Here is a 112661-nt window from a genome sequence, read left to right on the forward strand (position 1 = left end):
TGAGGGGCTTGGGCAGGCTGCGGCCGAGTCGCGAGCCCATTCCGGCTGCGAGGATGACGGTCTGAAGGGTCAAAATCTGCTCCTGAAGTGCGTGATTCACTGCCGGTTCACCGGCGGGACACCCCTTCGTGCCTCGACCATGGTAGCGATGAGGCCTGGGAAGGCGCATAATGGACGGCTCCCGTTGCCGATTTGTGACATAACGCGAATGTCGCGACGCGGCGAGACGAACTCGGCCGCGATCAGGCCCGCTTGATACGTTGGTTCAGTGACAGCCTCCCTCCCGGTGCCGAATGACATCGATCCGGAAGAGCCGGACCGTCACTCCAGCGCGCGCGTCGTACGCCTCGCGGATACGGTCTCACCGGCTCCCGACAAGCCCCGCCGCCCGCCGCGCAAGCCGCGCACCGACGGCGGTTCGCAACCCGCCGCCGCTCCGCGCAAGAAGCGCACGCCGGCCGCGTCCAAGCCGAAGCCGGCCCCCGCTCCGGATCCGGGGCCGCCGCCGCCCCTTCCGAGCGATCTCGAGCTCGCGGCCAGCGCCGCCGCGAGCATCGTCGTGCCGCCGCGCCCGCCGCTGCCCGACGCGGGCGACGCTTCGCCGGCGGATGCTGCGCGGACGGCGCCCGTCGAAGACGCGACGCCCGTCGAAGACGGCGCGGCAACGGACGACGTCGCGATCGAGGCGGAGCCGCAGGCCGAGCCGGAGCCCGCGATCGAGGCGGAGCCGCAGGCCGAGCCGGAGGCCGCGATCGAGCCCGAAACCCCGGTCGTGCCCGAACCGGCCGCCGCGCCGGAGGCCGACGTCGAGCACACGACTCTTGCCGAAACCGCGGCGGTGGTCGATGCTGAGCGCGTGGTCGAGTCCGCGCCCGTGGCCGAGCCCGCGGGGGTCGTGGAGCCCACGCCCGCGGTCGAGCCCTCGGTTGCGCCCGCCGAGCCGGACGCCGCCGCGCTGGAGCACGCCCCCGCGCCCGCTGAACTCCAGCCGGTGCCGCTGCCCGCTCCCGCCCCGGAGCCGACGACGACCCTCGATCCCGAGGCCCTGGCCGCGGCCGTCTCGCTGGACGCGGCCGCAACGGCGGCCGCGGCATCCGCCAACGCTCTCGTGCTGCGCGGCGTCACCAAGCGCTTCGGCAGCACCCACGCCGTCGACGGCATCGACCTCACGATCCCGGCGGGCACGTTCTACGGTCTCGTCGGCCCCAACGGCGCCGGCAAGACGACCACGCTCTCGATGATCGCGGGCCTGCTCGAACCCGATCGCGGCACGATCCACGTCGGAGGAGTGGATGCGGCGGCCAAGCCGCTCGCCGCCAAGCGGATGATGGGGGTCCTCCCTGATCGACTGCGCACCTTCGACCGCCTGACCGGCCGTCAGCTCCTCTATTACTACGGGGTGCTGCGCAAGCTCCCGCCCGCCGTCGTCGAGAGCCGGACCGCTGACCTCGCACGCGCCTTCGACCTCGAGGACGCGCTGGGCCGGAGCGTCTCGGACTACTCCGCGGGCATGCTCAAGAAAGTCATGCTCGCGGGCGCGCTGATCCACTCGCCGCGTCTGCTCGTGCTGGACGAGCCGTTCGAAGCGGTCGACCCGGTCTCGAGCGCGATCATCCTCGACATCCTCTCCACCTACGTCGCGCACGGCGGCACGGTGATCCTCTCGAGCCACGGCATGGACCTCGTCGAGCGCGTCTGCACGCGCGTCGCGGTCATCGTGGCGGGCCAGGTGCTCGCGGAGGGCACCGTCGACGAGGTGCGCGGCGAGCTGACGCTCGAGCAGCGCTTCGTCGAACTGGCCGGAGGGCTCAGCGATGTGGAGGGCCTCGAGTGGCTGCACACATTCTCCGACTGAGGCTCGCGCTGCTGTTCGGCACGTTCCGCGGTCACGGGGGGCATGTCGCGCGGGTGGTCACCGGGCTCGTGATCCTCGTCGCCGCCACGGTCTCCGCCTGCTGGGCGCTGCTGACGCTGGGGGATGCCTCCACCGAGGAGGTGCTCGCGGTCACCGTGCTCGGGGGCTCGGCCGTGACCCTCGGCTTCGCGCTCGCTCCGTTGTTCGGCGCCGTGGAGGACCCGTTGGACCCCCGGCGATTCGCCCTGTTCGGCCTTCCGCGGGGAGGCCTCGCCCTCGTGCTGGCGGTCGCGGGCTTCCTCAGCGTGCCCATCCTGGTCCTGCTCGCGGTCGCGGTGTGCTCCGCCATCGTGTGGGCCGATCACGGTGTGCCGGTGATCGTCGGAATCGTGAGCGTGCTGCTCGGGGTGCTCACGTGCGTCCTGCTCGCGCGCGTGTGCATGGCGCTGGCTTCGCTCTTCCTCCGCGACCGGCGCTCGCGCGAGCTCTCGGGTGTCTTCGTCCTCGTGGTGCTCGTCGTGGTGGTTCCGGTGGGCGTCTTCCTCGCCTCCCTCGAATGGCAGGGGCGCGTCCCGCCGCAGCTGCTCGAGGCCGTGGACTGGCTGGCCCTCACCCCGCTCGGTGCGGCGTGGGCAGTGCCCGGCATGGTGATCACGGGCGGCGACGCGTGGCTGTCCGCGCTCATCGCGGTGGGTACCATCGTCCTTCTCGCGATGATCTGGGTGTGGGCGGTCAACCGACTGCTGACCACGACCGAGCGCCCCGGGACCGGGCGTGAGCGAGGCGGGCTCGGATGGTTCGGCGTCGCCCCGGGCACTCCCGGCGGTGCGATCGCCGCGCGCAGCCTCGTCTACTGGTTCGGCGACCGACGCTACGTCGTGAACGGCCTCGTGATCCCGTTCGCAGCCGCGATCACGGTGGTGCCGCTGCTCATCGCCGGCGTCCCGCCCGAGCTGGTCGCCCTCGTGCCCGTGCCTTTCGCGGCGCTCTTCCTCGGCTGGCTGCCGCACGACGACATCGCCTACGACTCCACCGCGGTGTGGATGCACATCGCCAGCGGTGTGCGCGGCGTCTCCGACCGCCTCGGCCGGCTTGTGCCGGTGCTGCTGGTCGGGGTTCCTCTGCTCGCCGTCGCGATCCCGGTGGCGACGCTCCTGCACGGACGCTGGGCGGTGCTCCCGGCTCTCACCGGCGTGTGCGCCGCGCTGTTCCTCTCGGGCCTGGGGCTCTCGAGCATCTCGTCGGTGGTCGCGCCCTACGCGGTGTCGCGGCCCGGCGAGAGTCCGTTCCAGCAGCCGCAGCGCACCGGCGCGAACGGCGCGATCGCGCAGGGGAGTGTCATGGCCGGCGCGCTCGTGGTGTCGGCACCGGTCCTGTGGTGCGGCTGGCTGGCCCTGCAGCGCGACACGGAGGCCGCGAACACGGCGCTGTGGGGAGGCCTGGCGATCGGCCTCGGCGTGCTCGTCGTCGGCATCGGCGTCGGAGCCATCGTCTTCGAGCGTCGCGGTGGGCGCCTCATGGAGTTCGCGGAGTCCACCTGACTCGTGCGGACGGGCCCGAGCCGGGTCCGCCCCGACTACACTGGCAGACCATGAGCACCCCGCTGGACAGCCCCGACCAGGGCGGCATCGCGACCCTCGATCGCGAGCTCGAAGAGCTCCTCAAAGAAGAGAACATCGAGCCGGGTGACCATGAGCGCTTCTCCCATTACGTGAAGAAGGACAAGATCCTCGAGTCCGCCATCACCGGCAAGCCGGTGCGCGCGCTGTGCGGCAAGAAGTGGACGCCGGGGCGCGACCCCGAGAAGTTCCCCGTGTGCCCCACCTGCAAAGAGATCTACGAATCGCTCCAGGGCTGATCACTCGGCGTCGGCGTAGACCGTCGGGATCGCCGGGTCGGAGCGGCTGAGCGCGAGTCCGCGCACCGGAAGCTCTTCGCGCACCCGCGCGTGATGTGCTCGAGCGGCCTCGACGCCGTCGGATCCTTCGTGCGCGGCATCCGGTTCGCCGTCCACGACGAGCGGCACCTGCAGCGCGCGGGATTCCGGGTGGGCGGAGGCCGTGTCGAGTTCTTCGAAGCCGTCCGACACGACGATGAGCTCGCTCGTCGCCGTACCCGCGTCGAGGGTGCGGAACGCCGCCTTGCGGCCGCCCTTGGACGCCTTGTCGGTCGACGCCTTCGCCACACCGACCCAGCCGCCGTCGGAGTCCTGCCGGGCCACGAGCTTGTAGACCATGCCGGCAGTCGGCGTCCCCGACCCGGTGACCACCGACGTGCCGACGCCGTAGGAGTCGACAGGGGATGCCGCGAGCGCCGCGATCGCGTACTCGTCCAGGTCGCTCGTCACGGTGATGCGCGTGCCGGTCGCGCCCAGCTCGTCGAGCTGAGCGCGCACCTCGGCCGCCACGGCCGGCAGATCGCCGGAGTCGATCCGGACCCCGCCGAGCCCCGTCCCGGCGACGCGGATGGCCGTCTCGACGCCCTGGCGGATGTCGTAGGTGTCGATGAGCAGCGTGGTGCCGACGCCGAGGGCCGCGATCTGCGCGCGAAACGCGTCCTCCTCGGTGTCGTGCAGCAGCGTCCAGGCGTGGGCGGCCGTGCCCATCGTCGGGATGCCCCATCGGCGACCTGCCTCGAGATTCGAGGTGGCGCTGAACCCGGTGATGTAGGCCGCACGCGCCGCGGCGACCGCCGACGACTCGCCGGCCCGCCGCGAACCCATCTCGGCCAGTGGACGGTCCCCGGCGGCGATGCTCATGCGGGCGGCGGCGGTCGCGACCGCCGAATCGTGGTTGAGCACGCTGAGCGCCAGGGTCTCGAGCACGACGGCCTCGGCGAACGTTCCCTCGATCGTCAGGATGGGGGAGCCCGGGAAGTACAGCTCGCCCTCGCGATAGCCCGTCACCGAGCCGGTGAACCGGTAGCCCTCCAGGAAATCGAGGGTCGAGGCATCCACCACCTTCTCGTCGCGGAGGAATCGCAGCTCGTCGTCGCCGAAGCGGAAGTCGCGGATGAGCGAGAGCAGCCGTCCCGTGCCCGCGACGACCCCGAAGCGCCGCGCTCCCGGGAGGCGCCGGCCGAACAGCTCGAACACGCATCGGCGGTGGGCGGTGCCGTCGCGGAGCGCCGCGTCGACCATCGTGAGCTCGTAGCGGTCCGTCAGCAGGGCGGTCGAGGCGGCCATGCGGGTCAGCCTAGCTTTTCCTGACGCGGGGGTTCCCCCCGAGGGCTCGCTCTGCTCGCCGTGGCTTCGCCGTGCCCCGCGGCGACCCGCTGGCGTAGGGTGGATTCTCGTGAACGACGCGCCGATCGGAATCTTCGACTCCGGGGTCGGCGGGCTCACCGTCGCGCGGGCCGTCTCGGCGCTGCTGCCGCAGGAGTCGATTCTGTACATCGGCGACACCGCGCGTTCACCGTACGGCCCGAAGCCGATCGCCGACGTGCGGCGCTACGCACTCGAGGTGCTGGACGATCTCGTCGCCCAGGGTGTGAAGATGCTCGTGATCGCGTGCAACACGGCGTCCTCGGCGATGCTGCGCGACGCGCGCGAGCGGTACGACGTGCCGGTGGTGGAGGTCATCAACCCCGCGGTGCGCACGGCGATGTCGACCACGCGCAACGGGCGTGTCGGCGTCATCGGCACGGCCGGCACCATCAGCTCCGGCGCGTACCAGGACATGCTCGGGGTCAATGAGCGTCTCACCGTCTTCGCGCAGGCCTGCCCGCGGTTCGTCGAGTTCGTCGAAGCCGGCGTCACCGGTTCGCCGGAGGTGCTCGCCGTCGCCGAGGAGTACCTCGCGCCGCTGCGCGCGGCCGAGGTCGACACGCTCGTGCTGGGCTGCACGCACTATCCGTTCCTCGAGGGCGCGATCAGCTACGTCATGGGCCCGGACGTGAGCCTGGTGTCGAGCGACTCCGAGACCGCGAAGGACGTCTACCGTCAGCTGGTCTCCCGCGACCTGCTCGCGGGGCCGGATGCCGAGCCCCGCCACGTCTACGAAGCCACCGGTGCGTCCGCCGATGAGTTCCTGCGCCTCGCGCACCGCCTGATGGGCCGCGAGGTCACCGACGTGCGCCTGGTCCAGACCGGCGCCATCGACCTTCCGCGTGCCTCGAACCCTGCCCGCCGCCTCGGCTGAGGCATCCGTCCCTCCGGAGGAGAACTGCATGACCGACATCACCCGTGCCGACGGCCGTTCCGTCGACCAGCTGCGTCCGATCACCATCGAACGGGGCTGGTCGAGCCAGGCCGAAGGGTCCGCCCTGATCTCGTTCGGGAACACCAAGGTGCTGTGCACGGCGTCGTTCACGAACGGCGTGCCGCGCTGGCTGACGGGCAAGGGCAAGGGCTGGATCACCGCCGAGTACGCGATGCTGCCGCGCGCCACCAACGAGCGCAACGACCGCGAGAGCGTCAAGGGCAAGATCGGCGGCCGCACGCACGAGATCTCGCGCCTCATCGGCCGGGCGCTGCGCGCCGTCGTCGACACCAAGGCGCTCGGTGAGAACACCATCGTCATCGACTGCGACGTGCTGCAGGCCGACGGCGGCACACGCACGGCCGCCATCACCGGCGCCTACGTCGCGCTCGCCGACGCGATCGAGTGGGGCCGCGGCAAGAAGTTCATCGGCCAGAAGGCGCAGGTGCTGTTCGACTCCGTCGCGGCGGTGTCGGTCGGCATCATCGACGGCGAGCCCATGCTCGACCTCGCGTATGTCGAGGATGTGCGCGCCGAGACCGACATGAACGTCGTCGTCACCGGCCGCGGCCTGTTCGTCGAGGTGCAGGGCACCGCAGAGGGCGCGCCGTTCGACAAGCGCGAGCTCGACGCCCTGCTCGAGCTCGGCGTCAACGGCTGCGCGGACCTGCGGACACACCAGCTCGCGGCCCTGCAGCCCGCGGAAGGGGAGTGACGGATGCCGCGACAGATCGTCCTCGCGACCCACAACCCGCACAAGGTCGAGGAGTTCCAGGCGATCGTCGCGGCGACGCGCCCTGACCTCGAGGTCGTCGGATACGACGGGCCCGAGCCTGTCGAGGACGGCGTGACCTTCGCCGAGAACGCCCTCATCAAGGCGCGCGCGGCCGCCGACCACACCGGACTGCCAGCACTGGCCGACGATTCCGGCGTGTGCGTGGACGTGCTCGGCGGATCGCCCGGGGTGTTCTCGGCCTACTGGGCCGGACACGCGAAGGATGCCTCGGCCAACCTGAACCTGCTGCTCGACCAGCTCTCCGACATCGGCGACCCGCATCGCACGGCGCAGTTCGTGTCCACGATCGCGCTCGTCGTGCCGGTGGCCGAGGGGGAGGCCGTCGAGCATGTGGTCGAGGGGATCTGGCCCGGCCGCCTTGCGACGGCGCCGTCGGGCGCCGGCGGCTTCGGCTACGACCCGATCTTCGTTCCCGACGGGCAGGAGACCGGCGCCGAGCGGACGGTCGGAGAGTGGACGGCCGACGAGAAGAACGCGGCATCCCATCGCTCGCGCGCGTTCGTCGCGCTGGCCGAGCTGCTCGCCGAGCTCTGACGCGAGGGGTCAGCGCCATGCCTCGCCATCGCCGCCCGGGAGAGGCATGCTGTTGTGCACGCAGCCTTTTCCGGAGCGGCCGATGTTCTTCCTTCGCTGGATCCCCACCTTCCTCGCCTTTCCGCTGGGGGAGTCGATCGCCTCAGCGGTCCTGGGGACGCATCGCAGCCCGCTGACGGCGCTGGCGGCGGGCGCGATCGTCGGCGGCGTCGTCGGAGCCGCGCAGTGGCTCGCGCTGGGCCGCCTCGTGGACTGGCGCTGGGCGGTCTGGACGCTCGGCGCGACGGGTGTGGGTTGCGCGCTCAGCATCGTCTGGTTCGGCCCCGCGGTCACGCCGGCCGCGGCCGCGGCGACGGCACTCGTCACGGGCGGCGTGGTCGGGGTCGCCCAGGGGTCGTTGCTGCGCCGCCGGTGGCGTATCGTGCTCGCGTGGGCGGCGACGGTGAGCCTGTCCTGGGGCGTTGCCGGACTGGTGGGGACCGTGGGCGGAGCCCGTACCGTCCTCGGCTCGAACGGCGCTCTGGGCGCTACGGTCGTCATGGGCGTCGTGCTGTGGTTCGTCCTGCGGCCCCGCCTGGTCCGCCGGCCGGCGCCTCCTGCGGAGTCGAGCCGGACCATGGACCTCGCCGCGAGCATCATCGCGGCGAGGCCGGAGGGCACCCGCCGGCACCGGTAGCGGTCATCGCGCTGCGAGTGAGAATCACACTCATTCCCGACTAGGCGCAACAGCCCTTTCCGGTGCAATCCCGGGCTTAGCCTGGGCTCATGCACGACCACGCGCCGACCGGGATCCGAGGGGCGGGCAACCGCCGCCTGCTCGCGATCTCGCTCGCGATCACCTCCACCGTGATGGTGGTGCAGATCGTCGGAGCGGTGCTGTCGGGCTCACTCGCGCTCCTCGCCGATGCGGCGCACATGTTCACGGACGCCGCCGCTCTGGTGATCGCCCTCATCGCGAGCACCGTCGCAGCCCGGCCGGCGAACGACCGCCGCACCTTCGGGTACCAGCGCGCCGAGGTGTTCGGGGCCCTGATCAACGGCGTCATCCTGATCGTGCTGTCGGGGTGGGTCGCGTTCGAAGGCATCTCGCGCCTGCTCGACCCGGGCGAGACAGAGGTCGCCGGTGGGCTCATGCTCGTCGTCGCGATCGTCGGGCTCGTGGCCAACGGCGTCGCGATGTGGCTGCTGAGCTCCGCCCAGCGGCACAGCATCAACGTGCGCGGCGCGTATCTCGAGGTCCTCGGCGACCTCATCGGATCGGTGGCCGTGATCGTCGCCGCCACCGTCATCGTCACGACCGGCTGGTACCAGGCCGACGCCATCGCGTCGCTCTTCATCGCCGCCATGATCATCCCGCGCGCGGTCGGCCTGCTGCGCGAGGTCGTCTCGGTGCTCGCCGAGTCGGCGCCGAAGGGCACGCACGTGCACGAGATCCGCGAGCACATCCTCGCGACACCCGGGGTCGTCGACGTTCACGACGTCCATGTGTGGCAGCTCACACGCGGGGCACCGGTGTTCACGGCGCACGTGGTCGTCGAGGGCGCGGCTCTCACTGACGGTCGGGCTGCCGGCATCCTCAGCACCCTGCAATCGTGCCTGTCCGACCATTTCGACGTCGAGCACTCGACCTTCCAGCTCGAGCCCGCCGGACACGTCGAGCACGAAGCCCACGCGTGACGCGGCCCGTCAGTCTTCGCGCCGCACCTCGGCGGGCGACTTGTCGGGACGAAGTCCGCGCCACCTCGGGTGGCGGAGGATGCCGCCCGGGGTGAACTCGCCGTACTCGACTTCGCCGACGATCTCCGGCCGCACCCAGAGCGCGTCCCGCGCGTCGAGCGGCGGCACGCCGACGAGCGGATTGTGGTCGGTGCGCAGCGGCGTCAGCTTCTTGAGCAGCATCGACAGCGTCGAGTCGCTGAACCCGCTGCCGACGCGGCCGGCGTACTGCAGGCCCTCGGCGCCGGGGATACCGAGCAGCAGCGACCCGAAGGTGGAGGTGCGCCCGCCCTTGCCGGGTCGGATGCCCGCGATCACGACCTCCTGGGTCCTGGTGTTCTTGACCTTCAACCACGACTCGGAGCGGCCGCCGCGGACGTATCGCGACGCCGGGTCCTTCACGACGATGCCCTCGAGGCGGAGCTGCTCGCTCGTATCGAGCGCGGCGTCGACATCGTCGAACACGGGCGGCACGGTGATCGCTTCGACGGATGCCGCGGCCACCGCCTCGAGCACGTCACGGCGTTCGCGCAGCGCCAGCCCGGCGAGGTCGTCGCCGTCGTGCGAGAGAGCGTCGAACAGGTAGTACCGCACAGGTGTGCGCCGCGCCACGCGAGCGATGTCGCCGGCGTGCTCGAGGTTCATCCGGGTCTGCAGGAGCGGAAAGCTGGGCCGGCCGTCGGGTTCGAGAGCGACGAGCTCGCCGTCCACCACGCACGGCTCCGCGCCGAAGCCGGCGTCGACCGCCGTCAGCTCGGGGTAGCGGTGCGTGACCTCGTTGCCGCTGCGCGCGAACAGACGCAGGCGCTGCCCGTCCCACGCGCCGACCGCGCGGATGCCGTCCCACTTCATCTCGACCCAGGCCTCGGCGCCGTGTTCGCGGTCGGCCCACGTGCGCGCGGCCCGGCGCGCCTGGGCGGGAGTCGCACTCGACGCGAGCATGGGCCGCAGCTCGGTGGCGGCCGGTGCAGACGTTCCTGGAACCCCGTTGAACTTCCGGTTCACACGGGTGCGCACGTCAGCCGCGGCGACCTGAGCACCAGAGCCGCCGTGTGAACCGGAACTCACATGGGGTTCTCTCCCGGTGGCAGCGCCCCGCCTGCCCTGTGCGTCGCGAACCGCGTCGGCCTGGGGACTGGGCTCGACGACCGCGCCGTCCGGCTGTGTGCGGCCCGCAGCATCCGTCTTCATGCGGTGCAGCAGCCAGCTGGACTTCTCGCCCTCGCCGGCGGTGCGGATCAGCGCCAGCCGGACGCGTCCGAGCGGGCCGCCGGGGCGGCCCTCGAGCGTCGCGATGACCTCGTCGTCGCGCCACTTCTCGAGCTCGTAGCGCCCGTCGTCCCAGATGGTCACGGTGCCGCCGCCGTACTCGCCCGCGGGGATCGTGCCCTCGAACGTGGCGTACTCCATGGGGTGGTCCTCGGTCATGATCGCGAGGTTGTTGCGCTTGTACGAGTGCGGGACGCCGCGCGGAACGGCCCAGCTCACCAGGACGCCGTCGTGTTCGAGGCGGAAGTCCCAGTGGAGCGCAGTCGCGTGATGCTCCTGGATGACGAATCTCGGAAGTTCGCCGTGAGGCGACGCGCCGAGGGGGTTCGCGGGCACCGGCTCGGGGGTGCGGTCGGCGCTCCGCTTGGAGATGTACGCCGACAGCGGGCCGGACTCGGCGTCGCGGCCGCCGGCGTGGAAGCCGAGCGCGGCCATCGGGTCGCCGATGGTCTCGGCCCGTTCGAGCACCTCGGTGAACTCGAGGTGGCGCAGCCCGGGATCGTCGAGCTCCTCCCAGGTGCGCGGCGCGGCGACCGTCGGCTGCGGCCGGCCGCGCAGCGAGTACGGCGCGATCGTCGTCTTCGACCCGTTGTTCTGCCTCCAGTCGATGAGCACCTTGCCGCGCCGCTCGGTCTTCCTCATGCTGCTGACGACGAGGTCCTTGTGGTCGGCCTCGATCGCGCGGGCGAGCTCGTTCGCGAGCGCGGAGGCCTGCTCGGTCGACTGCCCTGGGGGCAGTGCGGAGTACAGATGGATGCCCTTGCTGCCGCTCGTGACGGGGTAGGGCTCGAGCCCCATGTCGAGCAGGATCTCGCGGGCCCAGCCCGCCACCACGGCGCACTCCGCAAGGCCGGCGCCGGGCCCGGGGTCCAGATCGAGCACGAGCCGGTCGGCCGGACCGCGTCCTCCGCCGGCGTCGAAGCGCCATTGGGGTACATGCAGCTCGAGGCTCGCCACCTGGGCCAGGTAGACCAGCGTCGGCACGTCGCCCACCAGCGGATACTCCTTGGTGCCCGTGGAGTGGGGGATCGGCATCCGTCGCACCCACGAGGGCGCGCCGCGCTCGAGGTCCTTCGCGAAGAAGACCATGCCGGGGTCGTCGTCGGTGCCGACACCGTCCGGCCACCGCTTGCGGGTGACGGGTCGTCCCACGACGTGGGGGATGAGGAGCTCGGCGATGCGCGAGTAGTAGTCGATGACCTCGCCCTTGGTGGTGCCGGTCTCGGGGTAGAGCACCTTGTCGAGGTTCGTGATGCGCAGGCGACGGCCGCCGATGCGCACCAGCTGCTCGTCGCCCGCCATGGGCTCAGAGTATCGGCGCGGCGTGACGCAAGGGGTGGCCGCGTGTCGGCGCCCTGGTGTTCACTGGTGGGGTGAGAGCGATCTGGAAGGGTGCACTGACGTTCGGACTCGTCAACGTGCCGGTGAAGGTGTACTCGGCGACCGAGGACCACGACGTCTCGCTGCACCAGGTGCACAACAAGGACGGCGGGCGCATCCGGTATCAGCGGATCTGCGAGATCGACGGTGAGGTCGTGCCGTACTCCGACATCGACAAGGCCTACGACGACGGTGAGAAGACCGTCGTCCTGACCAAGGAGGACCTCGAGTCGCTGCCTGCGGAACGCAGTCGGGAGATCGACGTCGTCGAGTTCGTGCCGAGCGAGCAGATCGACCTGCTGACCCTCGACCGTGCGTATTACCTCGAGCCCGACTCGGCCTCTCCCAAGGCCTACGTGCTGCTGCGCAAGACGCTCGAGCAGACCGATCGCACGGCCATCGTGCGCTTCTCCCTCCGGCAGAAGACCCGGCTGGCGGCGCTTCGCGTGCGCGACGACGTGCTGGTGCTGCAGACCCTCCTGTGGTCCGACGAGGTGCGAGAAGCCGCCTTCCCGTCGCTCGACGAGTCGGTGCGCATCTCGGCGAAGGAGCTCGAGCTGTCGGCGTCGCTGGTCGAGAGTTTCTCGAGCGACTTCGATCCCGAAGAGTTCAAGGACGAGTACCAGGAGGAGCTGCGCACCCTCATCGAGGCGAAGCTCGAGAAGGGCGACGCACTCGACACCTCCGAGACCTTCGGCGAGCAGGAGGAAGAGGAGGCCGGCGGCGAAGTCATCGACCTGATGGCCGCGCTCCGCGCCAGCGTCGAGAAGTCCCGTGCAGCCCGCGAGGGCGGCGACGCGAAGGCAGCGTCAGGAAAGACGGATGCTGCAGCCCCGGCCAAAGCCGAGGCCAAGACACCTGCGAAGAAGCTTGCAGCGAGGAAGAAGAAGGCGTCCTGACCGGCAGGACGCCGTCGGCTCAGGCCTTGGGTGCGTCGCCGTGCTCGGGGCCCCGTTCGAACACCTCGGGATCGAGAACGAGCGCCTCTGCCTCGGCGTGGTCGGTGACGATGTCCTCACCGGCCGCGGCGGCCTTCTTCGCCTTGCTGCGCTCACGGAGGTAGTGCCACAGCGTGACGAGCGCCGTGCCGCCGACGGCGACCAGCAGGATGAGGTCGATGTAGTTCTCGACGAACGTGGCGACGGGCGGGATGTAGCCGAGCAGGTAGCCGAACATCGTCAGCCCGAAGCCCCACAGCACCGCGCCGATGAGGTTGTAGAGGGTGTACTTCCACTTGTTCATGTGGCCGATGCCCGCGGCGACGGGCGCGAAGGTGCGGACGATCGGCACGAAGCGCGCCAGGATGATCGTCAGCCCGCCGAACCGCTCGAAGAAGGCGTTGGTGCGTTCGACGTTCTTGACGCTGAACAGACCCGATTCCTTCTTCTCGAAGACCGCGGGGCCGCCCTTGTGGCCGATGTAATACCCGACTTCACCGCCGACGAAGGCCGCGAGGCCGATCAGCAGGGACACGACCCAGATGTTGACGCCGAAGATGTTGCTCGTGTGCGTCAGCAGACCCGAGATGACGAGCAGCGTGTCGCCCGGGAGCAGGAAGCCGATGAGCAGACCCGTCTCGGCGAACACGATGAAGCACACGACGACCAGCGCCCATGGGCCTGCCCATTCGATGATGGCGGCCGGATCCAGCCAGGGGATCAGGGCTGTGGGAACTGCGTGCACGATGGTCGTCCCGTCGTCAGTCGGCGGAGGATGCGAGAACTCGCGTGCGGAAGGTGGGACTTGAACCCACACGCCCGGAGGCACAGGAACCTAAATCCTGCGTGTCTGCCAATTTCACCACTCCCGCGAGGCTCTCAGTCTACTGAGGCGACTGGGGGTCGGCTGTGGGGCTGGCCCCCGGTGCGACCGGGGGATCAGCGGCGGATGCCGAACAGGAAGTAGCTCGCGGGGCCGATCCAGTTCACGAGGATCGCGGGGATCCACGCGGCCTTGGGTCCGCGGACCTCGTCGGTGTCGCGGTGGGCGAGATCCCAGAATGCGAGGAACGCGAACGCGACCTGCACGATGCCGAGCACGCCGAGTCCTGCCTTCGCCGCGGGGGCCATCTCCGTCTTCGTCATCTTCGTCCCTTCCTCTGTTCCTCCATCCTGCCGCGCCGGCGGTCCGCCCGCATCTGTGGATAACTTTCGGCTGGCTCTGCGGTGAATTGGGAGGATGCAGACGTGACTTCCGCCGCCGCCCCCGTCGCGACCGTCGTGGCGGAGCGCGTGCGGGAACGGCTCCGGGCGGAGCGGTCGGATCCGACCCGCGACCCCGAGTTCGCGGCGCAGATCGCCCGCGCGGAGGTGCGCCGCCACAACGACTTCGCCCTCGCGCGCGGCCTCGCACCCGTCGACGACGAGACGGCCTGCGTTCGCGAAGTTCTCGCCGCCGTCTCGGGGTTCGGCCCGCTGCAGGCGTACCTCGACGACCCGACCGTCGAGGAAGTCTGGATCAACGCACCCGACCGCATCTTCGTCGCCCGCAGCGGCGTCCCCGAGCGCACGCCGCTCATGCTCACCGACACGGCGGTGCGCGATCTGGTGGAACGGATGCTGCAGTCCAGCGGTCGTCGAGTCGACCTGAGTCAGCCGTTCGTCGACGCGTCACTTCCCGACGGCTCCCGGCTTCACGTCGTGATCCCGGACATCACGCGCCGGCACTGGGCGGTCAACATCCGCAAGTTCCTGCCCGCGTACCGGGATCTCGGGCGCCTCGTCGCGGCGGGCTCGATCGCCCCGGAGGCCGCGACGCTTCTCCGCGACGCCATGATCGCCGGGCGGTCGGTGCTGGTCTCGGGGGCGACACACGCGGGGAAGACGACGCTGCTCGGCGCGCTCATCGCCGCGTGCCCGCCCGAGCAGCGCATCGTGACGGTCGAGGAGACCTTCGAGCTCGCGGTCGCGGCGCCGGACCTCGTGGCCCTCCAGGGGCGCCAGCCGAGCCTCGAGGGGACCGGCGAGGTGACACTCCGGCGACTCGTGAAGGAGGCGCTGCGAATGCGCCCCGACCGGCTCGTCGTCGGCGAGGTGCGCGACGCTGAGGCGCTCGACCTGCTGCTGGCCCTCAACACCGGCGTTCCCGGTGCCGCCACGATCCACGCCAACTCCGCCCGCGAAGCGCTCGGCAAACTCGCCGCGCTGCCCTTGCTGGCCGGGCGCAACATCGACGCGAGCTTCGTGCAGCCGGCGGTGGCGGCATCCGTCCATCTCGTCGCGCATTGCGAGCGCGACGTGAGCGGCGCACGACGCGTGGTCGAGATCGTCGCACCGGCCGGAGTCGAGGACGGCGTGATCACCGCGCACACGCTCTACCGGGCGGTCGCCGCGTGACCTTCGTGTGGGGAGCGGTGCTCGCCGCCGGGCTGCTGCTGATGCTGTCACCGTGGTTCTGGCCGGCGGGCTCGCACCGTCCGGGTGCGCCCCGGCGCGGGCGGATCTCGCGTCTCCTCGAAGACGCGGGGATGTCCCGCGTGTCTGCGCCGTCGATCATCGTGGTCGCGGGGGTGTGCGCTGCGGTGGCGGCCGCGGTGGCGTGGCTCATCGCGCCGGTCGCCGCGCTCGCTCTGGTCGCAGCGGCGGCGGGGGCGCTCGCACCTTTCATGTGGCTGCGCTCGCGTCGGTCGAAGCTGCTGCGCACCCGGCGCGGACTCTGGCCGGACGTCTGCGATCTGCTCATCGCATCGGTGCGCGCGGGGATGTCGCTGCCCGATGCGGTCGCGAGTCTCGCGGACTCGGCTCCCGCCGAACTGCGGCCGGCGTTCGCGGGGTTCGCGCGCGACATGGCCGCGTCGGGGCATTTCGACTCGAGCGTCCAGCGGCTCAAGACGAATCTGGCCGACCCGGTCGCCGACCGCATCGTCGAGACCCTGCGCATGGCCCGCCAGGTGGGCGGCACCGAGCTCACAGCGGTGTTGCGCGCGCTCGCCTCCTCCGTGCGAGCCGACGCGGCGCTGCGGGCCGAGGTCGAGTCTCGGCAGTCGTGGATCCGCGGCGCGGCTGTGCTCGGCGTGATCGCCCCCTGGGTGATCCTCGCGATGCTCGCGATGCGTCCGGAGGGCGCCCGCGCGTACGGCAGCCCGGGCGGCATCGCGCTCATCCTCGTCGGCGCGGCGGTGTCGCTCGTCGCGTACCGGCTCATGATCCGTCTCGGCCGCCTTCCCGAACCGCGGCGGTGGTTCGGGTGATCGGATTCGCAATGGGCGACGTCGCGTACGCCGTCGTGCTCGGCACGGCGCTCGGGGTCGGGGTGTGCCTGCTGATCTCGCTCGCTCCGCGGTGGGGCGCGCCCAGCCTGGCGCGGCGGATCGCGCCCTACATCCGCGACGTGACCGATCCGCGGGGCCTCGACGTGGCGGGTCCACCGATCGGAGGGTCGCCGTTCGCGTGGTCGGCGGTCGCGCAGCGTCGCCTCGCCCGGCTGGCAGGCGGTGATGCGGCACTCACCCGGCGCCTGCATCAGGCCGCATGGACGATCGACGCCGCTCGCTTCCGCGGACGGCAGCTGGCCTGGGCGATCGCGGGACTTGCGATCGGCGGCGCGGTGGTCGTCGTGCTCGTGCTCGTCGGCCGCGGTTCGCCCGTCCTCGGACTGCTTCCGCCGGTCGCCGCCGTTGCCGCGGCGCTTGCGTACGACGGGTGGCTCACGCGTGGGGCGCGCACACGGGCCGCGCGCATCGAGGAGGAGCTGCCGACGGTGCTCGAGTTCCTCGCGCTGTGCCTCTCGGCGGGCGAGGGGATCCTCGACTCCCTGCGTCGTGTCAGCGACGTGGGGGCGGGGGAGCTCACCGCGGAGCTCCGCGGCGTCGTCGTCGCTGTGGGCACCGGCTCGCCGCTGTCGGAATCCCTCACCCGCCTGGCCGCAGGCCTCGAGATCCCCGCTCTCACCCGCTCGATCGACCAGCTCGTGGCGGCGATCGAGCGAGGCGCGCCGCTCGCTCACGTTCTCCAGGCGCAGGCGATCGACGCCCGCGAGGACGCGAAGCGCACACTCATCGAGCGCGCGGGCCGGAAGGAGATCTACATGCTCTTCCCGGCTCGCCCGGCTTGCGTCTGACACACCCGCCAGCCTCCCGCGCTTCCCATTCACCCTCCCCGTGGAGGTGGCCGCTTAGGCGCGCCCGACGAACTCTCGTCGGCCAACCGGACGGCGAGTCACCCAGGGCCGAGTCCATCCAGGATCAGGCGATCCACCCAGGACGCGGCCCGCCCAGATTGGAGGTACCAATGGCAATCAACACCACCCCGTACGTTCAGGCATTCCTGACATTCCGGCGCTCGCTCTCGCAGGCGGTGGACTACCAGAACCCGAACTACACCAACAGCGCGATCCACCGTGAGCGCTTCAAGCGGATCATGGACGCCCGCGCGGCGCTGGCAAACCAGATCCCCGCGGAATCAAAGGGCGACCCGGACGCCGGCATCGCCCAGGTGCTCGACGGGCTCGCCCCCAAGACGGGCGACGACGTGGCCCTGCAGGAGGCCGAGTGGCGGAAGGTCGAGACGCTCATGCGAGCCGGCCGGTCGCTGGAACAGGTGATCCTGTCGGCGAACCCCCTCCGGCTCGCGGCGATCGCTCAGTGGGTCGAGGTCTGGCCGGAGGCGCTCGCCTCCACCGATCCGGAGGGCGTGGTCGCCGAGGTCCGCGAGCTGGTGTTCCAGCAGCTGGTTGAGGCGGGCGTGCCCGAGGCGACGCGGGCGCGGGACGTGACGTCCGACGCCAACGTCGTGGACGCATGGCGCGACGTGCTGACCGAGGCACTCGAGGGTGCCGCATCGCTCGGGGCGCTGTCCCGCGTCGCGCGTCTCGACCCCCGGGGGTACGCGGCGCTCGGGCTGGACGAGACGATCCAGCGCGACATCGAGCTCGACCACCAGGTCGAGCGCCTCGACGGCCTGCACCTGCGCCGCGACGCGGTGCACGTGCGCTGACCAGACCCGCGGGCGGCAGGGGGTATGGCTCCTGCCGCCCGCCCATCACCTGAGGAGGTGAACCGATGAAGTCAGGTGTGAAGGCATCGGCTGAGGTCGAGGAGCAGGTGCGCGCTCTGGTCCGTGAGGGGCAGACCCGGGGTCAAGTGGCCAAGGCTGTGGGTGTGCATCCGTCGACGGTTTCGCGGATCGTTCGCGACACCGAGGGGCTGGACTTCGCCCGCACCGGTCAGGGATCATCGGGCACGCCCGAGGCCATGGCGAAGGCCCGCGGCTACCGGTCCGAGTACATGCGCGAACGGCGAGAGGCGATCGCTGATCGGCTGCTCGGGCAGATGGACAAGACGCTCGACATCCTCGAACGCGAGGAGGACGCCCGGAAGCGTCAGGCTCTCATGCAGGGCCTCGACGCGGCGGCGCGTTCGTACACGAACGTCACGAAGCCCGACGCGGTGGTCAGTGAGCAGGAGGCGATGCAGACCGTACTCAGCACCTTCGACCAGATGCTCAAGGGCGTGAGCCTGGTTGTGGGGCAAGCCGACGCGATCGCTGAACGGATCCGCCAGTCGGGAGAGACCGACCCCAGGAAGATCTACGGCGAGGACGGACAGGCCGAGGTCGGCACATACGGCGCGCGCGCTGGTGACGTCCTCCGCGACGGCCGGCGACGGGCCACCGGTCTAATCCAGGAGTAACGCTTCGCGCCTCTCCCGCGAACTGAGACCCCCGGTACCCACTCTCAGGGCTCCGGGGGTCTCCCGTGTCACGGGAGACCCCACGGAGCGCGGCGCGCAGGCGGTCACGGGCGTACGATGCTCATAGGACGGAGCTGCTCGGGCCCCGGGGAGACCCGGGGCCCTCTTCCATTCCAGGAGAACCATGCGCTACAAGGTCGTAGTGACGAAAGTCGAAGTGGCCGAGTTGTGGGTGCGAGCCACCAATGAGGAAGCCGCGGAGCAGAAGGTCAAAGACGAACTCAAGACTTCGTGGGCGTACGCCGGTCACTGGGAGAGGAAGGCCACCCAGGTAGACGTAATCGAGTCCGATCCCGAGTCGCTGGGGCGCACGCCTCAGACCGCGGAACCGTCTGGCCCGATGTTGCTCAAGTTGAAAGACGCCGCGGCCGAACTCGGCGTCTCTTACGGCACGTTGCACGCGCTGATGAAGGAGGGCGGCATCGAGTACACGAAGGTGGGTTCGAGCAAGTACATCTCACGGGCGTCCCTAGCGGCGTTCGTCGAGGCGAACACGCAACGGTAGGATTGACGCACTGGCCTCCGTAGCTCAGTGGAAGAGCCACTCCGTCCTAAGGAGAGGGTCGGGGGTTCGAATCCCTCCGGGGGCACCACGCGATGAGTCAGATCGCCCGGGTGGCGCCTATAGGTACTTTTCCGTAGCGAGCACGAACTCGCCCGCCACGATGACCGCGGCGTCACACCGCTCCCGGGTCTCCTCCATCTTCCGGTACCGCCGGGTAAACGTCCCCGGCCCGCTCGGCTTGAGCAGATCCAGCTCGTGCGCGACCTGGTTGCGAGCAATGAAGAAGTCGCTGAATCCGTCCAAGACGGCGTCTGCAAGCGGCCCCGCGTCGGGGAGCCCCAGCGCCCGCCGCAGGCTGATTAGTTCCCCGTGACCTTGAAGGCTTCCCTTCGTGAGGTCGGCAATGTACGCATCGCGAAGAGCCTTCGACGCATCGGGACTCATGAGGATCGATTTCGCTTTGGCGGGTTGCTCGGTCGTCAACCGACCGCTATAGCCCCTCAACGCTCCCTTAGCGGCGGAATGCGTCACGAGGAGCGAAGGAAGAGCATCGCGAGTTAGTTGCTTGAGGACGGCGTCAAGTCCGGCACCCGCGAAGACCAGCGCCGAGCGGAGAATATCCACTTCGCCGTGTGAGAGCTTGGCGATCGAAACGCCAGCCTTCACCTTTGCGTCCCGGAGTGCGTGCAAGGTCCCAAACAGCCCGTCGATACTGTCATGCGCGCCTTTTAGACGCCGCACTGCCTCCCGAGTGTGTGTCTTTGATGAGACGACGCTGAGGGGCGTGAGCCGGAGTCGAAGATTTGCCGCCATGGGGGAGAAACTATCGCCTGCACAGGTGCATCAACGCACCCTGGACGGTTGTCCTCCATACACAATCTTCTCGATGTCGTCTGCGACGAAGGCGGGCGGTTCGTGTTCCCAGAAGCGAAGCACCGTCCAGCCGGCTGAGCGAAGGGCCTCGTCGGTGTCTCGGTCACGGAGTCGGTTGCCGGCGATCTTCGGACCCCAGTAGTCGGCGTTCGAGCGCGGCGCGATGAAGTGCTCGGGGCAAGCGTGCCAGAAGCACCCGTCGATGAATACGGCGATCTTGCGACGGGTGAACACGATGTCGGCGGTTCGTCGGATGCTGGGGATTGGCCGGAGGTGGGTGCGGTAGCGCAGGCCACGAGCGTGGAGGATGGATCGCACGGCGCGTTCGGGCGCGGTGTTCTTCGATCTGTTCGCGACCATTGTGAGGCGAGCCTGCTCGCTCGACGCCCACGACTCGACCATGGCTGCAGGCTACTCCATCAGTCAGAGACGCGCTCGAACATGTGTGCTGCTCTTCTGGCGAAAAACCTGCAACACGCGGCAATCAATCCCCGCCGCCGACTAGTCCCCTATCTAGCCTGGCAATACCGACGAAGACGAACAAGACCGAGAGGCCCACCCCGTGGCAAACAAGCAACCAGCACAGACCTTCCGCCTCGGCGAACTGTTCAGCGGACCTGGCGGGATCGCGAAGGGCGCGGCGCTGGCTTCGGGCGTCGCCGGCAACACGATCGCGCACGCATGGGCGACCGACTACGACAAGGACACCTGCGAGACATACCGCACCAACTTCAAGGGTGCGAAGGTCATCCACAAGGACGTCCGGAAGCTCGACATCAAGAATGAACTCGGCCCCATCGACGCGCTCGCGTTCGGATTCCCCTGCAACGACTTCTCCGTGGTGGGCGAGCGCAAGGGCATCGACGGTACATTCGGGCCGCTTTACGAGTACGGCGCTCGCGTCATCGACGAGTACACGCCTAAATGGTTCGTAGCCGAGAACGTCGGCGGGCTCCGCAACTCGAACGATGGTCTCGCGTTCGAGACGATCCTCGACCGCCTGCAACACGCTGCCCCCGAGAAGGGTGGCTACCGCCTGTACCCGCATCTCTACAAGTTTGAGGAGTACGGCGTACCTCAGCGCCGCCACCGCATCCTCATCGTCGGCATCCGAGAGGACATCGACGTGGAGTTCGTCGTGCCCTCTCCGGAGCCGTACAAGGACGCCGACGTTTCGGTCGAGACGGCGCTTAAGGACATCCCCGGTTGGGCCGCTAATCAGGAGTACACGCGTCAGAGTGAGGACGTGGTGAAGCGCCTCAAGCGGATCAAGCCGGGCGAGAACGCATTCACCGCCGACCTGCCCCCGGAGCTGCAGCTGAACGTCGCCGGGGCCAAGATCAGCCAGATCTACAAGCGACTCGAGGCGCAGAAGCCGTCCTACACGATCACCGGTTCGGGCGGTGGCGGTACGCACGTCTACCACTGGGAAGAGCACCGCGCGCTGACCAACCGCGAGCGCGCTCGCATCCAGACCTTCCCTGACAGCTTCGAGTTCAAGGGCGGCAAGGAGAGCGTGCGGAAGCAGATCGGAATGGCGGTGCCCGTGGAGGGCGCGCGCGTCGTGTTCGAGGCCGTTCTCAAGACCTTCGCGGGCATCGAGTACGACGGCATCGAGCCGAACCTGCAGCACCTTGTGCCGCCCCGCCGGGAGGAGGCCGAGCGGATGTCGGTGGCTTCCGCATAAAGTCATGGGCACGGAGGGTGCCCATGTTTCTGAGTAGTGACCTGTTCGATACTGTCCTGACGCGCTACATCGACCGTGGCGCAACCGAGCTTCGCATCGTCTCGGGCTATGCATCGCCCGAGATGTGCACTCGGTTGTTGCTGGCGGCGAAGGCCAAGAACAAGCGACTCAAGATCAGGCTTATCGTCGGCATGACGGGCTACGAGGGCATCACCCTCGACACACACGAGGGCCTGCTGAGCGTCCAGAACGACCCGCCGGAGGATGCAGGTTCCATCGAGGTGAGCTACGTCACCAGCGGGATCAGTGTCCACTCAAAGCTGTTCATCTGGATGCAGGGCAATCAGCCGCTCGGTGCATGGATGGGCTCCTCGAACTTCACGCAGAACGGTTTCGGCGTCGGCTTCCGTGGAAGCCTCCACAAAGAGATCATGACGACCACTGACGTCGAGACCGCTCTCGCCTACTTCGCGGCGATCGAAGGTGTGTCGATCGCGATCGACCACCCCGACGTCGAGAACGAGATCACGCTCCACAACCGGCCGCTAACGACGGCCGCGTCCGTTGCGTCGTCAGAGGGCGAAGTCGAACCGGACTACCTGCAGGCTGAGTCGGTCGTGCTCCCGCTGGTCGCGCTCCGGTCGAACCCCGACACGGGCACCGTGCGCGGGCAGGTCCACATGAAGAGCGGCCTGAACTGGGGTCAGCGACCCGAGGCGAACCGGGAGCCCAACCAGGCGTACATTCCGGTGCCGGCACCGATCCGCCGTCAAGGCTTCTTCCCGCCCAAGGGTGTGGTGTTCCGCGTCACCACGACGGATAACAAGCTCTTCCTGATGAAGGTTGCCCAGGAGGAGGGCAAGGCGTTGGAGACGCCTCAGAACAACAGCTTCCTCGGTGAGTACTTCCGTGGCCGGCTCGAAGTGCCGAACGGCGAACCGGTCGTGCTGGACGACCTGCTCCGGTCGGGCGGGCGCTTCGTCGCGTTCTACCGGATCGACGAGGGCGACGAGGAGCCGACCTACGTCATGGACTATTCCGCCGAGCATGAAGAGCGAGGCGCAGATACTTACAAGCTCTAGTCCTCACGGGGCAGAATCGTTGACCTCCGGCGTGCGCCGGTAGGGTTTGCCCGTGGACATCTTCATCAGCTGGTCAGGCGCGGACACACGCGCCATAGCCGAGTTCCTGAGAGCCTGGCTTCCCAAAGTGTTGATGGGGCGAGTGACACCCTTCGTGTCGAGCCAGGACATCTCCAAGGGTGCGCGCGGCATGGGAGTTATCGCGTCGAGCCTCGAGGGAACCGGTTTCGGCCTTGTGCTTCTTACTCACGCCAACCAAGACGCAAAGTGGATCAACTTTGAGGCGGGAGCGCTCAGCAAGGATCTCGGCACTTCCCTGGTGATGCCGTTGCTCGTCGATCTGACCCAAGCCGACGTTGAGGGTCCGCTCGCGCAGTTCCAGATGACGAGTCTCCGAACGAAGAGCGACATGTGGAAGCTGATCCGCGACATAAACAAAATCCTCGACGGCGGTCCCATGCCGGAGGAGCAGCTTGAGGTTCTCTTCGACAGTTATTGGGCCGAACTGGACGAAGCCGTCGCTGGGGCAGTGAACGGTCGTGAGCCGGCCAGAACCACTCGCGACGAAAAGGACATCCTGGACGAGATCCTCCTGCGGGTGAGACGTATCGAGCGCTCCCGTCGTGACCCGGGACCGGGGTGGGGCACTTCGCGCAAGATCGAAGTGACCCAGCTACTTGAAAAATGCATCACGGGGGCAGACCAAGACTTGCGCTTCCGTTTCCGCGACTTGAGCGAGGGGATGGTTCTGAACGTCGACGCCGGCACCGTCCAGGCGGCTTTCGATGACGACCTCCTACAGGGCGTCGCCGATCGGTACGGGGTGCGCATCGTCCTGGAACCACACGATGTGATGTTCACGCCACGCGGTCGCTTTCGTGATCCGGGCGCTTCCTGGAAGCACTGGCTGTTTAGCCCGGGCGAGCCGGAGCCAAAACTTGTCGACGAACGCCAGCAGGACCGCGCAACCGACAACGCCCTCAGCGAGGAGCTGTATGGGCACCGGGAGGCAGATGCGGAGGCAGAACCGGGCAGCGAGGAGACATAGCAGGCCGTCGCCTCCGCGACACGTCGAACGCCGGTCGATCGAAAAAATGCCTCTTCGGGCGGTAAAATTGTCGGCGTCGATCCGGCCCCGAGAGGGGATTGGCCCCGGCTAGACCTAGCGAGACCCTCGACCTGTGCGGTCGAGGGTCTCGTGCTGCCTCAGGAATTATCGCGACACGCCGGGAGGTCAGGCCCGATTGTTACGGGGGGTCGCGCCTGGTAAAATACAGGGTTGTAATTCCATAGAACGACATCAGGTCGGAGCCTCGGCTCCGGTCGCAGGGGTTGGCCAATATCCCTGCCGATGAGCACTCCCTACAGCGCACATTGAACTACCCATGAGGTGTGGAAGGTCCGCAAGCGGACCGGCCCTGGCGGATGGACATTCCGCCGGAGCTTTCCCTCACAGGTAATTCGGGGTGCGCTTTGTCGTTCGAGGGCATCCCTCCCTTGAGGAGGATGCGGTGGCCACCACAACCACCACCCATTGGGAAGCTCGACCGCTCCCGGCGGAGGACGCGCGCAGACTGTTGAGCCTGCTGTTCGGCCCCGTCGCCGACACCTCGGAGGAGGTGGAAGCGGCATGAGCACCTCGGCCTACCGGCGTTGCCGACGCGAGCAGCGCGCGTGGCGCTTCCGCCACTTCATGACCGACCCCGGCACGTACCGCTACGGCGCGACGGTCCTCGCCGCGTCCACCGTGCTGTCGTCGCTGTGGCTGGCGGTGATCCGGTAATGGTGCGCCTCGACCCTGAGACAGTCGCGCTGCTCCTCCCCGCGGGGAACCCGGCGCTGACCGCGGCCCTCGCCTGGGCAGATCGCGGCTGGCCGGTGTTCCCGCTCGCCCCGCGCGACAAGCTCCCGGTGATGCCGAGTGCGCACCCCAAGGGCGACCCGCTCCGCGGTAAGTGCGCGGGTCAGTGCGGGAAGCTCGGCCACGGCGTCAACGACGCCAGTCGCGACCCGGAGAAGATCCGGCGCATGTTCGAGGGGCACCCAACCGCAGGCATCGGCGGGGCGACCACCGGCCGGCTCGTCATCGACCTGGACTTGCAGGCCGGCGGACGCGAGGTCGAGCAGCTTCCGACGACCCGGACGCACCTCACTGGGCGGGCCAACGGCAACACACACCGTATCTACCTCCTCGGCTCATCCACGGTCGTCCACGCGGTGAAGTCCGGGCACATCGTCCCCGGCGTGGACATCAAGACCGGATCCGGCTCGTACATCTGCCTCCCGCCGACCCGGCACCCGGCCACGGGCCTCCGGTACTCGATGCTGGACGACCAGCCCGAGCACGCGCTCACCGATGCGGACGTGCGCGCGGTCTGGGGCGCATACGGCAAGCCAGTGCCGGGCGACCAGCAGGAGCGGAAGGCACCCGACGCGGGGTCTACGTCGCCCTCCCGTGACACGACGAGCGGCGGAGGTGCCTTCGGTCACTCCGAGGCCGTCCAGGTTCTCCTGAGCCCGCCGAGGCGTGGCACGGGCGAGACCAACGTCGCGCTGTCCAAGGTGGCCGGCTTCTACGCGCGCCTCTTCCGCGACAACCGGGAGATGTATGACCACCACGTCAGGCAGTGGCTTGCTGAGGTCGATCCCGACTACGAGGACCGCGACAAGACCGCCGACTCGATCTGGGAGTCGGAGCACTCCAAGGAAGGCGAGCGGGCGTGGGCCGTCGCCCAGAGCGTCGAGCGCAAGCTGGTCGAGCACGAGGCCAAGATCCTGTTCGGCAAGACCCTCGCCGAGCTCGACCCCGCCGACCCGTTTGACTTCGGCACACTCGAGGAGATCCTGGCCCGCCCGGAGCAGGCGCAGTTCCGCGTTGAGGGCCTCGTCCTCGCGGACGGCTTCACCTCCGTGGTGGCCCAGCGCAAGACCGGCAAGACCACGTTCAACCTGAACCTGGCCGACTCGTTCCTTACCGGGCATGACTTCCTCGGCCGGTTCCCGGTGGTGCCCGTCACCGGCAACGTCGCGATCCTCAACTACGAGGTGAGCGGCTATCAACTCGGGATGTGGGCCCAGAGCGTCGGTCTTGACCGAAACCGGCTGTTGCTGGTGAACCTGCGCGGTCGGCGGAACCCGCTGGTGCACGAGCAGGACCGCGCCGCACTCGCCAAGTTGCTGCGCTCCCGTGACGTCGAGTCGCTGTTCATCGACCCGTTCAGCCGGGCGTTCTACGGGGAGAGCCAGCAGGACAACACCCAGGTGCAGGCGTTCCTGAACGACCTGGACGTGTTCGCTCGCTCCGAGGTCGGCGCACGGGACGTGATCCTCAACGTTCACGCCGGGTGGAACGGGAGCCGCTCGCGTGGTGCGTCCGCCCTGGAAGACCACCCGGACTCGATCATCCTGCTCCGCAAGGACGGCGACGAGGACGACGAGAGCGGCCTGCGGTACATGAAGGCACTCGGGCGCGACGTGGACGTCACCGAGGACCAGCTGCACTTCGACCCGGACAGCCACCGCCTGAGCCTCACCGGCCTGGGCGGGCTCGCCAAGCGCCGCAAGGAGCAGAAGAGCACCAACCTCGGAGGGCCGATCATCGCCGCGGTGAGAGAAGACCCCGGCGCGAATACGACCCAGATCGAGCAGCGGCTCCGTGGCTCCGGCGTCACCTTCCAGAAGGGCGACGTGAACGCGGCCCTGCAGGCGATGGGGGAGGCCGGGACGATCCGCCGTGAGAAGGGCAGATACGGCGCGTTCCTGCATTACCCGGCAGACGGTGCTCTGGATCTCTCGACGGCTGCGGGGGAGGTGTCGCGCGATGACTTCTGAGCAGATGTCCCCCAGATGTACCCCGAGCGATGTCCCCCAGATGTCCCCCGCTCGCTCCGGCCCGTCGTTTCGGGGGTCCCCCGGGGTCCCCCAATGTCCCCCGGAAGGTGCCCCGCCCAGGTTCCCCCGCGCCCCTTTATGGGGCGGGGGAACGGGGGACCCCTGAGGCGAGCCGGGGCAAGACCGCCGACGAACCGAACCTTCCCACCGTTTCCCAACCTCTCGCGCGCGATGGAGGCGCTCTCATGACCGATAGCCAGACCACTACCGATGCAGCTCGCGTCCAGCGCGTCGTCGCACGCATCCGGCGCGCCCTAGCGGGTGAGGAGGGCTGTGTGGCCCGCGCGACACTGCGCCGCCGGATCCCCAGCCGGGACAAGCACCTCTACGACACGGCCCTGGACCTGTTGCTCGCGGTCGGTGACGTCGTGGCTCTGCCGGCGGCGCACGGTGGCACCCGCTACCGGCTCACCGATTCCGCACGCCAGCCCTCGGCGGGATCACCGTCCCGCTAAGAAACCAGACCGCCCGGTGTCGTCGCCGCGTTCCCGCCCGGAATCATCCGCGCGGCGGCACCGGGCCCAACCAAGGAGTTACTGATGAACAAGTGCCCTCACGGCCTCGACAGCAGCTACGACTTCTGCGAGCCATGCCTCGCGGCGCTCGCCGAAGGTGACGCCGTACTCGGCCGGTTCCAGCTGGTCGGCCCCGGCGCGGGCCTTGCCGTCGACTTCAAGGACGGCCGCGTCACCGTGTACATGGTCAACGCCGACACCGTGGTGTCTGGCGGCGGCGGCATGGCGGACGGGTGGGTGACGTTCGACGAACAAGCAACGAGCGCACCGGACGTCGAGCTGCACCCGCCCGTCGACCCGAGCGAACTCGGCGACGCATCACCCCGGGATCTCGCCGACCTCTGCGAGCACGTAAGCGAGTTTGCCACCGAGATCCTGCCCTTCCTCGAGTCCGAGATCGACCGAGGTACGTCCGCCGAGGAGATCTTGCGGGGGTTCGTGTGGTGGCTTGACCAGCGCGGCACCAAGCCGCTCGCACGTCGGGTCTTCTGGGCGGCCGTCCAAGTCCTGATCGCGGCGGCGCTCGCATACGGACACCAGGAGGAGGAGTTATGAGCGGCGATCCGTTCGAGCCGGTGGGGCCCAACGCCTCGCCCCTCGGCCCCGCCGAGGAGTGGGCGGAGCCGGCTGCGCGTCCTGGGCACCGCATCGGTGCCGATGCCGGCAGCCGAGGCGTGACGGGAGGAGGCGCGGTGACCGTCCTAGACGTGCCAGCCCTTCGCTCGTTGCCTCTTGGTGATCCGGGCATCAGCGCTTCGCCCAATGCCGATGAGCACCCCCATGCCGATCCACAGCAGCACGTAGCCAAGTGCGAACGGTTGGGCCTGCTCCCAAGCCTTGCCCGCGGCGCTCTGCGGCATCATCCCGACTGCGCTCATCAACCACGGGACGATCACGAACGCGGCGGGCACGATCATCAGGACCGCGATCCAGGTTGCGGCACGCCCCAGCCATGCCAGCACTTCGTCCAAGCCCGCACTCCTTCGTTCCGTAGCGGAAGCGTATCAACGCGCCCGAACGCCGCAGTTCGCAGTAGGAACGCACGCCCTGACTGCGATCTGGTCGAACCGCTACTTCACTTCGAGCAGCTCGTTGAGTTTCTTGTAGACCGCCTCGTAGACCTTCATGAAGGTCGTGTTGCCGAGGGTGCTGTCGTCGTACCGCCACTCCCGCTTGGTGAGCGCGTAGGTGATATCGACGGCGTGCTTCTGCTCGGCTGCCGCCATAGCCCATACGCGGATCTTGTCGGCTTTGGCGCTCCTGAACACGTCCTCGTCGCGAGTGAGGAAGATCACCGCACCGGTGTCGAGGTTGTACCAGTACCCGTCGAACGCCTCGGTCTTGTTGCCGACGGCTTTGTTCACTTTGGGCGGTTCGAAGTGTCCTGCGATGAAGAGCCACACGTTGCTCACAGTACCGCCCACAAGGCGGGGTCCTATCCGACGCATTTAGGACCGAAGGTGTCGGCGCTCGACGTGGATTCTTGTGCGGCGAGGTCGTGCATGGTGGAGTTCGCCCCGCGATCTTTCAACGAGAACACGGGAGCGTGACGCGGTGGCACTGGACGTCGACTCTGGCCGCGGAGGGGTTCTCCTCGAGTCGCCGGGTGGCGGGGGTTCACAGTGAGCATGTCCCTACCGCTTACGGTTCTTGCGCCCGACGCCCTTCCCGTGACCGACCGCGCCCCGGTGGCCCTCGTACCCGTCCCGGTCCTCCCGAGTCCACGGAAGACCCCACCGGAGGCCAGGGAGCTGTACTCCGAGCTGCTGGACGCCGTGGGGTTCCTCGCGGAGGCGGGCCGACCGACCCCGTGCTCGGGTGAGGTGTCCGAGTGCTGGACCTCGGATGTGGCCGAGCAGCAGGAGTACGCGACCGACCGGTGCATGGAATGTCCCCTCGCGGAGCAGTGCCGGCAGTACGCGCTCGCGGCTCGGGAGACGGCCGGGGTGTGGGGCGGATACATCCCGGACGAGGCACGTCGGGAGGCCGTGCGACAGGCGCGTTCGGCGCGGTTAGCTCGACATCGCCGCGAATACTTGTGGCCGGATTTTCGGCGTGATTTTCTGGAATGTGGTGCAGATAACCCCAGATCAAAGGACAGAAACGGATACCCCAAGATGAACGCGAAGGCACTCAAGACCAGCGGAACCTGCAACTGCGGATGCGGCGACGCGACCGGCCCCAAGGCGATGTACCGCCCGGGGCACGACGCCCGGCACGTCTCGTCGCTGATCGCCTACCTGGAAAACGACGTGGCGGACGGCAAGAAGATCACGGCCCGCGAGATCGCGAGCCTCGCCAAGCAGCTGCCGTCGGCACCCCTGCAGGCGAAGTTCACCCGCGCGGCCCAGCGGTTCGCCGCCAACGTCGCCGCTAAGTCGGCTGAGAAGGGCGGTGAGGCCGCGTGACTGACGACCAGGCACGTTCCGCCGAGATCGCCGGGGAGATCGGCGCTCGGATCCTCGCCAAGCAGGCGGCGGCTGATCTCAACCCGGCCGACGTCGGCGCGCATATCGCGCTCGTGTCGACCTCGGACCCGCACACCCACCTCCGGCCGAACGCCACGGGCGTGGTGACCGGCGTCGATGACGCCGGGACCGTCCAGGTGGCCTGGGACGACGGCTCGACCCTCGGCCTCATTCCCGGCGAGGACCAGTGGCGTCGGGTTCACCCGCGCTGGTACGACGCCCCGATGTCGGAGGTGACCCCGTGACCATGACGGACATCCAGCCCAAGCGATGCCCGCACTGCGGCGAGTTTCGCCCGCTCGACGCGTTCGCCCTCCGCAACAGAGGCAAGCGCAAGCGCCAGTCCTGGTGCCGCACCTGCATCGCCGAAACCAACCGTTCCCGCCGAGAGGAGGCCCGCCGTGGCTGAACACCGCAAGCGCGCCGCGTACTACGCCCGTGTCAGCACCGACATGCAGGTGGACAACACCTCACTGCCAGAGCAGCGCGAGATCTGCGAAGCCACGATCACAGCCCGCGGCTGGGAGCTCGTGGACGCCTACGTCGATGAGGGGCTATCGGGTACCGACTCGAACCGCCCCGAGTGGCGGCGGATGCTCCAAGACGCCCACGACGGCAAGATCGACGCCGTGGTGGTCGCCAAGCTCGACCGGTTCGCCCGGAAGGCCGGTGACGCGATCCGCGAGACCGACCGACTCGCCGACATGGGCGTCGACCTCGTGGTGGTCAAGGAACAGATCGACATGAGCACCCCGGCAGGCCGCGCCATGCGGACCATGCTGGCTGGGTTCGCGGAGTTCGAGCGCGACACGATCGTCGCCCGCACCGCTGCTGGTCAGCGCGCGAAGGGTCGCGCCGGAGGCTGGGCCGGCTCGAAGCCGCCGTTCGGGTGGCGACTCGAAGGGCTCAAGAAGGACGCCCGCCCGGTGCCCGACGACCGCGAGCGCGAGGTGCTCCGTGCCATGCACCAGCTGTTCGTGAAGGATCGTCTGTCCACCGCTGAGGTGGCCGAGCACCTGAACCAGATGGGCCTGCGCCCGCGCCAGGCGTCGGCGTGGCAGTACCAGACGGTTCGGCAGACCGCGACGAACCCGACCCTGTGGACGGCCGAGACCACGTGGGGAAAGACGCACTCGGGATACCGCGCGGCGAACTCCCACGCCACGAAGGTGAACCGGGACGGCACCCCGAAGTACGGCGACACTGTGACGGTCAGCCTGGGCGACCCGGTGTTCACCCGGCAGGAGTGGCAGGCGCTACAGCGCGCGGTGAACCGCAAGGCATCGTGGACGCCCTCGACACCTCAGCGCCAGATGCTCACGGGTCGTCTCTTCGGACCCTGCGACCTGTCTAAGCACTACGACGGGGTGACCACCAAGTCGCGCCCAAACCCGTACTACGTGTGCGCCGGTCGGCGGTACCGCACCGCGACCTCGCCGCGCTGCTCGTGCTCGCAGGTGAAGGGTCCCGCGATCGACGAGCCGGTGTGGGCGGAGATCGCGGCGATGCTGGCCGATCCCGAGCGACTTGAGCGCATGGCGCGGCAGTGGCTGGAACTTGATGACGACGCCGACCTGACCGACGGCGCGCCGATGATCGCGGCGCTCCGCAAGCAGGAGGCCACCCTCGAACGTGCGCTGACCCGGGCGAAGGATCTGTACCTCATGGCCGATGACCCCGCCGAGCACCTGGTGACAGTGGAGCGTCTGCGGGGCGACCTGGCGGAGGTGCGGGAGCGCCTGGCGGCGCTGGCGTCGATGCACGCCCGACGTGCCGACGAGGCACAGCGGATCACGGACGTGGCGGCGCTCGCCGAGCGCGCTCGCGGCCGTCTGCAGGACGCCTCCGCGGCGATGCGCCGCGAGGTCGTCGAGCTGCTCGATGTGCGGGTGATCGTGTCGGACATCGTGTCGGGCCGACCCGGTTCGATCACGATTCACGGGGTGCTCGACCCGTCAATGTTCCTGGCCTCCGAGGACGCAGAACGCAAGCCAGCCGAGTACGAAGGCTCTTTCCGCTCGTCTTCCTGATCCTGCCGCTCAGCGTGCTGTTCGCGGTGTTCCCGGGGATCTTCATGCTTCGACTCGGACTCGGCTGACGGCCGGAAGGAGAAATGATGAAAGCACGGATGCTGCGCCTCACGGCTCGTCTTCGCACCACCGCGCGCGACCTCGCAGACGACGAACGGGGTGATGTCCCCGGCTGGGTCCTCATCACGCTCATGACCGCCGGGCTCGTCGTGGTGATCTGGGCGATGGCCGGGCCCGCCCTTGCCGACCTGTTCGAGCAGGCGATCAGCCGCGTCTCCGGGCTCTGACGTCTTGCGTGTCGGCCTGGTCCGCGCATTGTCGAGCCTGCGCGCCCGACTCGACGCTGACCTGCACGACGACGCCGGGGCGAGCCCCGTCGAGTTCGTCCTCGTCGGCACGCTGCTCACTGTGCTCACCCTGGGTGTGTTGCAGTTCGGCCTCGCCGTGTATGTCCGCAACGTCGTGCACGACGCGGCCGTCGAGGGGGCCTATCACGCGGCCCTCGCCGACACGACGCTCGCCGAGGGTGCGCAGCGCACGCGCGACATCGTGGGTCGCGCCATCGGCGCCGAGTACGCGACGGACGTCAGGGTGCAGGAGACGGCGGCGCTCGGCCAGCGGACCGTCGAGGTGCGAGTCGAGGCGACCCTGCCCCTCGTGGGCCTGCTCGGTGCGCCGCGCGGAATGGAGGTGACGGCGCATGCGCCCGTCGAATCGTTCGACTGACGGGCTCGCGGTGGATCCGCTCGGAGACGACCGCGGCTCCGCGGCGCTCGAGTTCATCCTCGTCGGGCTCCTCCTCCTGGTGCCCCTCGTCTACGTGGTCGTGGCGCTCGGCCTCATCCAGGGGCAGAGCCTCGGTGCCGAGGCAGCCGCACGTCACATCGCACGCGCGGTGTCGACCGCCAGCGACGTGGACGACGCGCGCGCCCGGGCCGACGCGGTGCTCGCCGCAGTGGCGGAGGAGTACGGCCTCGACGATGTCGACCTGTCCATCGACTGCACGCCATCGGGCGCCGCCTGTCCGCGGGCGGGTGCGACCCTGCACGTGCGCGTCCGCACGACGGTCACGCTGCCGCTCGTGCCGCCGGTGCTCGACCTCGACCGCATCGCCGCGGTCCCGATCGAGGCGTCGTCCGCACACAAGGTCTCGCGCTTCTGGAGCGAGCGGTGATCGCTCAGGTGACGCGCGTAGTCGCCCGCAGGAACAAGGCGGGCGACCCCGACGACGCGGGCAGCGTCCTTATCCTCACCCTCGGCTATGCCGTGCTGGCGATCGCGGTGATCCTCGTCTGCACGGCGGCGACGAGCCTGTACCTCGCGCAGAAGCAGCTCGACGCGGTGGCGGATGCCGCGGCTCTGGCCGCGGCGGACGGCTTCGACCTTTCGGTGGTCGGCGGCGAGCCGGTCGCCACGCTGACCGACGCGGGCGTGCGTCGGGAAGCCGAGGCGTTGCTCGGATCCCTCGGACCCGAGGCGCGACTCGTCTCGGCTTCGACCCCCGACGGAGTCTCCGCGCGGGTGACGGTCGCCGGGCAGTGGCATCCGCCGATCGTCACCGTGTTCGTGCCCGCCGGCGTCGCCCTCGAGTCCACCGCCACGAGCCGCACCGCGCTGCGCTGACGCGGGGGCACCGCGGGTGCTACGCCTCAGAGGTCGCCGTGGCGCGTGCGGCGAGCGCCACCGCCTCCATGCGTGAATGCACGCCGAGCTTGCCGAGCAGGTTCTGCATGTGCGCGCCGACCGTCTTGATGCTGATCCCCATCTCGGTGGCGACCTGCTTCTGCGACATCCCCTCGGTGGTGAGCGCGAGCACCTGTCTCTCCCGCGGGGTGAGCGACGAGAGCCGCCGGAGGTCTGCGGTCGCGCCGCGCGCCGGCCGCGTGCGCTCGATGAGCCGTCTCACGCGGGCGAGGAACTCCTCGGCGTCCATGGACTCCGCCGCATAGTCGTCGGCGCCCACGAGCAGCCCGGCGACGACGTCGGCGGGCGTCGTCCGATCCGCCGACACGAGGACTGCGGGCATCTCGGGCCCGTACCGATCTCGAAGCTCCCGCAGGAACCCGCAGCCGCCGTCCTCGACCTCGAGGATCGCCACCTCGGGCGCCACGCCGTTCAGCTGTGCGGCGGCCTGCGTCGCCGTCGCGAATGCCACCGCGGACAGCCCCAGCCGGCCCAGCAGCGCCACATATTCGGTCCTGACGTGGTCACCTGCGACCACGAGTGCGAATGACTCTTCCGTGCTCACGATTCCTCCCCGAATCGCGCGCCCTCCCGCTGGGACCGATGACCTAGGGAGTTCCCCGGAACTCCCCATCCGCACTTCACCCAATGGTCGCGTCCCCACGCGGTTCATAGCCTAGGCCCAGCAATGGCCTGGGGAAAGGGGAGGACCATGTCTCAGGACAAGCGGCGGCGCGCGCTCGCCGCGGGGATCACGGGCTGTCTGGTGGCAGCCTTCGTGCTGGGCGGTGCGGTCGCCGCGTCAGCTGCGGATGGACCGTACAACATCGACGGGAACGTACCGGACGCGAACACCGCCAACCTGTCCGACCTGTTCGGCAGTGTCAAGGAGCTCGGACCGGCCAACTCGAACACGACGAAGATCGGCGTCATCCACAACGACGCACTCCCGACGCTCGACACCACGAACCCGAACGCGCAAGTGGATCTGCGTCAAGCGTGGCTCGACACCGAACGTGATCCTGCGGCGCCGAACCACGACTGGCTCTACTTCGCCTGGGAGCGCGACAGCAACAGCGGCAGCGGCTTCATCGCCTACGAGTTCATGCAGGATCCGGCTCCGTCGGGCTGCGCGTATGACACCGCCACGGACGCCCAGCTCATCACCAACTGCAACCCGTGGGCGAACCGCAGGGCCGGCGACTTCATGATCCTCTGGGACCAGCAGGGCGGCAGCAGGGATCTCTACCTGCGCACGTGGAGCGGCACGAAGCCGAACCTCACCCTGGGCGCGCCGACGTTGCTCGACGCCAACGTCTCACAGGCGGCGTACAGTGCGGACGGCTTCCGAGGTGAAGCGGCGGTCGACTTGACGGCCACCATCTTCGGCGGCTCCACCGCCTGCAAGACCTTCGCGAACACGATCCCCAGCACGGTGACCGGCAACTCCGACACCGCCGACTACAAGGACACGATCCTCAAGAACGCTCCGCCGATCACCAACTGCACGTCGACCACGGTCACCACGCCGAAGCTCGGTGACGGCACGACCAACGTCCCGGCCGGCGGTGCGTCCATCGGAACGGGCGTCCTCGCCGTCAAGGACTCGGCGGTGGTCAGCGTCATCGGCGGGACGGCCACTCCGGCCGGCTCGGTGGCGTTCTTCCTCTGCAAGGTGGACGCACCCGGTCTGTGCACGAGCCCGAACGGAACCTCGGTCGGCAGCACGAACCTCACCGGCACCGCGTATCCGGTGACCGTCGTCTCTCCGACCGCCTATGTCACTTCGGCAGGCAGATATTGCTGGCGCGCCACCTTCACCGGTGACTCCGCCAACGGCATCCCGAGCTCCGGCGACTCGAGCGCGACCGAGTGCTTCACCGTGAATCCGGTGACACCGACCCTGTCCACGAGCGCAGGCGTCGACGTGCTTCTCGGCACGGCGGTCACCGACACGGCCACGCTCGGAGGCACCGCGACGCAGCCGGCCAACCCGGTGATCAACCTCACCGGTACGGGGGGCGCTCCGGCGGGCGGCACGATCACGTTCACGCTGTACGGACCGAGCACCACCGGCTGTGGCGCTCTGGTGTACACGTCGCCGACGGTGGCGGTCAGCGGGAACGGTACCTATTCCACGCCGAACCCGCAGTTCGTGCCCACGTCGCCCGGTGACTACCACTGGGTCGCGGAGTACAGCGGCAACCCGCCGAACACCAACACGCAGGCGCACAACACCGCGTGCACCGACACCGCCGAGGACGTGACGGTCACCGCCATCCAACCGACGATGACGACGGCGCAGCGCTGGACGCCGAACGACTCCGCGACGATCACCGCATCGGCAGGCGGCAACCTGGCCGGCACGGCATCGTTCACGCTGTACCCGACGACCAACTGCGCGGGCACGCCGGTGCTCCCGACGATCAACGTCCCGGTGGCGGGCGCGTCGCCGCAGACGCCGAGCACGGCGAACACGGTCGCGGTGACGACGGGCGGCTCCTTCTCGTGGAAGGTCAGCTATGACAGCACCAACCCCGCCCAGCTGGACATCGGCGACACCTGCAAGGAGGTGTCCACCCTCACGATCAACAACAACTTCGTGCAACCGTGATCAACGGATGACGGGCTGAACGGCCGGTCGGGCACGATCACGACGGATGGCGTCCGGATCACGATGTCCGGGCGCCATCGGTGTGCTGCGCCCCGACGCAGGGTGGATCCGCCGGATGCTCTCGGCTAGAGTGTCGCGGAGTCGGTGCGAGCGTCATGCCGCACCCCGGACCGGAGGGAGGAAGAACGATGGCTGTCTCTGTCGCGCCTCGCAACCCCACCCCCTTCCGCGAGGTCGCCCGCACGCGTTGACCCGTCGGCGACCTCCTCTCCTGGAGTGTCCCACCGATGTCATACGAACGCCTCGACGCGTCCGCATCCGTTCTCTCGCCGGATCTCGAACCCGGCCCCGATCAGCGCTGGTCCACGTGGCCCGCGTCTCCGCCCACCCAGCGCGGGCCGCTGCCGCACCCGGAATGGGTCGTCACCGCGTCCGGCGCGTTCGACACCGAGCTGGGTGTCGTGAAGACCGGCAAAGAAGCCGACGTGCACCTCATCGAGCGCGCGGTGCCCGGCACCGCCGGCGTGCTCCTGGCCGCCAAGCGCTACCGCAATTCGCATCACAGTGACTTCCACCGCTCGGGCAGTTACGAGGAGGGGCGCACGATGCGCAACACCCGCGACGCCCGAGCTGTGAGTCGCAGGTCGGCGTACGGGCGCTCGGTCGCCGCCGGCCACTGGGCGGTGAGCGAGTTCGATGCGCTCTGCCGCGCCTGGCGCGCGGGGGTCCCGGTGCCGTACCCGGTGCAGGTGAGCGACACCGAAGTGCTCATGGAGTTCGTCGGCGAGGGGCGGGCGGCCGCGCCACGACTGGCGCAGAGCCGGCTGCACGGAGAGCAGCTGCGCAGCGCCTTCGAGCAGGTGGTCGGCATCCTCGAGGCGTTCGCGCATGCGGGATTCGCGCACGGCGACCTCTCGCCCTACAACCTGCTCGACCACGACGGCCGTGTCGTCGTGATCGATCTCCCGCAGATCGTCGACGTCGCCGCGAACCCGCAGGGCATCGACTTCCTCCACCGCGACGTCGTCAACGTCTCGACGTGGTTCACCCGTCGCGGGCTCGAGAACGACCCCGAGGAGGTGTTCGCCCACCTCGTCGCGATGCTCTGGTGAGCGTGCGTCAGGTGGAGTCGCGCACATTGATCGTCGGAGTCAGCTGGACCTGCTGCGAGGGCGCGTCCTCGCGCTGCTCGAGTCTCATCAGGCACGTCTCGAGCGCACGGCGCCCGACGGCGAGCTTGGGCGGTGCGATGGCGGTGAGCGGCACGCTCGCGAACGACGCGATCTCGTCGTCGTAAGCGACGATCGCGAAGTCCTCCGGCACGCGCAGCCCGCGCCCCTCGGCGATGCCGAGCAGCCCGACGGCGAGATCATCGGGCAGGACGATGGCGGAACGGATGCCTGTGGCCAGGCACTCGTCGAGGAAGGCGCGCAGCACATCCGAGGTCGAGCCGTCTCCCCAGCGCGGCGAGGGCGCGGTGGTCACCGGTGCGTCGACCATGCCGTGGCGTCGCGTGGCGCGCGCATGGCCGAGCGCGATCCACGGCGCCGTGGCCGTCTCGCGCAGCAGCAGGCCGACCCCTCGATGCCCGCGCTCGGCGAGGTGGTCGACCGCGAGCTCGGCGCCGAAGCCGTGATCCGAGCGCACCGAATCCACCCGGAGGGTCGTCGGCACGCCCTCGGGGGAGCGCTCCACCAGGACCACCGGGGTGCGGATGCCGGCGATCGTCTCCCACGTCGCGGTGTCCTCGATGCCGGGTCGGGCGGTCACGAGCATGATGGCGTCGACGCCGGCGGCGTCGAGCCGCGTGAGCTGATGGATCTCCTCGCGGGGGTCATAGTTGGTGGTGCCCAGGACGATCCGGATGCCCGCGCCCCGCGCCGCCTCACCCACCCCGCGGATCAGGGGAGGGAAGTAGTAGGCGGCATCCGGCACGATGAGTCCGATGGTCGCCATCGGGCGCGCGGACGTGCCGATCCGACGGCTGCCGGTGGCGGGGGCATCCGCGGTCTCGGGGAGCACCGCACCGCCGTGTACGCGGCGGATGAGTCCTCGATCGGAGAGCACGGCCAGGTCACGCCGGATGGTCATGCCGCTGAGACCGGACCGCCCGGCGAAGTCCGCGACCTCGATGCGCCCCCGCAGGACGATCTCGCGCAGGATCCGCTCCCGGCGCTGTTCGGCGATCATCGGCCGCCCCCTTCTCTCGATGTCCATCATGCGCGACGGGCCGGCGTCGCGCGGCTGCGGGGACGGTGCGCGCACCGCCCCCGCAGCGCCGCGGTTCAGCGGCAGTCGACCCCTGCGTACGGCACCGTCGTCGTGGTGCGGGCACCGTCGCCGGTCGTCGCCACGACCCGCACCTCACCGTCGGCGAGGGAGCCGCGGATCTTGAACGACGAGCGGGTGCCCTTGCCAGGGTTGAGCTTGGACTTCACGTCGTCTCCGAGCACGGTCTCCACCGCCACCGTGACGGGCGCGCCGTGCTCGTTCGCCACCGTGACATGCACCCAGGCGTTCGGACCACGGCACTCGGTCGAGACCTGCACCGCGGTCGGCACGGCGCTGCCGGTGAGCTCCATCGCGAACAGGGTCAGGCCCTGGCCGGTCACCGGGCTCCCTTCCGGCAGCGTGACGCTCGCCACCGGCTTGCCCGAGAGCGGGATCCGCTGCGCGAACACCGACGCGGGCGCGGCGATCGTCGAGACGGTGCCGCCGAGGTACGGCTTCGTCCGCTGGAGGTACGACGTGGCGCTCGCGAGCAGCGCCGTGCCCGCAGCATCCGTCGACGCATCGCTCCAGAGCGGCAGCGCGAGCTGCACCTGCTGGGTCGTCCCGTCGACGTAGCGCACGGTCGCAGTGCCTGACGTCGCGACCCCTGCGGAGAAGCCGGCGACGATGAGCTCGTCGCCCTCGCCCTCGAGCGACACCCGCTGGCCGGCGACCTTGATCGCGTCGGGTGTGCCGACCGCGGTCGGGTGCCAGTCCAGTTCGGAGCCGAACGCCGTGGCTTTCGCGCCGACAGCGAGTCCCGCGTCGGCCAGCGCCTCGGCCGAGAACACCCGGAAGTCCGCGGTGACGGCACCGTTGCGTGCATTCGCGGTGGAGGCGACCGCCGTCTGGTTCACGAGCGCGTCGAACGGAAGCGGCGCCACCTCGACGCCCGACCCCTGGTAGGCGCCGATGTTCGGCGTCGCGGGGATCGGGTTGCCGAAGAAGTCGCGGTCACCGGCGTCCGAGATCGGCACGCCCGCGCCGAGGAGCGGCGAGCCGACGGCGAGCTGGTAGCCGGGGAGTGCACGGGTGAGCTGCCCGCTGCCGGCGGCGATGAGCTGGGGGTCGCCCACGACGGCGCCCGTCTCGGCGGACACCGGCTGGATGCCGCCGAAGTACGCGTTGTTCGCGTACACCGCGTTCGCCGTCTTGAACGTGCCGCCCTGCGAGATGAAGATGTTGTTCTTCACCTGCCGCGGCGCGGTCATGTCGTCCTCGAAAGGCCGGTTCAGGCACGAGAACGTGTTGTTGTAGATCAGATGCTGGCCGGGTCCGCCGCTGGCGCCGCCCAGGCGGCAGTCGTCCTGCGACACGTTGTACCGAAGGATGGCGTTCGCGGTGGTCGATGCCGTGCCGCAGCCGGAGATGCAGTCCAGGTAGAACCCGCCGGCGTTGCCGTACGAGTAGTTGTACTGGAACGTGCAGCTGCCCTTGATCTTCATGTCGCAGTCCCACGCGGTCGAGTCGTAGGTCGACGCGACGCTGTTGCCCACCACGTTGTACTGGAACAGCGGGTCGACCGAGTTGTACGGCCACATGCCGGCGAAGTTGCCCTTGAGGAAGGGGTACTCGCCGTGTCCGAGATCGATCGCCGAGTTGTACTCGATGACAGGCTTGTCGGAGTTGTGGATCACGATGCCGTCGCCGCCGACGGCGCGGATGTCGTTGCGCGCGACGTAGACGTCGGTGTTGTAGTGCTTGGTCGTATCGGGCGCCGAGAGCTTGATGCCGCCGGCGGCGGTGTCGTTCACGACGTTGTCGGTGACGGTGATGCCGTCGAACCAGCCGATGCCGTCGCCGAGCACCGAGATGCCGGCCGAGCGCGAGAAGGCGTTGCCCAGGCTCGTCTTGTCGGACCAGCCGGCGACCCGCTCGACGTGGTTGTGCGTGAGCACCACGCCGCTGCGCTTCGAGCCGTCGTTGATCTCGGAGAGGATGCCGACGCGGCGCTGGTCGGGGGTGCCCGGGTTGATCACGCGCATACCGTCGACGGTCCAGTTGCTGACATTGAGGAGGTGGATGCCGGCGAGCCGGCCGTCGCCGTTGATCGTCGCGGGTGCGTCGCCGTCGCCGTAGGGGGAGACGGTGATCGGCGCGGTGCCGAGACCGGATCCGGTCGGGGCGAAGGTGCCCACGCACTCGGAGCCGCGCTTGAAGCGCACGGACTGACCGGGCTGGAACGGCTGAACCGCCGCGAGCTGGTCGAGCGCGGTGAACGGTGCGGACTCGGTGCCGGTGCCGGCGCCGGTCGCCGAGCAGTCCACGAAGTAGACCGTGTCGGACACGGCGACGACGTGTGCCGCGAGCTCTCCCTGCGCGATCGCGCCGAACAGCGACGCGGCGCGCGCCGTGATCGCGTACTCGCCCGCAGCGGTGCCGGCGGGCACGACGAACGACGCGGTGGCGCGGCCGGCGTCGTCGGAGTTCACCACGACCTCGGTGCCCGCGAAGCCGACAGTCACCGGTACGCGCGCTCCCGCGCCGTCGACGGTGACCGCGACGGGAACGCCTGGAGCGAGCAGCGAGAGGTCGACGTCGTTCGGGGTGATGGTCAGCGGCTGTGCGAGGTAGCCGTCCGTGCAGTTGATGCGGAGGTCTGCCCAGTCGGCGTGGTCGTTGCCGTTGCCCTCCGCGCCCGGCTCGGCGATGAGCTCGACGGTGCCCGCACCGCGCAGGTCGAGGTTGAGCCGGCCCGCGGGGTCGGTGCCCTTGCGTTCCATCCGGAACTTCTCGGCGCCGTCGACCTTCACCACGAAGTCCACGCGTCCCTTGCCGGACTGGCTGTCGTCGATGCCGACGTAACCCAGCAGCTGCGTGCACTGCTGCGCGAGGTGGTACACGATGCGCGCGGACGCGTGCGTGCCCAGTCCCTTCGGGAACTTCGTCCCGCGGATGGACTGGATCGCCCGGTCCGCATCGGGTACAGCACGGGCGCCGTTGTTGTAGTCGCGCTCCACTGGACCCCAGCCGTTGTCGGCCGAGACCCAGTCCAGATCGCTGGCGTAGTGCACCGCGCCGCCCAGACCGTCTGCCGCGATGGCCGCGGGGGCCTGAAGACCCCCGAGACAGAATGCGCCGACGGTCGCTGCGACGAGCAGCTTCATCCGCTTGGTGGGCAAGATTCCTCCTCGAATCACACGGCCCGCCGCCGGAGTGACGGGGGGCCGCGAGCCATCGTTCCAGCGGGTGTTCGAATTAGCGATCGAAATGAACACACCTGAACATCGAGGGTGCGGACGCAAACGGGACGACCGGAGAGACGGCAGAGACCCCGGCGCGCGTGCGCCGGGGTCTCTGGACTCGTGGACTAGCGGACGCCCTTGGCCGGTGTGGCCTCGAACGCCTTCTCGATCTCCTGCGTGAAGGTGTTGCCCTCGCCGTCCTTCGCCGTGACGCGGAGGTCGACCCAGCCGCCCTTGTCGGACACCGGGATCTCGGCCGAGTAGCCGCTGACCCATGCGCGCGACACCGCGAAGATGTCGCCGTCGCCCTCCACCGCGCCGGTAGGGGCATCCGTCTTCGCGCTCTTCAGCGCGACCTTCACCCATTCGCCGCCCGCGGTGCGGGCTTCGAGCGTCGCATCGGTGATCGCGCCGGCCGGTGCGGTGCCGGCGACGTGGCCGAGCTCGAGGCCGAGCGGGATCGCTGAGCCCTTGCGGCGGCCTTCGCCGACGCGGTTCTCGTCGTTCACGTCGACGTCGTAGTACGCCTGGATCAGGGGCAGCAGCCGGTAGTCCCAATCGCCGAGCTTGCCCGACGCGCGGAAGCTCCAGTCGCTGACAGTCTTCGTCGACCCGGCGAGGTGCGAGCCGTCGTGCGTCGCGGTGCTGACCACGCGCCAATCGTGCTCGCCGTCGGGCAGGTCGAACACGTTCGCGCCCTGGTGCTCCTTCTGGGCGAAGAGCTCCCCGTCGAGGTAGATGTCGGTCAGCTGCTGCACCGTGGACGGCTCCGTCCACGTGTCGAAGGTGCCGGTGTGCTCGCCGTCACCGCCGTCCGCCCAGCTCGGGATGTTGATCTGGGCGTAGTCCGACACGAGGTACGGCACCCAGAATCCCGTGCCGACGTACGGCCGCACGACGCCGCCGTAGTAGTCGGCCTCGGCGCGCTCGCCGCGGTCGTAGGTGCGCTTGATGTCGCGCATCTCCCAGCCGACCGAGGTGATGAACGCCCCCTGGTACCAGCGCAGGCCGTCGGTGTTCACCCATTCCTCACGCTCGATGCCGCGCTGCGTGCGCAGGGGGAACCCGCTGCCGTACTCCGCACCGGGGACGAAGTCGTACCGGAACTCGCCGATCTCCTCCGCCTGCCCGATGTACCGGGTGTCGATGCGGGCGAGATCCTTGGCGCTGTGGCGGTAGGCCATGTCGGCCGGGATCTCACCGTCGCCGAAGTGGGCGATGTCGTAGGTCACCTCCGAGGTCGGTTCTCCGACGGCCGAGAGCGTGACCTTCTTGTGGCCACTGAGCTGCTTCAGCAGCTCGCGCCCCTCGACACCGCTGATCGCGGCGACCGGGATCCCGACGTTCGTCGTGAAGTCCTCGGAGCCGACCCATTCGCTGAGCTCTCCGTCGCCGTCGTTGACGACGATCAGCAGCTTGGCGCCCGCGGCGGCCGCGTTCGCGGCGCGAGCGGATGCTGAGACCTCCGCCGACCGGGTGACCACCGCGATCTTGTCCTTGACTCCCGCTGCCGCGAACTCCTCGACGCTGCCCTTGCCGGCATCCACGGCTGCCGCCTTGAACGAGCCGTCGAGGAACGTCGAGCCGATCTGCACGATGAGGTCGAGCGGGGTCTTTCCGGCCGCGACGGTCAGCATCGGCGTCTGCAGACGCCAGCGCGTCGCCCACGAGAAGTCGGCGTCGTCGACCTTCATGGGCTGCGCCCACATCTCGTCGGTCCACACCGGCATCATCGCGCTCGCCGCGAAGTCGTCGACGGTGACATCCATGCGGCGGAACACCTGGTCGAGACCCGTCTGACCGACGTCGACCGTGACCTGCTTCGCCGTGCGCGCGTCGAGCGCGACGGTGCGGTTCTGGTCGAGCTCGAGCGTCGGCTCGCCGACGAGGACGCTCGCGATCGTGTCGGGCGTGCGGTTCAGCTCCATGAACGACATGACCGTGTAGTCGCCCTTCATGAGGCGCAGCGTCGTCTCGCCCTCGACGAGCACCGGCTCCGCCCACTGGGTCGCGGGATCCCACAGCATCGCGTAGGTCGTCGTCGGGTTGCCGTCGAAGTCCGTCGCGGTGAGCGTCAGGTCGTACCGCTCGGCCTCGGCGATCGTGCCGAGGGCGGTGCGGGTGACCGGGTCACCGTCGACCGACGCCACGAGCGTGCCCGACAGCTGCGTGCCGGCGGGGACCTTCGCAGGATCCACCGTCAGCGTGACCGAGCGGCTCTCGCCCGCGGGGATCGTCAGGGTGTCGACGTCCATGGTGAGCGCATCGAACGCGATGCCCGCCGACAGCGGGCCCGGCTCGCCACCGCCGGCTCCGGGGGTGGTGTCGCCGAGGTTCGCGGCGAGGGTGACGGTGGTCTCGGCATCCGTGCGGTTCGTGTACTCGACCGTGCGCTCGACCGGCGTGGGCGTCTCGCCCCACATCAGCATGCCGAAGTCGCCCGATCCGGCGGCGATGATCGGCGCGTGGAGTGCGGCCGCGACGTTCACGACCCCCGTGCCACCCTGGTACGCGGTGTACCCGACATCGGTCGTGGTGCTCGCGATCGCCGCCTTGAGCTGGTCCTTCGTGTACTCCGGGTTCGCGCTCAGCAGGATCGCCGCCTCGCCCGCGACGTGCGGCGTCGCCATCGACGTGCCGCTCATCGAGATGTAGGCGCCGTCGCCGCCGCTGTCGGCCGATCGTGCGGCGGTCACGTCGTTGCCCGGTCCGGTGACATCGGGCTTGAGCGCGCCCGAGCGGGCGAGCGGGCCCTGGCTCGTGAACCAAGACAGCGCGCCCGACGGATCGTCGACCGAGCCGACGGTGAGCGCCTGCTCAGCCGAGCCCGGTGCGCCGATCGTCTCGGGTGCGCCGGCGTTGCCCGCCGCGACCACGAAGAGCGCCCCGGTCTCCTGGGAGATCTGGTTGAGCGACTCGGCCATGAGGTCCTTGCCGTCGGAGGCCTGCGTCGAGCCGAGGCTCATCGAGACGATCGGGGCGTTCTGGCCCGCCCACTCCATCGCGTCGATGATCCACGAGTCCTGGCCGTAGCCGTCGGCGCCGAGCACCTTGCCCACGAGCAGCTCCGCGCCGTCGGCCACGCCGCGGTGCGTGCCACTGCTGGCGGCGCCCGTGCCCGCGATCGTCGAGGCGACGTGCGTGCCGTGGCCGTTCGGGTCGCTGTCGACATCCTCGCCGGGCACGAAGCTCTTCGAGTCGGCGCTCACGTGACCTTGCAAGTCGGGGTGGGTGTCGTCGTAGCCGGTGTCGAGCACGGCGACGGTGACGCCCTCGCCGGTGTAGCCGTCGGCCCACGCCTCCGGGGCGTGGATGTAGGGCACGCTCGAGTCGAGCGTCGCGCGCACCTTGCCGTCGAGGTGGATCGCCTCGATGCCTCCGCCCAGCGCCGGCGTCGCCGAGAAGCTGCGGGCGGTCGGGGCGGTGAGCGCCTGCCACGCGGATGCCGCGTCGCTGTGTCCGAGCACGGCCGCGGCGCCGCCGATGCTCTCGAGCGGCGTCTTCACCTCGAGACCGGGGACCGGCGCCGAGAAGGACCGCGCCGCCGCCTCGGCCTGCTCGACGATGACCGGCGTCGCGTCGACGGACGCGTCGTCGTAGCCGTAAGCGATGAGCAGCGAGACGTTGAACAGGTCGGCGTCGAGCGCCCCCGATGCGAGGTACGGCAGCGCGGCGTCGGGCACGACGTGCAGGTCGCCCGCCGCCTCATAGGTGCGGGCGCCGGCGCCGTCGACAGCGGTGTCGATCGAGACGGCGTGGGTGCCGTCGCTCAGGTCGGTGACGGTGACGCGGTCACCCGTGATGAGGGTGACGGAGTGGGAGCTGCCGGCGACCGCCCGTGTGGTGGGGGAGTCGTCTGGGGCGGAGGTGGCGGCCGCCGGCAGGGTGGTGAGGCCGATGCCTGCGATTCCGATCGCCAGGCCGCTTGTGGCGGCGACGATCGGACGGAGGCGAGGGCCGAAGGGCTGGGGTCGTGACATGCGCGAGCCTCTCGGTGTGTGGGGATCCGTGTAACCCCCACCTTCCTGTGCTGAGTGCATAAAGTGGATGGCGGAGAAATGCCATGGCCTGCATCCGCCAATGTCGGTGGGTGACGATGAACACATGGAGAAGGTCGCCGTGCTCGATGCGCTCGGCCTCGATGAGGCCCACACCGCGGTCTACCGGTTCGTGCTGCAGCAGTCGTCGGCGTCGACCGCGGAGATCGCATCCGGCCTGAGCATGTCGCTGCCGCGCACGCGGCCGATCGTCGCCGAGCTCGAACGCCTCGGCCTGCTCGCCCGCCAGGCCGCGCGCAGTGACCGTTTCGTGGCGTCGCCGCCGTCGATCTCGCTCCGCCCCTTGCTGCTCGAGCGGGAGCGCGGGCTCACGCGCGCCCACGAGGCGCTCGTCGAGCTCAGCGACATGTACCGGCGTTCGGCCGAGCAGCGCAGCGTCGCTGACGTCGTCGACGTCGTGATCGGCGATGACGCCGTGCGCCAGCGCGTCGCGCAGCTTCAGGCGGCCTCCGTCGAGCAGGTGCGCGTGCTCGTGCTGCATGAGGTCGCGCTGCTGAGCGGCGAGGAGAACATCGAGGAGGACCGCGCCCTCGCGCGGGGCGTGCGGTATCGCGTGATCGTCGAGAACGCGGTCCTCGAACGCCCGGGCTTCCTCGACGCAGCCCGCGAGATGGCCCAGATCGGCGAAGAGATCCGGGTGCTGCCGACCTTGCCCACCCGGATGTTCATCGCGGACGACCAGATGGCGCTCGTGCCCATGCACTCGCAGGCCGAGGATCAAGGGTTCGGGGCGCTCCTCATCCACCCCAGCGGACTGCTCGACCTCGTGACCTCCATCTTCGAGGAGTACTGGCGGGCCGCCACCGAGTTTCTGCCGGTCGCCGCCGTTCCCACCGCCGACGCCGTCGACACCGACCTCCTCCGCCTGCTCCTTCTGGGGGTGACGGATGCTGCCGCGGCCGCGCAGCTCGGGATCTCACTGCGCACCGTCCAGCGCCGGGTGTCCGAACTGATGGAGACGGCAGGGGTCACCACGAGGATGCAGCTGGGGGCGGAAGCCGTCCGCCGGAACTGGGTGTGACGCGTCTGCTACCAGCCGTGGGCGTTGAACCACTCGCCGCGACGCCGGGCTTCGGCATCCGTCTCGCCTTCGTCCGCGGTGTCGTGCCCGATCAGGCGACCGGCGTCGTCGAGTGGGATGAACCTCAGGCACACCGGGCACAGCGCGCGGCCGTCGGGGAAGCCGTCGGCGAGGAGTGCGGCGGGCTCGCCCGGCTCGCCGGAGCCGGAGCAGTGCGCGGGATCCGCCCCGGCATCCGCCCACATGATCGTGCGGTGGCGGTGCAGTCCCGCGTGCCTGAGGGGGCGCGTGCAACGCCGCCCGTCGTTGCGGCTGCGGCAGAAGGTCACGACCTCGCTCATACGCCGGCCCGGGGTACGTGGCGCGGCACCCACCGCACGAAGGCGAGCGCGCCGACGAGACCGATCGCGCCCATGATCCCCGTCGCGACGGACAGCGAGGCGACGGCGGCGATGCCCGATACGAGCAGCGGTGCGACCGCGCCACCCGCGTCGGTGAGGGTTCGCCACGAGCCGAGGAAGGGGGCCGGGTCGGCCTTGGGCGCGACGTCGGCGCCGAGGGTCAGCAGAATGCCGCTCGACAGGCCGTTGCCCACGCCCAGCACCGCCGCGAACATCGCGAACCACATCGCGGCCTGGGGGAGGTCGTGCGTGAACGCGAGGGCGACGAAGCCCGCACCCATCAGGATCATGGCCGGCAGGGCGGCCCACAGTCGACCGAAGCGGTCCATGACCTGGCCGCTCGCGTAGAAGAGCGCGAAGTCGATCGCGCCTGAGATGCCGACCACGAGGGCGATCGTCTGCGCGTCGAGGCCGATAGATACACCCCACAGCGGCAGTACGACCTGGCGCGCCGAACGGACGGCCGACAGGGATGCCGCGGCCAGGCCGAGCGTCGACAGCACACGGCGGTGCCGCCACATGGTGCGGATCACGCCGGTTCCGGGACCGGTGCCGGAGGTCTCCCTCCGCGGAAGGCGGATCGAACCGGTGACCGGTTCACCCGTGTCTTCGGTGTCGACGGAAGCGTCGCGTGCCGCCTGCTCCTGCGGCATGAGGAATTGCTTCTCGGGGTCGGGGCCGAGGAGCACCAGGAGCACCGTGGCCACGAGGCATCCGCCGAAGAACCAGATCGCGGCGTGCTCGTCGTCGAACAGGGCGAGAAGGCCGGCCGCGACGAACGGCCCGACGAACATGCCGAGACGGAACGTGCCTCCCAGCAGCGACAGTGCGCGGGCGCGGAACGCCAGGGGGACACGGGTCGTCATGAACGAATGGCGGGCCAGGCCGAAGGCGGCGGCGCAGAAGCCGATGAGGAAGACCGCGAGGGCGAAGATGCCGAGCGACGGCGCCAGCGCCATACCCACCACCCCGCCGAGGGAGATGACTCCGGCGATCACCATGGTGAGCCGCTCGCCGACGCGGGCGACCGCCCAGCCGGCGGGGATGTTGCCGCAGAGCTGCCCCACGACCAGCGCGGAGGCGACGAGAGCGGCGGTGGCGACATCCGCTCCGAGCTGTGCGGCGATGACAGGGATCAGCGGGATGACCGCGCCCTCGCCGAGCGCGAACAGTACGGTGGGGCCGTAGACCATCGGCCCGAACCGCCACAGCACGTCACGAGCGGTGGGGGAGCCTGCGTGATCGGTCATCGCTTCCACGTTAGTCTGGAGTGTCATGCTCGACTTCGATCCCTCCGCCGACATCCAGGCCCTGCGTTCCACGTTCGCCGACATCAAGGCCGTGGTCGACGTCGAGGCACTCAACGCCGACATCGCCCGACTCAGCGAGGAGGCCGGCGCCCCCAATCTGTGGGATGACGTCGAGAAGGCGCAGAAGGTCACCAGCGCCCTCAGCCACCGCCAGGCCGAGCTCAAGCGCGTCACGGACGTCGAGCAGCGCCTCGATGATCTCGATGTGCTCGTCGAGCTCGCCAACGAGATGGACGACGAGGACTCCGCCGAAGAGGCGCGCCACGAGATCGCCGAACTGGAGGACATCGTCAGCCAGCTCGAGGTGCAGACGCTCCTCGACGGCGAGTACGACGAGCGCTCCGCGGTCGTGACGATCCGCTCGGGCGCGGGCGGCGACGACGCCACCGACTTCGCCGAGATGCTCATGCGCATGTACCTGCGCTGGGCGGAGCGCCACAAGTACCCGGTGAAGGTCATGGACACCTCGTACGCGGAGGGCGCCGGCATCAAGTCGGCGACGTTCGAGATCGACGCCCCCTATGCGTACGGCACGCTGTCGGTCGAGGCCGGGACCCACCGCCTCGCGCGCATCAGCCCGTTCGGCTCGGCCGACAAGCGGCAGACCTCCTTCGCGGCGGTCGAGGTCATCCCGGTGATGGAGGAGGCCGTCGAGGTCGACATCCCCGAGAACGACCTGCGCGTCGACGTCTTCCGCTCGTCCGGCCCAGGCGGCCAGTCGGTCAACACCACCGACTCTGCGGTGCGCCTGACGCACATCCCCAGCGGCATCGTCGTGTCGATGCAGAACGAGAAGTCGCAGATCCAGAACCGCGCCGCCGCCATGCGCGTGCTGCAGACTCGCCTGCTCCTGCTGCAGCGCGAGAAGGAGGCCGCGAAGAAGAAGGAGCTCGCCGGCACCATCACCGCGAGCTGGGGCGACCAGATGCGCTCGTACTTCCTGTACGGTCAGCAGCTCGTCAAGGACCTCCGGACGGGGCACGAGGTCGGCAATCCTGCGATCGTCTTCGACGGCGACCTGGACGGCTTCATCTCCGCCGGCATCCGCTGGCGCAAGCGCAAGGACGACGACGACTGATCCAGCGCGCACTCGATAAACCGATGCGCAAACGATGAGTGTCGCTGGACCGGGGCCGGTGGCGTCCGCATAGGCTCGTTAGGCCATGATCCGGTTCGAGAACGTCACGAAGCGCTTTCGCGGCACTTCCAAGCCCGCCCTGAGCGATGTCGATTTCGAGGTGCTGCGCGGGGAGTTCGTCTTCCTCGTCGGCGCGTCGGGTTCCGGCAAGTCGTCCTGCCTCCGTCTGATCCTCCGCGAGGAGACGCCGTCCGAAGGGCGTGTGGTCGTCCTCGGCCGCGACCTGCGCACGCTGTCGAACCGCAAGGTTCCGTACTTCCGGCGCCATGTGGGGGCGGTCTTCCAGGACTTCCGGCTGCTGCCGACCAAGACCGTGTTCCAGAACGTCGCGTTCACGCTGCAGGTCATCGGATCATCGCGCGGCTTCATCCAGCAGGCGGTCCCGGAGGTGCTCGCCCTCGTCGGCCTCGCCGGCAAGGAGAAGAGGTTCCCTCACGAACTGTCGGGTGGTGAGCAGCAGCGCGTGGCCATCGCCCGTGCGCTGGTGAATCGGCCCCAGATCCTGCTCGCGGACGAGCCGACCGGAAACCTCGACCCCGGGACCTCCATCGACATCATGCAGCTGCTCGCGCGCATCAACGCGGGCGGCACCACCGTCGTGATGGCCACGCACGAGGCGGGCTTCGTCGACCAGATGCAGCGCCGTGTCATCGAGCTGCGCCACGGCGAGATGATCCGCGACGAGCGCCACGGCGGGTACGGCGATCGGTCGAGCCTGCCGAGCCTCGCTCCAGAGCAGGAGCGCGGCGCCGCCGCGGTCGCCGCCCTCACCGCGGTGCTCGAGGTGCAGCGCGAAGCCGCGATCGCAGCGGCCGCAGGCCTCGATCCGACGGCCGTACAGGATGACGAGGAGCTCGTCGGCGTGGAACCGGATGCCGCGTCGCCTGCCGCCGGTGTCGCGGCGGCTGCGGCCGCCGCAGCAGCTGCGGTCGCCGTCACGGCGGCAGAGGTGCAGCAGGCGGAGGGCCTTGCACAGGCCCTCGAGGAGCCGGTCGTCGAACCCGCGCCCGCGCCCTCGGTCGAGGCATCCGCTCCCGCGAAGCCCACCCACACCCAGCCGATCCCGCTCGTCGACGCCGTCGAGCTGCAGGTCGAGGAGCTCGGTCTCGCCGATCGGCTCGGCCTCGGCGCCACCGATCCTGACGACGAAGTGGGGCCCACCTCATGAGGTTCGGACTCATCATGTCGGAGGCTTTCACGGGCCTCCGGCGCAACGTCTCGATGGTCGTCTCGGTGGTGCTGGTCACGTTCGTGTCGCTCACGTTCGTCGGTGCGGCGATCCTCATGCAGATGCAGATCGGCACGATGCGCGACTTCTGGGTCGAGCGCGCGCAGGTCGCGGTCTACATGTGCACCAGCATCTCGACGCCCGCGACGTGCTCGAACGGCGAGGCGTCGCCGGAGCAGGTCGAAGAGGTGCGCGCGAAGCTCGAGGGCAGCGCGCTGGCGCCTCTCATTCGCGACCTGACGTTCCTCGACCACCAGCAGGCGTACGACGAGCTGCTGCAGATCGCCGGCGAAGAGAACGCGAGCGTGATCACGCCCGATCAGGTCAACGAGACGTTCCGCATCACGCTGGTCGACCCCGAGCAGTCGGACGTCATCATCGAGGCCTTCAGCGGCATGCAGGGGGTCGAGCTGGTCAAGGACCAGATGCAGTACCTCGATCCGCTGTTCTCGGCCCTGACGATCGCCACCTACATCGCGGTCGGCATCGCCGTGCTCATGCTGATCGCCGCGGTGCTGCTGATCGCGACCACCATCCGGCTCTCCGCGTTCGCGCGAAGGCGGGAGCTCGGGATCATGCGCCTGGTCGGGGCATCCAACCGCTTCATCCAGACCCCGTTCATCCTCGAGGGTGTGATCGCGGCGCTGCTCGGGTCCATCCTCGCCAGCGCGGCCGTGATCGCCGGCGTGCACTTCGGCGTGAACAACTATCTGCGCAACCGCGTCGACTTCGTCACGACCTGGGTCGGCATGGCGGACGCGTGGCTCGTGGTGCCCGTCTTGATCCTGGTCGGTGTGGTGCTCGCTGCGCTGTCGGCGAGCTTCGCGATCCGCAGGTGGCTGCGCGCGTGATCGTCCACCCCGTCGCGGGGGTAGACTGACAGGCTGCCGTCCGGGTTGGGCGGCATCAGCGAGGAGACATCATGCCCAGGGAACGCGGGGAGAAGGTCGTGGCGACCAATCGTCGCGCGCGCCACGAGTACGCGATCGAGAAGACCTACGAGGCGGGCCTCGTGCTGACCGGCACCGAGGTGAAGTCGCTGCGCGAAGGTCGCGCGAACCTCTCGGACGGCTATGCGTACATCGACAACGGCGAGGCGTACCTGGATGCGGTGCACATCCCCGAGTACTCGCAGGGCCACTGGACGAACCACTCGTCGAAGCGCACGCGCAAGCTGCTCCTGCACAAGGAGGAGATCGTCAAGCTCTCGCACGCCATCTCGGCGGGCGGCTACACGCTCATCCCTTTGAAGCTGTACTTCTCGGACGGCCGCGCCAAGGTCGAGATCGCCGTCGCCAAGGGCAAGCGCGAGTTCGAGAAGCGCCAGACGATCCGCGAGCGCGAAGACAAGCGCGAGGCGGAACGCGCGATGCGTTCGCGCAACCGCCTCGGCGAGTAGAGCGTCAGCTCACTGCTTCCGCCGCGTCCGCGCCGTGCGCGGCGCTGTCGCTGAACGCCGTCTTCGGGACGAAGCACAGCAGCACCGCGGCGGCCAGCGCGGTCACGCCGCACACCACCCACACCGTGACATAGCCCGAGAACGATCCCGCGGTGCCCTCGGTCGCCGCGCCGGTCGCGCCGTGCAGCAGCGCGATGCCGAACACGCACGACGCGATCGCACCGCCGACGGTCTTGACCGAGTTCGTGAGACCGGTCGCGACACCCGTCTGGGTGGGAGGGGCGGCGGATGCTGCGGCCGCAGGCAGCGCCGCGACCAGCGCTCCCGACCCGAGGCCGACGACCACCATGTTCACGATGACCTGGGTGTAGGTGTCGTGGAACGGCAGGAACATGAGGAACCCGATGCCGACCAGCGTCGCCGCACCGATGAGAGTCAGGCGGGGTGCGGTGAGCCGGGCGATGAGCGGGAACAGCAGGGCGCCCGTGATCATCGCGATGAGGTAGACCCCGATGATGAGCGAGGTCTGGAAGCCGGTCGTGCCGAGGCCGTATCCGTACACCGACGGGTCGGTGCGGGCGAAGGTCGACAGCGGGGCCTGCGCGCCGAGCACGCTCACACCGAACAGGCCGGCAGTGAGGAAGACGGGCCCGAGGGCAGGGGAGCGGAACATCCGCACATCGATGAGCGGATCGTCGTGCCGGAGCTCCCACAGCGCGAAAGGCACCACGAGCAGCACTCCGAGAGCCGTGACGAGCCAGGCGATCGGATCAGCCGGGCCGTTGAGGCGCAGCAGGCTGAGCCCGCCGGTGAAGGCGACGAGCGCGAGCGAGATCAGCACCAGGCCCACGTTGTCGAGGCGGCCGCCGGTCGGTTCGGGCGACTCCTTGACCCCGAACAGGATCACGAAGAAGCACGCGACGACGAGCAGGGCGGGCACGAGCAGCACGATCCACAGCGGCAGGCTGTCGATGAGCATGCCGCCCACCAGGGCTCCCGTGATGGCGCCGGTCTCGAGCGCCGCCACGAGGAATCCGGCGGCTCGGGCCGTGATGGTCGCCCGGCCCTCCATGCGCCGTGAGCGAGACCAGATCAGGGCGATCTCCAGAGGCAGCCACACGACGTAGAAGCCCTGGATGGCCCACGCCGCGAGGAAGACGCCGAACGAGTCGGTGAACGGCAGGACGAGGGATGCCGCGGCCGTGATCGCCGTCGAGATCACCAGCATCCGCTTGTGCCCGACCATGTCGCCGAGCTTCGCGAACGCGGGGACGACGAGCGCCGAGAGCATGAGCTGCGTGCCCTCGAGCCAGTTGACGTCGGCGTCGTGCACTCCGAGGTGACGGGCGATGTCGGTGAGCATGGGCGTGTAGAAGCCCTGGATCACACCGCTCGTGAACTCGACGAACGCGAGGAAGCCGACGACTCCCGCGAGCGCGCCGACGGTGACGCGTGAGGACACGGCGCTGCGCGTCATCGGTGCTCCTTCGCTCGGGCCCCAGACCCGGTCACTGCTGCGCTCCGCCCCGGTCATGCCGAAGGGCGGGTGCGAATCACTCTAAGCGCTGGAGGAGGGTCCGATGGAACAGCTCACCCCGCTCGAGCGCCGCGATCTCGACCCGCTCGTCGACGCCGTGGATCGAGGCGCGCTGTGCCTTGCTCATCTCGAGCGGCGCGAAGCGGTAGACCGCCGGCGAGAAGCGGTGGAAGTGCCGCGAGTCGGTTGCCGCCATCATGACGTACGGCACGGTCGCCGCGCTCGGGTGCGACACCTTCACCGCGTCCGTGATGAGTGCGAACTGCGCGTTCTTCGTCGATGACTCCGGCGACGGTCCGTCGCCCTCGAGCACCTCGACCTTCACGTGCCGGTCCGCGACCCGCTTGCGGACCCGCTTCACGGTGCTCTCGACGGACTCGCCGAGCGCGATGCGCAGGTTGAGCGTCGCCGACGCCTGGGACGGCAGCACGTTCGCGGCCGTGCCGCCGGACTGCATCGTGGCGGCGACCGTCGTGCGCACGAGCGCCGCGGGCTCGCCGCCCATCGCGGTGAAGGCGCGCGCGGTGAGCCACGGTGCCCTCGACAGCAGCCGATACAGCGCGCGAGGGATGCCGCCGGTCCGGGTCGCGAAAAGCTCCAGCATGCGCGTCACCGCCGCCGGCGTGCGTGCGGGGAACGTCTCGGGCGACAGTCGCTCGACGGCGCGCGCGATGCGCCGGACGGCGGTGCGGGCCGGGGGAGCGGACGCGTGCCCGCCCTCGCCGCGGGCGCTCAGGCGGAGCGTCAGCACGCCCTTCTCGCCCACGCCCACCATGGCCGCGGTTCCGCGGACGAAGGGAAGCGGCGCGTCCACGACCGCGCCTCCTTCGTCGAGCACGAGCCACGGCTCGACGCCGCGATCCCTGAGCGTCTCGGCGATGATGCGGGCCGCGCCACCGAACGTCTCCTCGTCGCCCCCGAACGACAGGTACACGTCGCGCACCGGAGTGAACCCCGAAGCCAGCAGGTTCTCGACGGCATCCATCACGACGACGAGCGGTCCCTTGTCGTCGAGCGCGCCGCGGCCGTACACCCAGCCACGATCGATGCGCCCCTCGAACGGCGGGTGGGTCCAGGCGTCGCTCTCGTCGACGGGGACGACGTCGAAGTGCGCCATCAACACGGTGGGCTGCGGGGCGACGCGCCCGCGCCACCGGTAGAGGATCCCCAGTTCGCCGATGCGCTCGCGCTCGAGGTGCTCGTGGACGAGCGGGTAGAGCTCGACGAGCAGGTCGGCGAACGCATCGAAGGGTCCCTGCCCGCGTTCGGCGCGCTCTGCCGACACGGTGGGCAGCTGGATCATGCGCGACAGTCGTTCGGCGATGCCCGCGCGGGGCACGACGTCGGCAGGGCTCATCGGGCGGCGAACCGGGCCTCGACGGCCGCCGAGATCACGATGTCCTCGGGCTGGAGCTGCACAGCGGGCCCCCCGCCCGCGGCGTCCATGGCGAACGACGCCTTCGCCATGAGCATGCGGGGCGACGGTGCCGCCTCGGGCCCGCTCTGCTGGGTCAGCAGTCCCACGTCGGCGAGTTCGACGGCGGTGACATCGGCGAGGCCGAGCGCCCCGGCGTACGCGCTCGCTCGTGCAACCGCCACTCCCACGGCCTGCGTGGCGACGTCCCGTTCGACGGATGCCTTCGTCTCGGGGGTGAGCTTCCACTCGATCCAGCCGAGCTGCACACCCTCGCGCTCGGCGACCTCGCCGGCCCACCACGACAGCACCGCGAAGTCGGTGAACGTGACGGAGAAGTCCACGGTCGCGTAGTGCACGGGGGCCAGGCGCTTGCCCTCGTTGTTCCAGGGGCGCTCCGACCACACCGACACCCGCTGGCTCGTCCACTCGGTGACGGTGCCCGCGGACTTGCGCGAAGCGAGGTCGTCGCGCACCGGCTCGGTGAGCGCGGCCATGCGCTCGACGACGGCGCCGCGCTCGTGTCCTTCGGCGCGGATGGTCAGGTGCGCGATCGCGCGCTCGGGGGCGATGCGGGTCTCGTGCTCCCCGCGGACGGTGATGACGACGTCGCTCATGCTCAGACCCTAACCCGTGACCGGTGGGTCAATCGGGGAAGATCTGCCCGACCGGGAGGCGCTTCTCGGCCTGGAACGCGTCCTCGGTGCGTCCGTACGCCCAGTACGCCGACAGCGACAGGTCGGCCCGCGCGACGCCGCGCTCGAGCAGGAGCGGCCGCAGCGACTTCATCGCACCGCGCTCACCATGTGCGAAGACCTGCACGCGGCCGTCCGGCCAGGCCGCAGCATCCACCGCCGCGACGAGGCGGGCGCCGGGAGCGTCGTGGTCCTCGTCGACCCACTGGACGACGGCGCCCGACGGCACCTCGATCCGGTGCGCCGGCGAACGGGTCTCGATGATCGTGGTCACCGCCGTGTCCGCGGGCAGCGCCTCGAGCGCAGACCAGATCGCCGGCATCGCCGACTCGTCGCCGATCAGCACGTGGTGATCCGCGGTGAGGTCGGGCGAGTACCCCGCTCCGGGGGACGACATCGTCAGCCGATCGCCGGGCTGCGCGTTCGCGGCCCACGGCCCGGCGATGCCGGTGTCACCGTGCACGACGAAGTCGATCTCGATGGTGCCGGCTGCGGCATCCACTCGCCGGATCGTGTAGGTGCGGATCGTCGGCAGCTCGTCGAACGACACCGTCTCGCGCAGCGTGGCGAGGTCGTACGGCGGCTCGAGCGCGCTGCCCGCCGGCGGGAAGTACAGCTTCGCGTACTTGTCGGTCTCGGGTCGGTCGGCGAAGTCGGCGAACTCGTCGCCCGCCAGCGTCACCCGCACGAGGTCGGGTGAGAGCCAGACGCTCCCGGTCACGAAGAGGGTGGTCTGCGGGCGCGCGGCACGAGGTGAGGTCACCCTTACATGCTAGGCAACGGATGCTGCATCCCGGCCGGAGCCGGCCAGGAATGGCGGGGAGGGCGCATCCGTTGTATCCTGATGTGCTCGGATGCTTCGGCTCCCGAGTCTTGGCAACTCCACAGTGTGACAGCGGCCCTTCGCGAGAAGGACACCTCGAAAGAGGCAACGGGGATGATCGGTTTCGACATCGCCTGTGAATCTGCGTGAAGCGGGCCGAGGATGCAGGGTTATCTCGTAAACGCTCCTTGCAAACCAATAACTGCCGAAAAGAAGCAGTCCGCGTTCGCCCTCGCTGCCTGAGCAGCGAGCCCGACGCCGTCAATCCGTGACTGATCCCGTCACGGGTATTGGCGTCATCTAGGGATCTTGCTGCGTGACGTCGCCTGAGCGTCACGCGGGACTCTTTTCAGGATGGGCTTGTCGACTTAGGTGTCTGTGACAAAGGTCGGAGCCGAGTAGAACGATTTCATAGACTGCGCCCGGAGAAACCGCAGTTACCCAGCGATGGACGGGGGTTCGATTCCCCCCATCTCCACAGCCGTTGTCACACAGAGTTGGAGCCCCGGTCCCCGCGAGAAATCGCGAGGACCGGGGCTTTTTCTTGTCACGCGGACGAGGTCACGCCCCGGCGATCCACGCTGTGGTCTCACCGGGAAGCCGGCGTCCCTCCACGGGTTCGCTCGAGAGCGAGAGCTGCGGCCCCACCGGCAGTTCGAACGGCTCGGTCCCGAAGTTCGCGATCACGGTCCATCCGTTCGGGCGCCGGAAGGCCAGCACGTCCTCACGGCCGGTGTCGATCCACTCCAGCGACTCCCCGGTCTGCAGCACGTGGCGCAGAGCCAGCGCGTCGCGGTACAGGGAGAGGGTCGAGGCGGGATCGGCGTCCTCGACCGAGACCGCGTACTCCGCGAACCATGCCGGCTGCGGCAGATGCGTGCCGCCGGCTCCGAAGCCGAGCGACGGACCCTCGGCCGACCACGGCAGGGGGACGCGGCATCCGTCCCGTCCGATGTCCTCGCCGGGGCTGCGGAAGAAGGTCGGGTCCTGCCGCTCGGCGTCGGGGATCGCGGCCACCTCGTGCAGGCCCAGCTCCTCGCCCTGGTAGACGTACGCCGAGCCTGGCAGGCCCAGCATGAAGAGCGTCGCGGCACGGGCGCGGCGGAGCCCGCGCTCGGTGTCGAGCACCGGTGAGGTACCGCCCGAGAGCAGCCACTCGTTGCCGTGCTTGCGCGCGGGCCGTCCCTTCTCGTCGCGCTGGGGGTCGGGCAGTCCGTAGCGTGTGGCGTGGCGTACGACATCGTGGTTCGACAGCACCCACGTCGTCGACGAGCCCGACTTCGCAGCGAGCGCGAGATTGTCGCCCACGATCCGGCGGAACTGTGCGGCGTCGAAGTCCGCCTCGAGCAGGTCGAAGTTGAACGCCTGGCCGAGGCTTTCGGCGCGCGCGTAGAGCGGGATGCGCGAGGACTCGACCCACGCTTCGGCCACGGCGGTGCGCGGCGGGTCGTACGCGTCGAAGACCTCGCGCCACTCCGCGTACACCTCGTGCACGTCGTCGCGGTCGATCATCGGGTGGTTGCCGTCACGGGGCATCGAGTCGAGCACGGCCTGTGAGGGGAGCGGGTCGACGAAGTCCTTCGTGAGCATGTGGGCGACGTCGATGCGGAAGCCGTCGACACCGCGGTCGCTCCAGAACCGCAGCGTCTTCACGAAATCGGCGCGCACCTCGGGGTTGGACCAGTCGAGGTCGGGCTGCTCCACGGCGAAGTTGTGGAAGTACCACTGCCCGTCGGCGACCCGCTCCCACGCCGGGCCGCCGAAGACCGACACCCAGTCGGCGGGTGGCTCGGAGCCGTCGGGACCGGAGCCGTCGCGGAAGATGTAGCGCGCACGAGCCGCCGAGCCGCGGCCGGCGGCCAATGCCTCCTGGAACCAGGCGTGCTGATCCGACGTGTGGTTCGGCACGATGTCGACGACGACCTTGATCCCGGCGTCGTGGAGCGCAGCGAGCAGCTCGTCGAAGTCGTCGAGGGTGCCCAGTCGCGGATCGACGTCGCGGTAATCGGCGACGTCGTACCCGCCGTCGGCGAGCGCCGACGGGTAGAACGGACTCAGCCACACCGCGTCGATCCCGAGCTCTTTCAGGTACGGCACCCGCGAGGTGATGCCGCGGATGTCGCCGATGCCGTCGCCGTCGGCGTCCGCGAAGCTCCGCGGATACACCTGGTAGACGACTGCCTGGCGCCACCAGGCGGGCAGTTCGAGGTCGTGCTGGTCGGAGGAGGAGGGTGCGGGGTGCACAGTCGTCACGGAGACGCTTTCCTTTCGATGATTCGACGGGATGGATGACGGATGCCGCGGCCTCAGCCCTTGACGGCTCCTTGGGTGACGCCTTCCATGACCCATCGCTGGGTGAACAGGTAGACGACGATCGCGGGGGCCATCGCCATGAGGTACGAGGCGAACGACACGTTGTAGTTGTTGCTGAACTGGGTCTGGAAGATGTTCTGGACGACCGGCAGCGTCTGCGATGCCGGATCGGAGATGATGAGCGACGGCATCATGAAGTCGTTCCACGATGCCAGGAATGCGAAGATCCCGACAGTGGCACTCATCGGCGCGAGCAGCGGGAAGACGAGCCGCCAGAACGTCTGCCACGTCGTGGCGCCGTCGATACGGGCGCTCTCTTCGAGCTCTGCGGGGATCGACCGCAGGAACGCCGTGAACAGCAGGATGCTGAAGCTCAACTGGAACATGATGTGCAGGATCGTCACGCCTACGGGGTTGTCGAGGCCGGCGAGACCCGTCAGCTGGATCTGAGGGAGCGCCACCACCGGGAACGGCAGGAACATCGCTGCGAGCAGGTAGTAGAACGAGTAGCGGAAGAGCTTGCGATCCCAGTTGCGCGAGATGGCGAAGGACGCGAGCGCGGCCAAGATGATCGTGCCGGCCACAGTGAACGCGGTGACCAGCAGCGAGATCGTGAAGGCCCGCGGGAAGTTCGTGAGCTCCCACGCGGTCGTGAACCCGTCGAGGCTCCATGGCGCGGGCAGCGAGAACGCGTTGCCGTCGACGGCCTGCCCTTGGGTCTTGAACGCTGTCGAGATCGTGACGTACAGCGGGATCAGGACCGTGAAGGCGCACAGGATCAGCACGATCGTGCCGGACCAGTTCACGCGCTCCATCGCGAAGCGCGAGCGGGCGGGCTTGCGGGCGGCGTCGCCGTCGAGCACGCGTTCGGCGTTGATGTCCTCGATGGCGAGGGCGGCTTGCGTGGTCATCAGAACACGTTCCTTCCGCGAGTCAGACGGAGTTGGAGGAGGGAGAGGATCAGCGCGATGACGAAGAAGATCGTCGCGTTGGCCATCTGGTAGGCGTAGTCGCCACCCGAGAAGCCGGTGAAGATCGTCATCGCGATGCTGCGGGTGGCGGTGCCCGGTCCGCCGTTGGTGAGGCCGACGATGATGTCGTAGGCGTTCAGGAAGTTCTTGAAGCCGAGGATCACGTTGATCACGACGTACCCCGCGACCAGTGGCAGCGTGATCCGCAGAAGCTGCTGCGCCTTTCCTGCACCGTCGATGTCGGCCGCTTCGTACACGTCGCCCGGGATCGAAAGGAGCCCGGCGATGTAGATCAGGAGCGTCCCGGGGATCGCCTGCCAGGCGGTCACGATGACGATCGCCACCCACGCGAGGTCGGGGTTGGCGAGGATGCTCTCGCTCAGCCACGGGATGCCCCAGGCCTGCCCGAGCGCAGGCACCGAGTTCGAGAACAGGAAGTTGAAGACGTAGGCGATGATGATGCCCGAGATCACCATGGGGATCACGAAGATCGCGCGCAGCCCCGTCTTCAACCGCACCCGGGAGACGAGTCCGACAGCGAGCAGGAACGCCACCGCGTTGACGACGACGACCGTGACGGCGGCGAACCCGAAGGTGAACAGATAGCTCTGCAGGATCGCCGGATCGGTGAAGACGGCGACGTAGTTGATGAGGCCGACGAACTCCCAGTCGCCGAACCCGATCGAGTCGGTGAAGCTGAAGAAGATACCGATGACCGCGGGGATCGTGATGGCCAGCGTGAACAGCACGAGGGCGGGCAGGAGGAAGAGGTAGTAGACCCCTTCCACGCGCCGGCGCGTGCGCGGGATGGACGTTGCGCCGGCCCGTCGGCCGGTCCTGGGCACCGTGAGGGTGGCCGTGGTGGTTGCCATGAGTGCGTTCCCTTCGTATCGCCTTATCGGCGCATCGCCAGTCGGGCCCAGTCGGCGTCCATCACGCGCAGCGTGTTCTCGACGTCGGATCCGGTCACGATGCCCTGCATGTAGTTGTCGGTCGGGATGGTCAGCGGGATCGCCTTCGAAGCGCCCTGGTAGAACTTCGCGGAGTCGTAGTACTCCTTCATGCCGAGGATCCGCTCGTCGGTGACGGGTGCGGAGTCGGTGGTGGTGCCGTACCCGAGGAAGGCGGCGTTGTATTCGTCCATCACGTCCTTCTGGAAGAGGTAGCTCAAGAAGTCGCGGGCTCCCTCCTTCTGGTCGGATGCCTCAGGGATCCATGCGGCGAGGTCGATGTTGACCCGCACCTTGTTGTCGTCCGGATCGTCGGTCATCGGCAGCGGGAAGGTCCCCAAGTCGAGGTCGGGGTTCGTCTTGTCGATCTCGCCGAAGGCCCACGGCCCTTGCAGGTACATCGCCGCCTCACCCTTGGCGAACGCGAGGTTGCCGTCGCCGTAGCCCCGGCTGGCAGCATCCGCGTTCGTGTATTCGCTCGTGAGCTGCGTCATACGCTCGACCGGCTCGGCCAGTGTCTTCTCGAACGACACCGGCGAGTCGGAGCCGACCTCGGTGCCGAGCTCGTTCATCTCGTCGTAGAACGAGGCGACGTCGACCTCGCCGCCGACGGCGTAATCGAACCACCCCTGGCCGACGGTCCACGGGTCCTTGAAGGTGGCGTAGAACGGCGTGACTCCCGCCGCCTTCAGCGCGTCGCAGACCTCCACGAGCTCGTCCCACGTGGTGGGGACGTCGAGTCCCTGCTGTTCGAAGATCTGCTTGTTGTAGATGACCGAAGCCGCCATCACCGAGTACGGCAGCACGCTCGTGCGCCCGGGGTAGGTGGCGTACTGGTCGACCAGATCCTGCACCTCGGGGAGGATGCGGTCGGCCTCGGGCATGTCGCTCAGGTCACTGAGGGCGCCGCGCTCCATGAAGCGCGCCATCTCCATGTTGTAGTTGAGCAGCCCGAGGTCCGGCGGGTTGCCGCGCAGGAAGCCCGCCTGCAGATTCGAAGACGTGTCGAAGACGACCTCGACCTCCTCCTGGCTCGCGTTGTACTCCTTGATCAGATCGCGGAAGTAGGGGATCGCCTCGGGCTTGCTGAGATGGAACCTCACCTCGGCCGGCCCGGTCGATGCGCCGGAGCACGCGACCAGGGAGATGCCGAGGATCGCGATGACGGCGCCCGCCGCGCTCGCGCGGCGGAAGAAGACGGATGCTGCAGGCACGTCGTTGTCCTTTTTCCGTGGGTTGTGAGGTCTTGTTAGTTCGAAGAGTAGATTTACTCGTCAAATCAACTAGGTGTGGACCATAATGCTGAGGAACGCGTGAAAGGTCAAGACCTCGATGTCACAATCGCTGCTCACCCCGACGGCACTGCGTCGCGCGAGCCTGGACGCCGTGCTCGGCTTCGCCTGGGAGGCCGACGCGCTGACAGCCTCGGACGTGATCGAGCACGTCGGGCTCACGCGGTCCACCGCCATCGACGTCGTCGACGAACTCGTCGAGCGCGGCCTGCTCGCGGAGCTGCCGAACGCCCGTGCCGTGGGGGAGTACCAGAAGGGGCGGCCGGCTCGACGGTTCGCCTTCCGCGCGGACACGGGATTCGTGGTCGGGCTGGACGCCGGTCGCGCGCGCCTCACGGCGACGGTCGCCGATCTCCGGGGCGGCACGCGGGGTGTGAGCCATCTGGCCGCGGACGCCGCTCAGGATTCGGCGGAAGACCGGCGTCGCGACGCCGCGCGTGTCGTCGACGATGCGCTTTCGGCCGCCGGGATCACGCGCACCGACGTCGTCGCGGTGTGCGTCGGCGTTCCGGCGCCCGTGGACCGGAACGGCTCGTCGCCTCCTCACCGCGACGATTTCTGGCACCGCATGAACCCGTCGTTCGGCGACCTCTTCGGCGATTGGGCGCCGATCGTGCGGGTCGAGAACGACGCGTCGCTCGCGGCGGTGGCGGAGCGGGCGGTCGGTGCGGCCGTCGGCTACGACGACTTCGTGACGCTGCTCGCGGGAGAGCGCCTCGGCGCGGGGGTCTGGGTCGACGGGACGCTGCTGCGGGGTGCGCATGGCGGGGCGGCCGAGATGGTCGCCTTCGACCACGTCGCGGGCGTCGAAGGGGCGTGGGGGCTCGGATACCGGGTGGCCGAACTGGCACGTCGTGCGCTCGCGAAGGGGTCGCTTCCGGCGTCGAGCGCGCTGCGTGGGCTGGACCCCGCCCAGATCGACGCCAAGACCGTGCTCACGCTCGCGGCGGAAGGCGACGCGGGTGCGGCCCTCGTCGCGCGGCAGGTGGGAGAGACGCTCGCCGTCATCGCCGGCGTCCTGGGCAGCCTCTTCGATTCCCGGCGGATCATCGTCTCCGGCGCCGTTGCCGCCGGCGCGGGGCCGGTGATCGACGCCGCACTCGACGCGCTGCCGCAGGAGCTCGACCTGCCCGCACCCGAGATCGTCGCGTCCGACCTGGGCGCCGACATCGTGTCGGTCGGAGCCGTGCGCGCCGCCGTCGAGGCGGCGCGCACGGGTGCGCTCGATCTGCCCCGGTTCGCAGTCGCTAGCTGACTCGCCAGAGCTCAGCGAGCCGATCGGCCACGGTGATGGCCTGCTCGTAGCCGGCCCGCGCCGCGGGGGGACGGGTCAGCGGGTTCATCATGTTGTCGCCGAACGCGGCCACCGAGGCGGCGTCGGGGAAGACCGTCTCGACGCTGCTTCCCTGCGCGCGCAGCTGATCGACCTGCGTGGCCAGGTGCGTGCCCCACTCCACCGGGGTGAACGACCGACCGCCGAGAGGTGACAGCACCAGCACGCGCTCGTAGCCGGCCGCGAGGTCTGCGTTGTCGGCGTTGGACCGGTAGCCCCCGTCGATGTAGCGGGCGTCGCCGATGCCGTAGGCGAAGCCGCCGGCGCAGCTCGCGGCCACCGCGTCCACGAGGTCGATCCCGCTGTCGCGATCGAACAACGCGGGCGCGCCCCCGCGCGCGTCGACGGCGGTGACGACGATCCGCTGCCGCGGCCAGAGCGCTGTCGGGAACCGGGCGGCGACCGTCGCCCGCCATTGCGCAGACGTAGTGGCCGCGGCATCCTTCTCGAGCTCCTCGCCCATCTTGCGGCGCCAGTCGTCCGCGTCGGAGGCATCGGCGATGATCGCCTTCATCCGGTCCAGGTGATGTGACTGCAGGCTGGGTCCGGCGGGACGCGGGCGGGAGCCGCCTGGCCCGGAGGGCGGTGGCGAGCTGGAGATGGTCGCAGCGAACAGGTCGGAGGGGGCGGTGCTGGTCACCTGTGCCGCGGCGGTCGATCCGGCCGAGGTCCCGACGATGAGGTCGGCGTCGGTCACGTCCAGCCCGGTCTCAGCGAGGCCGGCGATGACACCGATCAGCCAGGCGTTGCCTGCCGATCCTCCGCCGCCGAGGACGAGTGCCCGACGCGGGACGGGGTGAGATGAAGATGCTGAGTTCATGGGAGTCGCCTTTCGCGATTGCGTTGGGGGCTCCCGTACGGCTATGTCGGCCGTTCGATCGTGCGCTGCGGGAGAGCACCCCATGGGGATACTGCGTTCATGGGTCTCACCTCCCGTCGTCGATCACGATCGCCGGCAAGCCTCGCACGCGGACGTTTCGGCCGCAAGCCGGCAGACCTCGTGGTCCGTCCCCGCGCGGACCGGCGCCTGCGATCGCGCGCAGGCGCCGGTCGGTGATCTCGGGGTGTCGCCCCCGCATGCGTCCGCGAGGCCGTCAGTGGCCCACCGCCTGGAAGTAGTGGGTCGCCGCGTACTGCGCCACGTTCACGCCCAGCAGCTGGCCCTGGACGTCCGCGTGGTGGAAGTGCAGGCCGGCCCAGATGCGGGCGTCGATCAGCTCGGACAGCGGCTGCGAGAACGTCTGGAACGTGCGCACCCGCGGTTCGCCGGCCACGAGCAGCGCGGAGGTGCTCGTCATCTGGAACCCGCCCGCGATGACGTCGCCGAAGTGCATGCGCAGGACGGCGGCGTAGGCACCGTCGAGGCAGTTGTGCCCGGACGGGTGCTCGGGGTACGGCGCCGTGATGAGCGCGGCCCACCCGGTCTCCGGGGTGGTCCCGCCGTTGCCGTCCTCGCCGGCGCGCGGGATCGCGTTCCACGGCCGCCAGAAGTCGTACGCGTACTTGTCGTTCCAGCAGGTGATCGCCGCGTCCGCACCGCTGAGGTTCTGCAGTGCCAGCAGCCTCGCGGCGTCGGCGGCGCCGAGGTCGTCCCGCGTGATGAGTTGCCGTGCGACCTCGTTCCACCCGAGGACCGGAGCCCACTGCCACCACTTCGCGGCGTACGTCTGGTCGGCCGTGCGCGTGGACCCCGTCGCCCTGCCGAGAGCCTGCACCGCGTTCACCTCCGCCGCGTACTCGGGACTGTCGAGCGCGAGCGGCGGCGCCGACTGGAACTGCGTCGCACTCTCGACGAGGAACGGTTCGACGCCGCCCACCCACGGTGTCGGGTCGAGGGCCTCCTGTCCCGCCGAGTTGAGCAGCGGTGACCAGTGCCCGGCGCGGGGGTCGCGAACCCATTGCGACGGTCCGAATCGTCCGTCGTTCTGCCGAGCCTGGAGCATCGCGTCGGCAGCGGCATGGCCCGCCGCGACGCCCTGCCTCTTGAACGCGTTGTCGACGATCGCGTCGAGCGATGTCGCGTACTGGGTATCCAGGCCCGCGAGGAGCCCCGCCCTGCCGGGGAACGGTGCGATCTCGGGTGCCGTGGACACGAGGTTCGTGAGCACCTCGTAGGCGGCCGTCGCCACGGCCGCCTCGACCGACGCCTTGGTCCCGAAGCGCTGTTTGAGCAGGTACGGCTGGTACTGCTTGGGTCCGATCGCGGTGACGGCGTCGTACACGGCGCCCTGCGTCATGCCCATGTTCAGCTGATACGCGGGCGGCGCGCCGCCATTCGGCCCGGGTACGGCGGCGAGCGTGTTCGCCGCCACTTCATTCCAATGGACGACGGCCGTGGCGTCGGTTTCTGTCGGCGGAGCGGCCGAGGCCCCGGCGGCTCCGAGCGAGACCGACGCGATGAGCGCGGCCGCAATGATGGCGATGGATCGACGAGTGTTCATGACCAACCTCACAAGTGGGGATCTGAGGCGCAGGCTCCGGTAGCCTGCCCCACTGTCCCACCGCATCGCGCGGCCGTCGATTGGGCATAGCCCTTAGGGAGAACCGGCCGACTGCTCTCTGCCGGGCACTCCGGCCCCCGCGGATAGCCGCCTCCCTGATCGGGACACACGCCGAGGTTGAGCAGGTAGGACTCGAGGAGTTCCCGGCTGCCGCCGGCCACGGCGACCATCGGGTTCTCCGAAAGCCAGACGCTGTAGACCACCGGCGAGGTGAATCGCCCGCCTGACAGGAACGCGGCAGTGCCCTCTCTGAACGGCACGAGCAGCGCCGGGTGGCAATCCCATCGCTCGATGCAGAGGCGCTCCGCACGATCGGCGATGTCTGAGCAGGGTGACAGCCCGGCCGCTTCGCAGTATCGCGTCGCCCACGCCTCCAGGCGATGGGACCCGGCGCCGGGCCGAAGGCCGAATCCGATCGGGTCGATCGTGACGAGGGCAGAGCCGGCGGGATCCGACCGAGGCGGTGTCGCCTCCTCGGCGGTCGGAGGTGCCGAGACCTCGAGTGGGGGAGTCGGCACGGATGGACTCGCGGAAGAGGGCGCGCTGCAGCCCGCCAGAAGCAGTACCGCCCCCAGCAACACGACCCATCGACCCCAGGCGAGCACGGGCATCTCCCCTTGGGCGTGACGGTAGACCCGCCGTCCCATGCGCACAAGATGATCGATGCTGCCCCGGCACCGCATCGCGGACAGCATCTGTCCGGATCCCGCGGGATGATCATCCTGCACGCCCGCCTGACGTCCGAAGGAGCACCGAAATGTCCAGAGTCGTGTGGTTCGACATCCCCGTCACCGACATGACGCGAGCGATCGCGTTCTACGAGGCGCTCACCGAGGAGAAGCTCATCCGGCTCCCGGTCGGGCCCGACAAGGAGACCGCCATCTTCGCCGCGGCAGACGGCGGAGCGGCGGGATGCCTGTTCGCCGCCCCCGAAGACACGCCGTCTCATTTCGGGTCGCGCGTCTACTTCGACGCGAGTCCCTCGATCGACGAGTGGCTGGCGCGGGTCGAGCCGGCGGGCGGAGGCATCCTCGTACCCAAGACCGAGATCACCGGCGGTCGCGGCGTCTACGCCTACATCGAGGACAGCGAGGGCAACAGGATCGGGCTCAACGCGCCGGCGTGAGCCGGAGTCGATGTCGCGCGCATCCGCCGGTCGGCGCAGTCTGTGAGCGCTGAGAAGATTGGCTGATGACCGCAACACTCGTGGCGCGCGGCGTGGCCGGCGGATACGGCCACCGCACACTGTTCGACTCGCTCGACCTGACCGTCGCGCCCGGCGACGTCGTCGGCGTGGTCGGCGCCAACGGAGCCGGCAAGTCGACGCTGCTGCGCCTGCTCGCCGGCATCGCCGAGCCGCAGGCCGGCACCATTTCGCTCGCGCCCGCCGACGCCTTCGTCGGCTGGCTTCCACAGGAGCACGAACGCGTCGAGGGCGAGACCGTCGCCGAGTACATCGCTCGTCGAACGGGGTGCACCCAGGCGACGAGGGACATGGATGCTGCGGCCGCCGCGCTCGGCGACCCCGGGCTCGCTCCGCACGGCGTCGATCCCGCCGACATGTACTCGACCGCGCTCGACCGCTGGCTGGCCAGCGGTGCCGCCGACCTCGAGGAGCGGCTGCCCGCCGTTCTCGCGGATCTGGGACTCGATCTCGGTGGCACCCCTGCGGATCAGGCGACGATGACCGGGCTGTCCGGTGGGCAGGCCGCTCGCGTCGGACTCGCCGCCCTGCTGCTCTCGCGGTTCGACATCGTCCTGCTCGACGAACCCACGAACGACCTCGACCTCGACGGGCTCGAGCGGCTCGAGGCGTTCGTGCGCGGCATCCGCGGCGGTGTCGTGCTGGTCAGTCACGACCGCGAGTTCCTCGCGCGCTGCGTGACGCGCGTGCTCGAGCTCGACCTCGCACAGCATTCGAACCGCGTCTACGGCGGGGGCTACGACGCATACCTCGAGGAGCGTGCGACGCTTCGTCGGCATGCGCGGGAGAAGTACGACGAGTTCGCCGACAAGAAGGCCGATCTCGTGGCCCGGGCGCGCACGCAGCGGGAATGGTCGAGCCAGGGCGTGCGCAACGCGATGAAGAAGTCGCCCGACAACGACAAGATCCGCCGCAAGGCCAACAGCGAGTCGAGCGAGAAGCAGGCACAGAAGGTGCGGCAGATGGAAAGTCGCATCGCGCGCCTGGAGGAGGTCGAGGAGCCGCGCAAGGAGTGGCAGCTCGAATTCACCATCGGCACGGCGCCGCGGTCGAGCACCGTCGTCTCGACGTTGAGCTCGGCGGTCTACGAGCAGGGCTCGTTCACACTCGGACCGGTGTCACTGCAGGTGAATGCGGGGGAGCGGATCGGCATCACGGGGCACAACGGCGCGGGCAAGTCGACGCTCCTGCGGGCTCTGCTCGGCCGGCAGGCGCCGAACGCGGGCGCGGCGAGCATCGGTGCGAACGTCGAGATCGGCGAGATCGACCAGGCGCGGTCGCTGTTGGTGGGGTCGCAGCCGCTCGCGGCGGCATTCGGCGAGCTCGTGCCGGACATGGAGTCCGGCGAGGTGCGGACCCTGCTCGCCAAGTTCGGTCTGAAAGCGGATCACGTAGGCCGACCGGTCGACGAGCTCTCGCCGGGCGAGCGCACGAGGGCTGCGCTGGCCCTTCTGCAGGCTCGCGGCATCAACGTGCTGGTGCTCGACGAGCCGACCAACCACCTCGATCTGCCCGCGATCGAGCAGCTCGAGCAGGCGCTCGACTCGTACCGGGGGACGCTGCTGCTGGTGACCCACGATCGGCGGATGCTCGACGCCGTGCAGCTCGACCGCCACTGGCGCGTCGAAGCCGGGAGCGTCACCGAGCTGTAGTCGCGACCCGTTAGCGCCCCTGGCGCTTCTTGTACGGCTTCGGCTGGCCTTTCACGATGGGCGCACGGCCTTTGCCCTTGGAGGCCTTGGCCTTGCCGCCCCCGGGAGCCTTCGGTGCGGTGACGGGAGCCGGGGCTTGCGCGATCCGACTCCTGGCCTCTTCCAGCAGGAGCACGCCCGCCGGGGTCAGCGACCAGCTCGGCTTGCTGCGAGTGAAGAGCGGATGCCCGACCTCCGCTTCGAGCTTGTCGATCGTCGAGTACAGCGACGCCAAGGGGACCCCGAGCGCATCGGCCGCACGCGGAATATGCAGTTCCTGGTCGACGATGGCGACGAACCGCTGCAGCTCACTGATCTTCACTGGCGACCTTCCGTGCACCGAGGGACACGTCAAGTCTGCCGCAGCGACCGCCGCCACTGCGATGCGCGCGCCGGTTCCGCCGCGCGCGGTGGAGGCGGCGCCCCGGAGATCGGACCATCGTCCGGGGCGCCGCCGGTCCGTCACGCGGCGATCTCCTGAGAAGCCACGAACGCCTTGCCCGCTTCTGCGATCGTCGCGGCCACGGCCGCCGGCTGCGACACCGAGATCGCGTGCGACGCGCCGGCGATCTCGTGGGTGCCGCGCGAGCCGGCACGCTCCGCGCCGGCTCGGTGCACGGCGACGGGGATGTTGAGGTCCTGATCGCCGAAGACGTGCCATGACGGGATGTCGCGCCAGGCCGGCCGATCCGTCGGGAGGCCCTCCGAGAGCGCGGCCTGCGTGACCGGGCGCTGGGTCGCGGCCATCAGCGCGGCCACCTCGGGCGCGACATCGGCGGCGAACTGGTGGTGGAACAACTCGGGACGGATGGCGAACTCATCGCCGCCGCCCGTCACCGGGTACGCCGTGAGTGCGTCGCCGAGCGTGCCTCCGGGGGCGCTGTTCGACAGCTCGAACGCACTCTGCCCGGTCTCGGGAACGAACGCCGCGACGTAGACGAGCCCGACGACGGCCTCGTTGCCCGCGGCCGCCTCGGTGATGACGAGCCCGCCGTACGAGTGGCCGACGAGGACGATCGGGCCCTCGATCGACGCGAGGACGTCACGGACGTACGCCGCGTCGCCGGCGAGGCTCCGCAGCGGGTTCGCGACCGCGACCGCACGGACGTCGTGCTGCTGCAGCTGGGCGATGACACCGTTCCACGACGACGACTCGGCGAAGGCGCCGTGGACGAGGACGATGGTGGGCTTCTGAGCGGTCATGTCGAGATCCTTTCGAGGGTGGGGTCTTGCGTTCTCGTGAGCTAGGACCGGGTGGGGCCCGGACTTGTGACAGGGGCCGCGTCGATGGAGGCGCACGCCACGGGCATCGGGGAGACTGGCCCGATGCCCCTCCTCGATCACCTCGGCATCACCGTGGAAGACCTGCCCCGCGCGGTCGCCCAGTTCGATCCCGTGCTCACGGCGCTCGGCATGGAACGCACCGACGGTGACAACGGGGTCGCCTGGTACGTGGACGACGAGACGGAACTGATCCTCTTCCCCGCGCGGGTTCCGGGGACCGGCCCCCATGTCCACGGCTCGGTCGGCTGGCAGCATCTCGCGTTCGCCGTGGACTCCCGCGACGACGTCGATCGGCTTCACGCCATCGCGCTGGGCGCGGGATGGAGCGCGGTGCGCGATCCACAGCCGTACCGGAGGTTCAACGAGCGCTACTACGCGTCCTTCGTCGAGGACGACAACGGCATCCGCATCGAGTTCATGCACAACCCTCCGAAGGCTCCGTCCGGCTGATCCCGCAGATTCTTCGCGGACCTGTCACAGAACGCCGGGCCATCCGGTCTCAGCTGTGACGCGCGTTCCGCGCGCGACGAAGCAGAGAGGGTTCGACATGAGGATCGCTGTCATCGGGGGAACCGGACTGATCGGCTCGAGGGTGGTCACGGCGCTCGAGGCCACGGGGCACGAGGTCGTCGTCGTGGCGCGAGCGGTGGGCGTGAACTCCTTCACCGGCGAAGGGCTGGACCAGGCACTCGAAGGAGTCGAAACCCTCGTCGACGTGTCGAACTCGTCGTACACGGACGAGGCCGGTGCGCGCGAGTTCTTCTCCGGGTCGACGCTGAATCTCCTCACCTACGGCGCCGCCGCGGGGGTGGCGCATCACGTCGTGCTGTCGGTCGTCGGCACCGACCGGCTCGCACGCTCCGAGGGCGGCTACTTCCAGGCGAAAGCCGAGCAGGAGCGCCTGCTGACGGCATCCGGTCGCCCCTTCTCGATCGTCCACGCGACGCAGTTCTTCGAATTCATCCGCAGCATCACGGATGCCGCGACCCGCAGTGGGATCGCACACGTCGCCGATGCCCTCATCCAGCCCATGGCCGCCGACGACGTGGCCGCGGCGGTGGCCCGCGCCGCGCTCGCACGACCCACCGGCGGGATCACGGAGCACGCGGGACCGGAGGTGTTCGAGCTCGGCTACCTCGCGCAGCGCGAGCTCCGGTTCCGTCGCGACGAGCGCGAGGTCGTCGCCGACCCCCTCGCGACCTACTTCGGTGCGCAGCTCGACCGCTTCGAGCTGCTGCCCGGCGCGGGCGCCACCCTCGCGCCGACGCGCTTCCACGACTGGCAGATCTCTCCTGGCGACGCCGGCGACGCGCTGCTGCCGTCTGTGGCGGGCGTACGCTGAGCGCGGCGACGGGAGTGGCAGACGCAATGGGCGAACACACGGAACCGGTCCTGCACCAGGACGACATCGCGCTCGCGGTCACCGTCTTCGACGAGCACCGCCGGCGCATCTTCGGCATCGCGTATCGGATGCTCGGCACGGTGGCCGACGCCGAAGACATCGTCCAGGAGACCTGGATCCGCTGGCAGAACGCCGACCGCGCCGACATCCGCGAGCCGGGCGCGTTCCTCGCCACGGTCGCGACGCGGCTCTCCATCAACGCCACGCAGTCCGCACACGCACGCCGCGAGACGTACATCGGGCCGTGGCTGCCCGAGCCGGTCAACACCGACGCCGACCCCGCGCTCGGCGCGGAGCGCGGCGAGGCCCTGCAGTACGCGATCCTGCTCGTGCTCGAGAAGCTGACGCCCACCGAGCGGGCCGCGTATATCCTCCGCGAGGCGCTCGACTACCCGTACGAGCGGATCGCCGACGTCATCGGCGCCACGGTCGCGAGCGCCCGGCAGCTCGTCAGCCGTGCCCGCAAGCACCTCGAGTCGGCGCGCAAGGCGGAGGTGGCCGCCGCGGAGCAGCGGCGCCTGCTCGAGGCGTTCCTCGTCGCCGCGCAGAAGGGCGACGTGAGCGATCTCGAGCGGCTGTTCGCCGAGGACGTCGTCAGCTACACCGACGGCAACGGCGTCAAGCTCGCGGCCCGCATCCCGGTGGCAGGGCGAAGTCGCGTAGCCAAGTTCGTCGCCGCGTTCTCCAGCCACTTCTGGACGGGCAAGCAGATCGGCTGGGTCGAGGTCAACGGACGGCCCGCAGCCACCCTCTCGGAAGATGGGGAGGTCACCACCCTCGTCACGATCACGGCGGCGGAAGACGGCATCCGGCGCCTCCTCTGGGTGATGAGCCCCGACAAGCTCGGGCATGTCGCCCAGGTCGGAGCGTGACCAGGCGACCTGGCTCGTGGCTGCACCGCTCTGCGCGACACTCGAGCTCGAGCGCCGCGCAGCACGAGCGTGCAGTGAGGGCGCTGGTCGCCGTCGCCGAGCAGGGTGATTCCCGCCGGCTGACACGGATGCTGCACCCCGGCGTGGTTCTCACGGTCGACGGCGGCGGCGTCGTGGAGGCGCCGGCCACCGCGCTGGAGGGCGCATCGGACGTCGGCGGCTATCTCCGCGGCGCGCTGCTGGACGGGGCGGTGCGGCTGCGGGTGGAGTCGGTCAACGGCGTGCCGGGGATCGTCGTCTGCAGGGAAGGGCGCGTGGCCGGGGTACTCAGCATCTGCGTCCGGGGCCGCTTGATCCTCGAGGCGTGGCTCGTTCTGAATCCCGAGAAGCTCACGCACTGGAGTTGCTGACTGCGGGCTGTCACAGATCGACGGCGAGAACGGTCTTAGCTGGTGAGCGCCGCCCCACGCGCTCCCTGAACGAAAGGCACATCATGGCAAAGATCGTCGTCATCGGAGGATCCGGTCTCATCGGCTCGAAGGTCGTCGCGAAGCTCACCGAGCACGGCCACGAGGCCGTTCCGGCCTCGCCGAACTCCGGTGTCAACACCATCACGGGCGAGGGCCTCGCCGAAGTTCTGCAGGGTGCGGATGTCGTGGTCGACGTGTCGAACTCGCCGTCGTTCGCCCCGGCGGACGTGATGGAGTTCTTCACGACGTCGACGCGGAACCTCATCGCCGGAGCGCGCGAGGCGGGCGTCGGGCACTTCGTCGCACTCACCGTGGTGGGCACGAACCGTCCGAACACGATCTCGTACTTCGCGGCGAAGACCGCGCAGGAGGAGCTGATCCGCGACTCGGGCATCCCGTACTCGATCCTGCACGCGACGCAGTTCTTCGAGTTCATCACCGGCATCGCGGGGGTGTCGGGCAACGGTGACGCGATCCACCTGCCGGGCAACCTCGTCCAGCCCATCGCCGCGGAGGACGTCGCGACCGCCGTCGCGCGCACCGCCGCCGGCGCCCCGCTGAACGCCGACGCCGAGATCGCCGGACCCGAGGTGATGGGCCTCGACGAGATGGTGCGCCGCGGCCTCGTCTTCCGCGGGGATCCGCGCGAGGTCGTGACGGACGCCGAGGCGCCCTACTTCGGCGCGCGGATGCAGGAGCGCACGCTCATGCCCGTGGCCGGGGTCCAGGTGTTCGAGACGACGCTCGAGGAGTGGCTGCCAGCGAACCCGCCCCGCAGCTGATCGCAGGATGCGGAAGGGTCCGCGTGCCACGGGCACGCGGACCCCTCCGGCGTTGCGCGGGCTGGTCAGGCGGTCATCGCGGTCTGGATCCGCCGGTCGAGCTCCTCCAGCTCGCCGAGAGCGTCTGTCGCGGCCCACACCCGATCACGCTTGCGTCCGGTGATCTCGGTCAGGACGCCGGCGTCCACGAGCCGGTCGATGGCGGCGTACGCGGCGGCCGTCGTCGACCCGGATGCGGCGACCATCTCCTCCGCCGCCATCACGGGGTTGTCGAACAGGGCGTCGATGATCCGGTCGGCCGCGGCGCTCCTGCGCCCCGTCAGCTGGCGCCGCCACTCGTCCGGGAGTGCGCGCAGCTCATCCATCGATGCTCGGCTCGCCACCGCGGCAGCGAGCGCCGACCGGCAGACGATCTCGACGACCGGCACGGGATCGCCGGCGCGGTACGACGTCAGCGCGGCGAAGTAGTCGTCGCGCACGGCGAGGATGCCGCTGGCCAGCGGGATCACGACGTTGCGGGCGACCCCGCGACGTCGGAGGATCGCACTGATCAGCGCGCGCCCGATGCGGCCGTTGCCGTCGGTGAACGGGTGGATCGACTCGAACTGCGCATGTGCGATCGCGGCATGGATCACGGCGGGCACGTCGTCGCGGGCTGCCCACGCGAGAAGGTCTTCGAGCAGGCGCGGGACGAGTTCGGGTGGCGGGGGGACGAACAGTGCGCCTCGGGGACTGTGATTGCTCCCGCCGATCCAGTTCTGCATGTCCCGGAGACGGCCGGCGTAGGGCGACTCGGCCGGATCATCGCTCATGAGCACGCGATGGGCGGAGAGGAGATCTTCGAGCAGGATGCTGCCACCGTCGCCCGCCCGCTGCACCATGCGATGAAGGGCAGCGGACGCAGCCACCATGCTCACGGCGCTCGCATTGGCTCGGCTGCCGGCCAGCGCACGTGCGTAGTCGCCGACACTGGCCGAGACCCGCTCGATCTTCGATGACGCCGCGGACTCGGTCCGCAGCAGGAACCGGCCCAGGGCGTGCGACTGAGCGCGAGCCTCCGCGTCGGTCGTCGCGATCTCGATGACGGCTCGCTCGGTCTCGGCGACGAGTCCGGGCGGCGCCTCGAACGCGAGATCCGCGATGAGCGGTGGGACGGATACATCGACGTGGCGCAGCATCCGATCTTCTCGACTGCCGCCGCGCACCGACTGGCGCCATTCGCGCCGCTCGATGCCGTGCACCGGCCAGGGGCCGTTCGGCGATGGGAGGAGAGGCTCCGTACTCACTATTCCAGTTTATGCGCCTAAAACGGAATTGAGGGAGCGCTGTTCCGACCGGGACGGACCAGGTCCGCACGCCACGGTGCCGCGGCGTCGGGGAATGCGAGCGGCCGGCGTACCGCTGTACCTTCGGGGGCCGCGCACCCGCGGCCCGAGATCTACCAAGGAGCACCACCGTGCGCGCACTCATCCACTCCGCTTTCGGCGATCCGACCGAGGTTCTGGAGGTCGCGGAGCGACCTCTGCCGGAGCCGGGTCCTGGGCAGGTGCGGGTGCGGACGGTCCTCTCGCCGATCCACAATCACGACCTCTGGACGATCCGCGGCACATACGGCTACAAGCCCGAGCTTCCTGCGGCTTCCGGGACCGAGGCCGTCGGGGTCGTCGACGCGCTCGGCGACGGCGTCGACGCGCTGAAGGTCGGGCAGCGCGTCGCCACCGGCGGAACATTCGGCGTGTGGAGCGAGTACTTCGTCGCGAAGGCCGCCGGGCTCGTCCCCGTGCCTGATGCCGTGAGCGACGAGACGGCTGCGCAGCTGATCTCGATGCCGTTCAGCGCCCTGAGCCTGCTCGACTTCCTGGACGTGCAGCCGGGCGACTGGATCGTGCAGAACACGGCCAACGGGGCCGTCGGCAAGCTCGTCGCCCAGTTCGCCGCGGCGCGCGGCGTCCATGTTCTCGGTCTGGTGCGCCGCGATGCCGGGGTCGCCGAACTGGCCGGGCTCGGCATCGGAGACGTCGTATCGACGGCGTCGGATGACTGGCGGGAACGGGCAGCGGAGATCCTCGGCGAGAACGCTCCGCGCGCGGCGGTCGACTCCGTCGGCGGCGAGGCTGCCGGCGACCTGCTCTCGCTGCTCGGCGAGGGCGGCACCCTCGTGTCGTTCGGATCGATGGGCTCGAGCACGCTGCAGCTGTCGGCGGGCGACCTCATCTTCAAGCAGGCGACGGTCAAGGGCTTCTGGGGCAGCAAGGTGAGTCAGGCGATGGATGCCGCCACCCGCGGTGCGCTGTTCGCCGAACTGGTGCAGCGCATCGGGTCGGGTGAGGTGTCGCTGCCGGTCGACGAGGTGTTCCCGTTCGACCGGGCGCGCGAGGCAGCGGCCGCGAGCGCCGTTCCCGGCCGCGCGGGCAAGGTGCTGCTGCGGTTCTGAGGTGGGTGCGCGTGGGCCGCGGCGGCGCGGCCCACGCGGCTTCAGGCTTCGGCCAGGAGGACGGTCAGCGATGTGATCACGCCGTTCTCGACGGTGATGAGATCGAGGCCGCGCACGACGGGGGCGCCGGCGGGTCCGAACGCCCATGGCAGTACCCCGGTCGTCTCCGAGACGTAGGCCGGTCCGTCCTCGACGAGCACGAACTCCTCCGGCGCGTCCTTGAGCAGCCCCTCCGCGCTGGACAGGAGCGCCTCAGGGCCGACGGCCGTTCCCTCGGGGTCGGTCAGCACCACGCCAGGGGAGTAGGCGCGACCCGCCGCATCCCGTCGTTGGGCGGCATCCCGGTTCCCGAAGACGCCGTGAAGGTTCAGACGGAGGAGTTCTGCGACTGTGCTCATGGGATCGTCGAACCACCGACGGGTCGAAGTTCTTCCCCGCGGGTCAGTGCTCGTCGATCGGTGGGCGCCGCGGCGCGCGGGGCGCGGGCGGCGGCGGGACTTCCTTCGCGGCGATGATCGCGCCGCGCGGGATGCGTTCGACGCCGCGCTTGCCGTCGACGACGACGGAATCGGCATCCGTGCTCAGCAGTTCGCCGAGGGCGTCCGTCGCCTGGCCGGTGGGCAGGATGTAGCGGACGACCACCCGGTGACCCGGCTCGGGCAGATTCACCATTGGCCGGGCGCGTAGTCCTTGAGGAAGACGCCGAACAGGTCTTCGCCTGCCTCGCCGCGCACGATCGGGTCGTACACGCGGGCGGCGCCGTCGACGAGATCGAGCGGGGCGTGGAAGCCCTCCTCGGCGAGCCGGACCTTCGTCGGGTGCGGGCGCTCGTCGGTGATCCAGCCCGTGTCCACGCTGGTCATGAGGATGCGGTCGGTCTCGAACAGCTCTCGCGCGCTCGTGCGCGTCAGCATGTTCACCGCGGCCTTGGCCATGTTGGTGTGCGGATGCCCCGGTCCCTTGTACCCGCGATTGAAGACGCCCTCCATCGCGCTGACGTTGACCACATAGGTGCGGCGTGCCGGACTCGCGGCCAGCGACGCGCGCAGCTTCGATACGAGCAGGAACGGCGCGGTCGTGTTCGCGAGCTGCACCTCGAGCATCTCGAGGGGGTCGACCTCCTCGACGCTCTGCACCCACGAGTTCGTGTGGTCGAGGTCGGGGATCAGCCCGCCGGCGTCGATGGCGGTGCCCGCGGCGAGACGCTCGAGGGAACTGGAGCCCGCGGCCATGGCCTGCTCGGTCAGCTCGTCGGCGCGCGCGGCGGCCGCGGCGAGAATCGGGTGCGCGGTTACGGAGCGCTCGAGCGCCTGCGGGTGCCGGTCGTTCGTGTGGCCGAACGTGACGAGCTCCGGCAGCGGACCATCGGGCAGCGGCGCCAGCTCGGCGTCGACCAGCGGCTGGTACGCGCCCGGCGAGCGGCGGACGGTCTGGGTCGCATTGTTGATGAGGATGTCGAGGGGACCGGCGGCGGCGACATCCTCTGCCAGACCGATCACCTGGGCGGGATCGCGCAGGTCGATGCCGACCACCTTCAAGCGGTCGATCCACTCGGGCGAGTCGGGAAGGCTGCTGAAGCGGCGCACGGCGTCGCGCGGGAAGCGCGTCGTGATCGTCGTGTGTGCGCCGTCGCGCAGGAGGCGCAATGCGATGTACATGCCGATCTTCGCGCGGCCGCCGGTGAGCAGCGCGCGCTTGCCGGTGAGGTCGGTGCGCGCGTTCCGCTTCGCGTGGCTCATGGCCGCGCACGTGGGGCACAGCTGGTGGTAGAACGCGTCGACCACCGTGTACGGCTGCTTGCAGATGTAGCAGGCGCGCGGCTTGAGGAGGGTGCCCGCGGTGGCCGCCGTGGTGGACGAGCTGATCGGGATGCCGCGGGTCTCGTCGTCGATCCGGTCGGGCGCTCCGGTCGCCGTGGCGGCGACCACTGCGCGGTCGGCGGAGGCGATCGCGTCGCGGATCTCCCGGCGCCGCACCTTCTTGACGGCCTTGAACATGGCGGCGGTGGCACGGCGGACGGCCACGTAGTCGGGGTGCGACTCGTCGACGCCCGGCATGTCGGCGAGCACTCGCAGGGTGGTCGCCAGATCTTCCGGGTCGATGCCGCTCGGCGGCAGGTCGGAGGGCACGGGGGAATCGGGAAGCACACGTGATTCTACGCCGGGCCGGTTCGGCGGTTCCTGTTAGCGTGCCTTCGTGAGCACCTCGAACCCGGCATCGACGTCGACCCGCAGCATCCAGGTGTCGGCCGCGGTCATCCTCAATGACCGCGACGAGCTTCTGCTCGTGCGCAAAGCCGGCACGACGGCGTTCATGCAGCCGGGCGGCAAGCCTGAGGCGGGGGAGACGCCGGCCGAGACGCTGAGCCGCGAGCTGTTCGAGGAACTGGGGCTCTCGGTGGATCCGGATGAGCTGCAGTCGCTCGGCCTGTACACGGCGGCGGCGGCCAACGAGCCGGGTTTCGTGGTCGTGGCGGACGTGTTCGTCGCCGACATCGGCGACCAGGTGCCCGTGACCGATGCCGAGATCGAGGAGCTGCGGTGGGTCTCCCGCGCAGCCGCCGGGGAGCTCGAGGTCGCGCCGCTCGCGCGGGAGAACTTCCTGCCCTGACCCGCTGTGTCAGCCGGCGGCGACGTCGTGGACGTCGGACTCGAACGATGAGCCGTTGAGGTCGAGGTAGAGCCGGCGTTCGGTGATCGACACGGTCATCGTGTTGCGGCGTTCGAGCACCGCCGTCGCCGCGTCGAAGAAGCCGGAGTCGAAGCTGTAGAGGCTGATCTCCTCGGCGCGGTGGATCTTCTTCCCCGCCCAGGGCGCCGCGACCTTCGCCGGGTCGCGGTGGGTGTACACCGCGACGCGCGCGCCGGCCAGGCTGCCGGTGTGCAGGCGTGCGGCGTCGGGAGCTCCGACTTCGATCCACGCCACCAGCGCTCCGGTGAGATCGCGGACGAGCACAGCGGGCTCGTCGGTGGCCGAGATGCCCTCACTGAACGCGATGCCCTCTTCGTACTCGAGTGCGTACGCGAGCACCCGGGTCAGCATGAAGGCGTCCGTCTCGGACGGATGACGCGCCACGCGCACCGAGAGATCCTCGTAGACGCCCCGATCGACATCGGCCAGCTGGATATCGAAGGTGTACATCGTCACGCCGATCGCCATGGGAATCGAGCCTACGTGGTGCCGGCCGATGTAACGCCTGTTACCGTGTTCCGATGGCGACTGATGCAACCGTGTCCTGGCTGCTGGTCATCCCGAAGGTTCCGGCGGAGCCGTCGCGTCACCGCGTCGCCGTGTGGCGCGAGCTTCGCCGCGTCGGAGCGGTCCCCGCAGCCTCCGGCGCATGGACCGTCCCCGACCTGCCGGCATTCACCGATGCTCTCCCGACCGTGCGCGAGCTCGCCGAGCGCGGCGGGGGGACGCTGGCGGTGCTCACCGCCTCATCGCACGGGGACGACGACATCGCGGTGCTGCGCGACGCGTTCATCGCCGCGCGCACCGACGAGTGGCAGGAGTTCGTCGCCGACTGCGGCAAGTTCTCCGACGAGATCGACCGCGAGATCGCCAAGGAGAAGTTCACGTTCGGCGAGCTCGAGGAGGAGGAGCAGAGCCTCGAGCGTCTGCGCCGCTGGCACCGCGACCTGCGTCGCCGGAACGTCGTCGAGCTCGACATCGCCACCACCGCCACGCGGCGACTCGAAGACGTGACCGAGAAGCTCGCCGGCTACGCGGAGCAGGTATTCGCCGCCAACCTCCCGGGCGCTCCGCACGGCTGAATCCCCTCGTCTTGAAAGCGCTCCCGGGCGCGAGGACAATGTGGCCTGTCATCGCGGCGAACGCAAGGTCTCACTGGGAGGAGGCCACCTGTGGAGCGTTCGGATGGAGCCGGCGAGGGGGAGCTCGAAACCCTCCAGCGTGGCTACACCGACGCCACCGAGCAGTTCGCGGCGATGAACGAAGTGCTGCTGGCGCTCGGGCGCTCGGCTTCCGATCCCGACGCGGCCCTGGACACCATCGTGGAGAGCGCACGAAGGCTCTGCCGGAGCGACGCGGCTCAGGTCTATCTGGTCGACGGCGACTACTTCGCGCTGTCGTCTTGGGTGGGTGTGCCATCCGCGCTCGTCGAGCACATCACAGCGCACCCCTTTCGCATCGATCGGGCCAGCCTTCTCGGACGTGTCGCGCGGGATCGGAAGCTTCAGCAGATTCCCGATGTGCTCAGCGATGCCGAGTATGGCCGGCAAGACGCGCAGGAGCTCGGTCACTATCGCACCCTGATGTCTGCGCCGCTGCTTCTCGACGACGAGGTCGTGGGCGTCCTCTCGTTGTGGCGCACCCATGTGTCGCCGTTCAATGCGAGCGCACAGGCAGCCGTGCAGGCGTTCGCCGCGCAGGCGGCTGTCGTGGTGCGGCAGATAGGTCTTGTGCGCGCGCTCGAGGACCGCAGTGTCGAGCTCGCGCGAAAGGTGAATCAGCTCGAAGCGCTCAGCGAAGTCGGCGAGGCGGTGAGCTCGAGCCTCGTGCTGGACGAGGTGCTGACGACGATCATCATGAACGCGGTGCGCTTCGCCGGCTGCGACGGCGGTTCGATCATGGAGTACGTCGAGCACGAGCACGCGTTCACGGTGCGGAGCGCCTACGCCAGCGACCGACTCTTGGAGCGGCTGCGCGGCATCAAGGTCGACCTCGACACCACTCTCGTCGGCCGTGCCGCGAGGGAACGGCATCCCATCGCCGTCGCCGATCTCGACGATGTCGAACTCGACATCCACCTGCGCCTGCTGCACGAGGACGGCTGGCGGTCGATGGTCGCCGTGCCCGTCCTCCGGGGCGATCGGATCGTCGGCGCGCTCGTGGTGCGCCGACGCACGCCTGGCGAGTTCTCAGCCGACACGATGGACTTCCTCGAGAACTTCGCGAGCCAGTCGGCGCTCGCGGTCTGGAACGCGCAGCTGTTCCGCGAGCTCGAGACGAAGTCCGCCGAGCTGGAGATCGCGAGCCGCCACAAGTCCGAGTTCCTCGCGAGCATGTCGCATGAGCTGCGCACCCCCCTCAACGCCGTCATCGGGTTCTCGGAGGTCCTCCTCGAGCGCATGTTCGGCGAGCTCAACGACCGGCAGGACGAATACCTGCGCGACATCCTCGGCTCCGGCCGCCATCTGCTGCAGCTGCTCAACGACATCCTGGACCTGTCGAAGGTGGAAGCCGGGCGCATGGAGCTCGAGCCGTCCACGTTCTCGCTGCGCTCCGCACTCGAGTACGGCGCGTCGATGGTGCGCGAGCGGGCTGCGAGGCACGGCATCCGTCTGTCCATCGATGTCGACGCCGAGCTCGACACGGTCGAATCCGACGAGCTGCGCGTGAAGCAGGTGCTGGTGAACCTGCTGAGCAACGCCGTGAAGTTCACGCCGGACGGCGGCAGCGTCACGGTGACCGCCCGGGGAAGCGAGCATGAGATCGCCGTGGCCGTCGCCGACACGGGCATCGGCATCGCGCCGGCCGACCGCGAGCGGATCTTCGAATCCTTCCAGCAGGGCCGGCGGGGACTGCAGAGCGAAGAGGGAACGGGCCTCGGCCTCACCCTCTGCCGGCGGATCGTGGCCATCCTCGGCGGCACGATGTGGCTCGAGAGCGAGGTCGGCGTCGGCAGCACCTTCGGGTTCACGATCCCGCGGCGTGTGCCGATCGCGGTGCACGCAGCGGACGACGAGGCGGGACGGCCGATGATCGTCGTCGTCGAGGACGACCGCGCGTCGCTCGATCTCACTTCGGCATACCTCGACGGACTGGGGGTGGACGTCGTGATCGCGCGCGACGGAGACGAGGGCCTGTCGGCGATCCGCCGGCACGTGCCCGCGGCGGTGCTCCTCGACATCCGTCTGCCGCGGACCGACGGCTGGGAGGTGCTGAGACGCGTGCGAGCGGATGACGCCACCGCCGCAGTGCCGGTCATCGTGGTGTCGATCGTGGACGAGCGGGCACGCGGGCTCGCGATGGGCGCCTCGGCCTACCTCGTCAAGCCCGTCCGTCGTGACGCGCTCGTCGGGGCGCTGCGCGACGTCGGAGCGCTCGCCGGCGCGGTCGCGGCGAGCCCGGGAGGGGAGGCGCCGTGACAACCGGACACCGGGTCCTCGTCGTCGAAGACAACCCCCTCAACCTCAAGCTCGTGCGCGACGTGCTCACGGCGTCGGGCTATGAGGTGCTGCCCGCGGTCACCGGCGAGGAGGGGGTCGCGCTCGCGGCGACCTGCGAGCCCGACCTCGTGCTGATGGATCTGCAGCTGCCGGACTTCGACGGGTATGAGGCGCTGCGGCGACTGCGGGAGGATCCCGCCCTGCAGGCCGTACCCGTCGTCGCGGTGACCGCGTTCGCGATGCGCGAGGACCGGGAGCGGGCGAAGGAATCGGGTTTCGACGGGTACCTCGAGAAGCCGATCAGCATCCGCGAGCTGCCCGGGCAGGTGGACGCATTCATCGGCAGGGGCCGCGCCGATGCCTCATGACCCGATCCTCGTGCTCGCGGTCGACGACCTCGAGCAGAACCTGCGACTGCTGGACGCGGTGCTGAGCCCGCGGGGCTACGGCGTCATCACCGCAGCCTCGGGCGAAGAAGCCCTCGAGCAGCTCGAGCGGCACGACGTCGACCTCGTGCTGCTCGACATCATGATGCCGGGCATCGACGGGTACGAGGTGTGCCGTCGCATCCGCGCGGTGCCGCGCTGGCGGTTCCTGCCCGTCGTGATGATCACCGCGAGCGGAGATCAGGAGAAGCGTCACGCGCTCGAAGCCGGCGCCGACGACTTCGTGAGCAAGCCGTTCGATCAGGCGGAGCTCGTCGCGCGCGTCGCGTCGCTCGCGCGCCTGAAGCGCTACCACGACACGATCGAGCGGCAGGCCGCCGAGCTCGCCGCCTGGAACGTCGAACTGGAGGCCCGGGTGTCGAGCCAGGTCGAGGAGCTCGAGCGGGTGAACCGACTGCGGCGCTTCCTGTCGCGGCAGGTCGTCGACGTCGTGCTCGACAACGGCGACGAGGCCGTGCTGGCGAGCCACCGGCGGGACATCGTGGTCGTCTTCTGCGATCTGCGGGGCTTCACCCCGTTCGCCGAAGCCAGTGAGCCCGAAGAGGTCATGGGCGTGCTGTCCGAGTACCACGCGGTGCTCGGCGAGCTGATCGACCGCTACGAGGGAACGCTCGAGCGCTTCACCGGCGACGGCGTCATGGTGTTCTTCAACGACCCGCTGCCGCTCGACGACCCGGCGCGCCGTGCGATCGAGATGGCGATCGAGATCCGCGACAGGGTGGGCGACCTCACCGCCGCCTGGCACCGCCGCGCGATCGACCTCGGCATCGGCATCGGTGTGGCGCAGGGATATGCGACGCTCGGCCGGATCGGCTTCGAGGGCCGGTTCGACTACGCCGCGATCGGCAGCGTCACCAACCTCGCCGCCCGCCTCTGCGCGGCCGCCGCCGCCGGGCAGATCCTCGTCGCGCAGCGCGCGTTCACTGCCGTCGAGGAGCACATCGCCGCGAACCCGGTGGGGGAGCTCGAGGTTCGCGGTTTCAGCCGGGCCGTCCGCGCGTACGCGGTGGACGGCATCCGTCATCCCGAGAATCGAGTCGCACCATGACCCTCACAGACACGGCGTCGGCGACGCTCTCGTCGCTCTCCGACGCCGAACGCGATGACCGCTTCGACCGCCTGCAGGAACGGATGCCGGGGGTCTGGGCATCGATGCAGCACAACCTCGAGGACGAATCGGTCGTCGTCGTGCCCTCTCTGACGGTCGGCAGCCGCGCGACCTCGGCCGCGATGGTGCAGGCGTACGAGGAACGGTTCCTGTTCCTGCTCCTGCTGCTGCGCCAGCCCATGCTGCGCATGACCTACGTCACCTCGCAGCCCATCGACCCTCGCATCATCGAGTACTACCTCGCACTCCTCCCGGGAGTCATCCCGAGCCATGCGCTCGCACGGCTCACGCTCATCTCCGTGGGCGACGGCACGCACCGCACCATGAGCGAGAAGGTGCTCGAGCGTCCGCGGGTCCTGGCACGCATCGCCCGCAGCATCCCCGATCGCGCGCGGTCCCACCTGATCCCGTACAACACGACCGAGCGCGAGCGCGATCTCGCGCTGGTGCTGGGCATCCCGATGTACGGCGCAGACCACCGTCTGGCCCCGCTCGGCACGAAGACCGGATGCCGGCGGCTGTTCCGCGACGTCGGCGTGCCGCATCCTCTCGGTGTCGAGGATCTGCGCAGCCGCGACGACGCGGTGCGGGCGATCGAGACGGTGCTGAACGAGAAGCCGACGGTGAGGCAGATGATCTTCAAGCTCGACGAGGGCGTATCGGGGTCGGGCAACGCGCTCGTGGATCTCGCCGGCGTGGGCGAGCTCGGCGGCGACGCCCGCCGTGACGCGATCGTCCAGGCCCTCCAGGCGATGCAGCCGGAGGTCGAGACCCTGAGCCCGGCCGACATGCTCGACGCCCTCGCGACCCGGCACGGAATCGTCGAGGAGCGCATCGTGGGCGAGGAGATCCTGAGCCCGAGCGTGCAGCTGCGGGTGCTTCCCGACCGCACGATCGAGCTGCTCTCGACGCACGACCAGCTGCTGGGCGGTCCGAGCGGACAGAGCTACCTCGGATGCGTGTTCCCCGCCGATCCGGCGTACTCGCGGCTCATCAGCGAGCCGGCGCTCGCGGTCGCCCGGCGCCTGGCGGACATGGGGGTGCGGGGGCGCTTCGCGCTGGACTTCGTGGTCGTGCGGGATGCCGCGGGCGAATGGTCTTCGTGGGCGATCGAGCTGAATCTCCGCAAGGGCGGCACGACGCATCCGTTCCTCACCCTGCAGTTCCTCACCGACGGCCGCTACGACGGCGAGGAAGGCGCGTTCCTCACCCCGGAGGGCGTGCCGAAGCATCTGGTCGCGACGGACCACCTCGAGGGCGACGACCTCCGCGCGCTCTCGGTGGGAGACCTCTTCGACGCCGTGGCGCGCCACGACCTGCACTTCGACCGGTCGCGGCAGGAGGGGATCGTGTTCCACATGATCAGTTCGATCACCGAACAGGGCCGCATCGGCATGACGGCGGTCGGGGACACTCCCGAGCGGGCGATGGAGCTCTACGAGCGCGGCGGCCGGATCGTGCTCGAGGAGGCCGCGCGGGCGCGGGCCGAGCACCTGCTGCCCGAGTGACCCGCGCGGATCCGGGGCGTCAGCTCTGGGGCCAGTCGATCAGCAGGAGGCCCTGCTTCGTGTCGGCGACCTTGACCTGGCCGGACGTGAAGAGGTACGTCATGCCGTAGCCCTCGGCATCCGTCGCGATCGCGGTGTCGGCGCTCTCGGTGATGTAGACGCCCGCGGGATCCTCTTCGCGCACCCAGCCCTGGGACTCGAGCTCCTCCTGCAGGTCGACGGCGTCGGCGTCGGAGACGGGCGCCCAGCCGAACATCTGCCCGTGGTCGCCGGCGGGACCCTCGAAGTCCGCCCACATGCACTGCAGGCCGTCCTCGATCTCGGTGCTGCCGATGTACAGCGGCGACGCCTGCGAGCTCCAGCCGAGGTCTTCGAAGCTCGCCACGACCGACTCGCCGATGATCGTGGTGCAGGTCGGGTCCTCGGTCGAGGCGGGCGCGGGCTCGGGCGTCGCCGAAGGCTCGGGTGCGGCGGCGGTCGGCGTCGTCGCGTTGCCGGTCTCCTCGGGCGCGGCCTCGGGCGTTCCGGCGCAGGCCGAGAGGAGCAAGGCGGAGAGGACGAGGGCGGCGGCGGTGCCGAGGATGCGGGTGGCAGGCATCAGAGAGTCTCCGTGGGGGATGGGAGGCGGTCGGGTGTCAGGCAGTGCGGGGTCAGGCGGTGTGGAGCAGGTCGAGATAGGCCGAGTGGAGCACGCGGTTGGTCGCGAGCGAGGAGAGATCCGAGAGCGAGTCGTTGCCCTCGAACGACGTGAACTTGCCGCCGGCCTCGGTGACGATCGGCACCAGCGCGGCGATGTCGTACTCCTTGACGCCGAACTCGGCGACGAATTCGAGACGACCTTCGGCCAGCAGCATGTACGGCCACGCGTCGCCGTAGCCGCGATCGCGCCACACCGACGAGGTCAGGCGCTCGAGGGCGTCGAGCTTGCCGGCGTCGCGCCACTGCCCGATGCTCTGGAAACTCACACTCGAGTCCGCGATCGTGTCGACCGTCGACACGGCGAGACGCTTCGTCTCGCCCGTCGGCGTGTTCGTCCACGCGCCGAGGCCGCTCGCGGCCCACCAGCGGCGTCCGATCGCCGGCTGGCTCGCCACCCCCACGCGCGGCACGCCGTCGATGGCGAGGGCGATGAGGGTCGTCCACATCGGGATGCCCTTGAGGTAGTTCGCGGTTCCGTCGATCGGGTCGATGATCCACTGCCGCGCCGAATCGCCCGTGACGCCGTACTCCTCGCCGAACACCCCGTCGCCCGGACGCTCGGTCTCGAGCAGGTCGCGCAGCGCGCGCTCGGTGGCGAGATCCGCCTCGGTGACGTGGCTCGCGTCGGCTTTCAGGCGGACGTCGAGATCGGCCGCGTCGAAGCGGGACATGGATGCCGCGTCCGCCGCATCGGCCAGTCGCAGAGCGAGATCGAGATCGGCCCGGAGGTCCCCCTCGAACGGCGTGTCGAACGTCGAAACGGGGGAGGGGGAGGTCACGGAATCAAGGATAGCCGGGGCGTTCCCACCTCGATTTCACGAGACGCGATCGTGATGCTAATGTTGATCCTCGTTCGCCTCGTAAGTGAACAACGCACCTCTAGCTCAATCGGCAGAGCAACTGACTCTTAATCAGTGGGTTCTGGGTTCGAGTCCCAGGGGGTGCACCGACCAGAAAGGCCCCGGAATCTCCGGGGCCTTTCTGCTGTCTTCGATCAGGTCCCTCGTTCACGCGAGATCGCTCGAGCGGCGGCACGCGCATCGAGGTTGATCTGCAGGAGGAGACCCTTCAGCGGGCTCCGGATGCCGACGAACCGCATTCCCGGCGCGTGAGGATGCGTTCCGCCACCGGTCGACGCCGGGCCTCCGTGGACGTCGAGGATCCCGAGGTGGCCGACGACGGACTGAAGGCCCGTCGAGTAGCCGGTGGCCGCGATCACCGCGTCAGGAGTGAGTCGCGACCCGTCCGCGAGGACCGCCTCGTTCCCTTCGAAGCGTTCGAGCGCCGGGACGGCGGTCACCGTGCCGGCGCGCAGCGCGGCCACGAGGCCGACGTCGATCGTCGGGGTGACCGCTGTCGCGCGCTGCTGCGCGACGAGCCCGGAGCGTGCGGGCGGCATGCCGTAGGGGGTGAGATCTCCTACGACCAGGCGCTGCAGGAGCCGGTTCACGGGGTCCGTGCACCACGCGGGAAGGAAGTCCATCGGAATGGCGATGAGGGTCGTCGGGATGGGGCCGAGCTGACGCGGGACGATGTTCGGCGGAGTCCGGACCGCCAGTCGCACCTCGGCGACGCCGTGCTCGGCGAGGTCGGCGGCGATCTCGGCGCCCGAGTTGCCCGCCCCGACGACGAGAACGCTTCTTCCGGCGAAGGGCGCGGCATCACGGTATCGGGAGGCGTGCAGGATCTCCCCGGTGAACGTCTCCTGTCCTGGCCACTGCGGCTCGATCGCGCGGTTGCTGTAGCCGGTCGCGAGGACCACCTCGCGTGCCGTGACGTCGCCGTCGGAAGTGGTCGCACGCCAGATGCCGTCTTCGCGCTCGATCCGCTGCACCTCGATCCCGAACTGCGGACGGAGATCGTGGAGGCGCGCGTAGACACGCAGATAGTGCGCGACGTCGTCCTTCGCGACCCAGCGACCGAAACGGCGCGGCATGCGCAGGCCGGGGAGCGCCGACTGGATGCGGGGCGTGTGGAGATGAAGGTGCTCGTAGCGGCGAAGCCAGGTCTCGCCGACAGCCTCGCCCGAGTCGACGATGGTCGCGGTGATTCCGCGGCGGCGGAGGCACGCGGCGACTGCCAGCCCCGCGGGGCCGGCGCCGATCACGAGCACATCGGTGTGCGAATGGTCCACACCCAGACGCTAGTGATCGGCGACCGGCGCCGCGAGCCTCGGCGGCCGATTCAGGCCGCGTCGCCCACCAGTACGGCCGCGGCCTCATCCGCAGCATCCGCTTCGCGCTCGTCGATGCGGGCGAGAGCGCGCCGGCCGAAGAGGATCGTGCCGGTGGCGATGAGGACGGATGCTGCGGCGAAGAGGTACGGCACGGTCGGGCCGTACAGGTGCCACAGGAGCGCGGCGAGCGGGGGAGCGGCGGCGCCGCCGAGGAAGCGGACCGCCGAATACGACGAGGACGCGACGGAACGGGGGAGATCCGTGGCTTCCATCACGGACTCCGTGAGCACCGTGTTCATGACGCCCAGGAGCAGGCCGCCGACGATGATGCAGACCACCAGGGCCGCGGCGTCTGCGACGAGGATTCCGGCGATGACCAGGTCGATCGCTAGCAGGGGCAGCGTCAGGAGCATGACGGTGGTGCGGGCCATGAAGCGCAGCAGCAGCGGCGCGACCCACACGCTCGTGATCGCGAGGGCGACACCCCAGCCGAAGAAGGTGAAGCCGATCCCCATGGCGCCGAACCCGAGCGGGAACGGCGAGAAGGCGAGCAACACGAAGAAGCCGATGTTGTAGAACAGGGCGGCGACGGCGAGCACGGCCAGCGACGGGATGCGCAGTGCCCGGAAGGGCGCCGACAGCGGCACCGGCACCGGCTTCTCGCTCGGCCCGCGCAGCAGTACGAGGACGGCGACGAACGCGATGGCCATGAGCACCACGACCCCGAAGAACGGTCCGCGCCAGCTGATCTCGCCGAGCAGGCCGCCGAGGAGCGGACCGATCGCGATGCCGAGGCCCAGCGCGGCCTCGTAGAGCACGATCGCCGCGCCGCTCCCGCCGGACGCCGCGCCCACGATGGTGGCGAGGGCGGTCGAGATGAAGAGGGCGTTGCCCAGGCCCCAGCCGGCGCGGAAGCCGATGATCGCATCGACGCTGCCGCTCAGCGAGCACAGCAGTGCGAACACCACGATCAGCGCGAGGCCGATGAGCAGAGTCGCCTTCGCGCCGATGCGGCTGGAGATCCAGCTCGTGACGAGCATCGCGAGCCCGGTCACCAGCAGGTAGCTCGTGAACAGCAGCTCGGTCTGGACGGGGCTCGCCTGCAGCGATTCGGCGATGGCGGGGAGGATCGGGTCCACGAGGCCGATCCCCATGAATGCCACGACACAGGCGAAGGCGACCGCCCACACCTGCGCGGGCTGGCGCCAGACCGAGCCCGTGGCGCTGCCGTGGGCGCTCATCGGGTGGCCTCGGCCGTGTCGGCCGCGGACGCGGTGCGCGTGCGGTCGAGCTTGCGCATGAGGACGGATGCCGTGGTCCGCAGTGCGTCCCACTCCTCAGGCTGGAGATCCTCGAAGTGGGGGGCGAGGGCGGCGGTGAGCTGCAGCAGCCAGGTCTGCAGTGCTTCGAGGCCGAGCGGGGTGACCTCTACGACCGTCGCGCGCGAGTCCGCGGCATCCGTCGTCCTCGCCACGAGTCCGTGGTCGGCCATCTGGCCGACCAGACGCGTCATGCCGGGCTGGGTCACGCGGCTGAGGCGGGCGAGCTCGCCGATCCGGAGCGCTCCGTTGTCGCGGAGGATCGTGAGGGTGCGCCACTGGGCGGCGGGTGTCTCGTTGGCGGTCTCGAGCGCCGCGACGCGGGTCAGCGCGTGGGCGGCGACGATGAGGGTCTCGATGTCCTGATCGTGGGTCACCCAAGAAGCATACCGCTGATATATACCGGCGGTATGCTTCTTGGGAAAGATGCGAGAGTTCGTCCCGATTCGGTAACGACGGGGGAGGAGCGGGCTCGCCGACTTGACCTGTGCGGCTTCCGTTTCCTAGATTGCAAGAACCTGAATCGGATCTCATGTTTGAAAACGAAGCGCCGATTCACGCACCAGATCCTTCCAATGGGGAAAGGCACGCACATGCGGGTTACGAAGAAGTTGCTCCTGGGCTCCGTGGTCGTCACGGCAGCGCTCGCCCTGGCGGCCTGCGCGCCGTCCGGCGATCCCGACAACGGGTCCACCGAGCCGGGCGGGCTGTCCGAGGTCACCGTCGGCATCGTCACGAGCGAGTCGGGGCCGCTCGCCGGCTACGGCAAGCAGTACCTCGACGCCTTCAAGGCGGGGCTCGACTACGCCACCGACGGCACCGGCGAGATCGACGGGACGACGATCAACGTCGAGTACCGCGACGATGCCGGCGACCCCGACAAGGCCGTCACCGCCGTCAAGGAGCTCATCGGCTCGGGCGTCAACATCATCGCGGGGACCGCATCGTCGGGCGTCGCGCTGGCCGTCGCCGAGCAGGCGGAGCAGAACAAGGTGCTCTACATCTCGGGCCCGGCGGCCGCGGACGCGATCACGGGCATCAACGACTACACGTTCCGCTCGGGCCGGCAGAGCGCGCAGGACGTCGCGACCGCGGGCACGTTCCTCGACGACATCGAGGGCAAGACCGTGACGGTGTTCGCGCAGGACAACGCGTTCGGCCAGGGCAATGTCGCGGCGGTGCAGGCGATCCTCGGCGGCCAGGGCGCCACGGTGAACTCCGTGCTCGTGGCCGAGGACGCGACCGAGTTCACGCCGTTCGCGCAGCAGGTGCTCGCGGGCGCTCCCGACCTCGTGTTCGTGGCCTGGGCCGGCGCGACCTCGGGCGCGATGTGGCAGGCCATGAGCCAGCAGGGGGTCATGGACGAGATTCCCGTCGTGACCGGCCTCGGCGACTCGGCGACGTTCGGCGCGTACGGCGAGGCATCCGAGAAGATCAGCTTCCTGAACCACTACTTCGCCGAGGCCCCCGACAACGACGTCAACACCGCGATGGTCGAGGCGATCGAGGAGGCCGGCGGCACGCCCGACCTGTTCAGCCCCGACGGCTTCAACGCGGCGATCATGATCGTCCACGCCATCGAGTCTGGCCAGGGCGACGTCGACGCGATGGTCGCGGCGCTCGAAGGCTTCGAGTTCGAGGGGCCGAAGGGCAGCATGACGGTGCGCGCGAGCGACCATGCCCTCATCCAGGAGATGTACCAGGTCAAGCTCGTCGCGAAGGACGGCACATTCGTGCCCGAGCTCGTCGACACGGTCTCGGCCGACGACGTCGCCCCCGCTGAAGCCGAGTGATCCGGGGCTTCGCGAAACGATGAGCACCACAGTCCCGTCCGCGCCCGCCGCGGAGACCGCGCGCCGCGGCTCTCCGCTGAAGATCGAGGGCCTCGGCCTGCAGATCGGCGGCGCGACGATCCTCAAGGACGTCGAGCTCGACGTCGCCGCCGGCTCCCTCGTGGGCGTCATCGGTCCCAACGGCGCCGGCAAGACCACGCTCTTCAACGTGATCTCGGGGCTCATGAAGCCCACTGCCGGCCGTGTCGTGCTGGACGATCGAGACATCACGACGGCGTCGGTGCCGGCGCGGGCGCGGGCGGGGCTGGGTCGCACTTTCCAGACGTCGAGCCTCTTCCCCAAGCTGTCGGTGCTCGAGAACGTGCGCCTGGCGGCCCAGGTGTCGCTGGGCGGCTCCGGCTCTCTCCTGCGCTTCCCGAAGCGGACGGATGCCGCCACCGAGCTCGCGCTGACGAAGCTCGAGGTCGTGGGACTCAGCCACAAGCGCGAAGCGCTCGCGGGCGACATCTCGCACGGCGACAAGCGCAAGCTCGAGATCGCGGTGCTGCTGGCGACGGAGGCGAGCATCGTGCTGCTCGATGAGCCCATGGCGGGCGTGGCCTCGGGCGACGTCTCCGGGCTCGTCGAGAACATCCGCGACATGCAGCGCGAGAAGGGCTGCACGCTGCTGATGGTGGAGCACCACATCGACGTGCTGATGGGCCTCGTCGAGAAGGTCGCCGTCATGTACTTCGGCACGATCATCGCGTACGACACGCCGCAGCGGATCATGGAGAACCCTCTCGTGCAGAGCGCCTACCTGGGCACCGGATCGGCGGGGGAGGCGGCATGAGCGGGGAGTCTGTTCTGACCGTCCGAAACCTCCGGTGCACGATCGCGGGCCAGCAGGTCGTCGAGGACGTCTCGTTCGACGTGCCCGCCACCGGCATCACCGCACTGCTCGGCCGCAACGGTGTCGGGAAGACCTCGACCCTGCGCGGCATCCTCGGCCTCATCTCCCGTCGCGGCGAGGTGACCCTCGCGGGCGACCGCATCGACGGGCTTCCCACGCATCGCATCGTGCGGCGCGGCGTCGGGTACGTGCCGGAGGACCGCGAGGTCTTCTCGAAGCTCACCGTCGCCGAGAACCTCGCCCTGGCCGAACGTCAGCGGAACCCTCGGCGCGAGTTCGTCGCAGAGCTGTTCCCCGATCTCGTCGCGCGCCGCGACCAGCAGGCGGGCACGCTCTCGGGCGGCCAGCAGCAGATGGTGTCGGTCGCGCGGGCGCTGCTCAACGACAACCGGCTCCTCCTCGTCGACGAGCCGACGAAGGGCCTCGCGCCGAAGATCGTGACCGAGGTCGCCGACGCGCTCCAGGAGGCGTCGAAGACCGTCCCCATCCTCCTCGTCGAGCAGAACCTCGAGGTCGTGCGCCGCCTCGCCGATGATGCCGTCGTCATCGCCGGCGGGCGCGTCGCGCACGTCGGCAAGGCGCGCGACCTCCTCGACGACGAAGACCTCACCCGCCGCCTCCTCGGCGTCCACGTGGAGCACGCTTCATGAGCACCCTCGTCCTCACCCTCATCACCGGCGTCGGTCTCGGAGCCCTCTACTTCCTCGTCGCCAGTGGCCTGAGCCTCATCTACGGCCTCATGCACGTGCTCAACTTCGCGCACGGCGCGTTCCTCACCCTGAGCGCGTTCATGGGCTGGATGGTCGCGCAGGCGCTCGGCACCGACTCGTGGGGATCCTTCCTGCTGTCGGTCCTCGTCGGCGCGGGCGTGGGCGCCGTGTTCGCGACCCTCACCGAACTCGTGCTCATCCGGCCGCTGTACGAGCGGCACATCGAGCAGGTGCTCGTCACGGTCGGCCTGTCGTTCGCGGCCGTGGCGCTGTTCGAGGGGATCTGGGGCACCGACCCGATCCACATCGGGGGACCCCCGTGGCTCAAGCAGACGACCGACGTGCTCGGCGCCCGCATCCCCAACACCTACTGGGTGCTGATGATCGCGGCCGTGCTCGTGCTCGCGGCCCTCGTGCTGTTCCTGCAGAAAACGCGCTACGGCATGATCATCCGGGCCGGCGTCGAGAACCGCTCGATGGTGACGGCGCTCGGCATCGACGTCCGTCGCTCGTTCACCCTCGTCTTCGCCATCGGCGGCGCGGCAGCGGGAATCGGCGGCGTGCTGGCGATGCACTACTCGACCTTCGTGTCGGCGCACCTCGGGCAGACGCTCCTCATCTTCGCGTTCATCGTCACCGTCGTCGGCGGCCTCGGCTCGCTCACCGGTGCGGCGGTGGCGTCCGTCCTCGTCGCGGTGCTGCAGCAGTTCGCGAACTTCTACCTCGGCGGCACCGGGGACTTCATCGTCGTGATCCTGCTGGCCCTCGTGCTGCTGGTCCGCCCGACCGGACTCCTGGGGAGGAAGGCATGACCCTTCGACAGTCTCAGGAACCGGGGGCGGCGCCGGAGCGCCGCATCCGCCGCTTCCTTCCCGCCGTTGTGGGCGTCGTCCTCGTCGCGTTCATGGCGATGCTGCCGCTGCTCAACCTCTCGCTCCCGGGCATCCTGCCCACGCCGACGTACATGCCCGGCACCCTCGCGCTGCTGTCCCTCTGCATGGTGTTCGCCGCGCTCGCGCTGTCGTACAACCTGCTGCTCGGGTCGGGCGGGATGCTGTCGTTCGGCCACGCCCTCTACTTCGGCGCCGGCGCGTACGGTCTGGGCATCGCGCTCGAGCACTTCGGCGTGCCGCTGTGGCCCGGCGTGTTCATCGCGCTGATCGGCGGCATGGTGATCGCGCTCGTGACAGGCGCGGTGTCGATGCGGGTCTCGGGCATCCCCTTCGCGATGGTGACGCTGGCGTTCGCGCAGGCGGGTTCGGTGCTGGTGCGCCGCAACTCGCAGGTCACCGGCGGCGAGGAGGGACTCAGCCTCAACACGGCGCAGGTGCCCGACTTCCTCATCGGGGTCGTCAACACCCGCAACCTGTACTGGTTCACGCTCGTGGTGCTCGTCCTGGTGTATCTCGTGGTGCTGTGGGTCGACACGTCGCGCCTGGGGCATCTCGCCCGAGCGACGCGCGAGAACGAGCAGCGCGTGCGTGTGCTGGGCCTGTCGCCCTACCGGGTCCGGCTCATCGTGTTCGTCATCGCGGCGGGTCTCGCGAGCCTCGCCGGAGTCGCGTACATGCTCCTGCAGTCGGGCACCGTTCCCCGGTCGGTCTCCGCCGACCTCACGATCACGGTCCTGGTGATGGTGGTGCTGGGTGGCGTCGGATTCCGCTGGGGTGCCATCGTGGGCGGTGTGCTCTACACGCTGCTCGATCAGCGGCTCACCGTGCTCGCCGGCTCCGAGGCGATCGCCGGGCTTCCCGACGTGCTGCGGATCCCGCTGTCGGAGCCGCTCTTCCTCCTCGGGGTGCTCTTCATCATCGTGGTGATGTTCCTCCCGGGAGGCATCGCGGGCACCATCGACGCCGCGGTCCGCCGTCGGCGCGGAGAGAAGGTCCGTGGGTCGCTGCGGCAGCTCGACGACGCCGACGAGTCCGCCGAAGACCCCGTCGAGGTGCGCGCGTGAGCTGGACCGCCGACCCCGACATCGACGACGGGCCCCACACCGTCGGCAGGTGGATCGTGGACCGCGCGACCCGCTCACCCGAGCGCATCGCGATCGACGACCGCGGAGTGACGACCGACTATGCCACCCTCGCCGCCCGCTCGTCGGAGCTCGCCGACCGACTGCGCCACGCGGGCTACGCGCCGGGCGACCGCATCGCGACCGTGTCGGGCAATTCCACCGACCACGTCGTGGCGTTCTTCGCGTGCGCGATCGCGGGCATCGCCTTCGTACCGCTGTCGTGGCGGCTCACGCCGCGCGAGCTCGCCGATGTCCTCACCCGCTCCGCGCCGGCGCTGGTGCTGATCGAAGACGAGCATGCTGCCCTCGCGGGCGAGGCGCTGCGCATCGCGGCCGTCGCCCCGCCGGTCTCTGTGCTCGGCACGACCGGCGTCGAAGCGGGGACTGTGCCCCGCGCAGCGAACCGGGTGACCCGCCGACCGGTGCGCGACGACGACCCGCTGCTCGTGATCTTCACGTCGGGGAGCGAAGCCGCGCCGAAGGGCGTCGTGCTCACGCACGCGAACTGCTTCTGGAACAACCTGGCGCTCGCGCAGGCGCTGCCGCTCACGCAGGACGACGTCGTGCTCGCGATGCTGCCGCAGTTCCACGTCGCGGCGTGGAACTGTCAGCCGCTGCTCGCGTGGTGGGTCGGCGCGACGGTCGTGCTCGAGCGGTCGTTCCAGCCGGCGCGCGTGCTGCAGCTCATCGCTGACCGCAAGGTCACCGCGATGATGGGCGTGCCGACGCAGTACGCGCTGCTCGCGGGCGACCGCGACTGGATCAGCACGGATGCCGCGTCCCTGCGCCTGGCTCTCGTCGGTGGCGCGACGATGCCGGTGGAGCTGCAGGAGGAGTGGACGGCGCGGGGGATCCCGCTCACCCAGGGGTACGGGCTCACCGAGGCGGCACCCAACGTGCTGCACCTGCCGGCCGACGAGTCGATCGAGGCGCCGGGCGCCGTCGGGCGGCCGTACCCGCACGTGTCGGTGCGGATCGTCGATCCGGGCTCGGGGCTCGCACTGGAGGGCGAGGCCGCCGGCGAGCTGTGGGTGCGCGGTCCGAGCGTCTTCGCCGGCTATCTCGACGACGACGATGCGACGGCTCGTGCGATGAGCGGCGAATGGCTGCGCACCGGCGATCTGGCGTTGCGCGACGCGTCCGGCGTCTACCGGATCGTCGATCGCCTGAAGGACATCTTCATCTCGGGCGGCGAGAACGTCGCGCCCGCGGAGGTCGAGTACGCGCTGTGTCTGCACCCGCTCATCGGGGAGGCGGCCGTCGTCGGCGTGCCCGATGCGGTGTGGGGCGAGCGGGGCGTCGCGTTCGTGGTGCCTGTGTCGGGGGCCGCGCTGTCGGTCGACGAGGTGCTGGCCCACGCGCGACGCAACCTTGCCGCCTTCAAGATCCCGGTCCACGTGGAGTTCGTCGACACGCTGCCGCGGTCGACCATCGAGAAGCTCGCACGATCCCGTCTGCGCGAAGAGGCCAGGCTGCTGGTCGAACGGCGGCGGGAGCAGGAAGATCGTGCGGGGGAGCGCGTGCACGGAGTGGTGCACGAGCGTACGAAGGGGGAATCCCGATGAGCATGTCCGACGAAATCGTCGACCGCGAAGGGGAGCTGGTGTCGTCCGCCACCGGACGCCCCCTCACCAAGCGCGGCGAGGCGACCCGGCGCCGCCTGCTCGAGGCGGCGGAGCTCGTGTTCGCCGAGCAGGGGTACCACGAGGCATCCATCGTCAAGATCACGGAGCGGGCGGGTATCGGACTCGGCACGTTCTACCTGTATTTCGACAGCAAGCAGGCGATCTTCGAGGCGCTCGTGCTCGACCTCAACCGCCGCGTGCGCCATTCGATGTCGGAGGCGATGGCCGGCGCATCCGGTCGCCTCGAAGCGGAGCGTGCGGGGTTCGCGGGGTTCTTCCGGTTCACCGCCGAGCACCCCGCGCTGTACCGGGTCGTGCGCGAGGCGGAGTTCGTCTCGCCCGAGGTGCTGCGCACGCACTACACGCGCATCGTCGAGGGCTATGAGGCCGGCCTGCGCGCGGCGCAGGCGACAGGCGACGTCGATCGCGCCCTCGACCCCGAGACGACGGCTTGGGCCCTCATGGGCATGGGCGAGCTCATCGGCATGCGGTTCCTGCTGTGGGAGCGCGACGCCGAGGGCAAGCCGCCTGCGCAGCTCGACCCGGTGGTGTTCGCCGGCATGACCCGGTTCATCGACAACGCCCTCGCGCCGCGAGCGGACGACACAGGAAAGGAAGCCTGATGGCGGAGCAGGATCTCGCGGGCAAGCGCGCCCTCGTCACCGGTGGGGCGAGCGGCATCGGCCTCGCCTGCGCGCACGAGTTCGCGGCGCGCGGCGCGCACGTCATCATCGCGGACCTGAACGCGGATGCCGCGACGGATGCCGCCACCGCCGTCGGCGGTGAGTCCTGGGCCGTCGACCTCGCCGACACCGCCGCGCTCGATGACCTGACCCTCGACATCGACATCCTCGTGAACAACGCCGGCATCCAACGGGTCGCCCCGATCACGGAGTTCGATCCGGACGCCTTCCGGCTCATCGTCCGGCTCATGCTGGAGTCGCCGTTCCTGCTCATCCGCGCGGCGCTCCCGGCGATGTATGAGCGCGGATGGGGCCGAGTGATCAACATCTCGAGCGCCCACGGCCTGCGGGCGAGTGCGTTCAAGTCGGCGTACGTCTCCGCGAAGCACGGGCTCGAGGGGCTGTCGAAGGTGACGGCGCTCGAGGGCGCCCCGCACGGCGTGACGAGCAACTGCATCAACCCCGCCTACGTGCGCACACCGCTCGTGGAGAAGCAGATCGCTGACCAGGCCGCCGTGCACGGGATCGCGGAGAGCGAAGTCGTCGAGAAGATCATGCTCACCGAGAGCGCGGTGAAGCGGCTCGTCGAAGCCGACGAGGTCGCGTCGCTGGCCGGATGGCTCGTGTCGGACAAGGCCGGCATGGTCACGGGAGCCTCGTACACGATGGACGGCGGATGGACGGCGCGGTGAACCACGAGTATCGGACGGTCGACGTTCCCGTCGACGGCGGCGCGCTGCGCGCGGGAGTCTGGGAGCCGGCGAAAGCCGGTCCCGGCGCTCCGACCGTGCTGCTGGTGCACGGGGTGACGGCCTCGCACCTGGCGTGGCCGTTCGTCGTGGAGCGCCTCCCGGGAGTGCGCATCGTCGCGCCCGATCTGCGCGGGCGCGGGCGCAGCAACGGCATCGACGGTGCTGCGGGGATGGCCGCACACGCGGCGGACCTCAGTGCGCTGCTCGGTGCGCTCGGCATCGACCGCACCGTGGTCGTCGGGCATTCGATGGGCGGGTTCGTGTCCGTCGTGTTCGCGCACCTCCACCCCGAGCGCGTCTCGCGGCTGCTGCTCGTCGACGGCGGGCTGCCGCTCGACGTCCCGGCGGGGCTCAGCACCGACGAGCTCGTCGCCGGCATCCTCGGCCCGACCGCGGCGCGCCTGTCGATGAGGTTCGCAGACACCGGGGAGTACCTGGGCTTCTGGCGGCAGCATCCGGCCTTCGCCGGCGGTTGGACGCCCGAGCTCGAACGCTATCTCGCGTACGACCTCGTCGACGACGGGGCGGGCGCGTTCCGCCCCGCGACGAGCTACGCGACGACCGCCGACGACACCCTCGACATGAACACGGGCGACGCCCTGCCGGCGGCGCTCGCCGGGCTGCAGCATCCGACCCGCCTCATCACCGTGCCCCGCGGCCTGCAGAACGAGCCGCCTGGCCTGTACGCCCCGGAACACCTCGCGCGATTGCTCTCGGAGTACCCGGCGGTCGAGCACGAGCGGATCGACGGCTTCAACCACTACACGATCGTGATGTCGCCGTCCGGGGCCGATGTGGTCGCCGCCGCGGTCCGCGAGGAGCTCGCGGCGCGGGTATGACCGAGTAGTGCGAGCGCCCGGCGGCGTGCGATGTCCGCATGCCGCCGGGCGCTGTGCCGCGTTCGGGCTACTTCGTCTTGAACTGTGCCTTCAGCGTCGTTCCATCCGCCGTGGTCAGTGTCACCTGGTAGCACTTGCCGGCGTTCTTCGGCGTCGCCCAGTTCTGGATCCACTGGTGTGCCGTCGCGTCATACCGCAGCGTCGTGCCGCCGGTGGTCGTGAACAGATCGTCGCTCTGCACGTCACTCAGATCGCACTTGATCTCGCGCGCGGCGAATGAGGCGCCCAGCTTCGCAGCGTCGGTCAGCTCCGTCGCGCCGGCGAACGCCGTGAACTTGAGCGGAACCGTCGAACCCCCCTTGACGATGTTGATGACTGTGTCGCCCATGTCGACCGGCTTGAAGAAGCCGTTCAACGTCCAGGCGGCGATCGCGAACGTCTTCGTGTCGTCGTCCGGGAGGTGGTTCGCGTCGCCGTCATACTTCGCGTATGCCTTCGCCGCATTGCCCGCCAGCTTGTTGTCGGTGTAGGTCGGCGTCAGAGTCAGCTGCAGGCCGCCTGCACCGGTGACCTCCGCCGAGCACGGCTCGATCGGGGATCCGGTGGCCATGACCGGCGCAGACGGGCATGTCACCGTGACGGTGGACGGAGCCTTGGCGATCTGGAACGTTGCGCCGGCCGTGGCTCCGGTGTGGTTGTCGTCACCGCTCCACACGGCCGAGATGCTCGCCGTGCCGGCCTCCGTGTTGTCGGAGTACGTGACGGGGATTGTGAACGAGGATAGGCCCGCTCCCGAGACCGTCGCGGTGCATGGGGTCAGCGCGCTGCCCGTGTACACCGCACCGGAAGTGCAGGACAGACCGATCAGCGACGACGCCTTTTCGATCGTGAAGTGCCCGGCGTCATCGCTGCCGTCATGGTTCCCGTCGCCGGCGTACGCGGCGGAAGCGGTGGCGGTGCCGACGTAGAAGTTGTCGGCGTACGTGACTGTCAGCGCCCTGTTGAGCCCGCCCGCTCCGGTCACTGTGGCCGTGCACGGTGCGATGGCCGAGCCGGTGAAGACCTTCGACGACGGACAGGTGACTTCCGTGATCGAGACCGCCCTGGCGATCGCGAAGGTCGTCGACGACTCGCTCGACGTGTGGTTCGCGTCACCCGCCCAGGAAGCGGCGGCGTCGGCCTGTCCCGCATCCGTGTTCCTGGCGTACGTGACGGTGACCGTGAACGGGGTCAGGCCGGCGCCGGAGACCGTCGCCGTGCACGGGGTCAGCGCGCTGCCCGTGTACACGGCACCGGGCGTGCACGACAGAGCGACCGACGATGACGCCTTCTCGATGCGGAACCCACCTTCGGCGGTGCTGCCGTCGTGGTTGTCGTCGCCGTCCCACTTCGCTGCGGCGGTGGCGTCACCGGCGTACATGTTGGCCGCGTAGTCGACCTCGATTCCGAAATCGGCGAGACCGGCGCCGGACACCGTTGCAGCGCACGGGGTCAGCGGCTCACCGGTGAACACCACGGATTCGGGGCAGCCCAGCGAGATCTTCGACGCGGCCTTATCGATGTGGAAGCCGCCGTTCGCGCTGCTGCCGACGTGGTTGTCGTCGCCGCCCCACGAGGCGGTGGCGGTCGCGTGTCCCGCGTTCGTGTTGTCCGCGTAGCCCACGTCGATCCCGAACTCCGTGACGCCGACGGCAGAGACCTTCGCCGTGCAGGGAGTCTGTGCGACACCCGTGAAGACCACGGACGCAAGACACGACAGCTCCACCGCAGACGTCGCCTTGTCGATCACGAACGACGACGTGTCGTTGCTCGGCTCGTGGTTGGCATCACCTGCAAAGACAGCCGACACGGAGGCGACTCCCGCTCCGGTGTTGTCGCTGTACGACGGGATGACTGCCTGGTCCAGGCCGCCGGCACCCGTGGCCTTCGCCGTGCACGGCGTGATCGGCGAGCCCGTGTAGGTGTGGGGCGTCGTGCAGGCGATGTCGGTCGTCGACGGTGCCTTGGCGATCCCGAAGGTGGTCGACGCAGTGCTTCCCGTGTGGTTGCCATCGCCGGTGTACGAAGCGCTCGCGGTCGCCGTTCCTGCGCCGGTGTTGTCGCTGTAGTGGACGGTCACCGGCTTGTCGAGGCCGCCGGCGCCCGTGACGGTCGCCGAGCACGGCTCGTGGGCGGTGCCGTCGTAGACGACATCCGAGCAGAGGATGGAGATCGAGGACGCGGCTGGGCCGATCGCGATCACGGCCGAGCCCGACAGCGACGCGTAGTTCTGCAACGCGAAGTCCCAACTGGCGGTGCCGCCGGGCACGTCGATGAACGACGCACCGAGGTGGAGGCCGCCGCTGACGTCGGCGTCGTTGAGTCCGGTACACGACCCGGTCGCTCCGTGGGCGAGTCCGTCGTAATCACCCGTGAACCCGATGACGGCACAGCTCGCCGCGGCGCCCAGGATCGTGAACGTCTTGCTGTCCGTCGAGCCGGCGTGGTTTGCGTCGCCCGCGAACGTGGCCGCCGCGCCCGCAGTTCCGGTGTTCGTGTTCGCGGTGTACGTCGGGGTGAGCGCCTGGCTCAGCCCTCCGGCACCGGTGACGCCGGCGGTGCACGGCGTGAGCGGTGCGCCCGTGTACGTCGCCGAAGCCGGGCAAGACACGGTCGTGATCGACGACGCCTTGGTGATCGCGAACGTCGCGCTGCCGCTGCTGCCGTTGCGCGTCGTATCACCGGCGAAAGTGGCGGACGCGGTCACCGAGCCCACCGCGGTATTAGCGGAGTAGCTGACGGGAAGGGACTGCGAGAATCCGTTCGCACCGGTCACGGTGGCCGAGCAGGGGGTGATGGGCTGCCCGGTGTAGACCACCGACGCCGGGCACGACACCGTGGTCGTCGTAGTGGTCTTGCAGCCGACGGTCTTCCAGGTGACGCTCTGCGTGACTTGCCGGGTGATCGAGTTGCCGCTGGTGTTGTCGCCGGTCCCGGAATAGGTCACGGATCCGGTGAAGGTTCCGGCGACGGTTCCGGCAGTGAGAGTGACGGTCGCGGTCGCACCGGGCGAGAGGGTGTTGTTGCCGTACGCAGTCTCCCAGTTGGAGGGCAGCGTGATATTGCCCACGTCGCCCGCGGCGACGCTGACCGACAGCGGCGCGGTCGTTGCGGCGGTGATGTCGACCACCTCGCCGTTGGCGAACACCTGTCCGCCGCCGTTGTTGTTGTCGTTGTTGTTGTTGTTATTGCCGCCGTGACCGTTGCTCTGCACGTAGACGGCCACCTGGCGGCCTGTCGTAGTGCCGCATGTCACGTCGCCGAAGTCGAGCACGGCCTGTGTGCCGGCCTTCAGGAGATCACCGTCGACCTCGAGATTGTCGGCATACGCCGCGCCGGCTATCGAAACCAGAAGTGCTGACACCGCCAGAGCGATTGCGGACAGCACAGACGTCCGTTGTTTCATTGGTCCCTCCCCAGGGGTACTGCTCCCCGAAGAGGCCCCTATGCCGCTCGGGTTGCGATCAACATATCCGACGCGCGCTGAATCTCATCCGGAACTGTGCGCAACTTAGCCGCGTCCTGAGGAGCGCTGCAGACCCGAGGACCGCAGGGGACGCTTTCAGCGCGACGCGGCGATGCGGGTCGTGAGCTGGTGTGCGTGGGCGAGGAGTGTGCGGCCGAGCTCGGGAAGGCGGTCGGGGCCGAAGCGGAATTCGACGCCCGTGAGGCTCAATGCCCACTGCGGGTGGCCCTCGCGTGTGAAGACCGCGGCGCCGATGCCATACGAGCCCTCGACGATGAGCCCGGGGTTGACGGCGTAGCCGCGCTCCTGGGTGTCGCGCAAGCGCGTGCGCAGCCGCTGCTCGCCGTGTGAGGCGCCCCATCGATCCGAGAGCTCCGGGTGACGCTCGAAGTAGGCGTCCACATCGTGGGGCGGGAGGAACGACAGGATCGCGAGCCCCGCGGAGGCGACGCCGAGCGGGAATCGCACGCCCTCCGACAGCACGAACGAGCGGATCGGGAAGCTGCCCTCCTCGCGCAGCAGGCACACGGTCTCGTCGCCGCGGCGCACGGACAGGAACGCGCTCTCTTCGGTGCGGACGGCCAGCGAGCGCACGATGTCGCGCGCGACAGTGGTGATGTCGTACCGGGATGCTGCGACCGTGCCCATCAGGTACAGCTCCGGTCCGGGCATCCAGCGGCCGGTGCGCTCATCCTGATCCACCAGGCCCTCGTGGCGCAGCGCGGTGAGGAGCCGGTGCGTCGTCGGGCGGGTGAGGTCGGCGCGGCGAGCGAGCTCGGCCACCGGCATCCCGTCATCTCCACCCGAGGTCACCAGTCGCAGGAGCTGGGCCGCGCGGGCGATCGATTGGGCTCCGGGAACGGTGCGCTTGGCTACGGTGTCCACAATATGGACGCTACGGCGCGGGGTGGCCACATGGCAAGCGGGGTGGTGGCGGTTCGCCCCGTCGAGCCGGACGATGGAAGCCGAGCGACCGGAATGCGAAGGAGCACAATGATCGACAAGACCTGGGGATCGGCGGCGGAGGCCGTCGCCGACATCCCCGACGGAGCGTCTCTCGCGGTGGGAGGGTTCGGGCTGTCCGGCAACCCCATCGCGCTCATCGAGGCGCTGCTCGCACAGGGGACGAGCGACCTCAGCATCGTGAGCAACAACTGCGGCGTCGACGACTGGGGGCTCGGCATCCTCCTGAACGCCAAGCGCATCCGGAAGATGACCTCCTCGTACGTCGGCGAGAACAAGGAGTTCGAGCGGCAGTTCCTCTCGGGCGAGCTCGAGCTCGAGCTGACCCCGCAGGGCACGCTCGCCGAGAAGCTCCGCGCCGGCGGATCGGGCATCGCCGCGTTCTACACCCAGACCGGCGTCGGCACGCAGGTCGCCGAGGGCGGACTGCCGCGGCGCTACGCCGCCGACGGCAGCATCGCGGTCGCGTCGCCGGTCAAGGACGTGCGCGCCTTCGACGTTTCGGGCACACGCCGCGACTACGTCCTGGAAGAGGCCATCGTCACCGACTTCGCGCTCGTGCACGCACTCAAGGGCGATCGTCACGGCAACCTCGTCTTCAACAAGGCCGCACGCAACTTCAACCCGCTCGCCGCCATGGCGGGGCGCGTGTGCATCGCCCAGGTCGAGGAGCTCGTCGAACCGGGTGAGCTCGAGGCCGACAGCATCCACCTCCCCGGCATCTATGTGCACCGCATCGTGGAGGTCGGATCCGACATCGAGAAGCGCATCGAACGGCGCACGGTCTCGGTCGCACAGGCCGCCGCGCGCGAGATGCCGGAAGGAGCCTGACATGCCGCTCACCCGCAACGAGATGGCCGCTCGCGCGGCCGAGGAGCTCGCCGACGGCGCCTACGTCAACCTGGGCATCGGCCTGCCGACCCTGGTGCCGAACTTCGTGCCCGAGGGCGTGACCGTCGTGCTGCAGTCCGAGAACGGCATCCTGGGTGTCGGGCCGTACCCGACCGAGGGGAACGTCGACCCCGACCTCATCAATGCCGGAAAGGAGACGGTGACGACCCTGCCCGGAGCCGCTTTCTTCGACTCGGCGACGAGCTTCGGGATGATCCGCGGCGGCAAGATCGACGCCGCGATCCTCGGCGCGATGCAGGTGTCGGCGACAGGCGACCTGGCCAACTGGATGATCCCCGGAAAGATGGTGAAGGGACCGGGCGGCGCGATGGATCTGGTGCACGGCGCCGCGAAGGTGATCGTGCTGATGGAGCACGTCGCCAAGGACGGCTCGGCGAAGATCGTGAACGAGTGCTCGCTGCCCCTCACCGGACGCGGGGTGGTCGACCGCATCATCACGGACCTTGCCGTCATAGACGTGACGGACGCCGGACTCGTGCTGGTCGAGACGGCCCCGGGCGTCACCGTGGAAGAGGTCATCGCGGCCACAGAACCGGAGCTGACGGTCGCCGTCGGAGAGAGAATCGAAGCATGAACCACGACGACGTCGTCATCGTCGCCGCTGCGCGCACTCCGCAGGGGCGGCTGAAGGGCCAGCTGGCTCCGCTCACGGCGGTGCAGTTGGGCAGCGCCGCGATCAAGGGTGCTCTCGAGAAGGGCGGCATCCCCGCCGATGCCGTGGACGCGGTCCTCGTCGGTCAGGTGCTCGCGGCCGGGAGCGGGCAGAACCCCGCGCGTCAGGCGGCAGTCGGCGCCGGCATCGGGTGGGACGTCCACTCCAGCTCGGTGAACAAGGTGTGCCTCTCCGGCCTCACGGCCATCATCGACGGCGCGCGCATGCTCGCGGTGGGTGACGCGACGGTCGTGGTCGCCGCCGGCATGGAGTCGATGACCCGCGCCCCGCACCTGCTCATGGGCTCGCGTGACGGCTGGGCCTACGGCTCGATCGAGGTGCTCGACCACATGGCGTTCGACGGGCTCACCGACGCCTACGACCGCGAGAGCATGGGCGCGTCTACCGAGCGCCACAACGAGCGGCTCGAGGTGACGAGGCAAGCTCAGGATGCCGTCGCCGCGAGGTCGCATCAGCGCGCGGCCGCCGCGCAGGCCGAGGGGCTCTTCGACGCTGAGATCGTGCCGGTCGAGATCCCTCAGCGCAAGGGCGATCCCGTCGTCGTGACGAAGGACGAGGGCGTGCGCCCCGAGACCACCGTCGAGACCCTCGCGGGCCTGCGCCCGGCCTTCGCGTCGAGCGGGTCGATCACGGCGGGCAACTCGTCGCAGATCTCGGACGGCGCGTCCGCGGTCGTGCTGACGACGCGCTCGCACGCCGACGAGAACGGCTGGAATGTGCTCGCGGTCGTCGGCGCGTCCGGCCAGGTCGCCGGCCCCGACAATTCGCTGCACTCGCAGCCCGCTCGGGCGATCGAGAAGGCGCTGGCCAAGCAGGGCATCGCCGCGAGCGACCTCGACATCGTCGAGATCAACGAGGCGTTCGGCGCCGTGGTCGTGCGTTCGCAGGCCGAGCTCGGCCTCTCGGACGACGTGGTCAACCCGCACGGCGGCGGCATCGCGATCGGACACCCGATCGGGGCGTCCGGCAACCGCCTCGTCGTCCACGCCGTGCACGAACTCGTGCGGCGCGGCGGCGGCACGGCGGCGGTGGCGCTGTGCGGCGGCGGCGGTCAGGGCGACGCGCTGATCCTCACGCGCTGATCACCCTCGACCCGACGACGAAAGCGCCACGGGACCCGGATGGGTCTCGTGGCGCTTGTCTGTGCGGGTCAGGGCTGGATGCGGCGTTTGAGGAGCTTCTTCTCGCGGCCGTGGACGGGGGAGTCGTTCGCGATGAGCTCGCCGCGCGAGGCGCGGCGGACGTCGACGATCGCGCCGATCGCGAGGGCCAGGGAGATGCCCCAGCTGAGCCACCCGAGCGCCATGCGCCACGTGAACGGCTCGTTCTCGCGGAGTCCCCTCATCAACGTCAGCCCGCCGGTGATCGCGGTGAGGATGCCGGTGCCGAAGAGGTACTTGCGCATGGGGCCACGTTAGCGCGGGGCATGCAGGCGCCGCGCGCCTTGACACGGCGCCGTCCGGCGGGTCAAGGGGACTCGGGGGCGACCCAGCGCGCGGTAGCCTGGGCGTGCCGAGTCCACGAAACCGTCAGGAGACCGCGTGACAGAGCCCGCCGCCCACACCGCCGAACTCGTCGTCGTCGCCAACCGACTGCCAGTCGACCGCGTCGCGGACGGGGACGGCGAGCCAGGCTGGCGGCGATCGCCCGGCGGCCTCGTGACGGCGCTCGAGCCGATGATGCGCCGCACCGACGGTGCGTGGGTCGGCTGGCCCGGCCAGCCCGACATCGAGGTCGATCCTTTCGAGTTCGAGGGCACCTACTTGGTGCCCGTGAAGCTCAGCGCCGAAGACGTCGAGCTCTACTACGAGGGCATGTCGAACGACACCTTCTGGCCGCTCTACCACGACGTCATCGCCGAGCCCCGCTACCGCCGGGTGTGGTGGGACTCGTATGTCAAGGTGAACCGGCGGTTCGCGGAATCTGCCGCCGAGGTCGCGGCCCAGGGCGCGACCGTGTGGGTGCAGGACTATCAGCTTCAGCTCGTTCCACAGATGCTCCGCGAGGCGCGCCCCGACCTGACGATCGGCTACTTCCACCACATTCCCTTCCCGGCATACGGCCTCTATTCGCAGCTGCCGTGGCGCCGGCAGGTGCTCGAAGGGCTGCTGGGGGCGGACGTCATCGGCTTCCAGCGTGTGGCGGATGCCGGCAACTTCGCCCGCGCTGTGCGTCGGCAGTTCCGCTACGAGACGAAGGCGTCCGGCATCACCGTCCCCAATCCCGACGGCACGACCCGCCGCGCGCTGGCGAAGGCGTTCCCGATCTCGATCGATGCCTCGTCGTACGTGGAACTCGCTCAGCGGGATGACGTGAAGGCGCGCGCGAAGGAGATCCGCGAGAGCCTGGGGAATCCGAGGAAGATCCTGCTCGGCGTCGATCGGCTGGATTACACCAAGGGCATCCGTCACCGCATGAAGGCATTCGGCGAGCTGCTGGAAGACGGCCGCATCACGGTCGAGGACGTGACGCTCGTGCAGGTCGCGAGTCCCAGCCGGGAGCGGGTGGCGGCCTATATGCAGCTGCGGGACGAGATCGAGCTCACCGTGGGTCGCATCAACGGCGACCACGACACGATGGGCCACACGGCGATCCGCTACCTCCACCAGGCGTATCCGCGGGAGGAGATGGTGGCACTGTTCATGGCTGCCGACGTCATGCTGGTCACCGCCCTTCGCGACGGAATGAACCTCGTCGCGAAGGAGTACGTCGCTGCGCGGATCGACAACCGGGGCGTGCTCGTGCTGAGCGAGTTCGCCGGTGCCGCCGACGAGCTCCCGAGCGCGGTGCGGATCAATCCGCACGACATCGACGGCATGAAGGATGCCATCATGCGCGCCATCGAGATGCCTCCGGCCGAGCAGGGCCGTCGCATGCGGGCGCTGCGGCGGAAGGTGCTCGAGAATGACGTCGCGCGATGGTCGCAGTCGTTCCTCGACGCGCTCGACGGGGCGCGTGAGCGGAACAGGTTCCCCGCGCTCAACAAGGCAGCAGGGGCCCGCGCATGACCGTCGACCCGCTCGCCGCCGAGGCGATCGACAAGCTCGCAGCATCCGATCGCCTTCTCGTCGCCCTCGATTTCGACGGCACCCTGTCGCCGCTCGAGGACGAGCCGATGGACGCACGGATGCTGCCCGCCGCGCGCGAGGCCGTCGACGCCCTGGTCGCGGCGCCTGACACCATCGTCGCCTTCGTATCGGGGCGCAGCCTCGTGGATCTGCGCGTGATCGCCGAGCACGACGACTCGTCGAGGGTGATGCTGGCGGGATCGCACGGAGCAGAGTTCTGGATCCCGGGCGAGGGCGTGGTGAGCCACGGCGAGGATGATGCCGACGTCGCCCTGCGCGACGCCCTCCGTGGCCACGCCGAGGAGGCCACAGCGCACCTCGAGGGCGTCTGGATCGAGCCGAAGACCTTCGGGTTCGGCGTGCACACGCGCCGGGCGACCGCCGCGGCCGCGGCCGAGGCGAACCGCGTCGTCGATGAGATCGTCGCGGCAGAGGCGCCGCATTGGCGCCGTCGCACGGGGCACAACATCGTCGAGTTCGCGTTCCGGCACGAGGGCAAGGACTCCGCCATCGCCGAGCTGCGCGAGCGCGTGGGCGCCACGGCGGTGCTGTTCGCCGGCGACGACGTCACCGACGAGGACGCGCTGGCGAGCCTCGGGGACGGCGACCTCGGCGTGCGCGTGGGGGAGGGTGAGACCGCCGCAGCGGTGCGCGAGCCCGACATCGCGGGTCTCGCCGCTCTGCTGAAGCGCCTGGCCGCTGAGCGCTGTCAGCGCCGGTCTTAGGGATCGCACGGGCTCCGTCACTCGGGGCGAGCGGGTCGTGTCACGGGAATACACTGAGTCAATGGCCCAGCCCGATTCGCTCGCTGACAACTCCATCGACATCAAGCCCCGCAGTCGCGTCGTCACCGACGGCATCGAAGCCACGACGTCGCGCGGCATGCTCCGTGCCGTCGGCATGGGCGACGCGGACTGGGACAAGCCGCAGATCGGCATCGCCTCGAGCTGGAACGAGATCACCCCCTGCAACCTGAGCCTCGACCGGCTCGCGCAGGGTGCCAAGGAGGGCGTGCACGCCGGCGGCGGCTATCCGCTGCAGTTCGGCACCATCTCCGTCTCGGACGGGATCTCGATGGGCCACGAGGGCATGCACTTCTCGCTCGTCTCCCGCGAGGTCATCGCCGACTCCGTCGAGACCGTCATCATGGCCGAGCGCCTCGACGGCTCGGTGCTGCTCGCCGGGTGCGACAAGTCGATCCCCGGCATGCTCATGGCATCGGCCCGCCTGGACCTCTCGAGCGTCTTCCTGTACGCCGGCTCGATCGCGCCGGGCTGGGTGAAGCTCTCGGACGGCACCGAGAAGGACGTCACCATCATCGACTCGTTCGAGGCCGTGGGCGCGTGCCTCGCGGGCAAGATGAGCGAGGCCGACCTCAAGCGCATCGAGTGCGCGATCGCCCCGGGCGAGGGCGCGTGCGGCGGCATGTACACCGCCAACACGATGGCCTCCGTCGCCGAGGCGCTCGGACTCAGCCTCCCGGGCTCGGCAGCGCCGCCGTCGGCCGACCGCCGCCGCGACTACTTCGCCCACCGCTCGGGCGAGGCCGTGGTCAACCTCCTCCGTCAGGGCATCACGACGCGCGACATCCTCACCAAGGAGGCGTTCGAGAACGCGATCGCGCTCGCGATGGCGCTGGGCGGCTCGACCAACGTCGTGCTGCACCTCCTCGCGATCGCCCGCGAGGCCGATGTAGACCTGAGCCTGCACGACTTCAACCGCATCGGCGACAAGGTGCCGCACGTGGCCGACATGAAGCCGTTCGGCAAGTACGTCATGAACGACGTCGACCGGCACGGCGGCATCCCGGTGATCATGAAGGCGATGCTCGACGAGGGCCTGCTCCACGGCGACGCGCTCACCGTCACCGGCAAGACGCTGGCCGAGAACCTCGCCGACCTGAATCCCGACCCCGTCGACGGCACCGTCATCCACTCGTTCGACGACCCGATCCACGCCAAGGGCGGCATCACGATCCTGCACGGCTCGATCGCTCCCGAGGGTGCGGTCGTGAAGTCGGCCGGCTTCGACGCCGACGTGTTCGAAGGACCTGCCCGCGTGTTCGAGCGCGAGCGTGCCGCGATGGACGCCCTCGAGGCCGGCGAGATCGCTGCCGGCGACGTCGTCGTGATCCGCTACGAAGGCCCCAAGGGCGGCCCGGGAATGCGCGAGATGCTCGCGATCACCGCGGCCATCAAGGGCGCGGGGCTCGGAAAAGATGTACTACTCTTGACGGACGGCAGATTCTCAGGCGGCACAACCGGCCTGTGCATCGGCCACATAGCACCCGAAGCGGTGGACGCAGGTCCCATCGCCTTCGTGCGCGATGGTGATCTGATACGGGTCGATATCGCGGCTCGCACTCTCGACCTACTCGTCGACGAGGCTGAGCTTGACTCCCGCCGCTCTGGCTGGGAGCCGCTTCCCCCGCGCTATACCCGTGGCGTCCTTGCCAAGTACTCCCGACTCGTGCGCTCCGCTGCGGAGGGCGCGACCACCGGTTGAGCCTGGCTTCCGACATCCGCCTCCGACCCATTTCAGAGGAAATCACCATGTCAGCCGACACCGCCGCGGCCGTTCCCCGGCCGCCAGCCCGCACCGCCTCGACGCCCGTGCTCACGGGCGCGGAAGCGGTCGTCCGTTCTCTCGACCTGCTCGGGGTGACCGACGTCTTCGGTCTTCCGGGCGGCGCCATCATGCCCGTGTACGACCCCCTCATGGACGACGAGTCCGTGCGCCACATCCTCGTCCGGCACGAGCAGGGCGCCGGTCACGCCGCCGAAGGCTATGCCGCCGCATCGGGTCGTGTCGGCGTCGCGATCGCGACGTCCGGCCCCGGCGCGACGAACCTCGTCACCGCGATCGCCGACGCCTATATGGACTCCGTGCCGATCGTCTGCATCACCGGTCAGGTGTTCTCCACCCTCATGGGGACGGATGCCTTCCAGGAGGCCGACATCGTGGGCATCACGATGCCGATCACGAAGCACTCCTTCCTGGTGAAGCGTGCGGAAGACATCCCCGGTGCGATCGCGGCCGCGTTCGAGATCGCGTCGACGGGTCGTCCCGGCCCCGTGCTCGTGGACATCACCAAGGACGCCCAGCAGGCTGAAGCGCCCTTCGTGTGGCCGCCGAACATCGACCTCCCGGGCTACCGGCCGGTCACGAAGGCGCACGGCAAGCAGATCCAGGCCGCGGCTCAGCTCATCGCCGACGCCAAGAAGCCAGTGCTGTACGTCGGTGGCGGCGTCGTGCGCGCCCGCGCCTCGGAGGAACTCCTGTCGCTCGCCGAGACGACCGGCGCGCCCGTCGTGACCACGCTGATGGCGCGCGGCGCGTTCCCCGACTCGCACACGCAGCACCTCGGCATGCCGGGCATGCACGGCACGGTGCCGGCGGTGCTCGCGCTGCAGGACGCCGACCTCATCGTCGCTCTCGGTGCGCGGTTCGACGACCGCGTCACCGGCAAGGCCGCGCTGTTCGCGCCGAACGCGAAGGTCGTGCACGTCGACATCGACCCCGCCGAGATCTCGAAGATCCGCACTGCCGACGTGCCGATCGTGGGCGACCTCAAGGATGTGCTCGTCGACCTCGACGTGGCGTTCCGCGCCGTCAGCGGCGGCACCGCGCCCGACATCACCGAGTGGTGGTCGTTCCTCGACGGCCTTCGCGATGAGTTCCCGCTCGGCTACACGCAGCCCACCGACGGGCACATGGCGCCGCAGTACGTGATCCAGCGCATCGGCGAGCTCACCGGCCCCGAGGGCGTCTACGCCGCGGGCGTCGGTCAGCACCAGATGTGGGCCGCGCAGTTCATCAAGTACGAGCGCCCCAACGCCTGGCTCAACTCCGGCGGCGCGGGCACGATGGGCTACTCGGTCCCGGCCGCGATGGGCGCGAAGGTCGCCGAGCCCGACCGCGTCGTGTGGGCGATCGACGGCGACGGCTGCTTCCAGATGACCAATCAGGAGCTGGCGACCTGCGCGATCAACAACATCCCGATCAAGGTCGCGATCATCAACAACTCGTCGCTGGGCATGGTGCGCCAGTGGCAGACGCTGTTCTACGACGGCCGCCACTCGAACACCGATCTCAACACCGGTCACGGTACGGTGCGCATCCCCGACTTCGTGAAGCTGGCGGAGGCGTACGGCTGCCTCGCGATCCGCGTCGAGAAGGAAGAGGACGTGGATGCTGCGATCCAGACGGCGCTCGAGACGAACGACCGCCCGGTGGTCATCGACTTCGTGGTGAGCGCCGACGCGATGGTGTGGCCGATGGTGCCGCAGGGCGTGAGCAACAGCTTCGTCCAGTACGCGCGGGACCACTCGCCCGCCTTCGACGAGCAGGAGGACTGAGACATGACCAGTCACGTGCTGAGCCTCCTCGTGGAGGACAAGCCCGGTCTGCTGACGCGCGTCGCGGGCCTGTTCGCCCGGCGCGGCTTCAACATCGAGTCGCTCGCGGTGGGCGTCACCGAGGTCCCCGGGCTCTCGCGCATCACGGTGGTCGTGGACGTCGACGAGCTTCCCCTCGAGCAGGTCACCAAGCAGCTCAACAAGCTCATCAACGTCATCAAGATCGTCGAGCTCGACCCCGCGGCATCCGTCCAGCGCGAGCACATGCTCGTGAAGGTGCGGGCCGACAACCAGACCCGGTCGAACGTGCTCGAGGTCGTCAACCTCTTCCGCGGCCAGATCGTGGACTACGCGCCCGATGCGCTCGTGGTCGAGGTCACCGGCGACAAGGGCAAGGTCGACGCGTTCCTGCGGGCGCTCGAGCCCTTCGGCATCAAGGAGCTGGCGCAGTCCGGCCTCGTCGCCATCGGCCGCGGCGGCAAGAGCATCACCGAGCGCGTGCTGCGCGGCTGAGTCCGCGGCATCCACTACTTCCAGAACCGATCAATCAAGGAGAAACACGAAGATGGCTGAGATCTTCTACGACGCCGATGCCGACCTGAGCATCATCCAGGGCAAGAAGGTGGCGATCGTGGGCTATGGCTCGCAGGGCCACGCGCACGCCCAGAACCTTCGCGACTCGGGTGTCGAGGTCGTCATCGCGCTCAAGGACGGCTCGAA

110 protein-coding genes, 3 tRNA genes, 1 other RNA gene and 2 pseudogenes (2 of these 116 only partly in view) are annotated in these 112661 nt (G+C 69.5%); 75 read left to right on the top strand and 41 right to left on the bottom strand.

The genetic code is table 11. The features are described from left to right. Window positions 1–73 carry the 5' portion of an NTP transferase domain-containing protein gene (locus ACFC1K_RS12295; RefSeq protein WP_056367826.1) on the bottom strand. 620 nt of this gene lie to the left of the window's left edge, so 73 of the gene's 693 nt are visible here — the first part of the coding sequence; its start codon is at window positions 71–73; the stop codon falls past the left edge of the window. 195 nt (window positions 74–268) lie between these two features. Here ACFC1K_RS12295 and ACFC1K_RS12300 point away from each other — a divergent pair, with 195 nt between their 5' ends. The 3 genes from ACFC1K_RS12300 to ACFC1K_RS12310 are packed head-to-tail and all read left to right on the top strand — an operon-like array spanning window position 269 to window position 3713. Next, window positions 269–1855: an ATP-binding cassette domain-containing protein gene (locus ACFC1K_RS12300; protein ID WP_375871855.1), complete on the top strand. Its 1587-nt coding sequence runs from the start codon at window positions 269–271 to the stop codon at window positions 1853–1855. Continuing rightward, window positions 1831–3396, top strand: coding sequence for a hypothetical protein (locus ACFC1K_RS12305; protein WP_375871856.1), 1566 nt, complete (start codon window positions 1831–1833; stop codon window positions 3394–3396). The genes ACFC1K_RS12300 and ACFC1K_RS12305 overlap by 25 nt, the downstream gene beginning before the upstream one ends. Window positions 3397–3446: 50 nt before the next feature. After that, the gene (locus tag ACFC1K_RS12310) at window positions 3447–3713 is read left to right on the top strand and encodes a DUF3039 domain-containing protein (RefSeq protein ID WP_045296870.1); all 267 of its coding nucleotides are present in this window, start codon (window positions 3447–3449) and stop codon (window positions 3711–3713) included. Here ACFC1K_RS12310 and ACFC1K_RS12315 read toward each other — a convergent pair whose 3' ends face one another. Next, on the bottom strand, window positions 3714–5039 hold the full coding sequence (locus tag ACFC1K_RS12315; protein ID WP_375871857.1) for a nicotinate phosphoribosyltransferase: 1326 nt from the start codon (window positions 5037–5039) through the stop codon (window positions 3714–3716). It lies immediately after the preceding gene. A gap of 109 nt (window positions 5040–5148) precedes the next feature. Here ACFC1K_RS12315 and murI point away from each other — a divergent pair, with 109 nt between their 5' ends. From murI to ACFC1K_RS12340, 5 genes are all read left to right on the top strand, one after another. Continuing rightward, complete coding sequence (murI, locus tag ACFC1K_RS12320; protein WP_056367816.1) at window positions 5149–5994, top strand: glutamate racemase; 846 nt, start codon at window positions 5149–5151, stop codon at window positions 5992–5994. 28 nt (window positions 5995–6022) lie between these two features. Next, window positions 6023–6769, top strand: coding sequence for a ribonuclease PH (gene rph, locus ACFC1K_RS12325; RefSeq protein WP_310250813.1), 747 nt, complete (start codon window positions 6023–6025; stop codon window positions 6767–6769). A gap of 3 nt (window positions 6770–6772) precedes the next feature. After that, window positions 6773–7384, top strand: a complete 612-nt coding sequence (gene rdgB / locus ACFC1K_RS12330) for an RdgB/HAM1 family non-canonical purine NTP pyrophosphatase (RefSeq protein ID WP_375871858.1) — start codon at window positions 6773–6775, stop codon at window positions 7382–7384. An 82-nt stretch (window positions 7385–7466) separates the two neighbouring features. After that, window positions 7467–8060 (top strand): hypothetical protein, encoded by a 594-nt coding sequence (locus ACFC1K_RS12335; protein WP_375871859.1) that lies wholly within the window; start codon window positions 7467–7469, stop codon window positions 8058–8060. 89 nt (window positions 8061–8149) lie between these two features. Continuing rightward, window positions 8150–9061 (top strand): cation diffusion facilitator family transporter, encoded by a 912-nt coding sequence (locus tag ACFC1K_RS12340; protein WP_375871860.1) that lies wholly within the window; start codon window positions 8150–8152, stop codon window positions 9059–9061. Between the two features lie 9 nt (window positions 9062–9070). Here the strand turns inward: ACFC1K_RS12340 and ACFC1K_RS12345 are convergent, their stop codons facing one another. Then, window positions 9071–11671 carry an ATP-dependent DNA ligase gene (locus ACFC1K_RS12345; RefSeq protein ID WP_375871861.1) on the bottom strand — a complete coding sequence of 867 codons (2601 nt, stop codon included), beginning with the start codon at window positions 11669–11671 and terminating at the stop codon, window positions 9071–9073. 71 nt (window positions 11672–11742) lie between these two features. On the opposite strand from ACFC1K_RS12345, the gene ACFC1K_RS12350 reads away from it, so the two are divergent. Next, complete coding sequence (locus ACFC1K_RS12350; protein WP_375871862.1) at window positions 11743–12648, top strand: Ku protein; 906 nt, start codon at window positions 11743–11745, stop codon at window positions 12646–12648. 19 nt (window positions 12649–12667) lie between these two features. Here the strand turns inward: ACFC1K_RS12350 and ACFC1K_RS12355 are convergent, their stop codons facing one another. The 3 genes from ACFC1K_RS12355 to ACFC1K_RS12365 all read right to left on the bottom strand — a co-directional run bounded on the left by ACFC1K_RS12355 (window position 12668) and on the right by ACFC1K_RS12365 (window position 13833). Continuing rightward, window positions 12668–13432: a DedA family protein gene (locus ACFC1K_RS12355; RefSeq protein WP_375871863.1), complete on the bottom strand. Its 765-nt coding sequence runs from the start codon at window positions 13430–13432 to the stop codon at window positions 12668–12670. 45 nt (window positions 13433–13477) lie between these two features. Continuing rightward, window positions 13478–13559 (bottom strand) — tRNA-Leu (locus ACFC1K_RS12360). A 67-nt stretch (window positions 13560–13626) separates the two neighbouring features. Further along, window positions 13627–13833, bottom strand: a complete 207-nt coding sequence (locus tag ACFC1K_RS12365) for a PLDc N-terminal domain-containing protein (RefSeq protein WP_310291591.1) — start codon at window positions 13831–13833, stop codon at window positions 13627–13629. 102 nt (window positions 13834–13935) lie between these two features. Between ACFC1K_RS12365 and ACFC1K_RS12370 the strand changes: the two genes are divergently transcribed. From ACFC1K_RS12370 to ACFC1K_RS12400, 7 genes are all read left to right on the top strand, one after another. Beyond that, window positions 13936–15084 carry a CpaF family protein gene (locus tag ACFC1K_RS12370; RefSeq protein WP_375871864.1) on the top strand — a complete coding sequence of 383 codons (1149 nt, stop codon included), beginning with the start codon at window positions 13936–13938 and terminating at the stop codon, window positions 15082–15084. Further along, complete coding sequence (locus ACFC1K_RS12375) at window positions 15081–15938, top strand: type II secretion system F family protein (protein WP_375871865.1); 858 nt, start codon at window positions 15081–15083, stop codon at window positions 15936–15938. Before ACFC1K_RS12370 ends, ACFC1K_RS12375 begins: the two co-directional genes overlap by 4 nt. A gap of 11 nt (window positions 15939–15949) precedes the next feature. After that, window positions 15950–16807, top strand: coding sequence for a type II secretion system F family protein (locus ACFC1K_RS12380; RefSeq protein WP_375871866.1), 858 nt, complete (start codon window positions 15950–15952; stop codon window positions 16805–16807). Window positions 16808–16977: 170 nt separating this feature from the next. Then, window positions 16978–17682, top strand: a complete 705-nt coding sequence (locus ACFC1K_RS12385; RefSeq protein ID WP_375871867.1) for a hypothetical protein — start codon at window positions 16978–16980, stop codon at window positions 17680–17682. A 107-nt stretch (window positions 17683–17789) separates the two neighbouring features. Then, the gene (locus tag ACFC1K_RS12390) at window positions 17790–18377 is read left to right on the top strand and encodes a helix-turn-helix domain-containing protein (protein ID WP_375871868.1); all 588 of its coding nucleotides are present in this window, start codon (window positions 17790–17792) and stop codon (window positions 18375–18377) included. Between the two features lie 184 nt (window positions 18378–18561). Continuing rightward, entirely contained in the window at window positions 18562–18942 is a 381-nt protein-coding gene (locus ACFC1K_RS12395) for a helix-turn-helix domain-containing protein (protein WP_375871869.1), read from the top strand. A gap of 13 nt (window positions 18943–18955) precedes the next feature. After that, window positions 18956–19030, top strand: a tRNA-Arg gene (locus ACFC1K_RS12400). A 29-nt stretch (window positions 19031–19059) separates the two neighbouring features. On the opposite strand, the gene ACFC1K_RS12405 is transcribed toward ACFC1K_RS12400, so the two are convergent. Continuing rightward, window positions 19060–19755 (bottom strand): hypothetical protein, encoded by a 696-nt coding sequence (locus ACFC1K_RS12405; RefSeq protein ID WP_375871870.1) that lies wholly within the window; start codon window positions 19753–19755, stop codon window positions 19060–19062. 30 nt (window positions 19756–19785) lie between these two features. Then, window positions 19786–20217, bottom strand: coding sequence for a very short patch repair endonuclease (locus ACFC1K_RS12410; RefSeq protein ID WP_375871871.1), 432 nt, complete (start codon window positions 20215–20217; stop codon window positions 19786–19788). A gap of 160 nt (window positions 20218–20377) precedes the next feature. Here ACFC1K_RS12410 and ACFC1K_RS12415 point away from each other — a divergent pair, with 160 nt between their 5' ends. From ACFC1K_RS12415 to ACFC1K_RS12450, 8 genes are all read left to right on the top strand, one after another. Beyond that, entirely contained in the window at window positions 20378–21502 is a 1125-nt protein-coding gene (locus ACFC1K_RS12415; protein WP_375871872.1) for a DNA cytosine methyltransferase, read from the top strand. Window positions 21503–21525: 23 nt separating this feature from the next. Next, complete coding sequence (locus ACFC1K_RS12420) at window positions 21526–22584, top strand: restriction endonuclease PLD domain-containing protein (protein ID WP_375872403.1); 1059 nt, start codon at window positions 21526–21528, stop codon at window positions 22582–22584. Window positions 22585–22636: 52 nt separating this feature from the next. After that, window positions 22637–23632 carry a TIR domain-containing protein gene (locus ACFC1K_RS12425; RefSeq protein ID WP_375871873.1) on the top strand — a complete coding sequence of 332 codons (996 nt, stop codon included), beginning with the start codon at window positions 22637–22639 and terminating at the stop codon, window positions 23630–23632. A 463-nt stretch (window positions 23633–24095) separates the two neighbouring features. Beyond that, window positions 24096–24218: a hypothetical protein gene (locus ACFC1K_RS12430; RefSeq protein ID WP_375871874.1), complete on the top strand. Its 123-nt coding sequence runs from the start codon at window positions 24096–24098 to the stop codon at window positions 24216–24218. Continuing rightward, window positions 24215–24367 carry a hypothetical protein gene (locus ACFC1K_RS12435; RefSeq protein WP_375871875.1) on the top strand — a complete coding sequence of 51 codons (153 nt, stop codon included), beginning with the start codon at window positions 24215–24217 and terminating at the stop codon, window positions 24365–24367. The genes ACFC1K_RS12430 and ACFC1K_RS12435 overlap by 4 nt, the downstream gene beginning before the upstream one ends. After that, the gene (locus ACFC1K_RS12440) at window positions 24367–26415 is read left to right on the top strand and encodes an AAA family ATPase (protein ID WP_375871876.1); all 2049 of its coding nucleotides are present in this window, start codon (window positions 24367–24369) and stop codon (window positions 26413–26415) included. Before ACFC1K_RS12435 ends, ACFC1K_RS12440 begins: the two co-directional genes overlap by 1 nt. 335 nt (window positions 26416–26750) lie before the next feature. Then, a complete protein-coding gene (locus ACFC1K_RS12445) occupies window positions 26751–26930 on the top strand; it encodes a hypothetical protein (RefSeq protein WP_375871877.1) in 180 nt (59 codons plus the stop codon). An 84-nt stretch (window positions 26931–27014) separates the two neighbouring features. Next, window positions 27015–27545: a hypothetical protein gene (locus ACFC1K_RS12450; RefSeq protein WP_375871878.1), complete on the top strand. Its 531-nt coding sequence runs from the start codon at window positions 27015–27017 to the stop codon at window positions 27543–27545. Between the two features lie 146 nt (window positions 27546–27691). On the opposite strand, the gene ACFC1K_RS12455 is transcribed toward ACFC1K_RS12450, so the two are convergent. Together ACFC1K_RS12455 and ACFC1K_RS12460 are read right to left on the bottom strand one after the other, a co-directional pair. Next, window positions 27692–27961, bottom strand: a complete 270-nt coding sequence (locus ACFC1K_RS12455) for a hypothetical protein (RefSeq protein WP_375871879.1) — start codon at window positions 27959–27961, stop codon at window positions 27692–27694. Window positions 27962–28060: 99 nt separating this feature from the next. Beyond that, a complete protein-coding gene (locus tag ACFC1K_RS12460; protein ID WP_375871880.1) occupies window positions 28061–28402 on the bottom strand; it encodes a hypothetical protein in 342 nt (113 codons plus the stop codon). Between the two features lie 216 nt (window positions 28403–28618). Here ACFC1K_RS12460 and ACFC1K_RS12465 point away from each other — a divergent pair. From ACFC1K_RS12465 to ACFC1K_RS12505, 9 genes and pseudogenes are all read left to right on the top strand, one after another. Beyond that, window positions 28619–28951, top strand: a pseudogene (locus ACFC1K_RS12465) (WhiB family transcriptional regulator); the annotation flags it as partial. A gap of 156 nt (window positions 28952–29107) precedes the next feature. Next, a complete protein-coding gene (locus ACFC1K_RS12470) occupies window positions 29108–29398 on the top strand; it encodes a hypothetical protein (protein WP_375872422.1) in 291 nt (96 codons plus the stop codon). Next, window positions 29395–29703, top strand: a complete 309-nt coding sequence (locus ACFC1K_RS12475; protein WP_375871881.1) for a DUF4314 domain-containing protein — start codon at window positions 29395–29397, stop codon at window positions 29701–29703. Before ACFC1K_RS12470 ends, ACFC1K_RS12475 begins: the two co-directional genes overlap by 4 nt. Then, window positions 29700–29867, top strand: a complete 168-nt coding sequence (locus ACFC1K_RS12480; RefSeq protein ID WP_375871882.1) for a hypothetical protein — start codon at window positions 29700–29702, stop codon at window positions 29865–29867. Before ACFC1K_RS12475 ends, ACFC1K_RS12480 begins: the two co-directional genes overlap by 4 nt. After that, entirely contained in the window at window positions 29860–31488 is a 1629-nt protein-coding gene (locus ACFC1K_RS12485) for a recombinase family protein (protein WP_375871883.1), read from the top strand. Before ACFC1K_RS12480 ends, ACFC1K_RS12485 begins: the two co-directional genes overlap by 8 nt. Window positions 31489–31574: 86 nt before the next feature. Then, entirely contained in the window at window positions 31575–31775 is a 201-nt protein-coding gene (locus tag ACFC1K_RS12490) for a hypothetical protein (RefSeq protein ID WP_056368355.1), read from the top strand. 4 nt (window positions 31776–31779) lie between these two features. Continuing rightward, window positions 31780–32214 (top strand): TadE/TadG family type IV pilus assembly protein, encoded by a 435-nt coding sequence (locus tag ACFC1K_RS12495; protein ID WP_375871884.1) that lies wholly within the window; start codon window positions 31780–31782, stop codon window positions 32212–32214. 10 nt (window positions 32215–32224) lie between these two features. Beyond that, the gene (locus ACFC1K_RS12500) at window positions 32225–32662 is read left to right on the top strand and encodes a TadE family protein (protein ID WP_375871885.1); all 438 of its coding nucleotides are present in this window, start codon (window positions 32225–32227) and stop codon (window positions 32660–32662) included. A gap of 8 nt (window positions 32663–32670) precedes the next feature. Next, a complete protein-coding gene (locus ACFC1K_RS12505) occupies window positions 32671–33111 on the top strand; it encodes a pilus assembly protein TadG-related protein (protein ID WP_375871886.1) in 441 nt (146 codons plus the stop codon). A 19-nt stretch (window positions 33112–33130) separates the two neighbouring features. Here ACFC1K_RS12505 and ACFC1K_RS12510 read toward each other — a convergent pair whose 3' ends face one another. Then, window positions 33131–33736 (bottom strand): LuxR C-terminal-related transcriptional regulator, encoded by a 606-nt coding sequence (locus ACFC1K_RS12510; protein WP_375871887.1) that lies wholly within the window; start codon window positions 33734–33736, stop codon window positions 33131–33133. A 147-nt stretch (window positions 33737–33883) separates the two neighbouring features. On the opposite strand from ACFC1K_RS12510, the gene ACFC1K_RS12515 reads away from it, so the two are divergent. Continuing rightward, complete coding sequence (locus ACFC1K_RS12515) at window positions 33884–35785, top strand: hemagglutinin (RefSeq protein WP_375871888.1); 1902 nt, start codon at window positions 33884–33886, stop codon at window positions 35783–35785. A 287-nt stretch (window positions 35786–36072) separates the two neighbouring features. Then, a complete protein-coding gene (locus tag ACFC1K_RS12520; RefSeq protein WP_375871889.1) occupies window positions 36073–36897 on the top strand; it encodes a serine protein kinase RIO in 825 nt (274 codons plus the stop codon). Between the two features lie 7 nt (window positions 36898–36904). On the opposite strand, the gene ACFC1K_RS12525 is transcribed toward ACFC1K_RS12520, so the two are convergent. The 3 genes from ACFC1K_RS12525 to ACFC1K_RS12535 all read right to left on the bottom strand — a co-directional run bounded on the left by ACFC1K_RS12525 (window position 36905) and on the right by ACFC1K_RS12535 (window position 45221). Further along, window positions 36905–37975 (bottom strand): substrate-binding domain-containing protein, encoded by a 1071-nt coding sequence (locus ACFC1K_RS12525; protein WP_375871890.1) that lies wholly within the window; start codon window positions 37973–37975, stop codon window positions 36905–36907. A 95-nt stretch (window positions 37976–38070) separates the two neighbouring features. After that, a complete protein-coding gene (locus ACFC1K_RS12530) occupies window positions 38071–41178 on the bottom strand; it encodes an NPCBM/NEW2 domain-containing protein (RefSeq protein WP_375871891.1) in 3108 nt (1035 codons plus the stop codon). 188 nt (window positions 41179–41366) lie between these two features. Then, complete coding sequence (locus ACFC1K_RS12535) at window positions 41367–45221, bottom strand: S8 family serine peptidase (protein ID WP_375871892.1); 3855 nt, start codon at window positions 45219–45221, stop codon at window positions 41367–41369. A 124-nt stretch (window positions 45222–45345) separates the two neighbouring features. Here ACFC1K_RS12535 and ACFC1K_RS12540 point away from each other — a divergent pair, with 124 nt between their 5' ends. After that, window positions 45346–46320: a transcriptional regulator TrmB gene (locus tag ACFC1K_RS12540; protein WP_310291553.1), complete on the top strand. Its 975-nt coding sequence runs from the start codon at window positions 45346–45348 to the stop codon at window positions 46318–46320. Between the two features lie 8 nt (window positions 46321–46328). On the opposite strand, the gene ACFC1K_RS12545 is transcribed toward ACFC1K_RS12540, so the two are convergent. Both ACFC1K_RS12545 and ACFC1K_RS12550 read right to left on the bottom strand, forming a co-directional pair. Next, complete coding sequence (locus ACFC1K_RS12545) at window positions 46329–46649, bottom strand: hypothetical protein (RefSeq protein WP_375871893.1); 321 nt, start codon at window positions 46647–46649, stop codon at window positions 46329–46331. 8 nt (window positions 46650–46657) lie between these two features. After that, window positions 46658–47971, bottom strand: a complete 1314-nt coding sequence (locus tag ACFC1K_RS12550; protein WP_375871894.1) for an MFS transporter — start codon at window positions 47969–47971, stop codon at window positions 46658–46660. A 25-nt stretch (window positions 47972–47996) separates the two neighbouring features. On the opposite strand from ACFC1K_RS12550, the gene prfB reads away from it, so the two are divergent. The 4 genes from prfB (at window position 47997) to smpB (ending at window position 51796) form a co-directional block, all read left to right on the top strand. Next, window positions 47997–49109 (top strand): peptide chain release factor 2, encoded by a 1113-nt coding sequence (gene prfB, locus ACFC1K_RS12555; RefSeq protein ID WP_045296898.1) that lies wholly within the window; start codon window positions 47997–47999, stop codon window positions 49107–49109. Window positions 49110–49194: 85 nt separating this feature from the next. Further along, on the top strand, window positions 49195–50337 hold the full coding sequence (gene ftsE, locus ACFC1K_RS12560) for a cell division ATP-binding protein FtsE (protein WP_375871895.1): 1143 nt from the start codon (window positions 49195–49197) through the stop codon (window positions 50335–50337). Beyond that, the gene (ftsX, locus tag ACFC1K_RS12565) at window positions 50334–51248 is read left to right on the top strand and encodes a permease-like cell division protein FtsX (RefSeq protein WP_310250600.1); all 915 of its coding nucleotides are present in this window, start codon (window positions 50334–50336) and stop codon (window positions 51246–51248) included. The genes ftsE and ftsX overlap by 4 nt, the downstream gene beginning before the upstream one ends. Window positions 51249–51319: 71 nt before the next feature. Beyond that, window positions 51320–51796, top strand: a complete 477-nt coding sequence (smpB, locus tag ACFC1K_RS12570; RefSeq protein WP_045296901.1) for an SsrA-binding protein SmpB — start codon at window positions 51320–51322, stop codon at window positions 51794–51796. Between the two features lie 4 nt (window positions 51797–51800). On the opposite strand, the gene ACFC1K_RS12575 is transcribed toward smpB, so the two are convergent. The 4 genes from ACFC1K_RS12575 to ACFC1K_RS12590 all read right to left on the bottom strand — a co-directional run bounded on the left by ACFC1K_RS12575 (window position 51801) and on the right by ACFC1K_RS12590 (window position 56205). Beyond that, complete coding sequence (locus ACFC1K_RS12575; protein WP_375871896.1) at window positions 51801–53273, bottom strand: MFS transporter; 1473 nt, start codon at window positions 53271–53273, stop codon at window positions 51801–51803. Between the two features lie 76 nt (window positions 53274–53349). Next, window positions 53350–54690: a M20/M25/M40 family metallo-hydrolase gene (locus ACFC1K_RS12580; protein WP_310291536.1), complete on the bottom strand. Its 1341-nt coding sequence runs from the start codon at window positions 54688–54690 to the stop codon at window positions 53350–53352. Beyond that, the gene (locus tag ACFC1K_RS12585; RefSeq protein WP_310291531.1) at window positions 54687–55364 is read right to left on the bottom strand and encodes an SIMPL domain-containing protein; all 678 of its coding nucleotides are present in this window, start codon (window positions 55362–55364) and stop codon (window positions 54687–54689) included. Before ACFC1K_RS12585 ends, ACFC1K_RS12580 begins: the two co-directional genes overlap by 4 nt. A 28-nt stretch (window positions 55365–55392) precedes the next feature. Next, window positions 55393–56205, bottom strand: a complete 813-nt coding sequence (locus ACFC1K_RS12590; RefSeq protein WP_375871897.1) for a siderophore-interacting protein — start codon at window positions 56203–56205, stop codon at window positions 55393–55395. Between the two features lie 170 nt (window positions 56206–56375). On the opposite strand from ACFC1K_RS12590, the gene ssrA reads away from it, so the two are divergent. Continuing rightward, window positions 56376–56746: a transfer-messenger RNA gene (ssrA, locus tag ACFC1K_RS12595) on the top strand. 80 nt (window positions 56747–56826) lie between these two features. On the opposite strand, the gene ACFC1K_RS12600 is transcribed toward ssrA, so the two are convergent. Genes ACFC1K_RS12600 through ACFC1K_RS12615 form a run of 4 tightly spaced genes read right to left on the bottom strand, consistent with a single transcriptional unit; the run spans window position 56827 to window position 61713 of the window. Next, on the bottom strand, window positions 56827–58518 hold the full coding sequence (locus ACFC1K_RS12600; RefSeq protein ID WP_375871898.1) for a glycoside hydrolase family 13 protein: 1692 nt from the start codon (window positions 58516–58518) through the stop codon (window positions 56827–56829). Between the two features lie 53 nt (window positions 58519–58571). Then, window positions 58572–59489 carry a carbohydrate ABC transporter permease gene (locus tag ACFC1K_RS12605; protein ID WP_375871899.1) on the bottom strand — a complete coding sequence of 306 codons (918 nt, stop codon included), beginning with the start codon at window positions 59487–59489 and terminating at the stop codon, window positions 58572–58574. Next, window positions 59489–60421: a carbohydrate ABC transporter permease gene (locus ACFC1K_RS12610; protein ID WP_375871900.1), complete on the bottom strand. Its 933-nt coding sequence runs from the start codon at window positions 60419–60421 to the stop codon at window positions 59489–59491. The genes ACFC1K_RS12605 and ACFC1K_RS12610 overlap by 1 nt, the downstream gene beginning before the upstream one ends. 23 nt (window positions 60422–60444) lie before the next feature. After that, complete coding sequence (locus tag ACFC1K_RS12615; RefSeq protein ID WP_375871901.1) at window positions 60445–61713, bottom strand: ABC transporter substrate-binding protein; 1269 nt, start codon at window positions 61711–61713, stop codon at window positions 60445–60447. A 118-nt stretch (window positions 61714–61831) separates the two neighbouring features. Between ACFC1K_RS12615 and ACFC1K_RS12620 the strand changes: the two genes are divergently transcribed. Then, complete coding sequence (locus tag ACFC1K_RS12620; RefSeq protein ID WP_375871902.1) at window positions 61832–63046, top strand: ROK family protein; 1215 nt, start codon at window positions 61832–61834, stop codon at window positions 63044–63046. On the opposite strand, the gene ACFC1K_RS12625 is transcribed toward ACFC1K_RS12620, so the two are convergent. Beyond that, window positions 63039–63944 (bottom strand): patatin-like phospholipase family protein, encoded by a 906-nt coding sequence (locus ACFC1K_RS12625; RefSeq protein ID WP_375871903.1) that lies wholly within the window; start codon window positions 63942–63944, stop codon window positions 63039–63041. The genes ACFC1K_RS12620 and ACFC1K_RS12625 overlap by 8 nt on opposite strands. 274 nt (window positions 63945–64218) lie before the next feature. Continuing rightward, window positions 64219–65565 (bottom strand): vanadium-dependent haloperoxidase, encoded by a 1347-nt coding sequence (locus ACFC1K_RS12630; protein WP_375871904.1) that lies wholly within the window; start codon window positions 65563–65565, stop codon window positions 64219–64221. 817 nt (window positions 65566–66382) lie between these two features. On the opposite strand from ACFC1K_RS12630, the gene ACFC1K_RS12635 reads away from it, so the two are divergent. Together ACFC1K_RS12635 and ACFC1K_RS12640 are read left to right on the top strand one after the other, a co-directional pair. Further along, window positions 66383–66751, top strand: coding sequence for a VOC family protein (locus tag ACFC1K_RS12635; protein WP_375871905.1), 369 nt, complete (start codon window positions 66383–66385; stop codon window positions 66749–66751). A gap of 65 nt (window positions 66752–66816) precedes the next feature. Beyond that, the gene (locus tag ACFC1K_RS12640) at window positions 66817–68481 is read left to right on the top strand and encodes an ABC-F family ATP-binding cassette domain-containing protein (protein ID WP_375871906.1); all 1665 of its coding nucleotides are present in this window, start codon (window positions 66817–66819) and stop codon (window positions 68479–68481) included. Between the two features lie 10 nt (window positions 68482–68491). On the opposite strand, the gene ACFC1K_RS12645 is transcribed toward ACFC1K_RS12640, so the two are convergent. Next, a complete protein-coding gene (locus ACFC1K_RS12645) occupies window positions 68492–68842 on the bottom strand; it encodes a LysR family transcriptional regulator (protein WP_375871907.1) in 351 nt (116 codons plus the stop codon). 140 nt (window positions 68843–68982) lie between these two features. Then, complete coding sequence (locus tag ACFC1K_RS12650) at window positions 68983–69723, bottom strand: alpha/beta hydrolase (RefSeq protein ID WP_310291499.1); 741 nt, start codon at window positions 69721–69723, stop codon at window positions 68983–68985. A gap of 123 nt (window positions 69724–69846) precedes the next feature. Between ACFC1K_RS12650 and ACFC1K_RS12655 the strand changes: the two genes are divergently transcribed. From ACFC1K_RS12655 to ACFC1K_RS12675, 5 genes are all read left to right on the top strand, one after another. Then, window positions 69847–70254: a VOC family protein gene (locus tag ACFC1K_RS12655; protein ID WP_375871908.1), complete on the top strand. Its 408-nt coding sequence runs from the start codon at window positions 69847–69849 to the stop codon at window positions 70252–70254. Between the two features lie 97 nt (window positions 70255–70351). After that, window positions 70352–71146, top strand: a complete 795-nt coding sequence (locus ACFC1K_RS12660; RefSeq protein WP_375871909.1) for an SDR family oxidoreductase — start codon at window positions 70352–70354, stop codon at window positions 71144–71146. A 26-nt stretch (window positions 71147–71172) separates the two neighbouring features. After that, window positions 71173–72078 carry an RNA polymerase sigma-70 factor gene (locus ACFC1K_RS12665; protein ID WP_375871910.1) on the top strand — a complete coding sequence of 302 codons (906 nt, stop codon included), beginning with the start codon at window positions 71173–71175 and terminating at the stop codon, window positions 72076–72078. Window positions 72079–72152: 74 nt separating this feature from the next. Next, entirely contained in the window at window positions 72153–72488 is a 336-nt protein-coding gene (locus tag ACFC1K_RS12670; RefSeq protein WP_375871911.1) for a hypothetical protein, read from the top strand. 83 nt (window positions 72489–72571) lie between these two features. After that, entirely contained in the window at window positions 72572–73330 is a 759-nt protein-coding gene (locus ACFC1K_RS12675) for an SDR family oxidoreductase (protein ID WP_375871912.1), read from the top strand. Window positions 73331–73395: 65 nt separating this feature from the next. Here ACFC1K_RS12675 and ACFC1K_RS12680 read toward each other — a convergent pair whose 3' ends face one another. Continuing rightward, a complete protein-coding gene (locus ACFC1K_RS12680) occupies window positions 73396–74616 on the bottom strand; it encodes a Fic family protein (protein ID WP_375871913.1) in 1221 nt (406 codons plus the stop codon). Window positions 74617–74786: 170 nt separating this feature from the next. Here ACFC1K_RS12680 and ACFC1K_RS12685 point away from each other — a divergent pair, with 170 nt between their 5' ends. Further along, on the top strand, window positions 74787–75764 hold the full coding sequence (locus ACFC1K_RS12685; RefSeq protein ID WP_375871914.1) for a zinc-binding dehydrogenase: 978 nt from the start codon (window positions 74787–74789) through the stop codon (window positions 75762–75764). Between the two features lie 41 nt (window positions 75765–75805). On the opposite strand, the gene ACFC1K_RS12690 is transcribed toward ACFC1K_RS12685, so the two are convergent. Genes ACFC1K_RS12690 through ACFC1K_RS12700 form a run of 3 tightly spaced genes read right to left on the bottom strand, consistent with a single transcriptional unit; the run spans window position 75806 to window position 77911 of the window. Then, complete coding sequence (locus tag ACFC1K_RS12690) at window positions 75806–76162, bottom strand: nuclear transport factor 2 family protein (RefSeq protein ID WP_310291475.1); 357 nt, start codon at window positions 76160–76162, stop codon at window positions 75806–75808. A gap of 43 nt (window positions 76163–76205) precedes the next feature. After that, entirely contained in the window at window positions 76206–76436 is a 231-nt protein-coding gene (locus ACFC1K_RS12695) for a hypothetical protein (protein ID WP_375871915.1), read from the bottom strand. Continuing rightward, window positions 76430–77911 (bottom strand): SDR family NAD(P)-dependent oxidoreductase, encoded by a 1482-nt coding sequence (locus ACFC1K_RS12700; RefSeq protein ID WP_375871916.1) that lies wholly within the window; start codon window positions 77909–77911, stop codon window positions 76430–76432. Before ACFC1K_RS12700 ends, ACFC1K_RS12695 begins: the two co-directional genes overlap by 7 nt. A gap of 49 nt (window positions 77912–77960) precedes the next feature. Between ACFC1K_RS12700 and ACFC1K_RS12705 the strand changes: the two genes are divergently transcribed. Then, window positions 77961–78374, top strand: a complete 414-nt coding sequence (locus tag ACFC1K_RS12705) for an NUDIX domain-containing protein (RefSeq protein WP_375871917.1) — start codon at window positions 77961–77963, stop codon at window positions 78372–78374. 9 nt (window positions 78375–78383) lie between these two features. On the opposite strand, the gene ACFC1K_RS12710 is transcribed toward ACFC1K_RS12705, so the two are convergent. Then, complete coding sequence (locus ACFC1K_RS12710) at window positions 78384–78923, bottom strand: YaeQ family protein (RefSeq protein WP_375871918.1); 540 nt, start codon at window positions 78921–78923, stop codon at window positions 78384–78386. Window positions 78924–78976: 53 nt separating this feature from the next. On the opposite strand from ACFC1K_RS12710, the gene ACFC1K_RS12715 reads away from it, so the two are divergent. From ACFC1K_RS12715 to ACFC1K_RS12735, 5 genes are all read left to right on the top strand, one after another. Next, the gene (locus ACFC1K_RS12715; RefSeq protein ID WP_310291459.1) at window positions 78977–79537 is read left to right on the top strand and encodes a Chromate resistance protein ChrB; all 561 of its coding nucleotides are present in this window, start codon (window positions 78977–78979) and stop codon (window positions 79535–79537) included. A 90-nt stretch (window positions 79538–79627) separates the two neighbouring features. Beyond that, the gene (locus tag ACFC1K_RS12720) at window positions 79628–81874 is read left to right on the top strand and encodes a GAF domain-containing protein (RefSeq protein ID WP_375871919.1); all 2247 of its coding nucleotides are present in this window, start codon (window positions 79628–79630) and stop codon (window positions 81872–81874) included. Then, a complete protein-coding gene (locus tag ACFC1K_RS12725; RefSeq protein ID WP_375871920.1) occupies window positions 81871–82263 on the top strand; it encodes a response regulator in 393 nt (130 codons plus the stop codon). Before ACFC1K_RS12720 ends, ACFC1K_RS12725 begins: the two co-directional genes overlap by 4 nt. Next, on the top strand, window positions 82253–83389 hold the full coding sequence (locus ACFC1K_RS12730) for a response regulator (RefSeq protein WP_375871921.1): 1137 nt from the start codon (window positions 82253–82255) through the stop codon (window positions 83387–83389). The genes ACFC1K_RS12725 and ACFC1K_RS12730 overlap by 11 nt, the downstream gene beginning before the upstream one ends. Beyond that, window positions 83386–84957, top strand: coding sequence for a peptide ligase PGM1-related protein (locus ACFC1K_RS12735; RefSeq protein ID WP_375871922.1), 1572 nt, complete (start codon window positions 83386–83388; stop codon window positions 84955–84957). The genes ACFC1K_RS12730 and ACFC1K_RS12735 overlap by 4 nt, the downstream gene beginning before the upstream one ends. A gap of 19 nt (window positions 84958–84976) precedes the next feature. Here the strand turns inward: ACFC1K_RS12735 and ACFC1K_RS12740 are convergent, their stop codons facing one another. Together ACFC1K_RS12740 and ACFC1K_RS12745 are read right to left on the bottom strand one after the other, a co-directional pair. After that, a complete protein-coding gene (locus ACFC1K_RS12740) occupies window positions 84977–85555 on the bottom strand; it encodes a hypothetical protein (RefSeq protein ID WP_375871923.1) in 579 nt (192 codons plus the stop codon). A gap of 52 nt (window positions 85556–85607) precedes the next feature. Next, window positions 85608–86435 carry an inositol monophosphatase family protein gene (locus ACFC1K_RS12745; protein ID WP_375871924.1) on the bottom strand — a complete coding sequence of 276 codons (828 nt, stop codon included), beginning with the start codon at window positions 86433–86435 and terminating at the stop codon, window positions 85608–85610. Window positions 86436–86529: 94 nt separating this feature from the next. On the opposite strand from ACFC1K_RS12745, the gene ACFC1K_RS12750 reads away from it, so the two are divergent. Further along, window positions 86530–86602: transfer RNA gene (locus tag ACFC1K_RS12750), tRNA-Lys, on the top strand. A gap of 48 nt (window positions 86603–86650) precedes the next feature. On the opposite strand, the gene ACFC1K_RS12755 is transcribed toward ACFC1K_RS12750, so the two are convergent. Genes ACFC1K_RS12755 through ACFC1K_RS12765 form a run of 3 tightly spaced genes read right to left on the bottom strand, consistent with a single transcriptional unit; the run spans window position 86651 to window position 89528 of the window. Beyond that, complete coding sequence (locus ACFC1K_RS12755) at window positions 86651–87790, bottom strand: flavin-containing monooxygenase (protein WP_375871925.1); 1140 nt, start codon at window positions 87788–87790, stop codon at window positions 86651–86653. A gap of 50 nt (window positions 87791–87840) precedes the next feature. Then, entirely contained in the window at window positions 87841–89073 is a 1233-nt protein-coding gene (locus ACFC1K_RS12760; RefSeq protein WP_375871926.1) for an MFS transporter, read from the bottom strand. Continuing rightward, window positions 89070–89528, bottom strand: coding sequence for a MarR family winged helix-turn-helix transcriptional regulator (locus ACFC1K_RS12765; protein WP_375871927.1), 459 nt, complete (start codon window positions 89526–89528; stop codon window positions 89070–89072). The genes ACFC1K_RS12760 and ACFC1K_RS12765 overlap by 4 nt, the downstream gene beginning before the upstream one ends. Window positions 89529–89744: 216 nt before the next feature. Here ACFC1K_RS12765 and ACFC1K_RS12770 point away from each other — a divergent pair, with 216 nt between their 5' ends. Genes ACFC1K_RS12770 through ACFC1K_RS12810 form a run of 9 tightly spaced genes read left to right on the top strand, consistent with a single transcriptional unit; the run spans window position 89745 to window position 98462 of the window. Next, window positions 89745–90944: a substrate-binding domain-containing protein gene (locus ACFC1K_RS12770; protein WP_310291430.1), complete on the top strand. Its 1200-nt coding sequence runs from the start codon at window positions 89745–89747 to the stop codon at window positions 90942–90944. A gap of 19 nt (window positions 90945–90963) precedes the next feature. Further along, window positions 90964–91776: an ABC transporter ATP-binding protein gene (locus tag ACFC1K_RS12775; RefSeq protein WP_375871928.1), complete on the top strand. Its 813-nt coding sequence runs from the start codon at window positions 90964–90966 to the stop codon at window positions 91774–91776. After that, window positions 91773–92486, top strand: a complete 714-nt coding sequence (locus tag ACFC1K_RS12780) for an ABC transporter ATP-binding protein (protein ID WP_375871929.1) — start codon at window positions 91773–91775, stop codon at window positions 92484–92486. The genes ACFC1K_RS12775 and ACFC1K_RS12780 overlap by 4 nt, the downstream gene beginning before the upstream one ends. Beyond that, the gene (locus tag ACFC1K_RS12785) at window positions 92483–93358 is read left to right on the top strand and encodes a branched-chain amino acid ABC transporter permease (RefSeq protein WP_310291422.1); all 876 of its coding nucleotides are present in this window, start codon (window positions 92483–92485) and stop codon (window positions 93356–93358) included. Before ACFC1K_RS12780 ends, ACFC1K_RS12785 begins: the two co-directional genes overlap by 4 nt. Beyond that, window positions 93355–94503: a branched-chain amino acid ABC transporter permease gene (locus ACFC1K_RS12790; protein WP_375871930.1), complete on the top strand. Its 1149-nt coding sequence runs from the start codon at window positions 93355–93357 to the stop codon at window positions 94501–94503. Before ACFC1K_RS12785 ends, ACFC1K_RS12790 begins: the two co-directional genes overlap by 4 nt. Then, complete coding sequence (locus tag ACFC1K_RS12795) at window positions 94500–96128, top strand: class I adenylate-forming enzyme family protein (protein ID WP_375871931.1); 1629 nt, start codon at window positions 94500–94502, stop codon at window positions 96126–96128. Before ACFC1K_RS12790 ends, ACFC1K_RS12795 begins: the two co-directional genes overlap by 4 nt. Continuing rightward, on the top strand, window positions 96125–96811 hold the full coding sequence (locus ACFC1K_RS12800; RefSeq protein WP_375871932.1) for a TetR/AcrR family transcriptional regulator: 687 nt from the start codon (window positions 96125–96127) through the stop codon (window positions 96809–96811). Before ACFC1K_RS12795 ends, ACFC1K_RS12800 begins: the two co-directional genes overlap by 4 nt. After that, window positions 96811–97563 (top strand): 3-hydroxybutyrate dehydrogenase, encoded by a 753-nt coding sequence (locus ACFC1K_RS12805; RefSeq protein WP_310291417.1) that lies wholly within the window; start codon window positions 96811–96813, stop codon window positions 97561–97563. The genes ACFC1K_RS12800 and ACFC1K_RS12805 overlap by 1 nt, the downstream gene beginning before the upstream one ends. Further along, the gene (locus ACFC1K_RS12810) at window positions 97548–98462 is read left to right on the top strand and encodes an alpha/beta hydrolase (protein ID WP_310291414.1); all 915 of its coding nucleotides are present in this window, start codon (window positions 97548–97550) and stop codon (window positions 98460–98462) included. The genes ACFC1K_RS12805 and ACFC1K_RS12810 overlap by 16 nt, the downstream gene beginning before the upstream one ends. A 67-nt stretch (window positions 98463–98529) precedes the next feature. Here ACFC1K_RS12810 and ACFC1K_RS12815 read toward each other — a convergent pair whose 3' ends face one another. Next, window positions 98530–101865, bottom strand: a complete 3336-nt coding sequence (locus ACFC1K_RS12815; protein ID WP_375871933.1) for a PxKF domain-containing protein — start codon at window positions 101863–101865, stop codon at window positions 98530–98532. Between the two features lie 198 nt (window positions 101866–102063). Then, window positions 102064–102852 (bottom strand): IclR family transcriptional regulator, encoded by a 789-nt coding sequence (locus ACFC1K_RS12820; RefSeq protein ID WP_375871934.1) that lies wholly within the window; start codon window positions 102850–102852, stop codon window positions 102064–102066. A 108-nt stretch (window positions 102853–102960) separates the two neighbouring features. Between ACFC1K_RS12820 and ACFC1K_RS12825 the strand changes: the two genes are divergently transcribed. Genes ACFC1K_RS12825 through ACFC1K_RS12835 form a run of 3 tightly spaced genes read left to right on the top strand, consistent with a single transcriptional unit; the run spans window position 102961 to window position 105597 of the window. After that, window positions 102961–103761, top strand: a complete 801-nt coding sequence (locus ACFC1K_RS12825; RefSeq protein WP_375871935.1) for a CoA transferase subunit A — start codon at window positions 102961–102963, stop codon at window positions 103759–103761. Window position 103762: 1 nt separating this feature from the next. Further along, window positions 103763–104416: a CoA transferase subunit B gene (locus ACFC1K_RS12830; protein ID WP_375871936.1), complete on the top strand. Its 654-nt coding sequence runs from the start codon at window positions 103763–103765 to the stop codon at window positions 104414–104416. Next, entirely contained in the window at window positions 104413–105597 is a 1185-nt protein-coding gene (locus ACFC1K_RS12835; protein ID WP_375871937.1) for an acetyl-CoA C-acetyltransferase, read from the top strand. Before ACFC1K_RS12830 ends, ACFC1K_RS12835 begins: the two co-directional genes overlap by 4 nt. Before the next feature lie 68 nt (window positions 105598–105665). On the opposite strand, the gene ACFC1K_RS12840 is transcribed toward ACFC1K_RS12835, so the two are convergent. Continuing rightward, the gene (locus tag ACFC1K_RS12840) at window positions 105666–105920 is read right to left on the bottom strand and encodes a hypothetical protein (RefSeq protein ID WP_375871938.1); all 255 of its coding nucleotides are present in this window, start codon (window positions 105918–105920) and stop codon (window positions 105666–105668) included. A 136-nt stretch (window positions 105921–106056) separates the two neighbouring features. Here ACFC1K_RS12840 and ACFC1K_RS12845 point away from each other — a divergent pair, with 136 nt between their 5' ends. The 6 genes and pseudogenes from ACFC1K_RS12845 to ilvC form a co-directional block, all read left to right on the top strand. Beyond that, on the top strand, window positions 106057–107523 hold the full coding sequence (locus tag ACFC1K_RS12845; RefSeq protein ID WP_375871939.1) for a trehalose-6-phosphate synthase: 1467 nt from the start codon (window positions 106057–106059) through the stop codon (window positions 107521–107523). Further along, a complete protein-coding gene (otsB, locus tag ACFC1K_RS12850) occupies window positions 107520–108308 on the top strand; it encodes a trehalose-phosphatase (protein WP_310291390.1) in 789 nt (262 codons plus the stop codon). The genes ACFC1K_RS12845 and otsB overlap by 4 nt, the downstream gene beginning before the upstream one ends. Window positions 108309–108369: 61 nt before the next feature. After that, a complete protein-coding gene (gene ilvD / locus ACFC1K_RS12855) occupies window positions 108370–110088 on the top strand; it encodes a dihydroxy-acid dehydratase (protein ID WP_374974632.1) in 1719 nt (572 codons plus the stop codon). Between the two features lie 47 nt (window positions 110089–110135). Continuing rightward, on the top strand, window positions 110136–111941 hold the full coding sequence (locus ACFC1K_RS12860; protein WP_310291385.1) for an acetolactate synthase large subunit: 1806 nt from the start codon (window positions 110136–110138) through the stop codon (window positions 111939–111941). Window positions 111942–111944: 3 nt separating this feature from the next. Beyond that, window positions 111945–112418 (top strand): annotated as a pseudogene (gene ilvN / locus ACFC1K_RS12865) (acetolactate synthase small subunit); the annotation flags it as partial. Further along, window positions 112300–112661, top strand: the 5' portion of a protein-coding gene (gene ilvC / locus ACFC1K_RS12870; protein WP_375871940.1) for a ketol-acid reductoisomerase. It continues 871 nt past the right edge of the window; the window shows 362 of its 1233 coding nt (coding positions 1–362); it begins with the start codon at window positions 112300–112302; its stop codon lies beyond the right edge, outside the window. The pseudogene ilvN and the gene ilvC, both read left to right, overlap by 119 nt.

Source organism: Microbacterium sp. NPDC056057 (assembly GCF_042266945.1).
Lineage (GTDB): Bacteria > Actinomycetota > Actinomycetes > Actinomycetales > Microbacteriaceae > Microbacterium > Microbacterium trichothecenolyticum_C.

Bases quoted from the DNA above. Each gene is read 5' to 3' on its own strand.
- ACFC1K_RS12710 (WP_375871918.1), bottom strand. From the start codon at position 78,923: ATGGCGATCGGCGTGACGATGTACACCTTCGATATCCAGCTGGCCGAT.
- ACFC1K_RS12310 (WP_045296870.1), top strand. From the start codon at position 3,447: ATGAGCACCCCGCTGGACAGCCCCGACCAGGGCGGCATCGCGACCCTC.
- ACFC1K_RS12335 (WP_375871859.1), top strand. From the start codon at position 7,467: ATGTTCTTCCTTCGCTGGATCCCCACCTTCCTCGCCTTTCCGCTGGGG.
- ACFC1K_RS12525 (WP_375871890.1), bottom strand. From the start codon at position 37,975: ATGATCGCCGAACAGCGCCGGGAGCGGATCCTGCGCGAGATCGTCCTG.
- ACFC1K_RS12780 (WP_375871929.1), top strand. From the start codon at position 91,773: ATGAGCGGGGAGTCTGTTCTGACCGTCCGAAACCTCCGGTGCACGATC.
- ACFC1K_RS12830 (WP_375871936.1), top strand. From the start codon at position 103,763: ATGCCGCTCACCCGCAACGAGATGGCCGCTCGCGCGGCCGAGGAGCTC.
- ftsE (WP_375871895.1), top strand. From the start codon at position 49,195: ATGATCCGGTTCGAGAACGTCACGAAGCGCTTTCGCGGCACTTCCAAG.
- ACFC1K_RS12715 (WP_310291459.1), top strand. From the start codon at position 78,977: ATGGCGACTGATGCAACCGTGTCCTGGCTGCTGGTCATCCCGAAGGTT.
- ACFC1K_RS12800 (WP_375871932.1), top strand. From the start codon at position 96,125: ATGAGCATGTCCGACGAAATCGTCGACCGCGAAGGGGAGCTGGTGTCG.
- ACFC1K_RS12840 (WP_375871938.1), bottom strand. From the start codon at position 105,920: ATGCGCAAGTACCTCTTCGGCACCGGCATCCTCACCGCGATCACCGGC.
- ACFC1K_RS12440 (WP_375871876.1), top strand. From the start codon at position 24,367: ATGGTGCGCCTCGACCCTGAGACAGTCGCGCTGCTCCTCCCCGCGGGG.
- ACFC1K_RS12650 (WP_310291499.1), bottom strand. From the start codon at position 69,723: ATGACCGCTCAGAAGCCCACCATCGTCCTCGTCCACGGCGCCTTCGCC.
- ACFC1K_RS12435 (WP_375871875.1), top strand. From the start codon at position 24,215: ATGAGCACCTCGGCCTACCGGCGTTGCCGACGCGAGCAGCGCGCGTGG.
- ACFC1K_RS12640 (WP_375871906.1), top strand. From the start codon at position 66,817: ATGACCGCAACACTCGTGGCGCGCGGCGTGGCCGGCGGATACGGCCAC.
- ACFC1K_RS12665 (WP_375871910.1), top strand. From the start codon at position 71,173: ATGGGCGAACACACGGAACCGGTCCTGCACCAGGACGACATCGCGCTC.
- ACFC1K_RS12785 (WP_310291422.1), top strand. From the start codon at position 92,483: ATGAGCACCCTCGTCCTCACCCTCATCACCGGCGTCGGTCTCGGAGCC.
- ACFC1K_RS12575 (WP_375871896.1), bottom strand. From the start codon at position 53,273: ATGACGCGCAGCGCCGTGTCCTCACGCGTCACCGTCGGCGCGCTCGCG.
- ACFC1K_RS12550 (WP_375871894.1), bottom strand. From the start codon at position 47,971: ATGACCGATCACGCAGGCTCCCCCACCGCTCGTGACGTGCTGTGGCGG.
- ACFC1K_RS12420 (WP_375872403.1), top strand. From the start codon at position 21,526: ATGTTTCTGAGTAGTGACCTGTTCGATACTGTCCTGACGCGCTACATC.
- ACFC1K_RS12695 (WP_375871915.1), bottom strand. From the start codon at position 76,436: ATGGTGAATCTGCCCGAGCCGGGTCACCGGGTGGTCGTCCGCTACATC.
- ACFC1K_RS12490 (WP_056368355.1), top strand. From the start codon at position 31,575: ATGAAAGCACGGATGCTGCGCCTCACGGCTCGTCTTCGCACCACCGCG.
- otsB (WP_310291390.1), top strand. From the start codon at position 107,520: ATGACCGTCGACCCGCTCGCCGCCGAGGCGATCGACAAGCTCGCAGCA.
- ACFC1K_RS12315 (WP_375871857.1), bottom strand. From the start codon at position 5,039: ATGGCCGCCTCGACCGCCCTGCTGACGGACCGCTACGAGCTCACGATG.
- ACFC1K_RS12520 (WP_375871889.1), top strand. From the start codon at position 36,073: ATGTCATACGAACGCCTCGACGCGTCCGCATCCGTTCTCTCGCCGGAT.
- ACFC1K_RS12825 (WP_375871935.1), top strand. From the start codon at position 102,961: ATGATCGACAAGACCTGGGGATCGGCGGCGGAGGCCGTCGCCGACATC.
- prfB (WP_045296898.1), top strand. From the start codon at position 47,997: ATGCTCGACTTCGATCCCTCCGCCGACATCCAGGCCCTGCGTTCCACG.
- ACFC1K_RS12470 (WP_375872422.1), top strand. From the start codon at position 29,108: ATGAACGCGAAGGCACTCAAGACCAGCGGAACCTGCAACTGCGGATGC.
- ACFC1K_RS12860 (WP_310291385.1), top strand. From the start codon at position 110,136: ATGTCAGCCGACACCGCCGCGGCCGTTCCCCGGCCGCCAGCCCGCACC.
- ACFC1K_RS12450 (WP_375871878.1), top strand. From the start codon at position 27,015: ATGAACAAGTGCCCTCACGGCCTCGACAGCAGCTACGACTTCTGCGAG.
- ilvD (WP_374974632.1), top strand. From the start codon at position 108,370: ATGGCCCAGCCCGATTCGCTCGCTGACAACTCCATCGACATCAAGCCC.
- ACFC1K_RS12690 (WP_310291475.1), bottom strand. From the start codon at position 76,162: ATGAGCACAGTCGCAGAACTCCTCCGTCTGAACCTTCACGGCGTCTTC.
- ACFC1K_RS12540 (WP_310291553.1), top strand. From the start codon at position 45,346: ATGGAGAAGGTCGCCGTGCTCGATGCGCTCGGCCTCGATGAGGCCCAC.
- ACFC1K_RS12535 (WP_375871892.1), bottom strand. From the start codon at position 45,221: ATGTCACGACCCCAGCCCTTCGGCCCTCGCCTCCGTCCGATCGTCGCC.
- ACFC1K_RS12625 (WP_375871903.1), bottom strand. From the start codon at position 63,944: ATGAACTCAGCATCTTCATCTCACCCCGTCCCGCGTCGGGCACTCGTC.
- rdgB (WP_375871858.1), top strand. From the start codon at position 6,773: ATGCCGCGACAGATCGTCCTCGCGACCCACAACCCGCACAAGGTCGAG.
- ACFC1K_RS12620 (WP_375871902.1), top strand. From the start codon at position 61,832: ATGTCACAATCGCTGCTCACCCCGACGGCACTGCGTCGCGCGAGCCTG.
- ACFC1K_RS12345 (WP_375871861.1), bottom strand. From the start codon at position 11,671: ATGGCGGGCGACGAGCAGCTGGTGCGCATCGGCGGCCGTCGCCTGCGC.
- ACFC1K_RS12790 (WP_375871930.1), top strand. From the start codon at position 93,355: ATGACCCTTCGACAGTCTCAGGAACCGGGGGCGGCGCCGGAGCGCCGC.
- ACFC1K_RS12735 (WP_375871922.1), top strand. From the start codon at position 83,386: ATGACCCTCACAGACACGGCGTCGGCGACGCTCTCGTCGCTCTCCGAC.
- ACFC1K_RS12675 (WP_375871912.1), top strand. From the start codon at position 72,572: ATGGCAAAGATCGTCGTCATCGGAGGATCCGGTCTCATCGGCTCGAAG.
- ACFC1K_RS12775 (WP_375871928.1), top strand. From the start codon at position 90,964: ATGAGCACCACAGTCCCGTCCGCGCCCGCCGCGGAGACCGCGCGCCGC.
- ACFC1K_RS12760 (WP_375871926.1), bottom strand. From the start codon at position 89,073: ATGAGCGCCCACGGCAGCGCCACGGGCTCGGTCTGGCGCCAGCCCGCG.
- ACFC1K_RS12515 (WP_375871888.1), top strand. From the start codon at position 33,884: ATGTCTCAGGACAAGCGGCGGCGCGCGCTCGCCGCGGGGATCACGGGC.
- ACFC1K_RS12380 (WP_375871866.1), top strand. From the start codon at position 15,950: ATGGGCGACGTCGCGTACGCCGTCGTGCTCGGCACGGCGCTCGGGGTC.
- ACFC1K_RS12610 (WP_375871900.1), bottom strand. From the start codon at position 60,421: ATGGCAACCACCACGGCCACCCTCACGGTGCCCAGGACCGGCCGACGG.
- ACFC1K_RS12585 (WP_310291531.1), bottom strand. From the start codon at position 55,364: ATGAGCGACGTCGTCATCACCGTCCGCGGGGAGCACGAGACCCGCATC.
- ACFC1K_RS12635 (WP_375871905.1), top strand. From the start codon at position 66,383: ATGTCCAGAGTCGTGTGGTTCGACATCCCCGTCACCGACATGACGCGA.
- ACFC1K_RS12395 (WP_375871869.1), top strand. From the start codon at position 18,562: ATGCGCTACAAGGTCGTAGTGACGAAAGTCGAAGTGGCCGAGTTGTGG.
- ftsX (WP_310250600.1), top strand. From the start codon at position 50,334: ATGAGGTTCGGACTCATCATGTCGGAGGCTTTCACGGGCCTCCGGCGC.
- ACFC1K_RS12810 (WP_310291414.1), top strand. From the start codon at position 97,548: ATGGACGGCGCGGTGAACCACGAGTATCGGACGGTCGACGTTCCCGTC.
- ACFC1K_RS12365 (WP_310291591.1), bottom strand. From the start codon at position 13,833: ATGACGAAGACGGAGATGGCCCCCGCGGCGAAGGCAGGACTCGGCGTG.
- ACFC1K_RS12805 (WP_310291417.1), top strand. From the start codon at position 96,811: ATGGCGGAGCAGGATCTCGCGGGCAAGCGCGCCCTCGTCACCGGTGGG.
- ACFC1K_RS12655 (WP_375871908.1), top strand. From the start codon at position 69,847: ATGCCCCTCCTCGATCACCTCGGCATCACCGTGGAAGACCTGCCCCGC.
- ACFC1K_RS12630 (WP_375871904.1), bottom strand. From the start codon at position 65,565: ATGAACACTCGTCGATCCATCGCCATCATTGCGGCCGCGCTCATCGCG.
- ACFC1K_RS12580 (WP_310291536.1), bottom strand. From the start codon at position 54,690: ATGAGCCCTGCCGACGTCGTGCCCCGCGCGGGCATCGCCGAACGACTG.
- ACFC1K_RS12740 (WP_375871923.1), bottom strand. From the start codon at position 85,555: ATGCCTGCCACCCGCATCCTCGGCACCGCCGCCGCCCTCGTCCTCTCC.
- ACFC1K_RS12660 (WP_375871909.1), top strand. From the start codon at position 70,352: ATGAGGATCGCTGTCATCGGGGGAACCGGACTGATCGGCTCGAGGGTG.
- ACFC1K_RS12410 (WP_375871871.1), bottom strand. From the start codon at position 20,217: ATGGTCGAGTCGTGGGCGTCGAGCGAGCAGGCTCGCCTCACAATGGTC.
- ACFC1K_RS12835 (WP_375871937.1), top strand. From the start codon at position 104,413: ATGAACCACGACGACGTCGTCATCGTCGCCGCTGCGCGCACTCCGCAG.
- ACFC1K_RS12405 (WP_375871870.1), bottom strand. From the start codon at position 19,755: ATGGCGGCAAATCTTCGACTCCGGCTCACGCCCCTCAGCGTCGTCTCA.
- ACFC1K_RS12340 (WP_375871860.1), top strand. From the start codon at position 8,150: ATGCACGACCACGCGCCGACCGGGATCCGAGGGGCGGGCAACCGCCGC.
- ACFC1K_RS12730 (WP_375871921.1), top strand. From the start codon at position 82,253: ATGCCTCATGACCCGATCCTCGTGCTCGCGGTCGACGACCTCGAGCAG.
- smpB (WP_045296901.1), top strand. From the start codon at position 51,320: ATGCCCAGGGAACGCGGGGAGAAGGTCGTGGCGACCAATCGTCGCGCG.
- ACFC1K_RS12605 (WP_375871899.1), bottom strand. From the start codon at position 59,489: ATGACCACGCAAGCCGCCCTCGCCATCGAGGACATCAACGCCGAACGC.
- rph (WP_310250813.1), top strand. From the start codon at position 6,023: ATGACCGACATCACCCGTGCCGACGGCCGTTCCGTCGACCAGCTGCGT.
- ACFC1K_RS12770 (WP_310291430.1), top strand. From the start codon at position 89,745: ATGCGGGTTACGAAGAAGTTGCTCCTGGGCTCCGTGGTCGTCACGGCA.
- ACFC1K_RS12385 (WP_375871867.1), top strand. From the start codon at position 16,978: ATGGCAATCAACACCACCCCGTACGTTCAGGCATTCCTGACATTCCGG.